The organism is Streptomyces sp. ALB3 (assembly GCF_044385685.1).
Classification (GTDB): Bacteria; Actinomycetota; Actinomycetes; order Streptomycetales; family Streptomycetaceae; genus Streptomyces.
Genome location: NZ_JBISCE010000009.1, coordinates 1 through 114,147 on the forward strand (window position 1 = coordinate 1; position 114,147 = coordinate 114,147).

At 71.2% G+C, this 114,147-nt stretch carries 103 protein-coding genes and 1 pseudogene (1 of these 104 only partly in view); 64 read left to right on the top strand and 40 right to left on the bottom strand.

The window, feature by feature from the left end; genetic code table 11:
• Positions 1–62: 62 nt before the first annotated feature.
• The 5 genes from ACHFIV_RS10500 to ACHFIV_RS10520 all read right to left on the bottom strand — a co-directional run bounded on the left by ACHFIV_RS10500 (position 63) and on the right by ACHFIV_RS10520 (position 4,746).
• Entirely contained in the window at positions 63–1,319 is a 1,257-nt protein-coding gene (locus tag ACHFIV_RS10500; protein ID WP_398966016.1) for an ROK family protein, read from the bottom strand.
• Between the two features lie 98 nt (positions 1,320–1,417).
• Positions 1,418–2,722, bottom strand: coding sequence for a phytase (locus ACHFIV_RS10505; RefSeq protein ID WP_398966018.1), 1,305 nt, complete (start codon positions 2,720–2,722; stop codon positions 1,418–1,420).
• A gap of 189 nt (positions 2,723–2,911) precedes the next feature.
• Positions 2,912–3,499 (bottom strand): DUF305 domain-containing protein, encoded by a 588-nt coding sequence (locus ACHFIV_RS10510; protein ID WP_398966330.1) that lies wholly within the window; start codon positions 3,497–3,499, stop codon positions 2,912–2,914.
• Between the two features lie 56 nt (positions 3,500–3,555).
• The gene (locus ACHFIV_RS10515) at positions 3,556–4,206 is read right to left on the bottom strand and encodes a DUF3105 domain-containing protein (RefSeq protein ID WP_398966021.1); all 651 of its coding nucleotides are present in this window, start codon (positions 4,204–4,206) and stop codon (positions 3,556–3,558) included.
• A gap of 117 nt (positions 4,207–4,323) precedes the next feature.
• Entirely contained in the window at positions 4,324–4,746 is a 423-nt protein-coding gene (locus ACHFIV_RS10520; RefSeq protein WP_398966024.1) for a hypothetical protein, read from the bottom strand.
• Between the two features lie 71 nt (positions 4,747–4,817).
• Here ACHFIV_RS10520 and ACHFIV_RS10525 point away from each other — a divergent pair, with 71 nt between their 5' ends.
• Positions 4,818–5,696: a phospholipid scramblase-related protein gene (locus ACHFIV_RS10525; RefSeq protein WP_398966026.1), complete on the top strand. Its 879-nt coding sequence runs from the start codon at positions 4,818–4,820 to the stop codon at positions 5,694–5,696.
• Positions 5,697–5,761: 65 nt separating this feature from the next.
• Here ACHFIV_RS10525 and pcaDC read toward each other — a convergent pair whose 3' ends face one another.
• From pcaDC to pcaH, 4 genes are read right to left on the bottom strand one after another with little or no spacing between them, the layout of a single operon-like run.
• Entirely contained in the window at positions 5,762–6,919 is a 1,158-nt protein-coding gene (pcaDC, locus tag ACHFIV_RS10530) for a bifunctional 3-oxoadipate enol-lactonase/4-carboxymuconolactone decarboxylase PcaDC (RefSeq protein WP_398966029.1), read from the bottom strand.
• A complete protein-coding gene (gene pcaB, locus ACHFIV_RS10535; protein WP_398966031.1) occupies positions 6,916–8,238 on the bottom strand; it encodes a 3-carboxy-cis,cis-muconate cycloisomerase in 1,323 nt (440 codons plus the stop codon). Before pcaB ends, pcaDC begins: the two co-directional genes overlap by 4 nt.
• Complete coding sequence (gene pcaG / locus ACHFIV_RS10540) at positions 8,238–8,810, bottom strand: protocatechuate 3,4-dioxygenase subunit alpha (protein WP_398966034.1); 573 nt, start codon at positions 8,808–8,810, stop codon at positions 8,238–8,240. Before pcaG ends, pcaB begins: the two co-directional genes overlap by 1 nt.
• Entirely contained in the window at positions 8,810–9,595 is a 786-nt protein-coding gene (pcaH, locus tag ACHFIV_RS10545; RefSeq protein WP_398966037.1) for a protocatechuate 3,4-dioxygenase subunit beta, read from the bottom strand. The genes pcaG and pcaH overlap by 1 nt, the downstream gene beginning before the upstream one ends.
• A gap of 168 nt (positions 9,596–9,763) precedes the next feature.
• Here pcaH and ACHFIV_RS10550 point away from each other — a divergent pair, with 168 nt between their 5' ends.
• The 9 genes from ACHFIV_RS10550 to ACHFIV_RS10590 all read left to right on the top strand — a co-directional run bounded on the left by ACHFIV_RS10550 (position 9,764) and on the right by ACHFIV_RS10590 (position 19,170).
• Positions 9,764–10,231: a MarR family winged helix-turn-helix transcriptional regulator gene (locus ACHFIV_RS10550; RefSeq protein ID WP_398966040.1), complete on the top strand. Its 468-nt coding sequence runs from the start codon at positions 9,764–9,766 to the stop codon at positions 10,229–10,231.
• A 133-nt stretch (positions 10,232–10,364) separates the two neighbouring features.
• Positions 10,365–12,053, top strand: coding sequence for an FUSC family protein (locus tag ACHFIV_RS10555; protein ID WP_398966332.1), 1,689 nt, complete (start codon positions 10,365–10,367; stop codon positions 12,051–12,053).
• Entirely contained in the window at positions 12,050–12,556 is a 507-nt protein-coding gene (locus ACHFIV_RS10560; RefSeq protein WP_398966041.1) for a MarR family winged helix-turn-helix transcriptional regulator, read from the top strand. The genes ACHFIV_RS10555 and ACHFIV_RS10560 overlap by 4 nt, the downstream gene beginning before the upstream one ends.
• 612 nt (positions 12,557–13,168) lie before the next feature.
• On the top strand, positions 13,169–14,788 hold the full coding sequence (locus tag ACHFIV_RS10565) for a sensor histidine kinase (protein ID WP_398966044.1): 1,620 nt from the start codon (positions 13,169–13,171) through the stop codon (positions 14,786–14,788).
• Entirely contained in the window at positions 14,785–15,192 is a 408-nt protein-coding gene (locus ACHFIV_RS10570) for a roadblock/LC7 domain-containing protein (RefSeq protein WP_398966047.1), read from the top strand. Before ACHFIV_RS10565 ends, ACHFIV_RS10570 begins: the two co-directional genes overlap by 4 nt.
• Positions 15,189–15,557 (top strand): DUF742 domain-containing protein, encoded by a 369-nt coding sequence (locus ACHFIV_RS10575; protein ID WP_398966050.1) that lies wholly within the window; start codon positions 15,189–15,191, stop codon positions 15,555–15,557. The genes ACHFIV_RS10570 and ACHFIV_RS10575 overlap by 4 nt, the downstream gene beginning before the upstream one ends.
• Positions 15,538–16,152 (top strand): GTP-binding protein, encoded by a 615-nt coding sequence (locus ACHFIV_RS10580; protein ID WP_398966052.1) that lies wholly within the window; start codon positions 15,538–15,540, stop codon positions 16,150–16,152. Before ACHFIV_RS10575 ends, ACHFIV_RS10580 begins: the two co-directional genes overlap by 20 nt.
• Before the next feature lie 80 nt (positions 16,153–16,232).
• Positions 16,233–17,744, top strand: coding sequence for a cytochrome P450 (locus tag ACHFIV_RS10585; protein ID WP_398966055.1), 1,512 nt, complete (start codon positions 16,233–16,235; stop codon positions 17,742–17,744).
• Between the two features lie 79 nt (positions 17,745–17,823).
• Entirely contained in the window at positions 17,824–19,170 is a 1,347-nt protein-coding gene (locus ACHFIV_RS10590; RefSeq protein WP_398966058.1) for a 6-phospho-beta-glucosidase, read from the top strand.
• Positions 19,171–19,185: 15 nt separating this feature from the next.
• On the opposite strand, the gene ACHFIV_RS10595 is transcribed toward ACHFIV_RS10590, so the two are convergent.
• Positions 19,186–19,626 (bottom strand): hypothetical protein, encoded by a 441-nt coding sequence (locus ACHFIV_RS10595; protein WP_398966061.1) that lies wholly within the window; start codon positions 19,624–19,626, stop codon positions 19,186–19,188.
• On the bottom strand, positions 19,620–20,078 hold the full coding sequence (locus ACHFIV_RS10600) for an ATP-binding protein (RefSeq protein ID WP_398966063.1): 459 nt from the start codon (positions 20,076–20,078) through the stop codon (positions 19,620–19,622). The genes ACHFIV_RS10595 and ACHFIV_RS10600 overlap by 7 nt, the downstream gene beginning before the upstream one ends.
• 205 nt (positions 20,079–20,283) lie before the next feature.
• On the opposite strand from ACHFIV_RS10600, the gene ACHFIV_RS10605 reads away from it, so the two are divergent.
• The 4 genes from ACHFIV_RS10605 (at position 20,284) to ACHFIV_RS10620 (ending at position 22,828) form a co-directional block, all read left to right on the top strand.
• Positions 20,284–21,144: a helix-turn-helix domain-containing protein gene (locus tag ACHFIV_RS10605; protein WP_398966066.1), complete on the top strand. Its 861-nt coding sequence runs from the start codon at positions 20,284–20,286 to the stop codon at positions 21,142–21,144.
• A complete protein-coding gene (locus ACHFIV_RS10610) occupies positions 21,144–21,380 on the top strand; it encodes a DUF397 domain-containing protein (protein WP_398966069.1) in 237 nt (78 codons plus the stop codon). Before ACHFIV_RS10605 ends, ACHFIV_RS10610 begins: the two co-directional genes overlap by 1 nt.
• Before the next feature lie 72 nt (positions 21,381–21,452).
• A complete protein-coding gene (locus tag ACHFIV_RS10615; RefSeq protein ID WP_398966071.1) occupies positions 21,453–22,262 on the top strand; it encodes an SAM-dependent methyltransferase in 810 nt (269 codons plus the stop codon).
• Positions 22,263–22,381: 119 nt separating this feature from the next.
• Positions 22,382–22,828, top strand: coding sequence for a YchJ family protein (locus ACHFIV_RS10620; RefSeq protein ID WP_398966074.1), 447 nt, complete (start codon positions 22,382–22,384; stop codon positions 22,826–22,828).
• Positions 22,829–22,872: 44 nt separating this feature from the next.
• Here the strand turns inward: ACHFIV_RS10620 and ACHFIV_RS10625 are convergent, their stop codons facing one another.
• Together ACHFIV_RS10625 and ACHFIV_RS10630 are read right to left on the bottom strand one after the other, a co-directional pair.
• On the bottom strand, positions 22,873–24,945 hold the full coding sequence (locus tag ACHFIV_RS10625; RefSeq protein WP_398966076.1) for an MDR family MFS transporter: 2,073 nt from the start codon (positions 24,943–24,945) through the stop codon (positions 22,873–22,875).
• 55 nt (positions 24,946–25,000) lie between these two features.
• Positions 25,001–25,837 (bottom strand): hypothetical protein, encoded by an 837-nt coding sequence (locus ACHFIV_RS10630; protein ID WP_398966079.1) that lies wholly within the window; start codon positions 25,835–25,837, stop codon positions 25,001–25,003.
• A 106-nt stretch (positions 25,838–25,943) separates the two neighbouring features.
• Between ACHFIV_RS10630 and ACHFIV_RS10635 the strand changes: the two genes are divergently transcribed.
• Positions 25,944–27,164, top strand: coding sequence for a cytochrome P450 (locus ACHFIV_RS10635; RefSeq protein WP_398966082.1), 1,221 nt, complete (start codon positions 25,944–25,946; stop codon positions 27,162–27,164).
• Positions 27,165–27,375: 211 nt separating this feature from the next.
• On the opposite strand, the gene ACHFIV_RS10640 is transcribed toward ACHFIV_RS10635, so the two are convergent.
• The 5 genes from ACHFIV_RS10640 to ACHFIV_RS10660 form a co-directional block, all read right to left on the bottom strand.
• A complete protein-coding gene (locus tag ACHFIV_RS10640; RefSeq protein ID WP_398966085.1) occupies positions 27,376–29,733 on the bottom strand; it encodes a chitinase C-terminal domain-containing protein in 2,358 nt (785 codons plus the stop codon).
• A 681-nt stretch (positions 29,734–30,414) separates the two neighbouring features.
• Positions 30,415–31,629: an acyl-CoA dehydrogenase family protein gene (locus ACHFIV_RS10645; protein WP_398966088.1), complete on the bottom strand. Its 1,215-nt coding sequence runs from the start codon at positions 31,627–31,629 to the stop codon at positions 30,415–30,417.
• A gap of 4 nt (positions 31,630–31,633) precedes the next feature.
• Positions 31,634–32,107 carry an SCP2 sterol-binding domain-containing protein gene (locus ACHFIV_RS10650; RefSeq protein ID WP_398966091.1) on the bottom strand — a complete coding sequence of 158 codons (474 nt, stop codon included), beginning with the start codon at positions 32,105–32,107 and terminating at the stop codon, positions 31,634–31,636.
• A 73-nt stretch (positions 32,108–32,180) separates the two neighbouring features.
• Complete coding sequence (locus ACHFIV_RS10655) at positions 32,181–32,444, bottom strand: hypothetical protein (RefSeq protein ID WP_398966093.1); 264 nt, start codon at positions 32,442–32,444, stop codon at positions 32,181–32,183.
• 199 nt (positions 32,445–32,643) lie between these two features.
• A complete protein-coding gene (locus ACHFIV_RS10660) occupies positions 32,644–33,858 on the bottom strand; it encodes a helix-turn-helix domain-containing protein (protein ID WP_398966096.1) in 1,215 nt (404 codons plus the stop codon).
• A 663-nt stretch (positions 33,859–34,521) separates the two neighbouring features.
• On the opposite strand from ACHFIV_RS10660, the gene ACHFIV_RS10665 reads away from it, so the two are divergent.
• The 17 genes from ACHFIV_RS10665 to ACHFIV_RS10745 all read left to right on the top strand — a co-directional run bounded on the left by ACHFIV_RS10665 (position 34,522) and on the right by ACHFIV_RS10745 (position 51,880).
• Positions 34,522–35,160 carry a hypothetical protein gene (locus tag ACHFIV_RS10665; RefSeq protein WP_398966099.1) on the top strand — a complete coding sequence of 213 codons (639 nt, stop codon included), beginning with the start codon at positions 34,522–34,524 and terminating at the stop codon, positions 35,158–35,160.
• 291 nt (positions 35,161–35,451) lie between these two features.
• A complete protein-coding gene (locus ACHFIV_RS10670) occupies positions 35,452–36,927 on the top strand; it encodes a DUF6801 domain-containing protein (protein ID WP_398966101.1) in 1,476 nt (491 codons plus the stop codon).
• A gap of 72 nt (positions 36,928–36,999) precedes the next feature.
• Positions 37,000–37,956 (top strand): hypothetical protein, encoded by a 957-nt coding sequence (locus tag ACHFIV_RS10675; protein ID WP_398966103.1) that lies wholly within the window; start codon positions 37,000–37,002, stop codon positions 37,954–37,956.
• A 696-nt stretch (positions 37,957–38,652) separates the two neighbouring features.
• Entirely contained in the window at positions 38,653–39,639 is a 987-nt protein-coding gene (locus ACHFIV_RS10680) for an ABC transporter ATP-binding protein (RefSeq protein ID WP_398966106.1), read from the top strand.
• Positions 39,636–40,484, top strand: coding sequence for an MlaE family ABC transporter permease (locus ACHFIV_RS10685; protein ID WP_398966109.1), 849 nt, complete (start codon positions 39,636–39,638; stop codon positions 40,482–40,484). Before ACHFIV_RS10680 ends, ACHFIV_RS10685 begins: the two co-directional genes overlap by 4 nt.
• A gap of 3 nt (positions 40,485–40,487) precedes the next feature.
• On the top strand, positions 40,488–41,291 hold the full coding sequence (locus ACHFIV_RS10690) for an MlaE family ABC transporter permease (RefSeq protein WP_351280556.1): 804 nt from the start codon (positions 40,488–40,490) through the stop codon (positions 41,289–41,291).
• The gene (locus ACHFIV_RS10695) at positions 41,291–42,598 is read left to right on the top strand and encodes an MCE family protein (RefSeq protein WP_398966112.1); all 1,308 of its coding nucleotides are present in this window, start codon (positions 41,291–41,293) and stop codon (positions 42,596–42,598) included. Before ACHFIV_RS10690 ends, ACHFIV_RS10695 begins: the two co-directional genes overlap by 1 nt.
• Complete coding sequence (locus ACHFIV_RS10700; protein ID WP_398966114.1) at positions 42,595–43,626, top strand: MCE family protein; 1,032 nt, start codon at positions 42,595–42,597, stop codon at positions 43,624–43,626. Before ACHFIV_RS10695 ends, ACHFIV_RS10700 begins: the two co-directional genes overlap by 4 nt.
• Entirely contained in the window at positions 43,623–44,639 is a 1,017-nt protein-coding gene (locus ACHFIV_RS10705) for an MCE family protein (RefSeq protein WP_398966117.1), read from the top strand. Before ACHFIV_RS10700 ends, ACHFIV_RS10705 begins: the two co-directional genes overlap by 4 nt.
• A gap of 1 nt (position 44,640) precedes the next feature.
• The gene (locus ACHFIV_RS10710) at positions 44,641–45,789 is read left to right on the top strand and encodes an MCE family protein (protein WP_398966118.1); all 1,149 of its coding nucleotides are present in this window, start codon (positions 44,641–44,643) and stop codon (positions 45,787–45,789) included.
• On the top strand, positions 45,786–46,934 hold the full coding sequence (locus tag ACHFIV_RS10715) for an MCE family protein (protein ID WP_398966121.1): 1,149 nt from the start codon (positions 45,786–45,788) through the stop codon (positions 46,932–46,934). The genes ACHFIV_RS10710 and ACHFIV_RS10715 overlap by 4 nt, the downstream gene beginning before the upstream one ends.
• The gene (locus ACHFIV_RS10720) at positions 46,934–48,190 is read left to right on the top strand and encodes an MCE family protein (protein ID WP_398966123.1); all 1,257 of its coding nucleotides are present in this window, start codon (positions 46,934–46,936) and stop codon (positions 48,188–48,190) included. The genes ACHFIV_RS10715 and ACHFIV_RS10720 overlap by 1 nt, the downstream gene beginning before the upstream one ends.
• Entirely contained in the window at positions 48,187–48,708 is a 522-nt protein-coding gene (locus ACHFIV_RS10725) for a hypothetical protein (protein WP_398966125.1), read from the top strand. The genes ACHFIV_RS10720 and ACHFIV_RS10725 overlap by 4 nt, the downstream gene beginning before the upstream one ends.
• Complete coding sequence (locus tag ACHFIV_RS10730) at positions 48,705–49,313, top strand: hypothetical protein (protein WP_398966128.1); 609 nt, start codon at positions 48,705–48,707, stop codon at positions 49,311–49,313. Before ACHFIV_RS10725 ends, ACHFIV_RS10730 begins: the two co-directional genes overlap by 4 nt.
• 13 nt (positions 49,314–49,326) lie before the next feature.
• Positions 49,327–49,857 (top strand): nuclear transport factor 2 family protein, encoded by a 531-nt coding sequence (locus ACHFIV_RS10735; RefSeq protein ID WP_398966130.1) that lies wholly within the window; start codon positions 49,327–49,329, stop codon positions 49,855–49,857.
• A gap of 45 nt (positions 49,858–49,902) precedes the next feature.
• Positions 49,903–50,625 carry a hypothetical protein gene (locus ACHFIV_RS10740; RefSeq protein ID WP_398966133.1) on the top strand — a complete coding sequence of 241 codons (723 nt, stop codon included), beginning with the start codon at positions 49,903–49,905 and terminating at the stop codon, positions 50,623–50,625.
• Positions 50,626–50,644: 19 nt separating this feature from the next.
• Complete coding sequence (locus tag ACHFIV_RS10745; protein ID WP_398966136.1) at positions 50,645–51,880, top strand: lytic transglycosylase domain-containing protein; 1,236 nt, start codon at positions 50,645–50,647, stop codon at positions 51,878–51,880.
• Positions 51,881–51,884: 4 nt separating this feature from the next.
• Here ACHFIV_RS10745 and ACHFIV_RS10750 read toward each other — a convergent pair whose 3' ends face one another.
• Entirely contained in the window at positions 51,885–52,946 is a 1,062-nt protein-coding gene (locus ACHFIV_RS10750) for an ATP-dependent DNA ligase (RefSeq protein WP_398966139.1), read from the bottom strand.
• A gap of 94 nt (positions 52,947–53,040) precedes the next feature.
• On the opposite strand from ACHFIV_RS10750, the gene ligD reads away from it, so the two are divergent.
• Together ligD and ACHFIV_RS10760 are read left to right on the top strand one after the other, a co-directional pair.
• Positions 53,041–54,048, top strand: coding sequence for a non-homologous end-joining DNA ligase (gene ligD, locus ACHFIV_RS10755; protein WP_398966335.1), 1,008 nt, complete (start codon positions 53,041–53,043; stop codon positions 54,046–54,048).
• Complete coding sequence (locus ACHFIV_RS10760) at positions 54,045–55,124, top strand: ABC transporter permease (protein WP_398966141.1); 1,080 nt, start codon at positions 54,045–54,047, stop codon at positions 55,122–55,124. Before ligD ends, ACHFIV_RS10760 begins: the two co-directional genes overlap by 4 nt.
• Before the next feature lie 15 nt (positions 55,125–55,139).
• On the opposite strand, the gene ACHFIV_RS10765 is transcribed toward ACHFIV_RS10760, so the two are convergent.
• Positions 55,140–57,380, bottom strand: a complete 2,241-nt coding sequence (locus tag ACHFIV_RS10765) for an OmpL47-type beta-barrel domain-containing protein (RefSeq protein ID WP_398966143.1) — start codon at positions 57,378–57,380, stop codon at positions 55,140–55,142.
• Positions 57,377–59,875: a ThuA domain-containing protein gene (locus ACHFIV_RS10770; protein WP_398966146.1), complete on the bottom strand. Its 2,499-nt coding sequence runs from the start codon at positions 59,873–59,875 to the stop codon at positions 57,377–57,379. The genes ACHFIV_RS10765 and ACHFIV_RS10770 overlap by 4 nt, the downstream gene beginning before the upstream one ends.
• Positions 59,876–60,106: 231 nt before the next feature.
• Here ACHFIV_RS10770 and ACHFIV_RS10775 point away from each other — a divergent pair, with 231 nt between their 5' ends.
• On the top strand, positions 60,107–61,096 hold the full coding sequence (locus ACHFIV_RS10775) for a multicopper oxidase domain-containing protein (RefSeq protein WP_398966149.1): 990 nt from the start codon (positions 60,107–60,109) through the stop codon (positions 61,094–61,096).
• A gap of 12 nt (positions 61,097–61,108) precedes the next feature.
• On the opposite strand, the gene ACHFIV_RS10780 is transcribed toward ACHFIV_RS10775, so the two are convergent.
• Positions 61,109–63,289: a DEAD/DEAH box helicase gene (locus tag ACHFIV_RS10780; protein ID WP_398966152.1), complete on the bottom strand. Its 2,181-nt coding sequence runs from the start codon at positions 63,287–63,289 to the stop codon at positions 61,109–61,111.
• Positions 63,290–63,497: 208 nt separating this feature from the next.
• Between ACHFIV_RS10780 and ACHFIV_RS10785 the strand changes: the two genes are divergently transcribed.
• Together ACHFIV_RS10785 and ACHFIV_RS10790 are read left to right on the top strand one after the other, a co-directional pair.
• Positions 63,498–64,292, top strand: coding sequence for a VOC family protein (locus ACHFIV_RS10785; RefSeq protein WP_398966155.1), 795 nt, complete (start codon positions 63,498–63,500; stop codon positions 64,290–64,292).
• Positions 64,293–64,393: 101 nt separating this feature from the next.
• On the top strand, positions 64,394–64,645 hold the full coding sequence (locus ACHFIV_RS10790; RefSeq protein ID WP_398966158.1) for a WhiB family transcriptional regulator: 252 nt from the start codon (positions 64,394–64,396) through the stop codon (positions 64,643–64,645).
• A 267-nt stretch (positions 64,646–64,912) separates the two neighbouring features.
• On the opposite strand, the gene ACHFIV_RS10795 is transcribed toward ACHFIV_RS10790, so the two are convergent.
• The 3 genes from ACHFIV_RS10795 to ssgD all read right to left on the bottom strand — a co-directional run bounded on the left by ACHFIV_RS10795 (position 64,913) and on the right by ssgD (position 68,390).
• On the bottom strand, positions 64,913–65,890 hold the full coding sequence (locus ACHFIV_RS10795) for an acyl-ACP desaturase (RefSeq protein ID WP_398966160.1): 978 nt from the start codon (positions 65,888–65,890) through the stop codon (positions 64,913–64,915).
• Between the two features lie 155 nt (positions 65,891–66,045).
• Entirely contained in the window at positions 66,046–67,692 is a 1,647-nt protein-coding gene (locus ACHFIV_RS10800; RefSeq protein WP_398966163.1) for an ABC-F family ATP-binding cassette domain-containing protein, read from the bottom strand.
• A gap of 281 nt (positions 67,693–67,973) precedes the next feature.
• Positions 67,974–68,390 carry a spore wall synthesis regulator SsgD gene (gene ssgD, locus ACHFIV_RS10805; protein WP_398966165.1) on the bottom strand — a complete coding sequence of 139 codons (417 nt, stop codon included), beginning with the start codon at positions 68,388–68,390 and terminating at the stop codon, positions 67,974–67,976.
• Positions 68,391–68,572: 182 nt separating this feature from the next.
• On the opposite strand from ssgD, the gene ACHFIV_RS10810 reads away from it, so the two are divergent.
• Together ACHFIV_RS10810 and ACHFIV_RS10815 are read left to right on the top strand one after the other, a co-directional pair.
• Complete coding sequence (locus ACHFIV_RS10810; protein ID WP_398966167.1) at positions 68,573–69,658, top strand: oxidoreductase; 1,086 nt, start codon at positions 68,573–68,575, stop codon at positions 69,656–69,658.
• A 139-nt stretch (positions 69,659–69,797) separates the two neighbouring features.
• Entirely contained in the window at positions 69,798–70,403 is a 606-nt protein-coding gene (locus ACHFIV_RS10815) for a sugar O-acetyltransferase (RefSeq protein WP_398966169.1), read from the top strand.
• A gap of 47 nt (positions 70,404–70,450) precedes the next feature.
• On the opposite strand, the gene ACHFIV_RS10820 is transcribed toward ACHFIV_RS10815, so the two are convergent.
• Positions 70,451–70,750 carry a YciI family protein gene (locus ACHFIV_RS10820; RefSeq protein WP_398966171.1) on the bottom strand — a complete coding sequence of 100 codons (300 nt, stop codon included), beginning with the start codon at positions 70,748–70,750 and terminating at the stop codon, positions 70,451–70,453.
• A gap of 37 nt (positions 70,751–70,787) precedes the next feature.
• Between ACHFIV_RS10820 and ACHFIV_RS10825 the strand changes: the two genes are divergently transcribed.
• Positions 70,788–71,498, top strand: coding sequence for an endonuclease V (locus tag ACHFIV_RS10825; protein WP_398966174.1), 711 nt, complete (start codon positions 70,788–70,790; stop codon positions 71,496–71,498).
• A 49-nt stretch (positions 71,499–71,547) separates the two neighbouring features.
• Complete coding sequence (gene mmpA / locus ACHFIV_RS10830) at positions 71,548–71,694, top strand: morphogenic membrane protein MmpA (protein WP_386170772.1); 147 nt, start codon at positions 71,548–71,550, stop codon at positions 71,692–71,694.
• 22 nt (positions 71,695–71,716) lie between these two features.
• Here mmpA and ACHFIV_RS10835 read toward each other — a convergent pair whose 3' ends face one another.
• Positions 71,717–72,907, bottom strand: a complete 1,191-nt coding sequence (locus tag ACHFIV_RS10835) for a saccharopine dehydrogenase family protein (RefSeq protein ID WP_398966176.1) — start codon at positions 72,905–72,907, stop codon at positions 71,717–71,719.
• A gap of 203 nt (positions 72,908–73,110) precedes the next feature.
• Between ACHFIV_RS10835 and ACHFIV_RS10840 the strand changes: the two genes are divergently transcribed.
• The 5 genes from ACHFIV_RS10840 to ACHFIV_RS10860 are packed head-to-tail and all read left to right on the top strand — an operon-like array spanning position 73,111 to position 79,902.
• Positions 73,111–74,262, top strand: coding sequence for a CaiB/BaiF CoA transferase family protein (locus ACHFIV_RS10840; protein WP_398966179.1), 1,152 nt, complete (start codon positions 73,111–73,113; stop codon positions 74,260–74,262).
• On the top strand, positions 74,262–75,296 hold the full coding sequence (locus ACHFIV_RS10845) for an LLM class F420-dependent oxidoreductase (RefSeq protein WP_398966182.1): 1,035 nt from the start codon (positions 74,262–74,264) through the stop codon (positions 75,294–75,296). The genes ACHFIV_RS10840 and ACHFIV_RS10845 overlap by 1 nt, the downstream gene beginning before the upstream one ends.
• A 1-nt stretch (position 75,297) precedes the next feature.
• Positions 75,298–76,440, top strand: a complete 1,143-nt coding sequence (locus ACHFIV_RS10850; RefSeq protein WP_398966185.1) for an acyl-CoA dehydrogenase family protein — start codon at positions 75,298–75,300, stop codon at positions 76,438–76,440.
• Between the two features lie 36 nt (positions 76,441–76,476).
• On the top strand, positions 76,477–77,691 hold the full coding sequence (locus ACHFIV_RS10855; protein WP_398966188.1) for an acetyl-CoA C-acetyltransferase: 1,215 nt from the start codon (positions 76,477–76,479) through the stop codon (positions 77,689–77,691).
• A gap of 39 nt (positions 77,692–77,730) precedes the next feature.
• Complete coding sequence (locus ACHFIV_RS10860) at positions 77,731–79,902, top strand: 3-hydroxyacyl-CoA dehydrogenase NAD-binding domain-containing protein (RefSeq protein ID WP_398966191.1); 2,172 nt, start codon at positions 77,731–77,733, stop codon at positions 79,900–79,902.
• A 21-nt stretch (positions 79,903–79,923) separates the two neighbouring features.
• Here ACHFIV_RS10860 and ACHFIV_RS10865 read toward each other — a convergent pair whose 3' ends face one another.
• Positions 79,924–80,664: a MerR family transcriptional regulator gene (locus ACHFIV_RS10865; RefSeq protein ID WP_398966194.1), complete on the bottom strand. Its 741-nt coding sequence runs from the start codon at positions 80,662–80,664 to the stop codon at positions 79,924–79,926.
• Positions 80,665–80,941: 277 nt separating this feature from the next.
• Between ACHFIV_RS10865 and ACHFIV_RS10870 the strand changes: the two genes are divergently transcribed.
• Positions 80,942–81,574 (top strand): TetR/AcrR family transcriptional regulator, encoded by a 633-nt coding sequence (locus ACHFIV_RS10870; protein ID WP_398966197.1) that lies wholly within the window; start codon positions 80,942–80,944, stop codon positions 81,572–81,574.
• A gap of 43 nt (positions 81,575–81,617) precedes the next feature.
• Here the strand turns inward: ACHFIV_RS10870 and ACHFIV_RS10875 are convergent, their stop codons facing one another.
• Positions 81,618–82,496, bottom strand: a complete 879-nt coding sequence (locus tag ACHFIV_RS10875; protein ID WP_398966200.1) for an oxygenase MpaB family protein — start codon at positions 82,494–82,496, stop codon at positions 81,618–81,620.
• Positions 82,497–82,916: 420 nt separating this feature from the next.
• On the opposite strand from ACHFIV_RS10875, the gene ACHFIV_RS10880 reads away from it, so the two are divergent.
• Together ACHFIV_RS10880 and ACHFIV_RS10885 are read left to right on the top strand one after the other, a co-directional pair.
• Entirely contained in the window at positions 82,917–83,834 is a 918-nt protein-coding gene (locus ACHFIV_RS10880) for an oxygenase MpaB family protein (RefSeq protein WP_398966201.1), read from the top strand.
• A 143-nt stretch (positions 83,835–83,977) separates the two neighbouring features.
• Positions 83,978–85,714: a BCCT family transporter gene (locus ACHFIV_RS10885; RefSeq protein ID WP_398966204.1), complete on the top strand. Its 1,737-nt coding sequence runs from the start codon at positions 83,978–83,980 to the stop codon at positions 85,712–85,714.
• 13 nt (positions 85,715–85,727) lie between these two features.
• Here ACHFIV_RS10885 and ACHFIV_RS10890 read toward each other — a convergent pair whose 3' ends face one another.
• Positions 85,728–86,657 carry an FAD-dependent oxidoreductase gene (locus tag ACHFIV_RS10890; RefSeq protein ID WP_398966207.1) on the bottom strand — a complete coding sequence of 310 codons (930 nt, stop codon included), beginning with the start codon at positions 86,655–86,657 and terminating at the stop codon, positions 85,728–85,730.
• A gap of 108 nt (positions 86,658–86,765) precedes the next feature.
• On the opposite strand from ACHFIV_RS10890, the gene ACHFIV_RS10895 reads away from it, so the two are divergent.
• A complete protein-coding gene (locus tag ACHFIV_RS10895; RefSeq protein WP_398966210.1) occupies positions 86,766–88,406 on the top strand; it encodes an ABC-F family ATP-binding cassette domain-containing protein in 1,641 nt (546 codons plus the stop codon).
• A 57-nt stretch (positions 88,407–88,463) separates the two neighbouring features.
• Here the strand turns inward: ACHFIV_RS10895 and ACHFIV_RS10900 are convergent, their stop codons facing one another.
• The 5 genes and pseudogenes from ACHFIV_RS10900 to ACHFIV_RS10920 form a co-directional block, all read right to left on the bottom strand.
• Positions 88,464–89,108: a pectate lyase gene (locus ACHFIV_RS10900; protein WP_398966338.1), complete on the bottom strand. Its 645-nt coding sequence runs from the start codon at positions 89,106–89,108 to the stop codon at positions 88,464–88,466.
• A 120-nt stretch (positions 89,109–89,228) separates the two neighbouring features.
• A pseudogene (locus tag ACHFIV_RS10905) lies at positions 89,229–89,771 on the bottom strand (RICIN domain-containing protein); the annotation flags it as partial.
• A gap of 179 nt (positions 89,772–89,950) precedes the next feature.
• Positions 89,951–90,943, bottom strand: coding sequence for a LacI family DNA-binding transcriptional regulator (locus ACHFIV_RS10910; RefSeq protein WP_398966212.1), 993 nt, complete (start codon positions 90,941–90,943; stop codon positions 89,951–89,953).
• A 521-nt stretch (positions 90,944–91,464) separates the two neighbouring features.
• Positions 91,465–93,894, bottom strand: a complete 2,430-nt coding sequence (locus ACHFIV_RS10915) for a Tex family protein (protein WP_398966215.1) — start codon at positions 93,892–93,894, stop codon at positions 91,465–91,467.
• Positions 93,895–94,074: 180 nt separating this feature from the next.
• Positions 94,075–94,938 carry an SCO6745 family protein gene (locus ACHFIV_RS10920; protein WP_398966217.1) on the bottom strand — a complete coding sequence of 288 codons (864 nt, stop codon included), beginning with the start codon at positions 94,936–94,938 and terminating at the stop codon, positions 94,075–94,077.
• Between the two features lie 136 nt (positions 94,939–95,074).
• On the opposite strand from ACHFIV_RS10920, the gene ACHFIV_RS10925 reads away from it, so the two are divergent.
• Together ACHFIV_RS10925 and ACHFIV_RS10930 are read left to right on the top strand one after the other, a co-directional pair.
• Entirely contained in the window at positions 95,075–96,031 is a 957-nt protein-coding gene (locus ACHFIV_RS10925; RefSeq protein ID WP_398966220.1) for a GlxA family transcriptional regulator, read from the top strand.
• A gap of 47 nt (positions 96,032–96,078) precedes the next feature.
• A complete protein-coding gene (locus ACHFIV_RS10930; RefSeq protein ID WP_398966222.1) occupies positions 96,079–96,714 on the top strand; it encodes a DJ-1/PfpI family protein in 636 nt (211 codons plus the stop codon).
• On the opposite strand, the gene ACHFIV_RS10935 is transcribed toward ACHFIV_RS10930, so the two are convergent.
• Positions 96,701–97,501 (bottom strand): enoyl-CoA hydratase/isomerase family protein, encoded by an 801-nt coding sequence (locus ACHFIV_RS10935; protein WP_398966225.1) that lies wholly within the window; start codon positions 97,499–97,501, stop codon positions 96,701–96,703. The genes ACHFIV_RS10930 and ACHFIV_RS10935 overlap by 14 nt on opposite strands.
• Positions 97,502–97,582: 81 nt before the next feature.
• Here ACHFIV_RS10935 and ACHFIV_RS10940 point away from each other — a divergent pair, with 81 nt between their 5' ends.
• Together ACHFIV_RS10940 and ACHFIV_RS10945 are read left to right on the top strand one after the other, a co-directional pair.
• Positions 97,583–98,170 carry an HdeD family acid-resistance protein gene (locus ACHFIV_RS10940; protein WP_398966228.1) on the top strand — a complete coding sequence of 196 codons (588 nt, stop codon included), beginning with the start codon at positions 97,583–97,585 and terminating at the stop codon, positions 98,168–98,170.
• 148 nt (positions 98,171–98,318) lie between these two features.
• On the top strand, positions 98,319–98,774 hold the full coding sequence (locus tag ACHFIV_RS10945) for an ATP-binding protein (RefSeq protein WP_398966229.1): 456 nt from the start codon (positions 98,319–98,321) through the stop codon (positions 98,772–98,774).
• A 23-nt stretch (positions 98,775–98,797) separates the two neighbouring features.
• Here ACHFIV_RS10945 and idi read toward each other — a convergent pair whose 3' ends face one another.
• From idi to galE, 4 genes are all read right to left on the bottom strand, one after another.
• Positions 98,798–99,391 carry an isopentenyl-diphosphate Delta-isomerase gene (idi, locus tag ACHFIV_RS10950; protein WP_398966232.1) on the bottom strand — a complete coding sequence of 198 codons (594 nt, stop codon included), beginning with the start codon at positions 99,389–99,391 and terminating at the stop codon, positions 98,798–98,800.
• Positions 99,392–99,539: 148 nt separating this feature from the next.
• On the bottom strand, positions 99,540–100,793 hold the full coding sequence (locus ACHFIV_RS10955; protein ID WP_398966234.1) for a GNAT family N-acetyltransferase: 1,254 nt from the start codon (positions 100,791–100,793) through the stop codon (positions 99,540–99,542).
• A gap of 215 nt (positions 100,794–101,008) precedes the next feature.
• On the bottom strand, positions 101,009–101,950 hold the full coding sequence (locus ACHFIV_RS10960; RefSeq protein WP_398966236.1) for a cation diffusion facilitator family transporter: 942 nt from the start codon (positions 101,948–101,950) through the stop codon (positions 101,009–101,011).
• Positions 101,951–102,123: 173 nt separating this feature from the next.
• Entirely contained in the window at positions 102,124–103,110 is a 987-nt protein-coding gene (gene galE / locus ACHFIV_RS10965) for a UDP-glucose 4-epimerase GalE (protein ID WP_398966238.1), read from the bottom strand.
• Positions 103,111–103,482: 372 nt separating this feature from the next.
• Between galE and ACHFIV_RS10970 the strand changes: the two genes are divergently transcribed.
• The 10 genes from ACHFIV_RS10970 to hpnE all read left to right on the top strand — a co-directional run.
• The gene (locus tag ACHFIV_RS10970) at positions 103,483–105,237 is read left to right on the top strand and encodes a DUF5941 domain-containing protein (RefSeq protein WP_398966241.1); all 1,755 of its coding nucleotides are present in this window, start codon (positions 103,483–103,485) and stop codon (positions 105,235–105,237) included.
• Positions 105,234–105,971: a phosphocholine cytidylyltransferase family protein gene (locus tag ACHFIV_RS10975; RefSeq protein ID WP_398966244.1), complete on the top strand. Its 738-nt coding sequence runs from the start codon at positions 105,234–105,236 to the stop codon at positions 105,969–105,971. The genes ACHFIV_RS10970 and ACHFIV_RS10975 overlap by 4 nt, the downstream gene beginning before the upstream one ends.
• Entirely contained in the window at positions 105,959–107,020 is a 1,062-nt protein-coding gene (locus tag ACHFIV_RS10980; protein ID WP_398966247.1) for an iron-containing alcohol dehydrogenase family protein, read from the top strand. Before ACHFIV_RS10975 ends, ACHFIV_RS10980 begins: the two co-directional genes overlap by 13 nt.
• Positions 106,998–107,777 (top strand): CDP-alcohol phosphatidyltransferase family protein, encoded by a 780-nt coding sequence (locus tag ACHFIV_RS10985; RefSeq protein ID WP_398966250.1) that lies wholly within the window; start codon positions 106,998–107,000, stop codon positions 107,775–107,777. The genes ACHFIV_RS10980 and ACHFIV_RS10985 overlap by 23 nt, the downstream gene beginning before the upstream one ends.
• Positions 107,778–107,785: 8 nt before the next feature.
• Positions 107,786–108,658, top strand: coding sequence for a glycosyltransferase family 2 protein (locus ACHFIV_RS10990; protein WP_398966253.1), 873 nt, complete (start codon positions 107,786–107,788; stop codon positions 108,656–108,658).
• 107 nt (positions 108,659–108,765) lie between these two features.
• The gene (locus ACHFIV_RS10995; RefSeq protein ID WP_398966255.1) at positions 108,766–109,695 is read left to right on the top strand and encodes an ABC transporter permease; all 930 of its coding nucleotides are present in this window, start codon (positions 108,766–108,768) and stop codon (positions 109,693–109,695) included.
• Complete coding sequence (locus ACHFIV_RS11000; RefSeq protein ID WP_398966258.1) at positions 109,688–110,473, top strand: ABC transporter ATP-binding protein; 786 nt, start codon at positions 109,688–109,690, stop codon at positions 110,471–110,473. Before ACHFIV_RS10995 ends, ACHFIV_RS11000 begins: the two co-directional genes overlap by 8 nt.
• Positions 110,474–110,888: 415 nt before the next feature.
• Positions 110,889–111,809 (top strand): squalene synthase HpnC, encoded by a 921-nt coding sequence (hpnC, locus tag ACHFIV_RS11005; RefSeq protein ID WP_398966261.1) that lies wholly within the window; start codon positions 110,889–110,891, stop codon positions 111,807–111,809.
• Between the two features lie 29 nt (positions 111,810–111,838).
• On the top strand, positions 111,839–112,759 hold the full coding sequence (gene hpnD / locus ACHFIV_RS11010) for a presqualene diphosphate synthase HpnD (protein WP_398966263.1): 921 nt from the start codon (positions 111,839–111,841) through the stop codon (positions 112,757–112,759).
• Between the two features lie 115 nt (positions 112,760–112,874).
• Positions 112,875–114,147, top strand: partial view of a hydroxysqualene dehydroxylase HpnE gene (hpnE, locus tag ACHFIV_RS11015; protein ID WP_398966266.1) — the 5' portion only. Its footprint extends 116 nt past the window's final position; 1,273 of the gene's 1,389 nt are visible here — the first part of the coding sequence; it begins with the start codon at positions 112,875–112,877; the stop codon falls past the right edge of the window.

The window sequence follows — 114,147 nt, forward strand, 5'->3', positions numbered from 1 at the left end:
CCCCCACCGCAGGGAGCCCGGCGGACCACCGCCGGGCCCCCCGGTTCCGGCAGACCTGCGTGTCAGGCGTCGGTGGGCACGGGCGAGGCGTAGCCCACCGGATCGGCCAGCACGTCCTGCACCACCAGCGCCGCCGCGCCCCGCGCCGCGTCACCCGCGACGGACGACGCGCGCAGCCTGCCCCCGCCCCGCGACCACAGGCCGGACACCACGCGACCCGTCAGCTCCTCGTCGGCGGGCGGCGAGAGCCACGGCATCAGGCCGCGGTAGATACCGCCGAGCACCACCGCGTCGGGATCGAACAGGTTGACCGCGCCCGACAGGACCTGCCCCAGCATCCGGCCGGCGCCGGCCAGGGCGGCCAGCGTCACCGGGTCACCCGCCTGCGCGCGACGCTCCAGCTCCATCACCCCCGCGGCCCCGCCCCCGGCCTCACCGATGCCGGCCGCGCGCAGCAGGGCCGACTGGCCGGCGTACTGCTCCAGGCAGCCGCGCGAGCCGCACCTGCACTCCGGGCCCGCCGGGTCCACCACCACGTGCCCGATCTCCCCGGCGAAACCGTGCGCGCCGCGCAGCAGCTCACCGTCGAGCACCAGGGCGCCGCCGACACCGATCTCGCCCGTCAGGTAGAGGAAGCTGCGGACGGTGTCGAGCCCGCCGAACCACAGCTCGGCCAGCGCCGCCAGGTTGGCCTCGTTCTCAGAACGGACGGGCAGCGGTGCCGTGCCGGGACGCAGACCGGCGAGCGCGTCCGCGAACAGCTCCTCGGCCGCGACCTGGTTCCAGCCCAGGTTCGGCGCCTGGCGTACCGAGCCTCCCGAGACGAGCCCCGGCAGCGCCAGTGCCGTACCGACCGGGCGAAGCTCCTGCTCCAGGGCCGAGTCCAGGGTGCGGGCGGCGATGCCCGCCGCCCTCGCCAGGACCTCCTCGGGCGGGGAGCCGCGGTTGTCCAGATGCTCGGTCCGGCGCACCCGGCCCGTGCCCGCCAGATCCACGACACACACCGACACGTAGTCGATGTTGATCTCCACACCGAGACCGGCGGGCCCGGTGCGCGCCACCTTCAGAGCCGTCCCGGGGCGGCCGGCCTGACCGCTGAACGTCTTGCCCGACTCGGTCAGGAAGCCGCTGCCCAGCAGCTGTTCGACCAGGGAGGACACGGCGGCCCGGGTGAGCCCGACCCGGGCCGAGACCCCGGCCCGGGTCGCCTCACCGGTCTCGCCCTCGTCCCGTACGGCGCGCAGCACGAGGCTCAGGTTGTGGCGTCGCACGGTGTCCTTGTCGGCCTTGGACCCCAGGGGCGTGAGGTAGCTCTTCATATCGTCGACGAGCCTATGTGATACCCCGGGGGACACGGCTCCCGGCCGGGGCCGGGCAGAGTGCCGGAGGACCGCCCCGCACCCGGCCGGGCCGTGTCCTACAGGTCGGCCGCGTCCGCGACCGCGCCCAGGTCGACGAACTTGAACCCGGTCGCCTCCCGGCCCTCCTCGCTGCCCGAGGCGGAGGTCTCGTGCCCGTCCTGCACCACGAGCAGCCCGTTCGGATAGCGGGAGCCCAGCGGCTCGTTGAGCACGGCGGCGCCGTCGCACTCCTCGCTGCCGTCGAGGTCGGCCGACACGGCACCGACGCGGAAGCCGCCTTCGTACTCGTTGCCCTCGGAGACCTCACGGTCGTACAGGGCGAAGCTGTCGTCCCCCTGGCCGGACGCCATGAGGTAGCCGTCACCACCGGACTCGCGCAGGAGGGTCAGCCCCTCCACGTCGGCCGCCAGCCGCTTGCCGCCGAATCCCGGGTCGGTACCGGGCGCGCACTCCTCCGTCTCCGGGTCGTACGTCCCGGGTACGCCGTACTCGCGGACCTTGTCCACCAGGACCGGGCGTCCGGTCAGCCCGGCGGGAAGCCGCCAGATGCCGACGTCCTCCTGGCCCGCGTAGAGCGTGCCGTTCTCCGGGTCCACGACCATGCCCTCGACCTGGGGGAGCTCACCGGGCTCGCCGCACGGTGTCCACGAGGTGCCGTCCGGAAGCCGGAAGGACGAGGGGAGCGAGAGGGTGCGCACCGGACGGTAGCCCACCGTGCCCGCTGCCGTCGGCCGCAGCTCCAGCAGGGCGAGGTCCGTGGTGTTGCGCCTGCTGACGACCGCGTACGAACGGCCGGTGGAGCGGTCCTGCCAGGTGGCGAGACCGTACGCGGTCCGCTGCTCGTTGATCTCGGCCTGGCCGGACGAGAACACGGGGGCGGCACCGGGATCCGTGACGTCCTTCAGCGGCCCGCCGGGCTGCGAGGGGTCGACGCGGTAGATGCGGAGACGGTCGTTGCCCCGGTCGCTCACCACGGCCACGTCGGCGCGGCCGGACGGAGTGCGGAGCCCGGTCAGGATGTCGACGTTGTTGAACCTGCCCGGGGCGTCGTCCTCCGCCGCGGGTGACGGCGCCGGGACGGACTGGACCAGGGACGCGTCCAGACCGTAGACCCGCAGCCCGCCCTCCTTGGCCGTTGCGACGACGAGACTGCGGCCGGGGGCGGCGTCGTCACGCCAGATGGCCGGGTCGTCGGCGTTGGCGTTTCCGCCCGCCTCGTCGTCGTACAGCGCGGCCGTCTCGGCCGACGCGCCGACGGACGGCAGCGACCGCGCGTGGGCGGGCGACAACGGAACAAGGGTGATCAGTGCCGTGCCGAGGAGGGCGGTGGCCGCAAGGCGAGGGGAGCGGTGCGTGCGCACAGATGCTTCCTGTCGTGAGAGGGGCATGTCCATGACTCGTCAGGAAGTGTCGGGCGACGCGGGGCCGCTGGGGTGTCGCGCCCATGAGAGCGACACGGGCACCAGGTGAATTCGCGGTGCCGGCGGCGCGGGAGGGACCGGTGACAGGATGTCACCGGGCCCGCCCCCGACGCCGCCGGCCGGCCGCGATCAGGGCAGCGCACCCCGGGCCTTCAGCATGTCGGCCATCAGCGCGGTCTCCGAGTCCTGGGCCCTGGCCATCCCCGCGGCCAGGTCCCTGATCTCGTCCGTGCCCGCAGCCCCGGCCGCCGCCCGCGCCATGTCGGCCCCCGCGCGGTGGTGGACGGTCATCAGCCGCAGGAACAGGACCTCGGCGTCCCTGCCGTCCGCCGCGCGCAGCCCGTCCAGCTCCGTGTCCGTCGCCATACCCGGCATGAGGGAGCCGTCGGACGGAGTGACCGGGTGGCCCATCCACTCCATCGGCGGCCGCTCCGAACTCTTCGGCCTGCCCCAGGACTCCAGCCAGCCCAGCATCATGCCCCGCTGGTTGGCCTGGGTGTTGACGATGTCGTACGCGAGCCGGCGCACGTCCTCGTCCTCGGTGCGGTCCCGGACGAGGAACGCCATCTCCACCGCCTGCTGATGGTGGACCGACATGTCCCGGGCGAAGCCCACGTCGGCCGAGCCCTCCGCGGGGGCGGCGCCGGGCGTTCCGGTGCCGGCGGGGGAGGCTTCCGAGGGCGGCACGACCATCAGCAGGACGAGCCCCACGGCCATGGCGAAGACCACGGCCCCCGCCCACAGCAACGGACGGGGTGCGCGCGCGGGCGGGGTCACCCGGCCACCCCGCCGGAGCAGGCGGCTCCCGGCTCCGGGGTCTGCGCGCCCTGGACGTACTTGGTGAAGAACTGCGCGACCCGGGGGTCGGTGGCGCTCTTCACGGTGAGCTGCTTGCCCCAGGCGCTGAGCATCAGAGGATCCTTCTGATCGGCCACAGGGCTCATCAAGGAGTACGGCGTCTTCGCGACCCGCTCGGCGAGCGCCTCGGTGTCGGCGGCCTTCGCCTTGTCGTTGTACGTGACCCAGACGGCGCCGTGCTCCAGGGAGTGGACGGCGTTCTCGTTCCGTATCGCCTCGGTGTAGACGTCGGCGTCGCAGTTCATCCAGACCGGATCGTGGTCGCCGCCGACCGGCGGGTTCATCGGGTAGTCGACGGGCGTGCTGACGTGGTCCTGAGTCAGGTCGCCCCAGGACTTCTCGCCGGTGACGGGCGAGGTCCTCGCCTGTTCCTCGGCCTTGTCCTGCTCGTCGGCGGCCGACATCAGGTAGCCGCCCCCGGCGACGAGGCCGGCGACCACGACGACGGCCGCGGTGATCGTGACGACGCGGCTCCGGCGCTCCCGGGCCCGCTCCTTGCGGCGGGCCTCCTCGAGCTTGGCGCGGCGCGCGGCGGCAGGGCTGTTCAGTTTCTTGGCGGAAGCCATGTCGAGTCCTTGTGTTCAGCGGATCGCGGGCGCGGGAAGCGCGCCACGCGGGGGCGAAGGGCGCACGGACGGCCCGCCCCCGGCGCGTCGGAGACGCGGGGGCGGATCCGGGCGGGCCTAGATCCGCTGGACCTGGAGACGGAGCCGGTCGACGGCACCCACCGCGTCGTTGGCGGGCCCCCGGATCGCCGCCGCCCCGGTGAGCGGAGCGGCCGGGGGTGCCGCCGAAGGGCAGGGCGGGGTGGCGGGAGCGGCGTGGCCGGGCAGCACGACGGCCGTGGTGTGGCCGGCCGTTCCGTGACAGGAGCTGCCGGCCCCGTGCTCGTCCGGGGCGTCGGCCACGACGACGGACGCGGCCGCGGCGGGTGCCGGGGTGAAGGTTCTGGCAGCGGTCGCGGAAGGAGTCCCGGCGTGAGGCGAGGGTGTGCCGGCCGGGGAGCAGCCGAGGAGCACGGCCACGAGCATCAGTGCCCAGACCGGTACGAAGGACAGGCCGAAGGCCCACCGTCGCCGGTCCGTCGGTGCGCTCGCTCTGGTCATCGCCGCCATCGTAGATGGTGTGTGAATCTTCAAAGAGTTCAGCCCACAGCTTGGCGGGATAGTGTGCCCCGGTGACGACGCAATCGAACGTACCTGCGGGTTGGCATCCTGATCCTCACGGGGCTCCCCAGCTGCTCCGCTACTGGGACGGCTCCCGCTGGACCGAGCACACGCACCCGGCCCAGGGGCAGACGCCCGGCCAGGCCCAGGCGCCCTACCAGGCCCAGGCCTCCGCGCCCGCGCAGCCGCACACCGTGACGCCGCAGCCGCAGGCCACTCCCGGGCCGGCAGCCGCCGTTCAGGGGCTCGCCCCCCAGCAGGCGGCTCCGCACCAGGCCGCGCCCGGTGCCGGCTCACTTTTCGGCCAGCCGGTCCTGATCGTGAACCAGAAGGCCAAGCTGATCGAGCTGACGAACGAGTACAGCGTCTTCGACCAGCAGGGCAACACCGTCGGTTCGGTCGCCCAGGTCGGCCAGAGCGGCCTGCGCAAGGCGCTCAGGTTCGTCTCCAGCATCGACCAGTACCTGACGCACCGCCTGGAGATCCGCGACGCCTACGGGCAGCCGCAACTGCTCCTGACCCGCCCGGCGAAGTTCATCAAGTCCCGGGTGATCGTGCAGCGCCCCGACGGGCAGCCCGTCGGTGAGATCGTGCAGCAGAACGCCATCGGAAAGATCAACTTCTCGATGACGGCCGACGGCCGGCAGATCGGAGCGATCAAGGCCGAGAACTGGCGCGCCTGGAACTTCGCCATCGTCGACCACACCGGCGCCGAGATCGCCAGGATCACCAAGACCTGGGAGGGCCTGGCGAAGACCATGTTCACCACGGCGGACAACTACGTGCTGCAGATCCACCACCAGCTCCCCGAACCGCTGCTGAGCCTCGTCGTGGCGACGGCGCTGACCGTGGACACCGCCCTCAAACAGGACGCCCGCGGCTTCGGCTGATCCCGCCCCCGTGCGGCCGGCACGGCCGCACGGGCAGACGGGCAGCTCCGCGCCACGGGCGGCGGTCAGTCCGGCTGAACGCCGCCCCGCTCCGCCTCCGCCATCTCGGCAAGCACCCGCTCGGCCACCGCGAACGCCGAATTCGCCGCCGGGACCCCGCAGTAGACGCCCGTCTGCAGCAGTGCCGCGCCGATCTCCCGCGGGCTGAGACCGTTGCGCACCGCCGCGCGGACATGCATCGCCAGTTCGTCGTGATGCCCGTGTGCCACCAGGGCGGTCAGCGTGATCAGGCTGCGCTCGCGCCGCGACAGAGTCGGATCGGTCCAGATCTCGCCCCAGGCGTAGCGCGAGATGAAGTCCTGGAAGGGAGCGGTGAACGCCGTGGTCCTCGCCTGCGCACGGTCCACGTGCGCGTCGCCGAGGACCTCGCGGCGCACCGCCGTCCCGCCGGCGCGCTCCCGGGGCGCGAAGTGAGCGCGCAGGGCTTCCCGTACGGCCTCCGGACGCTCGGCCGGCGCCAGGTGGGAGGCGCGTGGCAGCTCGGTCAACGCGGCACCCGGAATGGCGTCGGCGAGCTCCCGGGCGTGTGCGGGAGGCGTCGCGGGGTCCTCGCGTCCCGCCATGACCAGCGTCGGAGCCCGTACGCCGGACAGTCCCGGCCGCAGATCGCAGTCGGCGAGTGCGTCGCAGCAGGCGGCGTACGCCGACGGATCCGTGCCCAGGAGGTCGTCGAGCAGCCGGGGCTCGGTGAACCCGGGTGTGAACCAGCGGCTCGCAGCGCTCTCCGCGATCTTTCCCAGGCCCTCGGCGCGCACGAGGGCGGCCCTCTCCCGCCACGGCCCCGGGTCGCCGAAGTGGGCGGACGAGCACACGACGGCCAGCCGGTCGAGGCGTTCCGGGTGGTGCACCGCCAGCCAGAGGCCCACCGCGCCGCCGAGTGACACCCCCGCGTACGAGAACCGGTGCAGGGACAGCGAGTCGGCGAGGGCCAGGACCAGGGCGCCCAGATCGGCGATCTCCGCACCCGGTCCGATCAGGCAGGCGGGCGACCCGCCGTGCCCCGGGAGGTCCCACCGTACGACCCGGTGGGAGACGGAGAGTTCGGGGGCGACCCCGTCCCAGAGCGCGGTGGAGGTGCCGAGCGAAGGGCCGAGGAGGAGTGCGGGCGCGCTCGCGGGCCCTTCGGCGCGATGGTGCAGGAGTCGGGCGGGCGTCGTGGTCATCGGCGCTCCAGAGCGCGGTCGGTGAGGGGTCCGGCACTGCCGGTGTACCGGGCGGGGTCGGTCAGTTCCGTGAGATCCAGGCCGTCGAAGGCGGGTTCGTCCGCGAGGATCTCCGCGAGGGGTCTGCCCTCGTCGCGGGCCCGGCCGGCCGCCTCGGTGAGGATCTCGCCGGCGCGGGCCCGGCCCACTCGTCGGGCGGCGACGGCGGCCAGCCGTTCCGAGACGATCAGCCCGCCGGTCAGCGCCAGGTGGCTCCGCATGGCGGACGGGAACACCTTCAGGCCCTCGGCGAGTTCCACCGCGTCCCGGGCCGCCCCGCCGACCAGGCGCAACAGCTCGCGCAGCGGCTCCCACTCGGCGTGCCAGGCTCCGGCGGGCCGTTCGTCCTCGGCGGCGAGCGAGCCGTAGAGAGTGGCCGCCACGCCGGGTGCGCGGCGGGCCGCCGCGGCGATCAGGGTGGCCCGCACCGGGTTCGCCTTGTGCGGCATGGCGGAGGAACCCCCGCCGGATCCCTCCGCGAGCTCGGCGATCTCGGTACGGGACAGGGTGAGCACGTCGGCGGCGGTCTTGCCGAGCGCGCCCGCCGTGAAGGCGAGCGCGCCGGCCAGGTCGGCGACCGGGGTCCGCAGGGTGTGCCAGGGCAGCGCCGGTTCGGCCAGACCCAGCTCCCGGGCGTACGCCGGGACGAGGTCCATCCCGTCCCCGTCGGCGGTCGAGAAGGCGGCCAGCGTGCCCGCCGCGCCGCCGAGCTGGACGGGGAGCGCCTCGCGCACGGCCCGCACCCGGTCCCGCGCGTCGAGCACCAGCGACCGCCACCCGGCGGCCTTGAGGCCGAAGGTCGTCGGTACGGCGTGCTGCGTCAGGGTCCGGCCGGGCATCGGTGTGCCGCGGTGCCCGGCCGCCAGCCGCTCCAGCGCGTCGGCGGTCCGGCCCAGGTCGTCGAGGAGGATCCCCAGCGTCCGGGACGCCACCAGCATCGCCGCGGTGTCGAGGATGTCCTGGCTCGTCGCGCCCCGGTGCACGAAGGGCCGCGCCTCGTCGTCGACCGCCGCCGAAAGGGCGGCGACCAGCGGGATCACCGGGTTCCCGCCGGAACGGGCCCGCAGCGCCAGGTCCCGCACGTCGAACCGGCCGGCGTCCGCCGCCGCGGTGACCGCCCGCCCCGCCTCCGCGGGGGCGCGCCCGGAGGCCGCCTGGGCCCGGGTCAGCGCGGCCTCGGCGTCCAGCAGGGCCTGAAGGAAGGCGTGGTCGCCGGTGGCGGCCTCGGCGGCGGCACCCGCCCGCCCGGGGGCGAGGAGCCCGGCGTCGCTCTCGTGCATCAGCTGAACTCCAGGAAGACCGTCTCGTCGTCGCCCTGGAGACGGATGTCGAAGCGGTAGGTACGCGGATCGGTGCGTGTCGCGATCAGTGTGGCGCGCCGCTCGGCGTCCAGCGACCCCAGCAGAGCGTCCCCCGCCTCCGCGCCCTCGTCGAGCAGGTCCGGGAGGTACACCCGGGTGTACAGGTGGTGCACCAGGCCGCGGGCGAACACGGCGGCGCAGAGGTACGGGACCCCGCCGGGCGGGAGCGTACGCACGAACCAGCGCCCGGCAGCGTCCGTCGGCGCCCGGCCGAAGCCGGTGAAGTCCACCCCGTCGCGTCCGGTCACCTTGCCCGAAGCAGGGTCGCGGCGCAGCGATCCCGGGAGGCCGGTGCGCGATCCACCGGGTGCGGGCTGCCACGTCTCGACGATCGCGTCGGGCACGGGGGCGCCCTGGCCGTCGAGCACACGGCCGTACACCGTGACGGTCCCGGGATGCCCGGCCGGGGCGACCTCGCTGCCGCCGGGAAAGGGCAGCGCGTAGCCGTAGAACGGGCCGACGGTCTGGGAGGGCGTCGGGGCGTGGGACATCAGGCGTCGCCTTCTTCCTCGGTCCAGGTGGCGCACGGTCCGTCGAGGACGATGTCCCAGCGGTAGCCGAGGGATAGTTCGGGGATGGACAGGTCGTGGTCGTACGCCGCTATGAGCCGCTCGCGCGCGGACCGGTCCGTGACGGAACGGATCACCGGGTCGTAGGGGAGGAGCGGATCACCTGGGAAGTACATCTGGGTGATCAGCCGCTGGCTGAACGACGTGCCGAACAGCGAGAAGTGGATGTGGGCCGGGCGCCAGGCGTTGGTGTGGTTGCGCCACGGGTAGGCACCGGGCCTGACGGTCGTGAACGAGTAGCTGCCCTCGTCGTCCGTCAGACAGCGCCCGAAACCGGTGAAGTTCGGGTCGAGCGGCGCCGGGTGCCGGTCGAGCTGGTGGGCGTACCGCCCGGAGGCGTTGGCCTGCCACACCTCGACGAGTTGCCCGCGCACCGGCCTCCCGGCCCGGTCGAGCACGCGGCCGGTGACGGTGATCCGTTCCCCGAGCGGCTCGCCGTGGTGCTGCGCGGTGAGGTCGTGGTCCAGCGCGGTCACGTCCGTGACGCCGAAGGCCGGCCCGGACAGTTCGACCGCCTCCGGGTCGCGCACGGGGATGGGGGAGCGGTGCGGATGACGGAAGTGGCTGCTGCGGTACGGAGGGTAGTCGCGCGGCGGATGGTGGGCACCCGGCTCCGCGGCGGCCTCGGCCCTGGCCACCTCGGAGTCGATCTCCCGCTGGCTCAGGCCGTCCGGCAGCGGACGTCGGGATGGGTCACGTGCGGTCATGTCACGGCTCCGTGAGTGCTGGAAATGCTCAGTGCACTGATGAAATGGCGATGGCGATGAAGCTACCCAGCCCTGCTGCGCGGGTCAATACCCTCAGTACACTGTGCGTCTTCGGCGTACCGGCCGAGGAGGCCGGCAGCCGCCGGCCGACCAGGAGGGGACGGTTCCGTGCAAGCGGTCGATCTGAGCACCCACCCAGGGCATCTGGCCCGTCGTCTTCAGCAGGCGCACCACCTGCTCTGGAACACGATGGTCTCCACGGAGATCACCTCGCCCCAGTTCGCGGTCCTCAACGCGCTGACCGCCGAACCGGGCCTGGACCAGCGGACCGTGGGGGAGCGGGTCGGGCTCGACCGGTCGACCGTCGCGGAGGTGATCACCCGGCTGCTGCGCCGGGAGCTGCTGGACAAGGTGCGGGACGCGCACGACGGCCGGCGCTTCCTGCTCCGCCTCACGGACGAGGGCGCGCGCACCCACCGGCGGCTCGCGCTGCGCACGGTCGGGATGAACCAGGTTTTCCTCGGCCCGCTCTCCGCCGGCGAGCAGCGGACGCTCTTCGACCTGATGCGCAGGGCGGCGGACGCCGCCGAGGCGTTCCGCGCGCCCGAGGGTGCCGGGCCGCCCGGGGAGCGGTGAGCCGGGGATGCCCGGGGTGTGACGGCGCGGGGCCGTGCGGGGTGAGAGGGCGGCCACCGAGGCGAGGTGGTGCACGGCTCATATCTTTTACAGGTGTAACACCTGTTAAAGTAAATGAGTGAGTGCTACAGCTATGCGACCCCGGAAGCCATCCGTCCGCAAACTGCCCGTCACCGGTGTCCTGCGGCTGAACAGCCCTGCCGAGATCTGGTACAAACCCGCGCTGAGCGTGGTGGTCGCCTCCGCCGTCCCGAACCTGCTGCTGTACTCGCTCGACCGCCTCGACCTGGTGATGTACACCATGGCGGGCTCGCTCTGCGCCCTCTACGGGCACAACCTGCCTTACGCCCGCCGGGCCCACACCGCCCTCCGCGTGATCCTGGGAATGGCCGCGGGTCTCGCCGTCGCGCTGGTCACCGCCTCGGTCACCGACTCGACCGCCCTGCTGATCGCGGTCGGCGCGCTGCTCGCGGCCGTGCAGAAGACCTTCTGCGACGCGACCCGCATCGGCCCGCCCGGCAACGTGATCTTCGCCTTCGTCACCTCGGCCGCGCTCTTCGCGCCCCAGGAACTGGGGCGGGTGCCGGAGCACATGGCCCTGATGCTGGCAGCGGGCGCCCTCTCCTGGCTGGTCACCGTCGGCCCGGCCCTCTGGCGCAAGGAGGGACCGGAGCGCCTAACCACCGCCCGCGCGCTCGACGCCGCCGCCGTGTACGCGGCGGGCCCCGACGCCCGGACCCGGCACGCGGGGGCCGCGGCGGTCCAGGCCGCATGGCAGGCGCTGCTCGCCGCAGGGCGCCCCACGCCCGTACGCCGCGAGCTGGAGCGGCTCGTCGTCCACGCCGAGCGCGCCCTTGCCACCCCCGCGGCCGACGGTCATGTCCCCGGCGCCGATCCGGGCGAGCTGCGCCGTTGGGCCACGGCGACCCGCGCCCGCGGGCCGGTGCCCAGCCCGCCGCCCGCCCCCGGCACCGTCGAGCAGCTCTTCGGCGTCGACGCCGAGCGGGCCGGACAGCGGATGCGGCGCGGCCGGCGCGAGGCCCGGCGCGGACTGCTGCGCGCGCTTCGCCCCGGCTCCCCGGTGCTGCCGGTCGCCTTCCGCACCCTCCTCGGGTGCGCCCTGGCCGGTTATGCGTCCTCGGCGCTCGGTGTCGGCCACCCGTACTGGGCGCTCGTCACCGCCGCCTCCGTCTACCAGCCCAACCTCACCCTGTCCTGGAGCAGGGCGCTGCAGCGGACCGTGGGCAACCTCCTCGGCGTACTGGTCTTCGCCGCCGTCATCCCGCTCGCCCGGGTCAGCCCGCTCGTCCTCGTCCTGTGCGTGCTGTTCTTCAACTTCGCCGCCGAGGCCCTGATCACCCGCAACTACTGGCTCGGCTCCGTGGCCGTCACCCCGATGGCCCTGCTCATCCTGGAGTTCGGCGGCCACCAGCCGGCGGGCGAGCTCATCGCGGACCGCGCCCTGGACACCCTCGTGGGCGTCGGGGTCGGCTTCCTCGCAGCCCTCGCCGTCACCAACCGCCGGGCGTCCGGCCGGGTCGAGAGAGCGCTCGCAGCCGTGGGGGAGGCCCGCGACCACGCCGAGCGGGCGGTCGCCGACCCCGCTGCGGACGCCCTCGCTCTCGGGGCGGCACGCAGGAGGCTGACCGCCTCCCTCGTCGAACTGCGCGACGCCGGTGACGTGGCATCGGGCGAATGGTGGCAGCGCGCCCTGCCCGAGGAAGAGCTGCTCGCGGCCGAACAGGCAGGACACCGTACGCTCGCGGCGACAGCACAACGGCAGGGACTGCTCACCCTGCCCCCGGCGAACGGAGCGGTGTGACCGACGACATCGTGGCCTCGGTGGTGCGGCAGTGGCAGGCCGTCAGCCCGGGTCTGGACACCGGGCCGATGGAACTCATCGGCCGCATCAACCGCTGCGCGGCCCTGCTCCAGCAGGCCGAGGACGCCCCTCTGCGCGCCGCGGGACTGACCCGCGGCGAGTTCGACCTGCTCGGCGCGATGCGGCGTACCGACCGTGAGCTCACCCCCGGCGAGCTGGCCAGGGAGACCTTCTCCTCGGGGGCCGCCGTCACCAAACGGCTGCGCGCTCTGCAGGAAGCCGGTCTGATCGGCCGCCGCAGCGACGCCAGGGACCGCAGGGTCGCCCACGTCGGGCTGACGGAGGCGGGCCGGGACCTGGTGGACCGTCTGCTGCCCGAACAGCTCGCCTACGAACGGTCCGTGCTCTCCGGACTCGACGAGGAGACCCGCGACGGACTCAGCGACCGGCTCGGCGAGCTGCTGGTGCAGCTGGAGGGCCGGCTCGGCGGCGGTCGCCGCTGATCACGCGCCTGCGGACGCAGGGCAGGACGGGCCGCCCCTGTGCGGCTGCGCGAATCTCACCGTCGGTGAGCGCACGCGGGCAGGGGACGGTCGCGGTGCTGCGAGGCCGGTGACGCGGCGGGCTCGGCGGGGGGACCCGCAGTCGTCGTGCCGACGTACTCGCACACACGTCCGTCGCTCATGGATCTGCACCTTTCGATGCGATTCGATCACCCGTGCCACCGTCCCGCTCTGAGGTGCACGTGTAATCGTGCGTTCTGGCAAAGCTCGCACGCGTGTGCGCAGTTTTTCGTCTCTGCGCAGGAAACCCGGGCTCCGTAATGGACATCCCCTGAAGGTTGATGTCCCGCAGGGCGGGACGATGTGGCCTGCGGCGCAGTCTGTCCATGACTCGACACTCACCGCACACGCTCGGCGACGGTGAGTGCGAAACCTGGCGAGTGTATTACCGGAGGCGTGCTCGCGCAGGGGGTTGGGTGAATATGCCGAAGCACTGTTCTGATCTGGCTAGGCTCACGCGCAGTGAAGTCGAGTTGATATGAATTCGAGCACTTGTTCATAACTGTCCGTGCAAGTGCGTATACCTCCCGAATCAACCGCCAGAGGGTTTAGATGGTCCGTGTTGAATCACCGCCGACCAACAGAGACATCCCCGTAGTCCGTGCCGCGCTCCTGCCCGTCGTGCTGATGGCCGGCGCCACCGCCGCCGGCGCCGTCCCGGTCACCGGGGCCACGCGCGCGGCAGTCGTCTGGTGCGGCGCGATCGCCACAGCCGTGGTCGCCACGCTCACCGTCGTGCTGAACCGCAGGCGCCGGGCGATGCGGGTCCAGCGCGCCGAGTACGAACAGCGCATCGCGGTCCTGGAGCACCGCATCGCCTCGTACGACCAGGAGACCGAACGGCTCGGCAAGGAGCTCCTGCCCGCCGCGATCCGCCGGCTGCGTGCCAGCAACTCCCCGCAGGAAGTGATGCGCGACGTCGTCGACGCGGACGCGTCGTACCGCAACCTCCCCAAGGCGCAACGCGCCCTGGTCCTCCAGGTCCTCGACATCATCGACAACGAGGAGGCGATGCGTGACTCCGCGCAGCGCGCCTTCGTCAGTGTCGCCCGCCGGGTCCAGGCCATCGTCCACCGGCAGGCCAGTGAACTGCGGGAGATGGAGGACCATCACGGCCGCAACCCCGACGTGTTCGACGACCTGCTCCGCATCGACCACGGCACCGCGCTGATCGGGCGGCTGGCCGACTCCATCGCCGTACTCGGCGGCGCGCGCCCCAGCCGGCAGTGGCCCAAGGCGGTGCCGCTGTTCAGCGTGCTGCGCGGCGCCATGTCCCGGATCCTGGAGTACCAGCGCGTCGATCTGCACTCGATCGCCAAGGTCGCCATCGTCGGCACCGCGGTGGAGCCGCTCATCCACGCCTGCGCCGAACTCCTCGACAACGCGACGCGCTACTCGCCGCCCCAGACCCGGGTGCACGTCACCGCGGTCGAGGTGCAGACCGGCATCGCCATCGAGATCGAGGACGGCGGCGTCAGCCTCAGCGAGGAGGCCCGGGCGAGGGCCGAGAACATGCTCGCCCAGGCCCAGGCCGGCATCAACATGAACGACCTCGGGGAGTCCCCCCGCCTCGGCATGGCCGTGGTCGGCCGGCTCGCCCGGATGTACCAACTCCAGGTCTCACTGCGGCAGTCCGCGTACGGAGGGGTCCGTGCCGTCCTCATCGTGCCGCGCGACATGATCACCACCGGCCCCGCCCCGGGCATCGCCCACGGGATCGGCGCCACCTCGCGGCCCCAGAGTTCGCTCGACATGTCGCAGATGCAGCACGTCGTCCCCCCGCGGGGCAAGCACAAGGCACGTCCCGCCGCGACCGGGCCCGTCCCGTCGCTCGCGTCCCCCGCTCCCGCCCCGGCCCCGGTGGCGTCCGCCGCCCGGCCGGCACCCGCGGCGGCAGCCATGGGTGACGACGAGATCGTGGTGACCGAGTGGACCGAAGGCGGGCTCCCGCAGCGCCGCAGCCGGGGGCGCGCACCCCTCGGTTCTCACAATCTCCCGCAGCAGTCCGCGTCGGCCGCAGAGCCCGTCGCGCGCAACGGGCACGGCGGTGGCGGCACGGCTCCGCCCGGACTGTGGCTGGAGGCCTTCACACAGGCCGTCAACGGTGTGCCCAAGGAGCCGAAGAACGACACGGACTCCGACGACGCGTGGGACAAGGGAGACGAGAAGTGATCCAGCAGCGGGCGAACATGGACTGGATGCTCAAGGAACTGGCCGACGACGTGCCGAGCATCCACCAGATCGTGGTGCTCTCCGCCGACGGTCTCCGCATCGCCCGGCACGGCGGCGACCCCGACGTCGCCGACCGCCTCGCCGCGGCGTGCGCCGGACTGCAGAGCCTGGCCGCGGCCGTCGCCACCGAGATCCCCTACAGCGACGGCCTGATGAAGCTCGTCGTCATCGAGGTCACCGGAGGCTTCTTCTACCTGATGGCCGCCGGCACCGGCGCCTACCTCGCGGTCCTGGCCGGCGAGACCGTCGACGCCGGTCTGGTGGGTGCCCGGATGCGCGACATGGTCGTCCGTATCGGCGCGCACCTGACGAGCCCTCCGCGCCACGACGGGCAGTCCGGATGAGTCCTCCCCGACGAGAACGCCGAAAGGCCGACCCGGCGGTGAGCGACCCGGAACGGCTGTACGTGATCACGGGGGCGCCGGACGGCGAAAGGGCGGAGCTCGACCTCGTCACCATGGTGGTGGCACAGGCAGAGCCCTCGCCCACGGTTCAGCCCGAGCAGGCCGCGATCCTGCGGCTCTGCAAGGCCCCGCTGTCCGTCGCCGAGATCTCGGCCTATCTGAGCCTCCCCTTCAGCGTGGTCACCTCGCTCCTGACAGAACTCCTGGCGACCGAACTGATCGAATCGCGCGCGCCCGTCGTCCGCGCCGCGCTCCCGGACCGGTCCCTCCTCGAAGCGGTGATGCATGGACTCCAGAAGCTCTGACACGATCACGGGCCCCCGCAGCGAGGACGTCCTCCCCGACACGGCCACGGCCGCGGTGAAGGTCGTCGTCGTCGGCGGGTTCGGCGTCGGCAAGACGACCATGGTCGGCTCGGTGAGCGAGATCCGGCCCCTGACCACCGAAGAGACCATGACCCAGGCCGGTGTCGGCGTGGACGACAACGTGGGGGTGGAGACCAAGACCGCCACCACGGTGGCCATGGACTTCGGGCGGATCAGCCTCAGCGACGAACTGATCCTCTACCTGTTCGGCACCCCCGGCCAGGAACGCTTCTGGTTCCTGTGGAACGGACTCTTCGAGGGAGCGCTCGGAGCGGTCGTCCTCATCGACACCCGGCGGCTCCAGGTCAGTTTCGACGTCATCGGCAGGCTGGAGGAGCGCGGCGTGCCGTTCGTCGTGGCAGTCAACACCTTCCCCGGGGCGCCGCGCCACCCCGTGGAGGCGCTGCGCAGAGCCCTGGACCTGCCGGAGGAGGTCCCGATGATCGACTGCGACGCCCGGCTGCGCGCCTCCAGCCGCGACGTGCTGATGACCCTGATGCGCTACCTGCACAGCCTCGCCGTGCCGCTCGCCTGACGGCGGCACGCCCCTCTGCCTCTGAACGGGCCCTGTCCCCAGCCGGCCCGGTCCCGGAACGTCTTATTCCTGGAGCCACAGTGACAACCCCCTTCCACCATGAACCCGGATCGGCCACGGGCCCGGTGCCGCCCCCGCAGTGCCCCGCGCACGGCATGGGCATCGGACCCGGCGGGCTGCGCCGGCTGTACGGTCCCGAAGCCGAGGCGGACCCCGCGGGTCTGTACGAGAAACTGCGTGCCGAGTACGGCACGGTGGCGCCCGTCCTGATGCACGGGGACGTCCCCGCCTGGCTCGTGCTCGGGCACAGCGAGAACCTCCACATGACCCGCACGCCCTCCCAGTTCTCCCGCGACTCGCGCCGGTGGCGTGCTCTGCAGGAGGGCAGTGTGGCCCCCGACCACCCCCTCGCCCCGGTCTTCACCTGGCAGCCGGTGTGCTCGTTCGCCGAAGGCGCCACCCACGAACGGCTGCGCGGCGCCGTCACCGACAGCATGGCGCGCATCGACACCCGTGGCGTGCGCCGCCACATCAACCGCTACAGCAACCGGCTCGTCAACGACTTCTGCCAGGAGGGCCGGGCCGAGCTGGTCAGCCAGTTCGCCGAGCGGCTGCCCATGATGGTGATGTGCGCGATCATCGGCATGCCGGAGGAGTACAACGACCGCTTGGTGCAGGCGGCCCGTGACATGACACGGGGCTCGGAGACGGCGGTCGCGAGCAACGCCTACGTGATCGGCGCGCTGGACCGGCTGGTGCAACGCCGCAGGGAAGCTCCGGCCGAGGACTTCGCCACCTGGCTGGTCGAACACCCCGCGGGCCTCACCGACAAGGAGGTCAGCGAGCACCTGCGGGTGGTTCTCATCGTGGCCTACGAGACCACCGCCAACCTGATCGCCAACGTGCTGCGCATGGTGCTCACCGACCCGAGGTTCCGGGCCAGGCTCAGCGGCGGGCACATGACCGTGCCCGAGGCCGTGGAGCAGACACTGTGGGACGAGCCGCCGTTCACCTCGGTCCTGGGCCGCTGGGCGGTCGGCGACACGGAGCTCGGCGGGCAGCAGATCAAGGCCGGTGACGCCCTGATCGTCGGGATCGCGCCGGCCAACACCGACCCCGTCGTGCGGCCCGACCTCACCGCCAGCATGGAGGGCAACCGTGCGCACATGGCCTTCAGCAGCGGCCCCCACGAGTGCCCGGGGCAGGACATCGGACGTGCCATCGCCGACGTCGGTGTCGACGCCCTGCTGATGCGCCTGCCGGACCTGGAACTCAGTGTCGAGGAGAGCGAGTTGCGCTGGACGGGCAATTTCGTGTCACGGCACCTGGTGGAGCTGCCTGCCGGCTTCGCCCCCAGTCCGCAGCAGGAGATCGACGCGGAACCCCTGCCGGCGGTGTCCCGTTCCCGGTCGCAGGCCGACTGGGAGGTCTCGTCGCCCGCCGCCCCGCGGCGGCCCCCGGCGGCGCGTACCCCCGCGACCCCCACCGCCGAGCCGTACGCGGCGTCCGGAGAGGGAGCCGTCATCCCGGCGCAGCGGAGTGGGCCGACGAAGGTCTGGCGTGCCGTGGTGCGGTGGTGGAACGGCCACTGACACCGGGAGGCCGGCGCACCGGGCTCCCGGGCCTCCGGGTCCGGGGGCCCCGCGTCCCCGCCCCGTACCATCGAGCAGCGTGAAGCTGACAATTCTTGGCGGTGGCGGATTCAGGGTCCCTCTCGTGTACGGGGCGCTGCTCGGCGATCACGCCGAAGGCCGCGTCTCCCGGGTGACCCTGTACGACACCGACGCGGACCGGCTGCAAGCCGTCGCGCGGGTCCTGGCGGAGCAGGCGGCCGGCGTCGGTGACGCGCCCGAGATCCTCGCCACCCGCGACCTCGACGAGGCCCTGCGGGGCGCGGACTTCGTCTTCTCGGCCATCAGGGTCGGCGGACTGGAAGGCCGCGCGGCCGATGAACGTGTCGCGCTCGACGAAGGCGTCCTGGGCCAGGAGACGGTCGGTGCCGGCGGCATCGCCTACGGGCTGCGGACCGTTCCCGTGGCGATGGAGCTGGCCCGGCGTATCGCCCGGCTCGCGCCCGACGCGTGGGTCATCAACTTCACCAATCCGGCCGGCCTGGTCACCGAGGCCATGGCCCGGCACCTCGGCGACCGGGTCATCGGCATCTGCGACTCGCCGGTGGGACTCGGCCGACGGATCGCGAGGGCCCTGGGCGCGGACCCGGACCGTGCGTGGATCGACTACGCCGGGCTCAACCACCTCGGCTGGGTCCGCGGCCTGTGGATCAACGGCCGCGACGAGCTCCCGCGCCTGCTGGCGGACCCCGCACTGCTCGGCTCCTTCGAGGAGGGCAGGCTCTTCGGGCCCGACTGGCTGCGCTCGCTGGGCGCGATCCCCAACGAGTACCTGCACTACTACTACTTCAACCGGGAAGCCGTCAGCGCCTACCGGGAAGCCGGGCAGACCCGGGGTGCCTTCCTCCGTGAACAGCAGGAGGGCTTCTACACCCGGATGAAGGACCCGTCCGCCCCGCCGCTGGCGACCTGGGACCGTACGCGCGCCGAACGCGAGGCGACGTACATGGCGGAGAACCGACAGGCGGCCGGTGCCGGTGAACGCGAGGCCAGTGATCTGGAGTCCGGAGGCTACGAGCAGGTGGCCCTCGCCCTGATGCGCGCCGTGGCCCGCGACGAACGCACGTCGCTGATCCTCGACGTGGGCAACCGGGGGACGCTCCCGGTGCTCGACGCGGACGCCGTCATCGAGGTGCCGTGCCTGGTCGACGCCAACGGCGCGCATCCCGTCGCCGTCGACCCGCTCCCGTACCACGCGGTCGGGCTGGTCACCGCGGTGAAGGCCGTGGAGCGGGCGGTGCTCGAAGCCGCGGAGAGCGGGTCGCGGGCGGCTGCCGTGCGGGCCTTCGCCCTGCACCCCTTGGTCGACTCCGTGTCGGTGGCCCGCAGGCTGGTCGAGGGCTATACGAAGGTCCACCCGGGACTCGCCTACCTCGACCGGCCGTGACCGGGCCGGCCGGCCTCAGGGAGCGGGCACGGCCCTCGGCCGGCCGGACGGGCCCCAGGACGGTGCGACACCGGTGACCTGGCACACCATGAGGAAAAGCGGAATGGGGGGCGTGTAGGGCGTGCGGCTCTCCGGCGCGTGGATCAGCCGGGGGCGTACGGCGGGGACGTAGGCCCCGGTGGCGTAGAAGACCTGCTCCGGCCAGTCCAGATCGAGGTCCGAGCCCGACGGGACGATCCACCACCACTGGTCGGCGTCGGCGAACACACAGCCGGCGCGCGGCAGATGTGACATCAACCGGAACCCGTACCGGGCGGGCACGCCCACCGCGTCGCAGCCGAGGCTCGCGGAGAGGGCGGGCGGCAGGGGCAGCTGGATCCTGCCCGGTACACCGTCCTGCTCCGCAGGACGGCCGCGACGGCCGCCGAGCAGCTGGGACAGGGCGTGTCTCAGCATGCCCGCTCCGAGCCGTACGGCAACTCGGCCCAGACGACGCGCCCCGAGTGGTTCCCCGCGGCGTGCGACCCCCAGGCGGCGCTCATGCTGTCGACGAGCAGCAGTCCACGCCCGTGTTCACCCTCGGCGGTCAGGGAGAGCCGGGGGCCGCCGGGCTGGCGTCCCTGGTCCTGCACGGAGACGCGCAGACGGCTCTCGTCACACCGGAGCTCGCAGACGACGCGGGCGCTCGCGGTGTGCACCACCGCGTTGGTGACCAGTTCGGAGACGATCAGCACCGCCGCGTCGTAGGTGTCCCCGGTCAGCCGCCAGTCCGCCAGCCGGGCGCGGGTGAGGCGCCGGGCACCGGCCACCGACTCGGGGTGCGCCGGCAGCGCGAAGCAGTAACGGAGCGCTTCCGTCCCGGGGCAGAGGTCCATGAGCCGGGGGATGAGCGCACTGCCAGGTGCCACGACCGATTCCTCACAGTGGGGGCTGTGTCACGCCTCGCGTCGGCCCGAAAAGGGCGGACGCGATCACGCGGACTTGGTTCGGTCACCAACTCTCCCCCTGACAAGAACACTTGGCAAGGGGCACTCTGAAATTTCCAGAGTGGCTGTGTCCCTGGAGCCGTGCGCATGGCACACTGCTGGCACACAGCGCATCGGGAGGTCTGAAGTGAGCGAACCGCGGTCCGCCCCGACCGTGGGCCAGGTCGTTCTCGGCAAGCGCCTGCAGGATCTTCGGGAGCGCGTCGGCCTGAGCCGGGACCAGGCGGCGAAGGTGCTCCGTGTGGCCCCGGGGACCATACGCAGGATGGAGACGGCCGAGGTCGGCCTGAAGATCCCCTACGTCCAGCTCCTTCTGAAGGCCTACGGAATCTCCGACGACGAGACCGACGCCTTCGTCGAACTCGCCGAGGAGGCGAACAAACCCGGCTGGTGGCAGCGCTTCCACGACGTGCTGCCCGACTGGTTCAGCATGTACGTCAGCCTGGAGGGCGCCGCGAGCCTCCTGCGCACCTACGAGCCGCACTTCGTGCCCGGCCTGCTGCAGACCGAGGACTACGCGCGCTCCGTACTGCGCACCGGCGCGGTCGGCCAGACCAGGCCCGCCGACATCGAGCGCCACGTGGCGCTGCGGATGGAACGGCAGTCCCTGCTCACCAAGGCGGAGGCGCCGAAGCTGTGGGTCGTGATGGACGAGACCGTCCTGCGACGCCCCGTCGGCAGTCCCGACGCCATGCGGGCCCAGGTCGACCGCCTGCTCGAGTCGACCGACCTCCCCAACGTGACCCTCCAGATCGCCGAGTTCGCGACCGGCCACCACCCGGGCACGTACGGCCCGTTCGTCCTCTTCCGCTTCGCCGTTCCCGAACTCCCCGACATGGTCTACAGCGAGTACCTGACCGGTGCCGTCTACTTCGACGCGCGCCCCGAGGTGGCTTCCTACCTCGAGGTCATGGACCGCATGGCGGCTCAGGCCGCAACTGCACAACGCACGAAGGAAATCCTCAGGGACTTCCGCAAGGAGCTGTGATGAACCACATATACAACGGCATGCCGGCCGCCGATCTCGGCACCGAAGGCTGGTACAAGCCGTGGAGCGGTGGTAACGGGGGCAACTGCGTCGAGGCCATGAAGCTGGCGGACGGCAGGGTGGCGGTCCGCCAGTCCGCGGACCCGGACGGCCCCGCGCTCATCTACTCCAACGGGGAGATCGCAGCCTTCATCCAGGGCGCCAAGGCCGGGAAGGCCGACTTCCTCCTCACCTGACACACGGACGACCTGACACACAGTTCCGCACCACGCGCTGTTCGCCGAATTCCCCGACCAACGGAGTGCGTCATGACCGGGCAGGAACCCCAAGCCGTCGAGATCGACACCAGCAAGCCGCATCCCGCACGGATGTACGACTGGTTCCTCGGCGGTAAGGACAACTACCCGGTCGACGAACAGATGGCCAGGCAGCTGCTGGCCCTGGACGCCCGGGGCCGGGACATGGCCCGGGTCAACCGCGCCTTCATGCACAGGGCCACCCGATGGCTCGCCGAGAGCGGAGTGCGCCAGTTCCTGGACATCGGCTCAGGCATACCCACCGAACCCAACCTCCACCAGATCGCCCAGCGAACCGCACCCGACGCACGTGTCGTCTACTGCGACAACGACCCGATCGTGCTCGCGCACGCGGCGGCGCTGCTGCGGTCCACGCCCGAGGGTGCCACCGAGTACATCCAGGCCGACGCCCGCCGGCCCGACGCCATCCTGGAAGCAGCGGGCGGGATCCTCGACTTCGACCGGCCGATCGCACTCTCCCTCCTCGCCCTCCTGCACTTCGTGGACGACGAGGACGGGGCCGCGGAGCTGGTGGACCGCCTCGTGGAGCGACTGCCCTCCGGCAGCTACCTCGTGCTCTCGCACACCACCGGGGACTTCGACCCCGAGGGCGCGGCCGAGGCGCGTGCCCTGTACAAGGCCCGGGGGATGACCCTGCGGCCCCGGTCGCGTGCCGAACTCACGGCCTTCTTCCACGGCCTCGAGCTCGTCGAGCCGGGTGTCTCGCTCTCCGCGGACTGGCGCCCGGAGCTCGGCGAGGTCATCGAGGTCCCCGGCCACGAGCCGATCCCCGGGTACGCGGGCGTGGCCCGCAAGCGCTGATCAGCGGGAGGACCAGCCGGCCGCCCGTGGGGCCACCCGCCCGTGTCCGGCGGTGGCGCCCTGGAGGTGGTCCCAGGGCGGCCCGGCGGACGATCCGCGCCGCACGTCACAATGGACGCATGTCACCACGTACCCCACGCCCGCGCCGGCAGCCCGCCGCCCCGGCGCACATCCCGCGGACGACGCCGGCATCGCCGTGCCCGTGCGGTCTGCCGGCCGCCTACGGGGAGTGCTGCGGCCGGTTCCACGCAGGCGCCCCCGCCCCGACGTGCGAGGCGCTCATGCGCTCGCGGTACACCGCCTTCGTCGTGCGGGACGCCGGCTACCTGCTGCGCACCTGGCACCCCGGGACCCGGCCGCCGTCGGTCGACTTCGACCCCGCGATGCGCTGGACCGGCCTGGAGATCCTGGACACGACGGAGGGCAGCGCCTTCCACACCACCGGAACGGTCACCTTCCGCGCGCACTACACCGACGACGGCCGCCCCGACGCGCTCCACGAGAAGAGCCGGTTCGCCCGCCACGACGGGGCGTGGGTCTACGCGTCGGCGGTCTTCGTCGACTGACCACGGGCCGTGACCGGTCCCCTCCCATCCGGGCGCCCGCCTCGTCAGACCGCGGCCGGCGCCCGCTCGGACGGAGCCAGCTGCCGCTCCAGGTCCTCCGCCAGCAGCCGTTTGGCGATCACGTCGACCGCCGCCCGCAGCTGCCGGTCGTCGGGCCGGGCGCCGTCCTCGGCCAGTCGTTCGTTGAGCCAGCGGCCCCAGGCCGCCGAGATCGTCGCCGCCTCCCGGCTGCCCGCCGCCGTGTGGGTGAAGAGGCGGCCGTCCCCCGTGAGGTAGCCCTCCTCGATCATCCGGTCGAAGACCGGCACCAGCACCTCCGGCGGGATCCGGTGCCGGGCCGCGATCAGTCCGAGCCCCGCGTGGCCGACCATCCGGGTGAAGAGGCCGACCTGCATCACGGCCCAGGCCCCTGCCATGTCGAGCCGGGTGTCGGACTCCGCGACGATCCGCCGGGCCGCGCCGGGCCCGGCACGTCGCAGGATCCTGGCCACCGCCGACTCCAGCACCTTCGTCGCGTCCCCGCTGCTCGGCTGGGCGAAGCCGTCACCCATGTCGGTCGAGCTCGCACGGGCGCTGTCGCGGAGCTCGACCTGCTTCAGGAAGAGCGAGACCACGAACCCCAGAAGGGCCACCGGCACCGTCCAGAGGAAGACCGTGTGCAGGGTGTCGGCGTACGCCTGCGCCAGGGGCGCGGTCTGTTCGGCGGGCAGTGCGTGCACGGCCTGCGGGCTCTCCGCGGCCCGTGCCAGCGACGCCGGATCGCCTCCCGCCCGCGCGGCCTGTTCGACGCCCTGCGTCAGGTTCGGCCGGAGCGCGTTGGCGTAGATCGTGCCGAACACCGCCGTGCCGAACGAGCTGCCGAGCGTACGGAAGAACGTCACGCCGGACGTGGCGGTGCCCAGGTCGGAGTAGTCGACCGTATTCTGCACGGCGATCGTCAGCACCTGCATCGAGAGACCGATGCCGATGCCCAGGACCAGCATGTACAGCGACTCCAGCCACACTCCGCTGTCCGGTCCCATCCGGGACAGGAGGTACAGGCCCGCCGCCATCACGAGCGAACCGATGACGGGGAAGAGGCGGTAGTGACCTGTCCTGCTGACGACGTTGCCGCTGAAGACCGAGGCGGCCAGCAGACCCAGCACCAGGGGCAGGGTCCGCACCCCTGACAGGGTGGCCGAGTCCCCGTCGACGTACTGCAGATAGGTCGGCAGGTAGATCATCGCGCCGAGCATGGCGAAGCCCACGATGAAGCTGAGGACCGAGCAGACGGCGAAGACCGGGTTACTGAAGAGCCGCATCGGCAGCATGGGCTGCTCCGCCCGCGTCTCCACCAGACAGAAGAGGGCCAGAGCGACGAGGCCCCCGACGAACAGACCGATGATGACCGGTGAGCCCCAGGCGTACTCGTTGCCGCCCCAGCTCGTCCCCAGGATCAGCGCACCGGCTCCGGCCGCGACCAGCGTGATGCCCAGGTAGTCGATGACCGGGCGTCCGGCGACCCGCACGGAGGGGATGGTGCGGGCTGCGGCGATGACGACCACGACGGCGATCGGCACGTTGACGTAGAAGGCCCAGCGCCAGGTCAGATGGTCGGTGAACAGCCCGCCCAGCAACGGCCCGACGACCGTGGCCACGCCGAACACGGCACCGATCGCTCCCTGGTACTTGCCCCGGTCGCGCAACGGGATGACATCGGCGATCAGCGCCATGGAGGTGACCATGAGCCCGCCCGCGCCGATCCCCTGGAGCCCCCGCCAGACGATCAGCAGCAGCATGTTCGACGCGAGGCCGCAGAGGAACGAGCCGGTGATGAAGATGACCGCCGAGATCTGGAAGATCAGCTTCCTGCCGAAGAGGTCGCCGAACTTGCCGACCAGCACCGTCGCCACCGTCTCCGCCAGCAGATAGGCCGTCACGACCCACGACATGTGCTCCGCGCCGCCGAGGTCCGAGACGATCGTGGGGAGCGCCGTCCCCACGATCGTCTGGTCGAGGGCGGCGAGCAGGATGCCCAGCACGATCGTGGCGAACACGATGTTGCGGCGCCGGGGGTCGAGCACGGGTGGCGCTGCGGCACTCTGCGCGGCGGGGGCGCTCTCGCTGGCAGTGGTCACCCTCGCACCCTCACACCCGGCCCTGCCCCACGCATGCGGGGGCGGGCCGGACGGGTCAGGCCAGCAGTTCCCGTACGGAAGCACTCAGCCGTTCCACGAACGCCTCACGGACCGCCTCCGGGACCCGGTCGAGCGACAGGTACGGATTGAGGTCCTCCAGCTCGACGAGCAGCAGGTCCCCTTCCGGTGTACGACAGGCGTCGACCCGCTGGACGCCGTGCGCGAGGGTGTTCCACTCGACGAAACGGCGCGCGAACTCCAGGTCCGCAGGAGCCGGGGCGTACGGTTCGAGCACCCAGCGGCGCGCCGGATGCGGTGCGTGGAGGGCGTACTGGAAGTCGTGGTCGACGAAGTAGAAGGACACCTCGTAGCGGAAGTCGATCCTGGGCTGGACGAGCAGGCTTCCGCCGGCGTCCGGGGGGAGCTCCGGCTCCTCGGTGAACCGCAGCCCCACGGAGTCCGCGCCGAGCTTGGGCTTGACCACGTACCCGGCCGACCGGGGGAGCAGCCCGAGGTCCTCCGCGCGGTCCACGGTCGGGATCACCGGGAAGCCGGCCCGGCTCAGGTCGACCAGGTACTGTTTGCCCGCCATGTCCCCGCGCCCGTCGAGCGTGTTGTAGACCGGGGTGCCTGATTCCAGGGCCCGGCTCCGGAAGGCGTCGTACGCCTCCTGGTAGTGCAGGACGGGTCCGCTGTTGCGGACGACGACCACGTCGAACCCGTCCAGCAGCGCCGCCGCGTCCCGGGGGTGACAGAGCGCGACGTCGAAGGTCCCACGCAGCCTGGACGTCAGGAAGATGTCCTCGTCGCAGTAGCGCCGTCCGCGCGCCTCGTAGGCGAGATCGGTGACGAACAGGACGGACGGACGTGATGCGCCGTACGAGGTGCTCAAGGACACTCCCGGGGGGTTCGATATCGGGCCGACTGTCAATAGCCTTGCTGGCGCAGCCCGTTCGCTGTCATGCATCACCCTGGTCTCTGTCCCACAGGAGTCACACGTGTCCCAGGCCTCGTCACCGCCCGACATTCTCTCGCCCGCCTTCGCGGCCGACCCCTACGGGGCCTACCGGATGATGCGCGAGAGTGCCCCGCTGGTCCACCACGAGGCCACGGGGAGTTACCTCGTCTCCCGGTACGAGGACGTCGAGCGCGTCTTCAGGGACAGGGCCCGGGAGTTCACCACCGAGAACTACGACTGGCAGCTGGAACCCGTCCACGGCCGGACGATCCTCCAGCTCAGCGGCAGGGAGCACGCCGTGCGCCGGGCCCTGGTCGCCCCGGCCTTCCGCGGCACGGATCTCCAGGAGAAGTTCCTGCCGGTCATCGAGCGCAACGCCCGCGAGCTCATCGACGCCTTCCGGCACACCGGCGAAGCCGACCTCGTCGAGGCGTTCGCGACCCGCTTCCCCGTCCGGGTCATCGCCGACATGCTCGGCCTGGACAGGGAGGACCACCAGCGCTTCCACGGCTGGTACACCGATGTCATCGCCTTCCTCGGCAACCTCGCCGGCGACCCCGAGGTCACGGCGGCCGGGGAGCGCACCCGCCAGGAGTTCGCCGAGTACATGATCCCGGTCATCCAGCGGCGCAGGGAGAACCCCGGGGACGACCTGCTCTCCGCTCTCTGCGCCGCCGAGGTCGACGGCGTGCGGATGTCCGACGAGGACATCAAGGCGTTCTGCAGCCTGCTCCTCGCGGCCGGCGGGGAGACGACCGACAAGGCCATCGCCTCCTTCTTCGCCAATCTGCTGGCCCACCCCGAGCAGCTCGACGCCGTGCGGCGGGACCGTTCACTGATCGACCGGGCCTTCGCCGAGACACTGCGCCACACCCCGCCCGTCCACATGATCATGCGCCAGACGGCGTGCGAGGTGAGGCTGTCCGGCGGCACCGTGCCGGCCGGCGCCACCGTCACGTGCCTGATCGGCTCGGCCAACCGGGACGAGGCCCGCTACACCGACCCTGACCGCTTCGACCTGTTCCGTGACGACCTGACCAGCACCACGGCCTTCTCCGCGGCCGCCGACCACCTGGCCTTCGCGCTCGGACGGCACTTCTGCGTGGGTGCGCTGCTGGCCAGGGCGGAGGTCGAGACAGGCGTGAACCAGTTGCTCGACGCGATGCCCGGGCTGCGGCTCGCCGACGGCTTCAGCCCGGTGGAGGAGGGCCTCTTCACCCGGGGCCCGGTGTCGCTCCCCGTACGGTTCACGCCGGCGTGAGGCCGAGCGGGGGTGACCGGCTCGGCCAACCGGGCCCCGGGCACGTGACAGGCTCCCGGTCGGCGGCGTCCCACGGCGGCCGGACGTCCTGCACGGCGTCCTCGGATGCGTGGACACGGCGCCGGCCTACGAGCAGCGGACGCGGGAGGACCCGGTGGCTGCCGGGCCACCGGGTCCTCACACTCGTCGGGTCAAGCGGACAGGCCGGGGGTCAGCACGCGCCCTGGTCCTTCCAGACGCCCCAGTCGCCGGTGGTGCCGGGCTCCTCGTTCTGCGTCCACCAACCGGCTTTCCAGGTGCGGCCCTTGTGCGCGACCACGTTGCCGCTGTTGTAGACCTGGCCCGCGACGTACGCCGGGACGGTGCAGGTGCCGCCCGGAGGGGTCGTCGGCGGCGTGGTCGGAGGGGAGGTGGGGGGAGTGGTGGGCGGCGTGGTGGGCGGGGTGGTGGTGCCCGGCTCCACCACCGTGGTGCCGCGCGCCAGGTCGCCGGCGAGGGCGTAGGTCGTGCCGGAGATGTTCACCGTCCAGTTGGAGGGCGTGGACACCGGCAGGTAGTAGTTGAACGCCAGGTCGACCGAGGCGCCGGGAGCCAGTGCCTGCCATGCCGGGAGCTTCAGGGAGACCCGGTGGAAGTCGCCCTTCAGACCACCGACGTTGCTGCCGGTGTGGTCGCTGCTGATGACCTTCGTGCCGAATCCGGACTGGTCCGAGGCGTTGGCCGGAGCCGAGGTCGCGTAGTCGAACTGGAACTCGGTGCCGCCCGGCAGCGCGGTCCGGGTGTTGTTGGTGATCTTGATTTTCGGCGTGATCGGGTAGTTGGAGTCGCCGAGCTTGAACTCGGTGAACTCCGTGGCCACGTCCACCGCCTTCTTCGGCAGCGCCGTGCCGGACTTGCTCGCGCCGTACGGAGGGGCCGCCTTGAACTTGTCGTACATCAGCGAGGTGAGCGTGTCGCCCATCTCGTACTGGCCCTTCGCGGCGTTCCAGGCGTAGTCGCCCGCCATCTCCCAGACCATGGTGCCGCCGATGCCGCGGTCCACGACGTAGTCGGCCTTGGCCGCCACCGACTGCTCGTCCTCGGTGGAGAGGAAGACCTTCTTCTGGGCGTTCCACAGCCACGGCGCGACCAGCGTGGCGTCGTACTTGCGGGCGTAGGTGCCGGTCAGCTTGGTGTTCGCGGGGAAGCCGTACGTGGTGACGTAGTCGCCGACGATCCCCTTCTCCAGATTCTTGGCGTGCCACATCGGATTGGAACCGGCGGGGGACTCGACCCCGTTGGTGTCCTTGTCGTGCCACAGGTTGTCGATGCCCACGGCGCCGTCACCGCACTTGGTCAGTCCGGCACCGGCCGGGCAGGTCGTCGCGGACGCCTTGCCCCACAACCCGTCGGTGCCGCCCTGCACGTTCTTGTGGCCGCGGGTGTAGTACGGCAGTCCGATGTTGATGCGCCCCGCCGGCATCGAGCCGCGGAAGTAGTGGTAGGCCCAGTCGGTGTTGAGGTACCCGACGCCTCCGTACTGGGAGCTGCCGTAGACGTTCGCGGACGCCAGCTCGGCGTCCTTGCCGTCGTCGAACAGCGAGGCGTTGGGGCCGACGTACTCGTTCCACGCGCCGTGCAGGTCGTAGGACATGATGTTGACGTAGTCCAGGTACTTCTGCATCTGGAACGTCTCCATGCCCCGCAGCAGGTAGCCGGAGGAAGGGGCGGCGACGGTGAGCAGGTAGTGCTTGCCGTCGGCGGCGCCCGCGCGGTCGAGCTTTTCGCGCAGCGACTTCATCAGGGCCGCGTAGCCCTTGACCAGCCCGGCCCGGCGGGCGTTGGAGAGCTGCCAGTCCAGCGGGTTGCCCGCGTCCTTCATGGTGGTCGGGTACTCGTAGTCGATGTCGACGCCGTTGAACCCGTACGTGCGGATGAATTCGACCGAGGAGTTCGCGAAGGTGTCGATGCCGGCCTGGTTGACCGAGCCGTCGGCGTTGGTGGCCATCGAGTAGAAGCCGCCGGAGGCGACCCGGTTGCCGTCGTCGCCGAAGTACCCGCCTGTCTCGGCCCAGCCGCCCACCGAGATCAGCGTCTTCACGTTCGGGTACTGCTTCTTGAACTTCGTCAGCTGGTTGAAGTGGCCCTTGTAGGGGAGGGCCGGATCCATCTCGGCGCCCGCGACACCCGGCCAGGTCATCCCGGTGGCCGCGTTGTTCGCGTTGTCCGCGCCCACGGAGATCTTGTTGTCCCCGCCGACGTGGGCGAAGGCGTAGTTCAGGTGGGTGACCTTGGACCACGGGATGTTGTTGGCGAGGTAGGCGGGGGTGCCGTCCTTGCCGGTGCGCCACCCGGTGAAGTAGCCGATGACGCGGCGCTGGTGGTCCGCGCCCATCTTCTCGCGGCCCTCGGAGTCGTAGACCGAGCAGTAGGGGACGTCGACGCCGGCCGTCCTGTACAGCCCGTCGGGGCGGCACGACTCGTTGTCGGCGGCGTGCGAGACGCCGGACGAGAGCCCGCCGACCAGCAGTCCGGCGATTGTGGCGCCGGATGCCAGAAGGATCGCTCTCGTACGTGTGGGAGACGGCATGGTGCCTCCTGGGGAGGGGAGGATGTCGGGACACAACGTGGATCAACATGCGCAAGGGTGAGACTGGTTGGCCCGCGACGTGCGCGCATCCGACGGGCCGGCTCCCTGAAAAGATGAAGGGAACGTTAAGAGGACTAGACCAACTCGTCAATAGGTCTGGACCAAAGACCGGTCGTAGGCGCGCGTTCCGCGCCGGCCGAACCCGGCCCGCGCGAGAGCGGCGCTGAAGGAATGCCGGCGTGCCGTCCGGGCCGCACGCGCTTTGCGACTGGTGCGCGCCGAGGTCTCGCGGGCCGTGCGCTCAGGTGGGAGCGCACGGCCGAGGACGGCGGCGCGGACAGCCCCGGGAACGTCTGGGCCAAGCTCAGCCTGACGTGGCTGCACGCCGGACAGGGAGACGCACCAGAAGGTGCGCCGGTGACACCCGCCGGCGCCCCGCCGGCGGGTGATCCGCCGACCGCGTGTGACGTCGACGACGAGCGGCATCCGCCCTTCCAGTCCGCTGGGCAGGTCCTCAAAAGGGCTGCCCGGTAGTCTCCTGGCGGGCGCGCGAGACAGCTACCTCGCCGCGTTGTCGGCACACCCGGATACAACCCGTATGCGGTCGCCCCTCCGCCTTGCGCCGCACCGCAACCGGCGCAGCGCGCCGATCACCGGGCAGGGACGACCCTCGGGCGGGCCTCAGCGGATGTGGCGGCCCGAGATGGCCCGGGAGATGACCAGGCGCTGGATCTCGCTCGTGCCCTCGAAAATGGTGTAGATCTTGGCGTCCCGGTACATCCGTTCCACCGGGTGCTCCCTGCTGTACCCGGCGCCGCCGAGTATCTGGACCGCCTTCTCCGTCGCCGCGACCGCGAGCTCACCGGCGCGGAGCTTGGACATCGACCCCTGACCGGCGTCGAAGGTCCGGTCGTTGCGGGCCATCCACGCGGCCTGCCAGATCAGCAGGCGTACGGCCTCGATCTCGGTGCGTAGGTCCGCGAGGGCGAACGCGATCGACTGGTTCTCGATGATGGGCCGGCCGAACGCCTCGCGCTCTCCCGCGTACTCCAGCGCGTACTCGTACGCGGCCCGTGCGATGCCCAGCGCCTGCGCCCCCACCGTCGGGCGGCTGACCTCGAACGTGGCCATGGCGGCCTGTCCCTTGGCGGTGGAGCCCTCCCGGGCGCGGGCGAGACGGGCGTCCAGCTTCTCCTTCCCGCCCAGCAGGCAGTGGCCCGGGACGCGTACGTCGTCGAGGAAGACGTCCGCCGTGTGCGAGGCGCGCAGGCCGAGCTTCTTGATGGTGCGGCCCGCCGCCAAGCCTCGCGTGCCCGGCGGGACGATGAACGCCGCCTGCCCGCGGGCGCCGAGCGTGGGTTCGACGGAGGCGACCACCACGTGGATCCCGGCGATCCCGCCGTTGGTGATCCAGGCCTTCTGGCCGGAGAGCACCCATTCGTCCCTGGCCTCGTCGTAACGCGCCCTGGTGGCCATGGCGGAGACGTCGGAACCCGCCTGCGGCTCGGAGACGCAGAACGCCGCCACCTTCGGGTCCTCCTCGTCGCCGTAGCACTGCGGTACCCACTCGGCGAGCTGGTCGGGTGTGCCGGAGGCGAAGATCCCGGCGACCGCGAGCGAGGTGCCGAAGAGTGCCATGCCGATCCCCGCGTCGCCCCAGAACAGCTCCTCGTTGGCGATCTGGAGGGAGAGTCCGCTCGGGTCCCCGTACATGTCGGCGAGTGACTCGAACCCGTACAGACCGATCCTGGCGGCCTCCTGGATGACGGGCCAGGGCGTCTCCTCCCGGGCGTCCCACTCGGCCGCCGCGGGGCGCACCACCTGAGCGGCGAAGCCGTGCACCCAGTCGCGCAGGTCCTGCTGTTCCTCGGTCAGAGCGAGGGAGAAGTAGCTCACGGGCTCAGGCCTTCGGGATGTCGAAGTAGCGGGTCAGGCCGGAGGCCAGTCCTACGTCACCGGCCACCTTCAGCTTGCGCATCATGAACATCGTCACGGGATTGCCGTTACCGGAGACCAGCTTGAGGAACTCGGCGTCGCCCATCACCAGTGTCGTACGGGGCTCGGCGTCGGAGCGGCCCGCGCTCACCGTGCACGCCCCGTCGGCTATGGAGGTCTCGTAGACCTCCTCGCTCTCACCGGTGATCTTCCAGCGGATCAGGGCCTTCAGCCGGCCGGCCGCTTCGGGGCGGAACTGCTGCCGCATCCGGGCGAAGACCTCACTCAGCACCCGGGCGCGCAGGTCACCGTGCATGACCTCGCCGAGCTGCGCGGCGGACAGGCCCTTGACGATCCGCGCGAACTCCTGCGGGGAGACGGCGGCGAAGTCGAGCCCGGACAGTTCGTCGGTGAGGTTGCCGCTGCTGTGGTCGGCCACGCCAAATCCTTACTCAAGAGTCAACTTACTTTTGAGTAAGGTAAGGCGGCCGGCGCCGCTTCGCAAGCAGGCGTCACCAGGCGCCGTCCGGTCGCACCGCGAGGTGCGGATGCCGGGCGGACAGGACCTTGTTGGCCCACGCCAGCTCGGACAGGGCCTGCTCGCGGTCGGCCTGGTCCTCGATGCCGAGCCTCGGTCCCCGGAACCTGCGCACCTCGCGGGCGGCGCAGTCGGCGTCGAACTCCGCCTGCAGGATGTGCTGCGGGGTGCAGGAGCCGATCAGCGCGGCGACCCGGTCGGGGATCGGCACGGGGACGAGGAGGTGCGAGGCGGTCATCGGGGGGTTCCCTCTCGGATGGTTGGCCAGGAGGCTGTGCTCGGCGACGGCCGGTGGGCCGCCGCTCCTCCCTATGTAACGGGACGCAGTTCCGGGTTTCTCGTTGAGAACGTCTCCGTGTCGCAACCGTTTGGGACTGACCGTCTATTTCGCGTTACCTGGCGGTAAGTTGACTCCGTGAACGGCGTGTGATGCCCCCTCAGTTGAGCGACTGGCCGCTGCGGGCCCGTAACCGCATGGCGCGCAGCACGGCTTCGGTGGAGAAGCGCCTCTCGGGATCGGTGAGCTGGTCGCCGAAGATGGCCTCCAGGCTGCGCATCCGGTAGCGGACCGTCTGTGGGTGGATGTCCAGCAGTTCGCCCATCTGGGCAGCGGTGCCCCGGGTGTCGAGCCAGATCCGCAGTGTCTCGATCAGCCGCTCGCGCCGTGTGGCGCTGATGCCGGAGACGGGGGCCAGCTCGCGCTCGGCGAGCTGGTCCAGGAGAGCGGGGTCGGAGAGGAGCCACAGGGTGAGGAGGTGGTCCTCGCACAGGATGACGGGCGCGTCGTCGATGACCCCCGCGTCGACGAGTTCGAGGGCGCGCCGGGCCCAGCGGACCGAGTCGGCGGCGCGTGCGGTCGGGACGGTCAGCCCGACGGCCGCGCCACCTCCCGGCACGGTCCGGTCGAGCATCTGCCTGCGCGCCTCGTTCATCGGCCCGGGGACCAGCAGGTGCGGCTGCGGGTCCCCGGGGTCGATCAGCACGTCGTGGTCGGCGCTGATCCGGTCGAGGCCGGACGAGGCGCGCACCGCGACGAGGGTGACCTGCTCGGGGAGCGTCCACCCGGTCTGCTCGCACAGCTCGGCGATGGCGCTGCGGGGCACCGGTCTGCCGGTGAGGATCAGGTGGAGCAGCCGCCGGCGCACCGCTTCGCCCTGCTGGTCGGACTGGGCCTGCACCTCCAGATAGCCCTCGCGCGACAGCGACTCCAGTTCGTCCACGTACGCGAACAAGGCGTCGGCGAAGCTGAGCATCAGCGCGGGTGAGAAGTTGTAACTGCGCCCCACCTTCTTGGCACGCCGCAGCGCTACCCGCGCGCCCAGCCGGTACGCGCCCTGGAGCGCGTCCATGGTCCGGCCCTCGTACGCCTCGAACCTGCCGAACCTGCGGCACATGTCGTCGCGCAGAACGGTGGGGGCCGAGGGCTCGGCGACCAGGTCCACGAAGGAGGAAAGGCTCTGCTCGACACCCATCCTGATGGACGTGCCGTTGGGGCCGTTGAGCAGACGCGCGTATTCCGGATAGGCCCGGGTCACTTCCATGCCTATCTCTTTGATCAGGCTCGGCAGTTCGGGCCGCATGATCGCGGCGAACTCCTGGGGGAGGGGCCCCAGCGGGTCTCCGGTGTCCAGCGGCTGAATAAGTCTCGGCATGACCGTCCCCTTGCTTTCCCGGGCCCGGCGTGGGTGGAGCAGGTGGGGGAAAGCGCTCCCACGGACCGACAGGTGTATACCAACATCGGCGCCGAAGATAGACCAAGTCGGGCGGGGTGGACACCGCCTGGGCAGGATCGAAGTGCAGGGGACACGCAACGTGGCCCTGTTGTGGCCCTTCTGTGCAGGTGGGACGGTAAATACTCACTTCCGGACAATGTTTTCGGCCGCCGACCGCGTCCAGGCCGCCGATGGAGCGGTGGCGCGGCCCCGCGCACGGCCGGACCGGGAGGCGTTCCCCGACTCCCCGCCCGGTACATCCCGATCTTCTGCGACGCCTCTGGCGGCTGCGGAGCCGGACCGGGCATCCCGGCGGGCATCCGGCATTTCGCAGGGATATTGCGCACCAAGTGACAAGTGCGCCGGGTGAATTACTTACCTGCTGACGAGGAAAAAAAATCGCCGAACCAATCTTGACCGAACGGATTGTGCTCGAAGTTTCCCGCAAGTAACGTCACGGCCTGTCACAGAACGTGTGTGGCTGAAAGAGCAGCACGGCCCCCACGCAACACGATTCATCGCGGCACTCCCTGCACCTTTGCAGGAATTCGGGTGCTGTCCCCGCAACAGTGCGCCCGCACTGTCGAATCGGAGGAAATCACTGTGCGCAACTCTCTGAGAAAGATCGCGCTCGCGGCCGGTGCCGCCGCGGCCACTGTCACCCTCGCCGCCACCACCGCCACCGCCGGCGTCGCGGCTCCGACCTGGACCGTCACCCCGGCCCCCTCTCCGGTGGCGGTCTCGGCAACCTCCGCCGGCACCGTCTCGCTCAGCCTCAACGGCATCCCGATGACGTGTACGTCGTCCGCGGCCAGTGCCGTGCTGGCGACCGCCTCCGGTACCTCGAACGTGACGGTCGGCACCATCGCTCCACTGACCTGGAGCGGGTGCACCAGCCCGTTCGGCCCGGTGACGCCGGCCGCCACCACCTCCCCGGCGTGGCAGCTGAAGGCGAACAGCTACAGCGCCGGGACCACCACCGGGTACATCTCCGGGGTGCAGGCCTCGGTGACGGTCCTCACCTGCACCTTCACGGTGACGGGTAACGTCACGGCGTCCTACAACAACACCAGCGGCCAGCTGACGATCGGCAACAACGCCACCTACCAGCTGACGGTCGCCACCGTGACCCCGGGCTGCACCGGCATCGCGGCCGTGGGCCAGCACCCGATCTACACCGCCAAGTACAACGCGGTCAAGAAGGGCACGGCCATCAAGCCGGGCATCGTGTACACCCCCTGATCCGGTCGCGGACCCGGTACCGGTCGTGAGTGATCGCGCAGCGGGGACGCCCGCTGCGCGATCACTGCGCCGGGCACGCCGTGCCCGTCCTGCCCGTCGCGGCGCCGGAGAAGCCGACTGCGAGCAGGTCCTCACCGAGGTCCGGGGCGGACACCTCCGGCGGCGGCGTCACCGGTGGGCCGTCACCGATGGGGAGTCCACCCGGGGGTGGCGAGTGTGCCGGGATCCGTCCGGCGCACGAGGCACGTCCGGTCGTCCGGGAAGGGGACATCGTCAGTGAAGGGAAGTCGTATGGCGGGAACGCGCAGGCGCACCGCGCGCAGTGCCGCAGTGGCCGCTGCCGTGCTGCTCGGAGGGATGATCCCCGGCGCACAGGCCGCTTCCGGTACGCAGGAGGTCGACGCGGAGCTGGCCTACACGTGTGACTTCCCGGAGGGCGAACAGCCGGTGAAGGTCCGGCTGGCCGTGAACGTCCCCGAATCGGCTCATGCAGGACAGATGATCCAGCCCGAGGAGATGGCGCTGGACCTGACTCTGCCGGAGGCGGTGCCGGCCGCCCTCGCCGAGGCCGGAGCGGCGGCCGTGAGCGCGGAGGCACACCTTTCCGTCGATGTCGTCCAGGAGGGCCGGCAGGCCCGGGCGGAGTGGGTCGCGACGGCCGCCGACGCGGCGCCGGTTCCGGAGGCGGGCGAGCTGACGCTGAACACGGCCGGGAGTGTGCCCTACGTCCAGCCCGGGGCGCCGGGCGACTTGTCGTTCAAGGCCTCCGCGCTCTCGGTGGACCTGGCCGTGAAGAAGGCCGACGGTGCTCCGGCGGAGCCGCCGGCTCTCTCCGTGGAGTGCGTGGTGGACGCCGGTCAGGAGACGACGCTGGCGACGGTCGGCGTGGGTGGTGGTGCCGGGACGCCAACGCCGCAACCGTCCGCGTCCGACGAGTGGCCCGACGGTGAGGAGCAGGGCCGGTCCCTCGTGCCCGAGGTCGGGAAACGGGCGGAGGAGCCCGTGTCCGCGGCCGCGCCCCCGTGCGTCGGGGACCCGATGAACGAGGAGGGCCGTGACATGGTCGCCTACGTGGCCGGCTATGCGAACGTGACCAAACTCGACGGCGCCACCAAGTTCCCCCCGGCCTGCGCGCGGATCCACACGTACGACGGCGAGAACTACCTCGAGTTCCCCTACGTGCACGCGATCCTGAACGCGGCGATCGTGCTGGACTACAAGGGGAAGCCGCAGCTCCCGCCCACCAAGGGGACGTTCCTGACGTTCGGGTTCATGCCGACGACGGCCACCCTGGAGATGACACAGATCCCTCCCGAGCCCGACTCGCCCCAGGACCGGAACGTGGTCTCCCACGGCATCACCGATCTCCTCAACAGTGGGTTCACCAAGACCACCACCAGCGTCGACATGGACTTCGTCCTGCGGCTCTACGACGTGAAGGTCAACGGTGTCGCGCTGGACGTGGGGGAGAGCTGTCGGACGGAGCGGCCGTTCCGGCTGTCACTCGCCGGCCTCGGGACCTGGGACGCGGAGAAGGGCAACGAGGGCTACACGGTGGTGACCGGAGGGGAACTGACCGGGACGGTGACGATCCCCCCCTTCAAGGGGTGCGGGGTGGACGAGGATCTGGACAGTCTCTTCACCGCCTCCCTGTCCGGAGCTCCCGGATTCGTCAAGCAGGTCCAGGGGGCGCCCTGCGTTCCTTCGACCGGCAACGCCTGTACCCCCGAGTACCAGCCCCAGGACATTCCGAAGGCGACGCGCTGACCCGCGGTCGCCCACACGACCACCTTGCCGAGCACTGCTGTCCCCCGAGCCTTCAACCGAATTGAGGGAACAATGAGATCTGCCTCGAAGACCTGGATCAAGGCCGGCGGAGCCGTCGCCGCGTCCGCCGCGCTGGTCATGCCCCTGACCGCGTCGCCGGCCGGTGCCGCCACCGCCGCCGCGACCCAGCTCAACGGCGCCTGGGCTCCGTTCGACCGCTGCCCGGTGGACGCGCCCGCGATGCTCGCGACGGACGGCGACACCGACGTCCCCCTGTGCGTGACGTCGACCTCGCCCAACGGGACGATCAAGCTGGGCAACACCACGGCGACGACCGGGTCCACGAACCTGCAGTTCGGCGTCATCCAGCACCCGGCCGAGGGAACCTACACGGTCGTTCCGCCGGCGGCCGGATCCATCATCAGCGGGAAGACCACCATCCCCGGCGGGCTCCTCGGCATCATGTGCCCCAGCAACATCCCGGTCGTCTCGGCCGTCTGCGGGCAGATCACCAACGCCACCCTGAACAAGGTGACCGCCACGGTCGAGTCGGCCGGCACGCCGACCGAGTTCAGCCTGGTCGCAGGGATCTCCTCCGGGCCGATCGTCAAGCTGCCCGTCAAGATCCGTCTGGAGAACCCGCTGCTGGGATCCAGCTGCTACATAGGCAGCAGCAGCAACCCGGTGCTTCTGCGTCCGGGGAACATCAGTGCCCCGACTCTGGCCGCCTCCCGTTTCAACGCTGACGGAAGCGCGAACCAGGACGAGGGTTCGCTGATCCAGCTCGCGCTGTCGGGCGCCGCCCAGGGGGACAGCCAGTTCTCCGTGCCGAAGGCCAACGGCTGCGGTCTCGCGGGTCTTCTCAGCTGGGCGATCGACCTCAAGGTCGGCCTGCCCGCCGCCGCCGGCTCGAACAACCTCGTCCTGAACGACGCCAAGACCTACACGGCCGGTCTCACCGCACCGGGTGTGTCCGTTCCCAACGCGGGCAAGGAGCTCGCCGAGAGCTGGCACTCCGCGGTGAAGTAGCCGGAGGAACCGCACCCGGCTTCTTGTCACTTGGTGCGTCCGGCACCCGCCCTCCCACGAGCCCGCTCCGACCGTTCGAGCCCTGGTCGGAGCGGGCTTCGGCCTGTCCGGGAGCAGCTTCCGGAGTTTTCCGTTCCGGCCTCGGGGTCCTCACTTGTCGATAGGTTTCGCGCCCGGAATGCTCACCGGAGAACAAGAAATGGGTGCTGTGCAATCGCCCCGGAGAAAATTGGTGAAACGCTATTGCGGACTCAGGTTACCGGCCCGTAACGTCCCGCTTGAGCAGATCGGAAACGCGTCCGCACCTGCTTGTTCGACGCACGCGGAGTCCTGGCCTAGCCCCCTTGAGCCGGGATTCCTCCGGGAGTTGCTCCGGCCCTCCACCCACTCGCCGGGGCAGGGGTTCTCCCCACCGCCGGTGTCGCACGGCTCCGCCCCTCTGGGCCGCGGGACTCCGGTGGAACCGGAGAGCTTGCGCAGAATCGGACAAAGCCGCCCGTCGGGTTTGTCATTCGGTGACAAGTGATCCACCCGGAGATCGACTACCGGCGATTCCCGCTGTTCAACGGCTTGTCCTGGCGGATTCGACGGACATAACGTGCGCCTCCTGGTGCATGTGCGACGAGCCGTCCCTGCGTTTACCGGAGCCGGAGTGCTGAAAATGACGTCGTTCACCACCACTTCGAGGGAGGGCCGATGGGAATCGAAGTAGTCGTCGAAGGCCTGACGAAATCCTTCGGCCGACAGAACATCTGGCAGGACGTCAGCCTCACGCTGCCGGCCGGTGAGGTGAGCGTCATGCTCGGCCCTTCCGGGACCGGCAAGACCGTGTTCCTGAAATCCATCATCGGGCTGCTGAAGCCGGAACAGGGCCGTGTCCTCATCAACGGCGTCGACATGGTCAACAGCCCCGAGCGGGAGATCATGGAGACCCGGAAGCTGTTCGGGCTCATGTTCCAGGACGGTGCCCTCTTCGGATCGATGTCGCTCTTCGACAACATCGCCTTCCCGCTGCGTGAGCACACCCGCAAGAAGGAATCCGAGATCCGGCGCATCGTCATGGAACGGATCGACATCGTGGGGCTGCTGGGCGCGGAAGGGAAGCTGCCGGGCGAGATATCCGGCGGTATGCGCAAGCGCGCCGGACTGGCCCGTGCCCTCGTCCTGGACCCGCAGATCATCCTCTGCGACGAGCCGGACTCCGGACTCGATCCCGTACGCACCGCCTACCTCTCGCAGCTCCTCATCGATCTCAACGCCCAGATCGACGCGACGATGCTCATCGTCACCCACAACCTCGACATCGCGGCCACCGTGCCCGACAACATGGGGATGCTGTTCTGCCGCAACCTCGTCACCTTCGGGCCCCGCGAGGTGCTGCTCACCAGCGACATGCCGGTGGTCTCCCAGTTCCTCGCCGGCCGACGCGAGGGACCCATCGGCATGTCCGAGGAGAAGGACGCGGCCACCCTGGCCGCCGAGCGGACGAACGGCGACGGTCACGGCCACGCCACCCCGCGCACCGTCGTCCCGCAGCTGGAGCCCTCGGCCGGAATGCCCGTACGCCAGGCGGCCCTGCGCCGCCGGGAGCGGGTCGTGGCCATGATGGGCCAGCTGCCGGAGGCCGCACGCACCGCGATCCTGAACAGCTACACACCGACTGCGGACGGTGGGCGACGATGACGGCGCCGCTGCCCGTACGGCCGCCCGGGCCGGACTCCGGAGAGATCCGCGAGGAGGCGCCGCGGCAGAAGCCGCCCTCCAGGCTCCTCGCCCCGCTGCGCCACACCGGCCAGCTGTTCGCGCTCGCCCTGGCGGTCTCCCGCGCCGTCTTCCGCCGGCCCTTCCAGTTACGGGAGTTCATCGAGCAGTTCTGGTTCGTCGCCAGCGTCACCATCCTGCCGGCGGCGCTCGTCTCCATCCCGTTCGGCGCCGTCATCGCCCTCCAGGTCGGCTCCCTCACCGAGCAGCTCGGCGCCCAGTCCTTCACCGGCGGCGCCAGCGTCCTCGCCGTCATCCAGCAGGCGAGCCCGCTCATCGTGGCGCTGCTGATCGCGGGGGCGGCCGGCTCCGCCATCTGCGCCGACCTCGGCTCACGGAAGATCCGCGAGGAGCTCGACGCGATGGAGGTCATGGGCGTCTCGCCCATCCAGCGCCTCGTCGTCCCGCGTGTGCTGGCCACCATGTTCGTCGCCGTCCTGCTCAACGGGCTGGTCTCCGTGGTCGGCACGCTCGGCGGCTACTTCTTCAACGTGATCATGCAGGGCGGGACACCCGGTGCCTACCTCGCCAGCTTCTCCGCCCTCGCCCAGCTGCCCGACCTGTACATCGGCGAACTCAAGGCACTCATCTTCGGCTTCATCGCGGGCATCGTCGCCTCCTACCGGGGGCTGAACCCGCGCGGCGGCCCCAAGGGCGTCGGGGACGCGGTCAACCAGTCCGTCGTCATCACCTTCATGCTGCTGTTCGCCGTCAACATGGTCCTCACGGCGATCTACCTGCAGATCGTCCCCCCGAAGGGGGGCTGAGGGATGTCGATGCTCGGCTGGCTGGACCGCTCCGGCGAACAGCTCACCTTCTACGTACGGGCCCTGGTCTGGATCCCGAGGACGCTGCGCCGCTACCTCAAGGAGGTGCAGCGGCTCCTGGCCGAGGTCGCCTTCGGCAGCGGCGGCCTGGGTGTCATCGGCGGAACCATCGGCGTGATGATCGCGATGACCCTCGCCACCGGCTCCGTCGTCGGCCTCCAGGGTTACGCGGCCCTCGACCAGATCGGCACCTCCGCCTTCACCGGTTTCATCTCCGCCTACTTCAACACCCGCGAGATCGCCCCGCTCGTCGCGGGCCTCGCCCTCTCCGCGACCGTCGGCGCCGGCTTCACCGCCCAGCTCGGCGCCATGCGGATCAACGAGGAGGTCGACGCCCTCGAAGCGATGGGGGTGCGCTCCATGCCCTACCTGGTCACGACGAGGATCATCGCCGGCGTCGTCGCCATCATCCCGCTGTACGCGATCGGACTGCTCTCCTCCTACCTCGCCTCCCGCTACATCACCGTCCTCTTCAACGGACAGTCCGCGGGCACCTACGACCACTACTTCAATCTCTTCCTCTCCCCGGACGACGTCCTGCTGTCGGTGCTCAAGGTGCTGATCTTCAGCGTGCTGGTGATCCTCGCCCACTGCTACTACGGCTTCCACGCGACCGGTGGCCCCGCCGGTGTGGGCGTGGCCGTCGGCCGGTCGGTGCGCAACGCCATCGTGCTCATCAGCGTCACCGACTTCTTCCTCTCGCTCGCCATCTGGGGCGCGACGACAACGGTGAAGGTGGCCGGCTGATGACTTCCCCGACGGCGCAGACGGTGCGCCGCAGACTCGCCGGTGTGGCCTTCGTGCTGGTGCCCGCCGTCCTCGTATGGCTGTCGGTCTCCGTGTACGAGAAGGACTTCACCGATGACGCCACGGTGACCGTGCGCACCGGCAGTGTCGGCAACGAGATGCACGACAACGCCGAGGTGAAGCTGCGCGGCGTCGTGATCGGCGAGGTGCGCCACATCGCGGCCGAAGGCGACGGGGCCCGACTCACCCTCGCGATCCAGCCGGACCGGCTCGAGCGGATCCCGGCCGACGTCACCGCGCAGATGCTGCCGACCACCCTCTTCGGGGAGCGGTTCGTCGCCCTCGTGCCCCCCGCCGTCCCGTCCGCGGAGACCCTGCGCGCGGGGGCGGTGATCCCGCAGGACCGTTCAAGCAACGCGATCGAGCTGGAGGAGGTCCTCGACAACGTCCTGCCGATGCTGACCGCCGTCAAACCGGAGAAGCTCGCCGCGACCCTGGGCGCCGTCTCCCAGGCGCTCGCCGGGCGGGGCGAGAAGCTCGGCGACACCCTGGTCACCCTCGACGCGCACCTCAAGGAGTTCAACCCACAACTCCCGACCCTGAACGCGGACATCAAGGAACTCGTCAAGGTGAGCCACCTCTACGCGGACGCGGCGCCCGACGTCCTGGACGCCCTCACCGACTTCACCACCACCAGCGGCACGATCGCCGAGCAACAGGCGGAGCTCGCCGGCCTGTACGGCTCCACCACCGCCTCCGCGAACGACGTCACCGCCTTCCTGCGGAAGAACAAGGACAACCTCATCCGCCTCTCCGCCTCGGGCCGCCCGACACTCGAACTCCTCGCGGAGTACTCCGACGCGTTCCCCTGCACCCTGCGCACCATGGCGGGCTTCGTCCCCGCCATGGACAAGGCGCTCGGCAAGGGAACCGACGAGCCAGGGCTCCACGTCACAGTCAAGTCCGTGAAGTCCAAGGGCAAGTACGTGGCCGGCAAGGACACCCCGGTCTACGACGCGACCGGCGGTCCGCACTGCTACTCGGTGCCGTACACCGGCAAGGCGTCCCCGACCGCCGACGCGCGCAAGGCCCCCGCCCCGGCACATGATCCGGGCGAGATCGCGGAGACGGCTGCCGCCCCGGCCGCGGCCGGCGGCGCGCTCGGCATGCCGAACTCTCCCCAGGAGAGCCGGCTCGTCAACGAACTCGTCGCCCCCTCACTCGATGTCCAGCCGCAGTCCCTGCCCGACTGGAGCAGTGTGCTCATCGGTCCGGCCTTCCGCGGCGCGGAGGTGAAGCTCAAGTGAAGCGCCGCTCCCTCGCGGGACCGCTCGCGAAATCCCTCGTCTTCGTCGTGGTGACCGTGCTGGCCACCACGGTCCTGGCCCTCTCCATCGCCAACACCGGCGTCGGCGACACCACCTCGTACAAGGCGAGGTTCACCGACGCCACCGGGCTCGTCGTCGGCGACAGCGTCCGGATCGCCGGCGTCAAGGTCGGGCAGGTCGAGTCCATCCGCGTCGCCGACAGACGGCAGGCCGAGGTGGGCTTCGCCGTACGCAAGGGCCGCAAGCTGCCGGCCTCGGTGACCGCGTCGATCAAGTACCTCAACATGGTCGGCCAGCGCTACGTCGACCTCGACCAGGGGGCGGGGCCCGTGGGGGCGACCTTCCGGTCCGGCGCGACGATCCCGCTCTCACGGACCACGCCCGCCCTCGACCTCACCCAGCTCTTCAACGGCTTCCAGCCCCTCTTCGAAGGTCTCTCCCCGCCGGACGTCAACCAACTCGCGGGCTCCATCGTGCAGGTGCTCCAGGGCGAGGGCGGCACCGTCGACAGCATCCTCTCCCACGTCGGCTCGCTGACCGGCACCGTCGCGGCCAAGGACAAGGTGATCGGAGAGGTGATCAAGAACCTCAACACGGTTCTCACGACCGTCAACGACCGTGAGGCAGGATTCGACGACCTCGTCGTCACCCTCGAGAAACTCGTCAAGGGATTCTCGGGCGACCGCAAGCCGCTCGGTGAGGCCGTGACGGCGATGGGGGCGCTGACCACCGTCACCGCGGACCTCCTCCAGGACGGCCGCGCGCCCCTGAAGAAGGACATCGCGGAGCTCGGCAGGCTCACCGGACAGCTCGACGAGAACGCACCGAAGATCGAGAGCTTCCTGGAGAGGACGCCCGCCAAGATGGAGGCGATCACCCGCCTCACCTCCTACGGCTCCTGGCTCAACCTCTATCTCTGCGAGGCGAGGGTCGAGGGAGTGACGACCGAGGACGGCAGCGCCCCGCCCACGGGCATCACCATCGGCGGATCGAGGTGCACCGGATGAGGATCAAGCCCGTACGGGAGCGCAACCCCGTCGCCATCGGCGTCATCGGACTCGTCGTCCTGGCCCTCGTCGGCCTCGCCGCCTACCGGGCCGACGCCCTGCCCTTCGTCGGTGGTGGCACCGCCTACAGCGCCGACTTCACCGAATCCGCCGGGCTGGACGCGGGTGACGAGGTGCGGATCGCCGGTGTGAAGGTCGGAGAGGTCACCGGTGTCTCCCTCGACGGCGCCAAGGTGAAGGTCGACTTCACGGTGCGGGACGCCTGGATCGGCAACTCCTCCACCGTCGGCATCGCCATCAAGACCCTCCTGGGCGACAAGTACCTCGCCGTCGATCCACTCGGCAACGCCCCGCAGGACCCGGACTCCCGCATCACGTCGAGCCGTACGACCTCCCCGTACGACGTCACCCAGGCGTTCAACGGGCTGGGCGAGACCATCGAGGAGATCGACACCGCGCAGCTCGCCCAGAGCTTCGAGACGATCTCGGACACCTTCAAGGACTCGCCACCCGACGTACGCAGCGCGGCGGAAGGGCTCTCCGCACTGTCGAAGACGGTCTCCGCGCGCGACGCGCAACTCGCCACCCTCCTGAAGGGCAGCAAACAGCTCACCAGGACGCTCGCCAAGAAGAAGAGCAGCTTCGAGACCCTGCTGGAGGACGGCAACCTGCTCCTCGGGGAGATCCAGGCCCGGCGCGACTCCATCCACCTGCTGCTCACCGGCACCCGTGACCTCGGCACCCAGCTGACCGGTCTCGTCACCGACAACAACAAGCAACTGCAGCCCACCCTGGACTCGCTGGGGCGGGTCACCACCGTCCTGGTCAAGAACCGCAAGAGCCTCGACAAGGTGCTCTCCATGGCCGGTACCTACAACCGGCTCGTCGGCAACACCCTCGGCAACGGGCGCTGGTTCGACAACTACGTCTGCGGGGTCGTGCCGAAGAGCTACCTGCCGAAGGACACGCCCCCGAGGAACGACTGCATGCCGCCGAAACAGGGGGGCCGCTGAGATGAGACGCACCCGCATCATCGGCATCGGAGCCGGACTCGCCGTCGTGGCGGTGGCCGTCGGCTCGGGCGTGACAGCCCTGGACCAGGAGGGAACGACCACCATCACCGCCTACTTCGACCAGGCCACCGGCGTGTACCCCGGGTCGGACCTGCGGATCCTCGGGGTGAAGGTGGGCACCGTCGAGTCGGTGCGACCGCGCGGCGACGAGGTCCGGGTCACCCTGCGGATCGACGAGGGAGTGCAGGTCCCCGCCGACGCGCACGCCCTGGTCGTCGCCCCCAGCCTCGTCGCCGACCGCTACGTCCAGCTCGCTCCGGCCTACACCGGAGGAGCGCGGCTGGAAGGCGGCGCCGTCCTGCCCGCCGCGAACAACGCCACGCCCATCGAGGTCGACCAGCTCTACGAGTCGATCACGGAGCTCTCCACGGCGCTCGGCCCCGACGGAGCCAACACCGACGGGGCGCTCTCCGAACTCCTGAAGACGGGCTCCGAGAATCTCAAGGGCAACGGAGAGGCCATCGGGGACTCCATCGAACAGTTCGGCAAGGCGACGAAGACGCTCGACAGGAGCAGCGGCAACCTCTTCGACACGCTGTCCTACCTCCAGACCTTCACCACCATGCTGAAGGAGAAGGACGGCGACGTGCGGACCGCCGAGCAGCAGCTCAACTCCGTCACCGGCTTCCTCGCCGACGACAAGGAGAACCTCAGCGCGGCACTGAAGGAGCTCGGCACCGCACTCGGCCAGGTCAAGAGCTTCATCCAGAAGAACCGGGGCGCCCTCAAGAAGAACGTGGACCTCCTGGTGCCGCTCACCCGGACCCTGGTCGACCAGCGCGCCTCGCTCGCCGAGTCGCTGGACACGCTGCCGCTCGCGGCCGGCAACGTACTCAACGCCTACGACCCGGCCAACCGCACCCTCAACGGGCGGACGAACCTCAACGAGCTGTCCATGGGCGGCCCTCTCATGGAGCCCGGCACCGGTACCGCCGGCCTCGCAGGGCTGTCCCCTGCGGACGCCACCCGGCGCAAGGCACTGCCCGTCCTCCCGCTGCCCGTGGTCGGCACCGTCTACGGCACCCCCGCGGGTACGGCAGCCACGGAGAAGGAGTCCGGTACGGGACAGAAGAAGGAGGCGGGCCGATGACCCCCGCCCCGCGCAGACCCGGCACCCGCACGGTCGCGGGCCTCGGCGCCCTGGCCGCCGCGGGTGTCTGCTTCGCACTCGTCGCCACGACCACCGGCCTGCCGTCGTTCTCGGGCATCGACCAGATGCCGCTGCCGGGCGGAGCAGACCTCGGCGACCACCCCTACGAGATCACCGCCGAGTTCGGGGACGTCCTCAGCCTCGCACCGCAGTCGTCCGTCAAGGTCAACGACGTGGCCGTCGGGCGGGTCACCAGGATCTCCCTCACCCCGGGCAGCTGGACCGCGAAGGTGACCATGCGGGTCAACGGAAAGATCAGGATGCCGGCCAACGCCTACGCCCACCTCGAACAGTCCAGCCTCCTCGGCGAGAAGTACGTCCAGCTCTCGCCGCCCGCCGACGGGACGGCCAGAGGCGCGCTCTCCGACGGCGACCTGATCCCGCTCGTCCGCACCAACCGCAACCCCGAGGTCGAGGAGGTCTTCGGCGCCCTGTCCATGCTCCTCAACGGCGGCGGGGTCGCCCAGCTGAAGACCATCACCACCGAACTCAACAAGGCACTGGCCGGACGGGAACCCCAGGTCCGTTCGATGCTGAGCCGCGTCGACACGCTGGTCACCAACCTGGACGCCCACAAGAAGGACATCACCGAGGCGCTCGACGGCGTCAACCGGCTCGCCGCCACCCTCGCCACCAGGAAGCAGGACGTCGGAACCGTACTCACGGGCCTCAGCCCGGGCCTGAAGGTCCTGGAGAAGCAGCGCGGATCGCTCCTCACGATGCTCCGCTCGCTCGACACGCTCTCCACCGTCGCCGTCGACACGGTCAACAAGAGCAAGGCGGACATGATCGCCGATCTCAAGGCCCTGGCCCCCACCCTCACCGCGCTCGCGGACTCGGGGGACGACCTGCCCGACTCCCTGCAGGTGCTGCTCACCTACCCGTTCACCGACGAGGTGCTGCGCGGGGTCAAGGGCGACTACCTCAACGTCTACCTGGACGTCACCGCCATGCCCGGCACGCAGATCATCCCCGCGCTCACCCCCGAAGCCCCTCCGGCGGCCGGCAGCCGGCAGAAGTCCGCACCGGCGCTGCCGCTGCCCCTCCCGTCGGTCACCGGACCGGGCACGGAGGTGACCCGCTGATGATCACGCTCGCCACCCGGCTCAAGAACATCGCCTTCCTGATCATCGCGGTGCTCGTCCTCGGCTACCTGGGCGTCCGCTACGCCGACCTCGGCCACTACGTGGGACTGCGCGGCTACTACACCGTGACGGTCCAGCTTCCCCAGACCGGTGGGCTGTTCACGCACTCGAACATCACCTACCGGGGCGTGTCCGTCGGCCGGGTCGGGCCGATCGAACTCACCGACGACGGCGTCGAGGCCGAGTTGCGCATCGAGAACGACGCGCCGCGCATCCCCGACAGCCTGCAAGCCGTCGTCGCCAGCCTCTCCGCGGTGGGCGAGCAGTACATCGACCTGCGGCCCACCCGCAAGGACGGCCCCTTCCTGGAGAACGGGTCGGTCATCGACCAGGCCGACACCACCGTCCCCGCGCCCGTCACCGACGTCCTCACCAGCGTCAACGACCTCACCGCCTCCGTGGACGCAGAAGCCCTGCGCACCGTCGTCGAGGAGTTCGGCGCGGCGTTCGAGGGGCGCGGCGACGACCTCCAGGTCCTGCTCGACACGGGCAGCGAGTTCGTCGACGCCGCCGACGAGGCCCTGCCGACCACCACCAGACTGATGGCGGACGGCGAGACGGTCCTGCGCACCCAGGCCGAACAGGGTGAGGCGCTCAAGGGCTTCGCGTCCGGGGCGGAGGAACTCGCCGCCGAGCTGAAGGGATCCGACGCCGACCTGCGCCGGCTGATCGCGACGGCACCGGCTGCCACCGCACAGATCAGCGGCCTCCTGCGCGACCTCGAACCCGGTTTCGGAGTCGTCGTCGCCAACCTCCTCACGACGTCCGAGGTCGCCGTCACCCGGCAGCGGGGCCTGGAGGAGTTGCTGGTGAAGGTGCCGGCGGTGGCGGCCGCCGGAGCGAGCATCATCGACGAGGACGGGGAGGCCCGGTTCGGGATGTCCGTCACCTTCTTCGAACCGCTTCCCTGCACCGCCGGATACGGCTCCACCACCTACCGCCCCGGCAAGGACCTCTCGGCAGCCCCGGCGGTCAACACCGCCGCGCGCTGCGCCTCCCCGCCGGGCAGCGGCATCAACGTCCGCGGCAGTGCCAACGCGCCCGAGGGCGGCGGCGTGCCGGAACCGGCCGTACCCGGGTCGGTGCTCAGCGGCACGGACGGCGGCGGGCTGCCCGGTGCCCTCGGTGCCACCGGAGGCACCGGGCACGCGCCCGAGGGCATGGCAGGGCTGCTCGGCCTGGGAGGTGGCGCGTGAACGCCCGTACCAGGAGCGTGAGCGGATGGGCCGTCCTGCTCGTGGCCGTGCTGGTCTGCGGTCTCGGCGGCTGGTCCTACGCGCGGGCGCGCGGCGACGACTCGCTGGCGTTCGCCAAGGCACGGGACGCGGCGATCGCCGACGGCAGGAGGGACCTGACGCGGCTGAACAGCATGGACGGCAGGAGCCCCGCGAGCGTGAGGTCCGGGCTCGCGGCATGGCTCGACGCCTCCACCGGGCCGCTGCGTGACCGGCTGGAGAGCACGCGGAAGAAGGACACCGCGGAGCTCACCGCGTCCGGGGCCACGGCACGCGGCAAGGTCACCGACGCGGCGCTCACCGCCCTGGACGCACGGGCCGGCACGGCGGCCCTGATCGCCACCGTGGACATCGAGGTGACGCCGCGCACCGGCGCGGGAGGCACGGAGCGCAAACGCTTCGAGGCGGCTCTGGTCCGCACCGGGGACGGCTGGAAGATCAAGGCACTGGACGCGATACCGGTGGGGAGCGGCGGATGAGACGGACCGGAGGCACCACGGTGGAGGACGCCCCCTCGGCACCAGGACCTGACGCGGACGTCCGGGACGGTGGAACCGACCCTGAGGAGCCGGGCGAGCCCCGCCGCACCGTATGGCGCCGCGTCCTCGCGGCGGCGCTGGTCGTCGCCCTGCTGGCCACCGGCGCCGTCCTGTCCGTCAAGGCACGGCAGTTGCGTGACACCCCGGCCACGTCGAACCGCGCGCTGACGGACACGGCGGAGACGGCCCGGGTCGTCGGCGACGTCAGCAGCGCGCTGGGCAAGGTCTTCTCGTACAGCCCGCAGGGCACCGCGGCCACCAAGGAGTCGGCGAAACGCCTCCTCGCGGGCGACGCGCTCCGGCAGTACGCGGCCCTGTTCGGCCAGGTCGAGAAGCAGGCGGCCGACCAGGAACTCACGCTCACCTCGCAGGCCGTACGCACGGGAGTCACCCGGCTCGGCACCGGCAGCGCCCATCTGCTCGTCTTCCTCGACCAGGTGTACGAGCGCGAGGGGAAGGCCGCCACCACGGCGGCGGCCCAGCTCTCGGTGACGGCGGAACTGCGCGGCGGCCGCTGGGTCATCGTCGACATCACCTCCAGGTAGGGGAGAGGCACCAATGGCACGGGTACGGACGACGGGCAATCCGCTGGTGGTGGCGGCGGTCGTGCTGACGGTCGCGGCGGCCGGCGCGGCGGGCTGGGGCGGCTGGTCGCGCTACGACGCGGCACACGACGACTCGGCGGCCTACGCCGAGGCGCGCGACGACGCGCTGGCCGCGGGGAAGCAGGCCGTGCAGAACATGAACACACTCGACCACGCACGGGTGGAGGAGGGGCTCGACAGCTGGGAGGAATCGACCACCGGCGAACTGCACGAGCAACTCGTCGACGGCCGCGACGCGTTCGTCGAGCAGATCGAGTCCGCCAGGACCGTCAGCACGGCCAGGATCCTGTCGGGCGCGGTGACCGAGCTCGACGACCGCGCCGGCAGGGCGGGGGTGATGGTGGCACTCCGTGTCACGGTGACCGCTCCGGAGGGGAAGCCGGCGGTGAAGGAGAGCCGGATGCTCGGGCAGCTGACCCGCACCTCGCAGGGGTGGAAGCTCAGCGCACTCGGACAGGCGCCCGTCGGCAACACCGCCGGCTGACCCCCGCACACCGCCCCGCCACCCCGGCCCCTGGGAGGACCCCGCATGTCGACGACCCGACACCTCGTCAACCGCCGCCGCCGACTGGCCGTCGTCGCGGCGACGACCGCACCGCCGCGCGACGCGGCACGCCCGGATCACACCCCCGCCGAGCACGAGTCGCGCCCACCCGACACGACGGCCCCAGCCGGGCCCGGGAACAGCGCCGGCGATCACGACGAGGACGACACGCCGTCCCGCGCCATGCCGCCGCGCGTCCGAGTCCGGCTGCCCGCCGTGCTGTGCGCGGCGACCGTCCTCCTCGGCGCCTTCGCCGCATGGTCGTCGACCTCCGCCGCGGAGCTGCGCGACGACCCCACCCGGCAGAACACGGCCCTCACCGACATCAGCCGGACGAGCGAGGTCAAAGGACAGATCGCCGACGCGGTCGGCGCGGTCTTCTCCTACAACTACGCCGCGCCCGCGAAGGCCGACCTGGCCGCCCGCAAGCATCTGACGGGTAAGGCCGTCCAGCAGCACAAGGACATGCTCGCCGACGTACGCGCACAGGCGCCGAAGCAGAAACTCGTGCTCACCACGACCGTCACCGAGAGCGGCGTGGAACACCTCGACGGCGCCCGGGCCCGGCTGCTGGTCTTCGCCGACCAGAGCAACACCCGTACGGGCGAGGAGGAGGAGACGACCTACGCGGCCGCCATGTTCGCCGTGGACGCGGTCCGCCGCGGTGACACCTGGCGGATCGCGGCCATCGACACGTTCACGCGATGATCCAGGAGAGGCAGGACCCATGAGGCTCGACGGAACCATGCGCCGCCGGCTCACCGGCACGGCGACCGCTGTCGCCGCCATGGCGGCGCTCACCGCGTCCCAGGCCCCCGGACTCGTCGGCGACGGCGCGGCCGGCGACATGAAGAACGTCGCCTCGGACGACGTCACCTGGACCGAGGTCCCCAACGACGACAGCTACCACACCGAACTGCCGCCCCTGGAGTCACCGGAGCCGCCGAGGAGCAAGGGGGAGCAGCCCGGCCCGGCAGTCGTCCGGTCGCGGGCCGAGGCGGGCATCCCCGCCACCGTCCTCGCCGCCTACCGCAAGGCCGAGAGCACCGTCGGCAGGACCGACCCCGGCTGCCGCCTGCCCTGGCAGTTGCTCGCGGCCATCGGCAAGGTGGAGTCCGGCCACGCGAGCGGGGGACGGGTGGACGCCGCGGGGACCACCCTCACACCGATCCTCGGCCCCGTCCTCGACGGAGCGGGCTTCGCCGACATCCCGGACACGGACGGCGGGGTGTACGACGGCGACATCCGCCACGACCGAGCCGTCGGCCCGATGCAGTTCATCCCGTCGACCTGGGCGCGCTGGGGGAGGGACGGCAACGCGGACGGGCGCGAGGACCCGGACAACATCGCCGACGCGGCACTCGCCGCCGGCCATTACCTCTGTGCGGGGCCACGGGACCTGTCGGTGAGGGGGGACCTCGACCGCGCCGTCCTCAGCTACAACCACTCGTCCACGTACCTGCACACGGTCCTGTCCTGGCTGGAGTTCTACCGCAAGGGCGCCCACCCCGTGGCGGACGGCGAGGGGGTGGTACCGAGGAGCCCCGGTGCGGGAAGCCCTCACGCGCCCCAAGCCCCGGTCGGAGGCCCGGGCAGCCCCGGCCGCGGCGGGGGCGGCATCATCGTCGGCCCGCAGCCCAGCGGCTCACCGGTTCCCTCCCCCTCCACCTCTCCGAGCCCCACCCCCACCCCCACACCCCGTCCGACGGACTCCGGCAGTCCCGGCCCCGGCGGATCTCCGACCCCCACGGACCCGGGCCCCGGCCCCGAACCCACCGACAGCGGCCCCACGGACCCGACGGCCTCTCCGGACCCGACCACGACACCCGGCCCGACCCCGACGCCGGACCCGACGGCGTCACCCGACCCGGACCCCGGCCCCACCGGTCCCGGCTGCCCCGCCGCCCCCGTGGAGGAGACCGCCGCCCCCACCGACGAGCCGTGTCCCACCTCCACCGCCTGACGGGTCAGCCCGCCCCGAGCACCTCGGACAGGTCGTACCGCACCACTTCCTCCAACTGCGCATAGGTGCAGCCGTCCGGGGTGCGGTCCGGCCTCCACCGCCGGAACTGGGTCGTGTGGCGGAAGCGGTCACCCTCCATGTGGTCGTACGCCACCTCGCAGACCCGCTCCGGAGCGAGCGCCACCCAGGACAGGTCCTTCTTGCCCGACCAGCGGCTCGGCGCGCCCGGAAGCCGTGATCCCTCGTGTGCCGCCGCGTCCGCCCAGGCGGCCCACGGGTGATCGGCCGGTTCGATGCGCAACGGGTCCAGCTCCTCCACGAGTTCGGCCCGCCGCTTCATCGAGAAGGCCGCGCACACCCCCACGTGCTGGAGGGCGCCCCCGGCGTCGTGGAGACCGAGCAGCAACGAGCCGACGACCGGGCCGCTCTTGTGGAAGCGGTAGCCCGCCACCACACAGTCGGCCGTCCGCTCGTGCTTGATCTTGTACATGACGCGGGCGTCCGGCCGGTACGGCAGATCGAGCGGCTTCGCGACCACCCCGTCGAGTCCCGCACCCTCGTAGCGCTCGAACCACTCCCGGGCGAGGGCGGGGTCCGTGGTGGACGGGGCGAGATGGACGGGCGCCGAGGCGCCGGCCAGGGACTCCTCGAGGACGGAGCGCCGTCCGGTCTGCGGGGTGGCCAGCAGGGAGGTGTCGTCCAGGGCAAGGATGTCGAAGGCCACGAGACCCGCCGGTGTCTGTTCGGCCAGCATCCGCACCCGGGAATCGGCCGGATGGATGCGCTCGCTCAGCCGGTCGAAGTCCAGCCGTCCCTCGAACGGCAGGACGATCTCACCGTCGATCACACAGCGTGCCGGCAGGTTCTCCCGCACCGCGGTGACCACCTCGGGGAAGTAACGGGTGAGGGGCTTCCCCGTACGGCTGCCGATCACCACCTCGTCACCGTCCCGGTGCACGATCGCCCGGAACCCGTCCCACTTCGCCTCGTACTGCATCCCCGGAGGAATCGCGGACACGGACTTGGCGAGCATCGGTTTCACAGGAGGCATCACCGGCAGGTCCATGACCCGATTCTCGCTCACCCCGCGCAGCGCGTCTTCCGATATGCGGCATATGTGGGCCAGGCCTACGGTGTCCGACATGGGAGCAGGAGCAGCGGTGGAGCTGGACGCGGACGGGCGGGCCGTACGGCTGTCCAATCCGGACAAGGTGTACTTCCCGGAGAAGGGCTACACGAAGAAGGACGTGGCCGACTACTTCCAGGCCGTGGGGCCGGGGATCCTGCGCGCCCTGCGCGAGCGGCCCACCACCCTGCAGCGCTTCGTCGACGGGGTCGACGGCGACTTCTTCTACCAGAAGCGGGCGCCGAAGAACCTCCCCGACTGGACACCGACCGCCCGGATCGAGTTCCCCAGCGGCCGGCACGCCGACGAGATGTGCCCCACCGAGCTGGGGGCCGTCCTGTGGGCGGCCAATCTCGGCACCCTGACCTTCCACCCCTGGCCGGTGCGCAGGGCGGACACCGACCACCCCGACGAGCTGCGGATCGACCTCGACCCGCAGCCCGGTACGGACTACGCGGACGCGGTGAGAGCCGCTCACGAACTGCGCTCGGTCCTCGACGAGCACGGCCTGCGCGGCTGGCCCAAGACCTCCGGCGGACGCGGCATCCACGTCTTCGTCCCCCTCGTCCCGGAGTGGACGTTCACCCAGGTCAGGCGCTCCGCGATCGCGGTGGGGCGGGAACTGGAGCGCAGGATGCCGGACCGGGTGACCACCGCCTGGTGGAAGGAGGAACGCGGCGAGCGGATCTTCGTCGACTACAACCAGACGGCCCGCGACCGGACGATCGCCTCCGCCTACTCCGTGCGCCCCTTTCCGCACGCGCCGGTCTCCGCCCCGCTGCGCTGGGAGGAGATCGACGATGCCGAGCCGCGCGACTTCGACCTCCGGACCATGCCCCTGCGGTACGCCGAGGTGGGGGACCTGCACGCCGACATGGACGACCACGCCTTCCGGCTGGACGAGGTGCTGGAGCTGGCGAGGCGGGACGAGCACGAGCACAAGCTCGGAGACCTGCCCTATCCGCCGGAGTACCCCAAGATGCCCGGCGAGCCCAAGCGCGTGCAGCCCAGTCGCGCCCGGCACGACGACGGCGACGCATGAGTGCCGGCGAGGGGACGGAGCACCCCGCGCACGGCGCGCACGGCAGGCCCCCGACCCGGGCGGAGAAGTGGAGGTCGTACAAGGAGTCGCCGTACGTCCCCGCGTTCGTCCTGCTCTTCATTCTCGCCGCCGCGGCCGGACTCTTCGCCGGGTCCTACACCTACACCATGGCCGACCCGACACCGCGTCATATCCCCGCCGCCGTGGTGGGCGACGTGCAGAAGAAGGCCGGCAAGGAGTTCGTCGCGGGGATGGAGGAGGCACTCGACGCCTCCCTGGAGCTGCGGCCGTACGCCACCCGGGGGCAGGCTCGCCAGGCGATGGAGGAGCAGGAGGTCTTCGTGACCCTGCGGCCGGCGGAGCGCGGTGTGGCCATGGACATCGCCGGGGCCGCCGGTGCCACGGTCGCCCAGCTGCTCGCCGAGACCGGGGCGAAGGTCGCCGAGGCCACGGGGTCCCGGGTGACGATCACCGACGTCAAGCCGCTCCAGAAGGGCGACCCCCGCGGACTGGCGCTCTTCTACATCTCACTGGCCGCCGTCATCATCGGATTCGTCGGAGCGATCCAGCTCAGCGTGCACGCCCGTGCGCTGAACCCGCTCGAACGGATCTGCTTCACCCTCGCCTACGCCCTCCTCGGCGGCTTCGCGATCGCCGCGGTGGTGGACTGGCTGCTCGGCGCGCTCGACCTGCCGTTCGCCGAGTCCTGGCTGATCCTGGCGTTCACGATGTTCACGTCAGGCATGGTGTTCACCATGTTCAACACCATCATGGGGCGCTGGGCGATGCTGCCCACCTGGGGGCTCATGGTGCTGCTGGGCAATCCGTCGTCCGGTGGCGCGGTGTCCTGGCCCCTGCTGCCCTCGGCGCTCGGCCACATCGGGCGGTGGCTGCCACCGGGTGCCTCGGTCAACGCCCAGCACACGGCGGTCTACTACCAGGGGCACCAGTACGCCTTCCCGTTCCTGGTGCTGGCGGCCTGGTCGCTGGTCTCGTGCACGGTCTTCTGGGTGTGGCGCCACCGGCACCCGGGAGGCCGTGGCCGCATACCGGAGCATGCGGCCACGGCCTCCTGAGTGTGTGCCTCGTCCCTACAACTCCTGGATGCGGATGTCGCGGTACGAGATCACGTCGGTGGTGCCGTGGACCTGGAGCCCGATGTAGCCGGAGGCGTACCGCCGCCCGTCGGTGCCCGGGTCGTCACCCCGCGGCGGCTCGAAGAGCTGGCCGCCGTCGTTGTCGAACTCGTTGATCAGGACACCGTTGCGGTAGACCGAGTAGTGCTGGTCCACCACCCTGATCTCGTAGTCGTTCCAGGTGCCCTTGGGCGTGACCCCGGCCCCGCCGAGGCCGACCCGGTCGAATCCGTAGACGGACCCGGTCTTGTACATGTCGCCGTCGGGACGGTCGTTGACCTGGATCTCATGACCGTACTTGATGGCGACCCACTCCGGACGTGACTCCTCCGGGTGGTCGTGGACGTCGGGGAACCGGACGAAGACACCGCCGTTGGCGTTGCCCGCCGCGGGCGCGTCGTCGCGCCACTGGAGCTTCAGTGAGAAGTCCCCGTACTGCCGGGCGGGGAACCACAGCATCCCCATGCCGTCCACGGTGGTGGAGCTGGTGATCGAGCCCTCCTCCGCGTTCAGCCCGAACCGCCCGCCGCCGACGTGCTGCCACTTGGCGAGGGACTCGGCGGTGCCGTCGAACAGCTTGCGGTAGCCCTCGTCCTGACCCGGCTTCCCGATGCCGGACTGCTTGGCCGCGCGGTAGATCTTCCTGTGCTCACGGGCGTCGACGACCCCGTCGGCGAGCAGCTTGTCCAGGACCTCGTCGACGTGCTTGAGGAACAGCGCGTGCGACGACCAGTCCTTCTCGTCCTCGATCAGCTCGTTGACCGTGCAGCGGTTGCGCGTGAGCCGGTTGGGAACGCCCGTGTCGACCGTGCCGACGATGACGGTGAGGCGCTCGTCGAACTCGGGACAGTTGGGTGCCGGCACTCCGCCGCTCCGCGCGACGGTGAACGAGGACTGCTTGGCCTCGGACGTGTTGCCGGCCTTGTCCGTCGCCCGGTGGGCGAAGGTGTGGTGGCCGACCCGGTCCACGATCACGGGGGAGGAGTAGGCGAGGTACGGCCCGCCGTCGAGGGAGTACTCGACCTTGGCCACGCCCGAGTCCGCGTCGGTCGCGCTGACCGTCGCCTCGGCGCTCGTGATGAACGCGCCGTCCGAGTTCTTGTCACCCGTCACCACCACGGAGGTCACCGGCGGCGTCTTGTCCTGCGAGGGCGGTTCGACGACGGTGAAGTCGGTCTTCTTCTCGGCCGCCGTGTTGCCGGACTTGTCGGTGGCGCGGTAGCGGACGGTGTGTGTACCCACCTCGTGCACCATCACGGGAGCGGTGTACGGCTGCCAGGCGCCGTCAGCGCCGAGCGCGTACTCGATGCTGTTGACACCGGACCCGGTGTCGGACGCGGTCACCGTGACCGTGGCCATGCCGAGGTACGCGCCCGCGCCGTCCTTCTCACCCGACACGGTCGCCGAGGTCTCCGGCGGCGTGCTGTCGTCCGTCGGCGGCGCGGCGACGGTGAAGTCGGTCTTCTTCTCGGCCGCCGTGTTGCCGGACTTGTCGGTGGCGCGGTAGCGGACGGTGTGTGTACCCACCTCGTCCACCACGACGGGAGCGGTGTACGGCTGCCAGGCGCCGTCAGCGCCGATCGCGTACTCGACGGTGTCGACGCCGGATCCCGCGTCGGTCGCCGCCACGGTCACGGTGGCCTGGCCGATGTAGGCGCCGTCGGCGTTCTTGTCACCGTCCACCGTCGCCGAGGTCTCGGGAGCGGTGGTGTCGTCACCGCCGCCACCGTCCTCGGTCACGGTCAGGACGCCCTGCATGGAGCCGTGACCGGGGATCGTGCAGTGGTAGAAGTACCTGCCGGGGGTCAGGGTGACCTCGACGCTGTGCTTGCCACCCTGACTGTCACCGGGGTTGGCCAGGATGTTCACCTGGACGTCGCTGTTGTACTCGGGGTCCGACACGCTGAACGTCAGCGTGTGCGGCATGCTCGTCGTGTTGCCCGTGGCCTCGCTGTTCTCGAAGACGATGGTCGCGGCGCCGGCCACCGCGGTCTCGGGTGCGGTCAGGTAGTGGTCGATGGGGTCGCCGGCGGTCCAGGTGAGCACCTGGTCGGCCGCCGCCGCCGTCCGGTCGTCGTCGCGGCCGTAGGCGGCGGTCGACGCCAGCCCGAGGACCATCAGGAACGAACCGAGCAGGGCGAGCCACCACCGGGAGGGCCCGTACCGCCGTCGCGCGAGGAGTGAAGGGTGTCTCACTGCGCTGCCGCCTTCCTGGCCAGGTCTGCGGCGGCCGGGGTCGGGCCGCCGCCCTTGTAGGTCACGCGCCACAGCGCGGACTTGGAGTCGGAGGTGAAGAAGCCGCGCCCGTAGTCCAGGACGTAGAGCGAGCCGTCCGGGGCGAACTTCCAGTCCATGAGGTTGCGGATACCGTCCGCCCCGACCGGAATGATCTTCTTCAGGGACTCGGCGTGCGTGGGCAGGCCACCCTTGCCGACCGTCCTGGGGTCGGTCAGGACGGCGTGACGCGGCTGGGTGTCGTCGTAGAAGTCGCCGACGAACCACTTCCCGTCCCAGTACGCCGGCCACTTGGCCTCGCTCGTGCTCGCCGCGTCGTAGCGGTAGACCGGGCCGTTCATCGTGGCCTGGCCGCCGCCCTTGAGCCAGGGCAGGAGCTCCTTCTGGTCCTCCACCTCGTAGCTGGGGACGCCGTTCTCGTCGCGCGGGTAGTCGACGCCGCCGCCCTGGGGCGAGTACCAGATGGTGTTGCCGGTCACCGGCGGCAGGTTGACCAGGCCGTCGTTGTTCGGCGACTCGTTCTTCGGCGCGTCGCAGTCGTACCAGCCGAGCGGCTTGGTGGGGTCGGGCAGGTTCCGGTCCCGGTAGGGCTGCCTGTTGCCCATGCAGTACGGCCAGCCGTGGTTTCCGGCCTGGGTGATCGCCGCGAACGTGTCGTACTTGGCGGGGCCCCAGGTCGTGCTCGGAGCACCGGCGTCCGGGCCGACCCAGCCCGCGTACAGCGTGTCGGTCGACGTGTCGACGGAGATGCGGGCCGGGTTGCGCACACCCATCACGTAGATCTCACCCCGGGTCTTGCCACCGCCCTCGTCCGGCTCCTTGCCGGTGAAGAGGTTGCCGGCGGGCAGGGTGTAGGTGCCGTCGTCCTCGGGGTGGATCCGCAGGATCTTGCCGTTGAGGTTGTTGGTGTTGCCCGCGGTGCGCCGGGCGTCCGCGAACGACACACCCTTGTAGTTCGGCTGCGGGTTGTTGCCCGAGTAGCCGTCGCTGAAGCCCGAGGAGTTGTTGTCGCCGGTGGCGATGTAGAGGTTGCCCTTCGAGTCCCAGGCCATGCCGCCGCCCGCGTGGCAGCAGCTGTGGATCTGGACAGGCCAGTGCAGCAGCACCTTCTCGGACGCGAGGTCCAGCTTGTCCGTGGCGTGGTCGAAGGTGAAGCGCGAGACCTGCCGCACCGCCATCCGCTTGTCACGGTCGATCTTCGCGTGCGGCGTGTAGTGCAGGTACACCCAGCCGTTGGTGGCGAAGTCAGGGTCCAGCTCGATGCCGAGCAGGCCCTCCTCGACCTTGACCAGCTCGTCGCCACCGCCCTTGTTGCCGAAGACGCTCAGCTTGCCGGCGAGGGTGACCTTCTCGGTGGCGGGGTCGTAGACGTGGATCTCGCCCTCGCCCTTGCCGACGTCCGGGTCCTTCCAGTCGGTGACCACCGGCACGCTGCTGTCCGCGCCGCCGCGCCCGATGTAGAAGACCCGCCCGTCCTTCGCGGTCACCAGACCGTGCGGTTCGCCGATCTGGTCGTTCTGCCCGGGCTGATTGGGCCGGGTGAGCCGTTCGGCCGTGTAGTTGGTGTCGATGGTGGCCTTGCAGTCGGCCTGCGACAGCCGGCTCGTCCAGGCCAGCGCGCCACGCAGGTGGTCGCGGAAGTCGGTCTCCGCGAAGCTGCCTGCCGTACCGCCCATGGCGGTGTAGAAGGAGCGTCCGCCGTCGTAGTCACGGCACCAGGAGACGGGGTGGTCCCAGCCGTTGGCGCTCTTCCCGGGGGTGTAGGTGAGCTCGCGGACGCGGGCCACGGTGTGCACGTCCCCGGACGGACTGTCCTTCCAGTTCAGCCACTTGTCCGGGCGCTTCCACTCCAGCGGGAGGTTCTTGGTCGCCGGGTGCTGACGGTCGCCGATCTCCACGGTGGCGCGCTGCACGCCCGTCGGACCGTCCGCCGCCGGACGGGCGCCGACCAGACCGGTGAACCAGTCGGAGTAGGGTTCGGTGCGCGCCGCGTCGTGGATGCCCAGGAAGCCGCCGCCGGCTTCCATGTACGCCTCGAGACCGGCCTCCTGCTCCGGGTCCAGCACATCGCCGCCGCCGGTCAGGAAGACGACCGCGTTGAACGTGCCGAGTCTCCTGCCGTTGGTGAAGACCCCGGCGTCGTCGGTGGCCACGGTCCTGAAGCGTCCGGCCTCCGGGCCGCTGAGTCCGATCTTCTCGATGGCCGCGATACCCGCGTCCACCGTCGGCGGCTCCTCGCCCGCCGAAGCGTGGAACACGAGCACCTTGACGTCGGAACCGCCCGGTGGCGAGGGAAGGGACAACGTTGTCGCCATCCGTTCCTTCAGCCCTGGGTCCGGATACGGGCTGGCGGTGGCCGCGTTGCCTCCCAGCAGGGACGCGGTCAGAGCACCCGCTGCCACGGCCGCCGCGACACCGCGGCGCGATCTGGACCTGTGATGTGGTGTGCGCTGCATGTGGTCACCCACCCCTCTTGGTCACCTCTGTGGTCACTTCTCTCGTCACCGCACCTGTGTGGTCACTGCGACAGCGCACGAAGCTAGACCTCTTTTCGTGACTCGCCAATAGGTATGGCAGCAATCGAACGAACTTTGTCCTGAGTGTGGATAAACCAACGGCCCCCGGCTACCGTGTGGGCCGTCCGGGGGGCAGCGCGTCAGTTTCCTTCTCGCAGTGGGGAGTTCGACATGGACCGAAGGACCTTCAACCGCCGGATGCTGGTGGGCGGGGGAGTGGCGGCCGCCACCGGCGTGACATCGATGTCACTCGGTGCGGTGCAGGCCACCTCCGCGGAGAACCCGGTGAGGACGGCCCCCGCAGGCGGAGCCGTCCGCCATCTCAGGCTGTACGCGGAGAAGCTGGCAAACGGTCAGCTGGGATACGGCTTCGAGAAGGGCAAGGCGTCCGTTCCCGGACCGCTGATCGAGATCACCGAGGGCGACACGCTGCACATCGAATTCGAGAACACCACCGACGTCGACGCCAGCCTCCATGTCCACGGGGTCGACTACGACATCGCGAGCGATGGCACGCGCATGAACCGCAGTCATGTCGAACCCGGCGGCACCCGTACGTACACCTGGCGTACCCACGCACCCGGCCGCCGCAAGGACGGCACCTGGCAGGCCGGGAGCGCCGGCTACTGGCACTACCACGACCACGTGGTCGGCACCGACCACGGAACGGGCGGCATCCGCAAGGGGCTGTACGGTCCACTCGTCGTGCGCCGCAAGGGAGACGTCCTGCCGGACAAGACGATCACGATCGTCTTCAACGACATGACGATCAACAACAAACCGGCGGACAAGAGCCCGGACTTCGAGGCCACCGTGGGCGACCGGCTCGAGGTCGTGATGATCACGCACGGCGAGTACTACCACACCTTCCACATCCACGGGCACCGCTGGGCGGACAACCGGACGGGGCTGCTCACCGGCCCCGACGACCCCAGCCGCGTGGTGGACACGAAGATCTGCGGGCCCGCCGACTCCTTCGGGTTCCAGATCATCGCGGGCGAACACGTGGGCGCCGGGGCGTGGATGTACCACTGTCACGTCCAGAGCCACTCCGACATGGGGATGGCCGGCCTCCTGCTCGTCGCCAAGGCGGACGGCACCGTACCGGGCTACGACCCGCCACACCACGCTGCGGGCGCGGCCAGGAAGCACGAGCACTGAGACCCGTGCCCGTCACACCTCGGCGGCGAGCCGCAGTTGCTCCTCCTCGACGATGCGCCGGGCCAGGTCCCCGTCCGACACGTCGACGGCGTCGGGCGTCGACTCGGCGACGTCGCTGCGCCGTGCGTACGCGTCGAACAGCCGGTCCTTGCGGGCGAGGATGTCCAGCATCCGCTGGTCCACGCTGTCCGCGGCGAGCAGCCGGTGGACCCGCACGGTCCGTATCTGCCCCATGCGGTGCGCCCTTGCCACGGCCTGGTGCTCCATCGTCGGCTTGATCTGCGGTTCGCAGAGGATGACGACCGACGCGGCCTGGATGTTGAGGCCGACACCGCCCGCCTGTATCTGGCTCAGCAGCACCGCGTGCCCGTCCACGGAGCCGAAGGAGTCGACCAGCTCCTGGCGTCGAGCGGCCGGAACCCTCCCGGAGACCGGGCCGAACACCCCCTCGCCCAGCGCCTCCTGGACGGTTGAGAGCACCTCGCGGAAGTAGGAGAACACCACGACCTTGAGACCGTTGTCCTCGGCCTCCGAGACGAGCTCGCGCAGCCGGTTGAGCTTCGCGGACGTCTCGGGGCGGGCGTACGCGGCGCGGCGCATCCGCATGAAGTGCCCCGAGCCGACCGCCTCACGGTAGGCCTCGAGGTCCGCGGGTGAGAACTCCTCCCACTCGTCGGCCTGCACGAGGGCGGGGAGCTCCCCCAGCACGTCGTCCTGGTTCCGGCGCAGGTACGCGGGGGCGACGGCCCTGCGGAACGCGTGCGAGCCGGCGACGCCGTGTGTGGAGGAGACGAGAGGCGCCGACCCGGGCCGGAGCTGGTGCATCAGGCTCCGGAACTCCTCGACCCGGTTCTCCATCGGTGTACCGGTCAGGAACAGGACCCTGTCGGTGTGCCGCGTCCACCCGCTCACGGCCCGGGAGCGGCGCGTCCCGGGGTTCTTCACGAAGTGGGCCTCGTCGACCACCACCATGCCCGGCCTGATCCCGCACTCGGGGCCCTCGGGCAGCGCGTGCAGCGCGTCGAAGGTGGTCAGGGCCACCCCGCCCCGCTCCCGCCATTCGCCGAATGCCTCCCGTCGCTCCGGGCCGTGCACCGGCACGGCCCGCAGGGTCGAACGGCAGGCGATCTCCCGCCGCCAGTTGATCAGGACACTCGCCGGGCACACCACCAGGAAGTGGGTCTCGCCCCCGGCCGCCAGATGAGCCAGCGCCGCGATGGCCTGCACGGTCTTGCCGAGCCCCATCTCGTCCCCGAGGATCACCCGCTTCTGGGCGAGCGCGAAGCGCGCGCCGAAGGACTGGTAGCCGCGCAACGAGACCCGCAGACACGTGTCGTCGAGCCGCAGCTCACGGACCCGGTCCGCGATCCCGGCAGGCAGGAACCCCTCGGCCGCGTCCCGGTCCGGTCCGCTGCCGGAGAGCTCGGCGAGCAGGCTGTAGTACTCGGCGGACCGCAGTCCGAAATCGACCCAGGCCTCCGCCTCCGACGCGGGGCCGCGGAGCAGGTCGACGGACACCTGCCCGAACAGGGTGCGCAGGTCGCGAGACGCAGCGTCCCGCACCACCGCTCGCAGGGAGTCCACGGCGGCCGACGCCCGGGCGCCGGCCGACCGGCCCGCGAACAGCATCCGCAGCCGGCTCCGCGCCGGCGAGGCCGCCGCGAGCAGCGGTTCCAGCTCGGTGGTCAGACGCAGGGCGGCGTCGACCGCCCTGCGTACGTCGGGGCCGCCCTCCACCAGCCGGTGCAGGGCGACGAGCAGAGCCGTCGTGGCCGTGTCCCGCGCGTCCACGTCTATCCGCACGGTGACCGTGTCCCGCACCGCGTGGGCGATCTGCCGGGCGGCGGCCAGCGCCTGGTCCGCCGTCTGCGCACCGACACCGGGGATCTGGCGGAGCTCGTAGCGCCCCGCCGCGTGGACCCGGCCGACCGTCACGTATCCGGCCCGTTCCAGCGCGCCGAGCCGCAGCCGGCCCTCCGTGACCTCGGACAGCCGGGAGACGGGGATGGAGGCGAGGCCGAGGTCCACCTGAAAGTCAAGAAGGGGGCTGAGCGCGGCGCGCGCGGCTCCGACGGCGCCGCGGTGATCGTCCAGTACCGCGCGCGCCGTCCCCGCCAGCGCCTGGGCGCTCTCCAGCAGCTGACGCGCGGCTCTTCCCGTGGGCACCCCGCCCGTCGGTCCGGCCTGACTCATGTACGTCCTTCTGTTCCCGCCGCCGCGGTCCGCCGTCGCCGCAGCGGGCCCGTCATGACCGGCTCCATCGTCCCACGGTGTCCGTGCCGGCCCGCACGGCACGGCGCGAACTGCGCTTGTCGGTGGCTGGTGCAAGACTCGGGAGGACGCGGCATCCCCATCTCCGACGACACGAGCGAGAGCACGGGCCTCGCTGAAGGAGCACACCATGCCCGACCCAGTCTTCGTCACCGGCGCCCCCAACTGGATCGACCTCGGCACCCCCGACATCGAAGCGGCCACCGCCTTCTACCACGGCCTCTTCGGCTGGGACCTGGTGCCCGGCGGCCCCGAGACCGGTGGTTACGGGACGTACCAGCTGCGAGGCAGGACGGTCGCGGGCGTGATGACCGTGCCGGAGGACCAGGGGAAGCCCGCGTGGTCGGTCTACTTCCAGACCCCCGACGCAGACGCCACCGCACGGACGGTCGAGAAGGCCGGCGGCACCGCCGCCTTCGCCCCGATGGACGTGCTGGACTACGGGCGCATGGGCGGCTTCACCGACAGCACGGGCGCGTACTTCGGCGTCTGGCAGCCCGGGACGAACCCCGGCCTCGGCATGATCATGGAATCCGGATCGCTGGTCTGGTCCGAGCTCTACACCCCGGACGTTCCCGTGGCGGCCGCCTTCTTCCACACGGTCTTCGGATGGCAGACCGACGACATGGACTTCCCCAGCGGCAGCTACACGGTCGTGCGCCCCGCGGGCGGTGACGACCTCTCCGCCTTCGGGGGACTGGTCCCCCTCGGCCAGGTGCCCAGCGAGGCCGCGGCGGGGCCGCACTGGCTGCCCTACTTCGCCACGGACGACGCCGACGCCGTGGTGTCCGCCGTGGAGCGGCTGGGCGGCCGGGTGACCGTGGGCGCCACGGATGTTCCGGAGGTCGGCAGGGTGGCCACCTGCGCGGACCCGGCGGGAGCGGCCTTCGCAGTGATCAAGCCCGCGCCGATGCCGCGGGGCTGAGCTGCGGGGCAGGGCCGGGCCGGAGGGCGGAACCCCCGGCCCGCCCGTCTGTTGAAACATCGTTGATCAGTTGTTTATCGCGACCGGGCACCGTGTGCAGCATGCCGATCAACACCATGACCGACGAGCTCGCCTGGCAGGAGACCGCACTGTGCGCGCAGGCCGGGCCCGAGTTCTTCTTCCCGGCGCCGGGCAGCTCCACCCGCGAGGCCAAGCAGCTGTGCAACGCCTGCGAGGGCCGGGTGGCCTGCCTGGAGTACGCACTCACCCACGACGAACGCTTCGGGGTCTGGGGCGGGCTCTCGGAGAAGGAGCGGGACCGGCTGCGCAGAGGCGGGTCCGAGCGGCGCTGAACGGGTGCACCCGTGAGGCCCGTCCCGGGGGACGGCTCCGGCGGGTGGCGCGGCGGCCGGCCCCCCACAGGTACGCGACGCGGTCCCGTCACGGCACCCGGACGGCCTCACCGAGGACGTCGCAGGTCCCACCGGCACGGAGTACGTCCCGTGAAACTCCGGGGCGCGGGGCCTGACGTACGGAGGCGACGCACGCACAACCCGTGCGCCGCCCCGGTCCGACGGGTCGGGGAGCGGATCCCGAGGCCGTCCAGCGGTCCGGCCGGATCAGCCCTGGGCGGCCCGGGCGGCCATGCGGGCCTTGCGGGCGGCCAGTTTCTCGTCGAACTTCGACGCCTCGCTGTCCAGGCCGCTCATGTACAGCCCGAGCTCCTCCTGGGCCTTGAGACCCTCCGGGCCGAGGCCGTCGATGTCGAGGACCTTCAGGTACCGCAGAACGGGCTGGATCACGTCGTCGTGGTGGATGCGCATGTTGTAGATCTCGCCGATGGCCATCTGCGCGGCGGCGCGCTCGAAACCGGGCATGCCGTGTCCGGGCATCCGGAAGTTCACGACGACGTCGCGCACCGACTGCATCGTGAGGTCGGGGGCGAGGTCGAAGGCGGCACCCAGCAGGTTGCGGTAGAAGACCATGTGCAGGTTCTCGTCGGTCGCGATCCGGGCCAGCATCCGGTCGCAGACGGGGTCGCCCGACTGGTGTCCGGTGTTGCGGTGCGAGACGCGGGTCGCGAGTTCCTGGAACGCGACGTACGCCACGGAGTGCAGCATCGAGTGGCGGTTGTCGGACTCGAAGCCCTCCGCCATGTGCGCCATGCGGAACTGCTCCAGCTGGTCCGGGTCCACGGCGCGCGAGGTGAGCAGGTAGTCGCGCATCACGATGCCGTGCCTGCCCTCCTCCGCGGTCCAGCGGTGCACCCAGGTGCCCCAGGCACCGTCGCGGCCGAAGAGCGAGGCGATCTCGTGGTGGTAGCTGGGGAGGTTGTCCTCGGTCAGCAGGTTCACGACGAGGGCGATGCGCCCGATGTCGGTGACCTTGGACTGGCTGGTCTCCCAGGCCTCCCCGTCCTCGAAGAGGCCGGGGAAGTTGCGGCCGTCGGAGAACGGCACGTACTCGTGGGGCATCCAGTCCTTGGCGACCTTGAGATGGCGGTTGAGTTCCTTCTCCACCACCTCTTCCAGCGCGTACAGCAGTTGGGCGTCGGTCCACGCCTTCGAACTGCCGAGATGGGGAGAGGTGATCGTCACGAGTGCTCCTGGGGACGGGAGAATTACCTACGGCTTCGTAGGTTACGTGACCGTAGGTTAAAGCGGCAGTAAGGGCGTAGCCAAGCCCGGCCCTCGCGGCGCGTGCTCACTCGGCGTTATCCGCGCAGGTCAACGGTGCAAACGGAGGCGGCAAGTCAGGTGTCGTCACTCTCGTTGCCCGGCAGTTGCCCCGGGGCGATGTCATGCAGCCCTTCCCCGTCCAGCAGCAGCCACCGGGTGATCCCCAGCGACTTCAGGAACGGCACGTCGTGGCTCGCCACGATCATGGCTCCCCGGTACGCCTCCAGGGCCGACGTCAGGCGGCGCACGCCGGACAGGTCGAGGCTGTTCGTCGGCTCGTCCAGCATCAGGAGCCGGGGGGCCGGCTCGGTCAGAAGCAGCGCAGCCAGAGCGGCGCGGAGGCGCTCGCCGCCCGAGAGCTCGCCGGCCGGCCGGTCCGCACGCGCGCCCTTGAAGAGGAAGTGCGCCAGTCTCGCCCGGATGCCGTTCTCCGTGACGCCGGGCGCCACGCGGGCCACGTTGCGAACCAGGGACAACGTGTCGTCGAGGACGTCGAGACGCTGCGGGAGGTAGCCCACCGGAACCTGGGCCGTCGCCTCACCCGACAGCGGATCCAGCTCGCCGGCGATCGTGCGCAGCAGTGTCGTCTTCCCCGCGCCGTTGCGGCCGGTCAGCGCGATCCGCTCAGGGCCGCGCAGATCCCACTCACCCCGCACCCGCGCCCCGTGGACGAGTTCGAGATCGCGGAGTACCAGAACGCCGCGCCCCGGATGCACCTGGGTGTCCGGCAGCACGATCCGGATCGCCTCGTCGTCCCGTACCGCCTCGACCGCCTCGTCGAGACGTTCCCGCGCGTCCGCCAGCCGTTCGGTGTGCATGATGCGGTGCTTGCCGGCCGACTCCTGGGCGGTCTGCTTACGCTGGCCCATCACGGCCTTCGGCTCGCGCTTGGTGTCCCACATCTTCTGCCCGTACCGTTTGCGCCGGGACAGCTTGACGTGGGCGTCGGCCAGTTCGCGCCTCTGCCGCCTCACGTCGGCCTCCGCGACCCGCACCATCCGTCCGGCCGCCTCCTGCTCCACCGCCAGCGCCGCCTGGTACGCCGACAGACCGCCGCCGTACCAGGAGACCGCGCCGTCGCGCAGGTCCGCGATCCGGTCGACGCGCTCCAGCAGCTCCCGGTCGTGACTGACCACCACCAGCACACCCGTCCAGGCGTCGACGGCGTCGTACAGGCGACCGCGGGCGTACAGATCGAGGTTGTTGGTCGGCTCGTCCAGCAGGAGCACGGAGGGCCGGGCGAGCAGCAGCGCGGCCAGTCGCAGCAGCACGCACTCGCCCCCGGACAGCTCGCCGACGGTCCGGTCCAGGCCGACACCGGTCAGACCCATCTCGTCGAGCACGGCGCGGGCGCGTTCCTCGACGTCCCAGTCGTCCCCGACCGCGGCGAAGTGCTCCTCGCCGGTGTCGCCCGCCTCGATGGCGTGGAGTGCCGCCCGCGTCGTGGCCACACCCAGTGCCTCGTCCACCCGGAGAGCGGTGTCCAGCACGAGGTCCTGGGGGAGGTAGCCGATGTCGCCCGTCGTTCGGATGTGTCCGGCGGACGGGGTGAGTTCCCCGGCGGCCAGCCGCAACAGCGTCGACTTGCCGCAGCCGTTGAGACCGATGAGTCCGGTCCGGCCCGGGCCCACGGCCAGTTGGAAGCCGTCGAAGACCTCACGCCCGTCGGGCCAGGCGAAGGAGAGGGAGGAACAGAGGATGTGTGTGGTGGTCGCGGGCACAAGGGCCTCCCGGATGCGTCGAGGGATCACGGAGAACGGCTCGGACAACTGGGGTCACGCAGCGGCACGCGTGTCAGGGCACGCGGCGCGGTGTGCGGACACCTCAGATGTGGAGCAACGTCCTTCTCCGATCCGACGACGACAGGGACACCGGTGACGGTACGAGCGGGCCCCGCCGCCACGCAACCGAATTCCGGCCGTCCTGCTGAGCTCGGGAGACCTTCGAGGCCGTCCCCTCCCAGGGGGACGGCTGCCGGGGGAGTCCCCTCAGCGGGTCCCTCTCAGGACGCCCCGCCCAGCAGGTCGCCCAGATCACCGTCCACGTCCAGGAAGCGGTACTCGTCGCCCACCGGGACGAGTTCCTGCGCCCGCTTCAGGAACCGGCGCAGCTCGGACGTCCGGACATGGACCATCGCGATGCCCTCGGCCGCGTGGAACTCCAGCACCGTGCGGTCGTACCCGAAAGGCCGCACCCGGACGTCACCGACGCCGGCCGGCGCGTCCATGCCCGTGGCGAGGAGCTCGCGGGAGAACTCCCAGGAGACCTCGGTGCCTTCGAGGGTGGCGGGTGCGGGGAAGGCCATGCGGACGGCGAAGGGGTCCCTGCGGTCGTAGTGCAGAGTGGCCGGCAGGGTCTCCATACGCGGTGCGGACGCGACCATACGGGCCTGCACGTACTGCTCGATAACGCTGGACAAGACCTGCTCCCTCTCGCCTCGGACGAACGGTTCCCGGCATTGGAGTAGACGACGGAACGCCTCCATCCGTGCACTGGCGGACGGCGTGAGCTGCGTCACCGCCGCGCCCCCTTCCGTCAACTGCCCCGATTCGCGCGGGGCACCCTGGACGCCCGTCCGCCGGTGGGTTAGCTTCCAGCGCCATGAGGGCCATGCGGAAGACGAGAAGGCTGTGGGCGTCGGCACTGTGCGGCGCGGCGGTGACCACCGCGCTGGCAGCGCCGTCGGCGCAGGCCAGGCCGGAAGGACGTGGGTCCGGTGAGCCGGTGTGGGCGCTCACCGCGACGGGCACGGAGGCGCGCTTCCGTGGGCTCGCGGCCGTCGGCCGCGACGACGCCTGGGTCGCGGGCTCCGGAGGTACGGTGCTGCGCACCACGGACGGCGGGCGCCACTGGCGGGACGTCTCGCCGGCCGGAGCCGCCGGGCTAGAACTGCGCGACATCGAGGCCTTCGACCGGCGGCGCGCGGTCGCTCTGGCCATCGGCGAGGGTGAGGCGTCCCGCGTCTTCCGCACCGAGGACGGTGGTACGACCTGGACCGAGTCCTTCCGCAACACCGACGACCGGGCCTTCTACGACTGCCTGACCTTCTTCGACAGCCGTCACGGCCTGGCGGTGAGCGATCCGGTGGACGGAAAGTTCCGCATCCTGTCGACCTCGGACGGCGGGCGCGAGTGGCGGGTGCTGCCCGACGCGGGGATGCCCGCGGCGCAGCCCGGCGAGGCCGGGTTCGCCGCGAGCGGCCAGTGCCTCGTCAGCACGGGCGCGAGAGACGTCTGGCTCGCCACCGGCGGCGCGGCGGCGGCCCGGGTGCTGCACTCCGGGGACCGCGGCCTGACCTGGACGGAGGCGGGCTCGCGGATCCCGGCCGGAGACCCGGCGCGAGGTGTGTTCGGTGTCGCCTTCCGGGACCGGACGCACGGGATCGCGGTCGGCGGCGACTACCGGGCGGACCAGGCGTCGCCCGACGCCGCGTCCGTCACCGGGAACGGCGGCCGGAGCTGGCGGACCGCGGCCGCACCACCGCCCTCCTACCGGTCCGGCGTCGCCTGGCTGCCGCACAGCCGGTGGTCGGCGCTCGCCGTGGGCCCGGCCGGCACCGATGTCACCCGCGACGGAGGGCGGACCTGGCGGACCGTCGACACCGGCTCGTACGACACGGTCGACTGCGCACCGGGCGGCGGCTGCTGGGCCGCCGGCGAGAAGGGCCGGGTCGCCCGGCTGCGCTAGCTGCCCATGGCCGGCCGGCAGGTGATATCCGTTCGCCCCGTGACGGGCCCACGGGGCACGCTCTCCTCGTGGCGCACCCGGACTCCGGGTGCGCGCGCCGGGCCGAGCCCGGTGAACCGGACGAAGGGACCGTACCGCTGTGACGGACGCGCACGACGAGGAAGCAGTTCTGGCCCGGATCGCCGAAGGGCTCGTCTACAACGAGACGGAAGCGGCCTTCCTGGCCCCCCGGCGTCGTACGGAGCAGGTCTTCGAGTACAACCGGACGTCCCCGGCCCTGACGGAGAGGCGCCGGTCGCTGCTGGCCGGGATCTTCGGCTCGGTCGGCGAACGCGCGGTGCTGCTGTCGCCGTTCCACGCCGCGTTCGGCAGCAACGTCCACATAGGCGACGACTTCTTCGGGAACGTCAACCTCACGTTCGTCGACGACGTGGACATCCGCATAGGCGACGACGTCATGATCGCTCCCAGCGTGACGCTGACCACGACGGGCCATCCCGTGCATCCCTCGCGTCGCGCCGACTTCGGACGGTTCTCCGAACCGATCGTCATCGAGGACAAGGTGTGGATCGGCAGCAACGCGGTGATCCTGCCCGGCGTCCGGATCGGGTACGGGTCGGTCATCGGAGCCGGCAGCGTCGTCAGCCGCAGCATTCCTCCGATGACCGTCGCGCTGGGCACGCCCTGCCGGGTGATCCGGTCCATCACGGACGAGGACCTCACCGCACGCGCGGACACCCCCTGAGGAACCGGTGTCGCGGTGGGCGGGACGGGGCAGGGGCGCACCACGCCCTAGCCGGGCAGCTGCTGCCGGTACGGCGCGAGCGCGTCCGAGGTCTTCGTCGCCAGGAACTCCGTGATCCGGTAGGCGCACACCCCGTGCGAGGCGAAGGGGTCCGAGGCCGCGATCCGCTCGATCTCGGCGCGGTCGTCGCCCACGGCGAGGATCACACCGCCGTCGCGCGGGTTCTTGCGCCCGGAAGCGATGAACACCCCTGCCGCGTACCGCTCGTCCAGCCAGGCGACGTGCTCCGCCATGAGGGCGTCGACGCGCTCGACCGGTGCGGTGTAGGTCAACTCGAGTACGAACATGACCGGCAGACTACCGGGCTGCCTAGACTGGCCCGCCATGACGACCTTCCGGATGCCCGCCGACGAGACCGAAGCCCGCGCGCTCCAGGACGCCTTGCGCGCTCGGGTGGTCCTGGACGAGCCCGGACCGCCGCCGGGGACCGGCCGGGTCACCGGGGTGGACGTCGCCTACGACGACGAGCGGGACCTGGTCGTCGCGGCCGCCGTCGTCCTGGACGCGGCGACCCTGGAGGTGATCGCGGAGTCGACCGCCGAGGGCCGCGTGACGTTCCCGTACGTCCCCGGGCTGCTCGCCTTCCGGGAGATCCCGGCCGTCCTGGCCGCGTTGGAGGCCCTCCCCGTGGACCCCGGTCTCGTGGTCTGTGACGGCTACGGCCAGGCCCACCCCCGGAGGTTCGGGCTCGCCAGCCACCTCGGCGTCCTCACCGGTCTGCCGGTCATCGGCGTCGCGAAGAACCCCTTCACCTTCCGCTACGAGCGACCCGGGCCCCGGCGCGGGGACTTCACCCCGCTGCTGGACGGGGACGAGGAAGTGGGGCGGGCCCTGCGCACGCAGACCGCCACGAAGCCCGTCTTCGTCTCCGTCGGGCACCGCACAGGACTGGAGAACGCCTGCGCGCACACGCTCGCGCTGGCCCGCGACTTCCGCCAGCCGGAGACGACGCGCAGGGCGGACGCGTTGTGCCGGGCCGCGCTCCGGGAAGCGACCGGCCGGCAAGGACCCGCTCAGCGATCTGTTGCCCACTGAGTACAAGTACGGATGTTGTTTGTCGAACATCGAGGGCAGGCTGGTACACATGATCGACCACCACGCACCTCGGATGAGCACCGGAACCGTACGTCTCTCTCAGCGCGGCGTCGCCGTGGGCATGACCCTGGGCGTGCTGGCGGGCGCCGGCTGGACCGTGTCCATGGTCGTCACGCTGGCGTCCTGGATGCTCTGACCGGCGCAGCCCCCGGGGTGGATCAGCGCGTCGCCGCCACCCGGAAGCGCAGTCCGGCCGCCCGCAGCCGCTCCATCAGGGCATCGCCCATCGCCACGGCCGTCGTGACCTGACCCGACGTCGTCGGCAGGTCGTCGAAGGCGAGCGCCAGCGAGGCTTCGGCCAGCATCTTCGCCGTCTCGTCGTAGCCCGGGTCACCGCCCGACACCTCCGTCCGGACCTGTCGGCCGCCGCCCTCCCCGATGAAGCGGACCGTGAACCAGCTGCGCCGCCTGCGCTCCGGGCCGGGCCCCGTGCCCGGCGCGACCCGGGACGAGAGCCACGTCCGCGCGACCGGGATCTGGGCGGCCCCCACCAGCAGTCCCACGGCCGCCGTGCCTCCGAGCGCCACGGGCAGGTGCTTCACCGAGGCGAAGTGCCGGTAGCGGAAGTCGGGGCCGTAGCGCTCCAGCCCTCGCGCCGACCGTTCCACGACGCGCGGATCCAGCGTCGGCAGCGGCAGGGCCCAGGTGCCGGTTTCCGGGCTGAAGTGCGGTGACCCCTGCGGGGCGCGGGCGCGACGGCCGACCAGGCGCGGTTCGTGCAGACGCCGTTCCCGGGCGGCCCGCATCATCTGAGGGCCGCGGCCCATCGCGGTGAGCGCCGAGGCGAAGGTGCCGCCGGAGAAGACCGCGTTGCTGCGCACGTAGCCGTCGACGGTCAGCGGTACACCCTCGGGGAGCTGCTGGACGGTGAAGTAGGCGCCGAGGTCGTGCGGTACGGAGTCGAAGCCGCAGGCGTGCACGAGGCGGGCCCCCGTCTCACGGGCCCGGCCGTCGTGCTCCAGGTACATCCGGTCGACGAACTCCGCCTCCCCGGTGAGGTCGGTGTAGTCGGTGCCGGCCTCCGCGCAGGCCGCGACCAGTTTCTCGCCGTACCAGACGTACGGGCCGACCGTCGACGCCACCACGTGTGCGGACCCGGCGAGTTCGCGCAGGCCGTCCGCGTCGTCCGCGTCAGCCGTCAGCAGGGGCAGGTCCGCACAGCGCGGGTGGCTCACCGCGAGGCGTTCGCGCAGCTGTTCCAGCTTGGCGCGGCTGCGGCCGGCCAGCGCCCAGCGGCAGCCGTCCGGGGCGTGGGCGGCGAGATATTCGGCCGTGAGGGCGCCCACGAAGCCGGTCGCGCCGAAAAGGACGACGTCATAAGGGCGTTCTGCCCCGTTCTGCCTGTTCATGCGTGCCTCCGCAGGGGCCGGCGCCGATGTAGCAGGCAGAGGGTAGCGGAGGTGTTCGTGGTGCCGCGCGGCCGGGCGGGCTTCGATGCGAGAGGATCCGGGGAAGAACTAAGCGCTTGCTCGGCCAAAAGGGTTGTGCGGAGTGCGGTCCATTCTTAGCATCATCGATGTTACATCAGTTGTGTCACACCGCTGGGGGCTTGATGGCAACGACAGGACGCGGGCCGCAGGGCCCGCTGACCGGGGTGCGCGTCGTCGAACTGGCGGGCATCGGCCCCGGGCCGTTCGCAGCGATGCTCCTCGCCGACCTCGGTGCCGACGTGGTGCGCGTCGACCGGCCCGGAGGGGCGGTGATCGGTATCGAGCCCGCCTTCGACCTCACCAACCGCAACAAGCGATCGGTCCTCGTCGATCTGAAGGCCGAAGGGGGAGCGGAGCAGGTCCTCGGCCTCGTCGAGCGGGCCGACGTCCTGATCGAGGGATACCGGCCGGGCGTCGCCGAACGCCTCGGCGTGGGCCCCGACGCCTGCCTGGGACGCAATCCGCGGCTCGTCTACGGACGGATGACCGGCTGGGGCCAGGACGGACCACTGGCCGACCGGGCAGGACACGACATCGGCTACATCGCCCTCACCGGGACCCTTTCCATGATCGGAGGGCCCAACGGACCCCCCACGGTGCCCGCCAATCTGGTCGGCGACTACGCGGGCGGTTCCCTCTACCTCGTGGTCGGCGTCCTCGCGGCCCTCCAGCACGCCCGCACGCCCGGCGGGACCGGGCAGGTCGTCGACGCGGCGATCGTCGACGGCGCGGCCCATCTCGCCACGATGATCCACGGCATGCTGGCGGCCGGCAGCTGGCAGGACCGGCGCGGTTCCAACCTCCTCGACGGCGGCTGCCCCTTCTACGGCTCCTACGCGACCTCCGACGGCCAGTACATGGCGGTCGGGGCCCTGGAGCCGCGCTTCTACGAGGAGTTCACCGAGCTTCTCGGGATCGCGGACCAGGCCCCCGACCGTGACGACCCCGGGCGCTGGGAGGAACTGCGTGCCCTCGTCGCCGACCGTTTCAGCACCCGCACGCGCGCCGAGTGGACCGAGATCTTCGAGGGCACGGACGCCTGCGTCGCCCCCGTCCTCTCGCTCCGTGAAGCACCTGGACACCCCCACCTCGCCGCCCGGTCCACCTTCGTGGAGCACGGCGGCCTCATCCAGCCCGCACCCGCTCCCCGCTTCTCAGCGACGCCCGTCTCCGTCCGCGGCGCACCCGCACTGCCCGGAGCGGACACCGAGGCCGTCGCCGCGGACTGGGACCTGCCGGGCCTGCTGACCACCGGGAAGGAAACGACCGGCTGATGGAACTCTCCCTGCCGCTGGACTACGCGGGCGACCCGCGCGCCGCCTGCGACGAGGTCGCGCAACTCGAGTCCGCCGGGCTCGACGCCGTCTGGGTCGCCGAGGCGTACGGTTTCGACTCGCCCACCCTCATGGGCTACCTCGCCGCCCGCACCGAACGCCTCAGGATCGGCGCGGCGATCCTGAACGTCTACTCCCGCACCCCCGCCCTCATCGCCCAGACCGGTGCCGGGCTCGACGCCGTGTCGGGCGGTCGTGCCCTGCTCGGACTCGGAGCCTCGGGCCCGCAGGTCGTGGAGGGCTGGCACGGCAAGCCGTACGACAAGCCGCTCGGCCGGACACGCGAGACCGTCGAGCTCTGCCGCCGGATCTGGCGCCGTGAGGTCATCGACCACCACGGCATCACCGACATGCCGCTGCCGAAGGAGAAGGGCGGCAAGCTCGGCAAGCCGCTGAAGATCCTCACCAGGCCGGTGCGCGAGACGATCCCCCTCTACGTCGCCTCACTCGGCCCCGCCAACGTCCGGCTGACCGCCGAGATCGCCGACGGCTGGCTGCCCACCCTCTACATCCCGGAGAAGGCCCAGCAGGTCTGGGGCGCGGCACTGGCCGAGGGCACGGCGAAGCGCGACCCGTCTCTCGGCCCCCTGCAGACCGTCGCGGGCGGCCTGCTGGCCATCGGTGACGACGCGTCCGCCGTCAGGGATCTCGCCCGTCCGCAGATCGCGCTGTACGTCGGCGGGATGGGCGCGCCGGGCAAGAACTTCTACAACGACCTCGCCGTCGCCTACGGCTACGGGAAGGAGGCGGCCACCATCCAGGAGCTCTACCTCTCCGGGAAGAAGAGGGAGGCCGAGGCGGCCGTACCCGACGAGTTCTGCGAGCTGATGACGCTCTGCGGCCCCGAGGGCTACGTACGCGACCGCGTCGAGGCCTTCCGGGAGGCCGGGGTCACCATGCTCAACGTCACGCCCGTCGGCCCCGAGCCGGCGCGGCTGCTCTCCACCGTCAAGAACTGGCTCCAGGGGGCTTGAAGTGCAGCGGAAGATCTTCACCGAAGAGCACGACGCGTTCCGGGAGACGGTCCGCGCCTTCCTGGCGAAGGAGGTCCTCCCGCACTACGAGCAGTGGGAGAGGGACGGCATCGTCTCCCGCGAGGCCTGGCTCGCGGCCGGCCGCCAGGGGCTGCTCGGCCTGGCGGTCCCCGAGGAGTACGGAGGCGGCGGCAACGCCGACTTCCGCTACAGCGCCGTACTGGCCGAGGAGTTCACCCGGGCCGGCGTCTCCGGGCTGGCGCTCGGCCTGCACAACGACATCATCGGTCCCTATCTCACCGGCCTCGGCACCGAGGAACAGAAGCGGCGCTGGCTGCCCGGGTTCTGCAGTGGCGAGACGATCACCGCCATCGCCATGACGGAACCGGGCGCGGGCTCGGACCTCCAGGGCATCCGTACGAGTGCGCAGGACAAGGGCGACCACTGGCTCCTCAACGGCTCGAAGACCTTCATCTCCAACGGCATCCTCGCCGATCTGGTGATCGTCGTCGCCAAGACCTCGCCGGAGGGCGGCGCGAAGGGCCTGTCGCTGCTCGTCGTCGAGCGCGGCGCCGAGGGCTTCGAGCGGGGGCGCAACCTCGACAAGATCGGGCAGAAGTCCCAGGACACCGCCGAACTGTTCTTCGACGACGTACGCGTCCCCAAGGAGAATCTCCTCGGCGAGCCCGACGGCGCGTTCATCCACCTCATGACCAACCTGGCCCAGGAACGGATGGGCATAGCGGTCGCCGGGATCGCCGCCGCCGAACACCTCCTGGAGATCACCACCGATTACGTCAAGGAGCGCGAGGCGTTCGGGCGCCCGCTGTCCAAGCTCCAGCACATCCGCTTCGAGATCGCCGAGATGGCCACCGAGTGCGCCGTGACCCGGGCCTTCCTCGACCGGTGCGTCGTCGACCACTCCGAGGGGACGCTCGACGCCGTCCACGCTTCGATGGCCAAGTGGTGGGCCACCGAGCTGCAGAAGCGCGTCGCCGATCGCTGTCTCCAACTCCACGGTGGCTACGGCTACATGGCGGAGTACCGGGTCGCCAAGGCATTCACCGACGGCCGCATCCAGACCATCTACGGCGGGACGACCGAGATCATGAAGGAGATCATCGGCCGCTCGCTGCTCTCCTGACCTCCCCGCCCAGCAACGACCCGAAAGGCAGCTGCCTTGAGTACCGAAGCATTCGTCTACGACGCGATCCGCACCCCGCGCGGCCGTGGCAAGGCCGGCGGAGCCCTGCACGGCACCAAGCCGATCGACCTCGTCGTCGGCCTCATCCACGAGATCCGTGCCCGCTTCCCCGGCCTCGACCCGGCGGCCATCGACGACATCGTCCTCGGTGTCGTCAGCCCGCTCGGCGACCAGGGATCCGACATCGCCCGCATCGCCGCGATCGCGGCAGGCCTCCCGGACTCGGTCGCGGGCCTCCAGGAGAACCGCTTCTGTGCCTCCGGCCTGGAAGCGGTCAACCTGGCCGCCGCGAAGGTCCGCTCGGGCTGGGAGGACCTCGTCCTGGCCGGTGGCGTCGAATCCATGTCCAGGGTTCCCATGGGTTCCGACGGCGGCGCCTGGGCCATGGACCCGATGACCAGTTTCGAGACCGGCTTCGCCCCGCAGGGCATCGGGGCCGACCTCATCGCCACCGTCGAGGGCTTCTCGCGCCGGGACGTCGACGAGTACGCCGCCCTGTCCCAGGAGCGCGCCGCGACCGCCTGGAAGGAGGAGCGCTTCGCCCGCTCCGTCGTCCCCGTCCGGGACCGCAACGGCCTGCTCGTCCTCGGCCACGACGAGCACATGCGCCCCGGCACCACCGCCGACTCCCTCGCCTCCCTCAAGCCCTCGTTTGCCGCGATCGGCGAGATGGGCGGATTCGACGCGGTGGCCCTGCAGAAGTACCACTGGGTCGAGAAGATCGACCACGTCCACCACGCGGGCAACTCCTCCGGGATCGTCGACGGCGCCGCCCTGGTCGCGATCGGTTCCAGGGAGACCGGCGAGCGCTACGGACTCACCCCGCGCGCCCGGATCGTCTCCGCCGCCGTGTCCGGCTCCGAGCCGACCATCATGCTCACCGGTCCCGCCCCCGCCACCCGCAAGGCGCTGGCCAAGGCCGGCCTCACCATCGACGACATCGACCTCGTCGAGATCAACGAGGCCTTCGCCGGTGTCGTGCTGCGCTTCGTCCGGGACATGGGCCTCTCGCTCGACAAGGTCAACGTCAACGGCGGCGCCATCGCACTCGGTCACCCGCTCGGCGCGACCGGCGCGATGATCCTCGGCACGCTCATCGACGAACTGGAGCGGCAGGACAAGCGCTACGGTCTCGCCACCCTGTGCGTCGGCGGCGGGATGGGCATCGCCACCGTCGTCGAGCGTCTCTGACCGTCCCCCGGCCATCCCTGCCTACGGAGAAGACAAGCAATGACCGAGAGCACGACCATCCGCTGGGAACAGGACGAGACCGGCGTCGTCACCCTCGTACTCGACGACCCCGACCAGTCCGCCAACACGATGAACCAGGGCTTCAAGCAGTCCATCGCGGCCGTCGCCGAGCGCGCCGAGGCCGAGAAGGACTCGATCCGGGGCATCATCTACACCTCCGCCAAGAAGACGTTCTTCGCGGGCGGCGACCTCAAGGACATGATCAAGATCGGTCCTGAGAACGCCCAGGCGGCGTTCGACGCCGGGACCGCCATCAAGGCGTCACTGCGGCGCATCGAGACCCTGGGCAAGCCGGTCGTCGCCGCCATCAACGGCGCGGCACTCGGTGGTGGTTACGAGATCGCGCTCGCCGCCCACCACCGCATCGCCCTGGACGCCCCCGGCTCACGGATCGGCCTGCCCGAGGTGACCCTCGGCCTGCTGCCCGCCGGCGGCGGGGTCACCCGCACGGTACGGCTGATGGGCATCGCCGACGCCCTGCTGAAGGTCCTCCTCCAGGGCACCCAGTACACCCCGCGCCGGGCGCTGGAGAGCGGCCTCGTCCACGACGTGGCCGACAGCCGTGAGGAGATGCTCGACAAGGCCCGCGCCTTCATCGACGCCCACCCCGAGTCGCAGCAGCCCTGGGACGTCAAGGGCTACCGGATCCCCGGCGGTACCCCGTCCAACCCGAAGTTCGCGGCCAACCTGCCCGCCTTCCCGGCCAACCTGAAGAAGCAGCTCGCGGGCGCGCCCATGCCCGCGCCCCGCAACATCATGGCCGCGGCCGTCGAGGGGGCACAGGTCGACTTCGAGACCGCACAGACCATCGAGGCCCGCTACTTCACCGAGTTGGTGACCGGCCAGGTCGCGAAGAACATGATCCAGGCGTTCTTCTTCGACCTGCAGGCCGTCAACTCCGGCGCCAGCCGCCCGGAAGGCGTCGCGGAGCGTCAGGTCCGCAAGGTGGCGGTCCTCGGCGCCGGGATGATGGGGGCGGGCATCGCCTACGCGTGCGCCCGCGCCGGCATCGACGTCGTCCTCAAGGACGTCTCCGCCGAGGCGGCGGCCAAGGGCAAGGCGTACAGCGAGAAGCTCCTCGCCAAGGCGCTCTCCCGTGGCCGTACGACGGAGGCGAAGCGGGACGAGCTGCTGGCCCGGATCACCCCGACCGGGGACGCCGCCGACCTCGCGGGCTGCGACGCCGTGATCGAGGCGGTCTTCGAGAACACCGCGCTGAAGCACAAGGTCTTCCAGGAGATCCAGGACGTCGTCGACCCCGACGCACTGCTCTGTTCCAACACCTCGACGCTGCCCATCACCGCTCTCGCCGAAGGGGTCACGCGCCCGGCCGACTTCATCGGGCTGCACTTCTTCTCCCCGGTCGACAAGATGCCGCTCGTCGAGATCATCAAGGGCGAGAAGACCGGGGACGAGGCCCTGGCGCGCGCCTTCGACCTGGTGCGCAGGATCAACAAGACCCCGATCGTCGTCAACGACTCCCGCGGCTTCTTCACCTCGCGCGTCATCGGCCACTTCATCAACGAGGGCGTCGCGATGGTCGGTGAGGGTGTCGAGCCAGCGTCGGTCGAACAGGCGGCGGCGCAGGCCGGCTACCCGGCCAAGGTCCTCTCCCTCATGGACGAGCTGACGCTCACCCTGCCCCGCAAGATCCGCGAGGAGACCCGGCGCGCCGTCGTAGAGGCGGGCGGCACCTGGGCCACGCACCCGGCGGACGAGGTCATCGACCGGATGGTCGACGAGTTCGGCAGGCCCGGGCGCAGTGGGGGAGCGGGCTTCTACGAGTACGGCGAGGACGGTGCGCGCGGCCCGCTCTGGCCCGGCCTGCGCGAGCACTTCGCGAAGCCCGGCACCGACGTGCCCTTCGAGGACATGAAGGAGCGGATGCTCTTCTCCGAGGCACTGGACAGCGTGCGCTGCCTGGAGGAGAACGTCCTCATGACCGTGGCCGACGCCAACATCGGCTCCCTCATGGGCATCGGCTTCCCCGCCTGGACCGGCGGCGTGCTCCAGTACATCAACGGGTACGAGGGCGGCCTGCCCGGCTTCGTGGCTCGCGCCCGGCAGCTCGCCGAGCGTTACGGAGACCGCTTCCTGCCCTCCGCGCTCCTGCTGGAGAAGGCGGAGAAGGGCGAGACGTTCCACGACTGACGGCGCCTCGGTGGGCCGTGTTCACTCGTCCTCGCTCGCGGTGAACGCGGCCCGCAGTTCCTCCTTCAACGACCGTTGGAAGGCCGTCAGCAGAGCCTGGAGCACCATCGGCTGCATATGGGCCGAGAGCGACTTCATCGCCTTCACGTGTTCCGGGTCCGCCTCCCGCTCGCGGTAGGGGCTCCACACCTCGTCCCGGAACAGCCGGGTCAGCTCGTGGGCGGCCGAGCGGGTGTGCTCCAGCAGGACCGTGCGTGCCGCCAGGATCGTCTCGTGCGCGATGGGCACCTCCAGGAGCTCCACCCCGAGACGCAGCAGGCCGGGGTCGACGCTGAACGGACCGTCGGGTGTCCGGGGGCGCTCCAGCACCCCCATGGCCGCCAGCCGGTCCACGTCCTGTGCGCTGAGGGGCCTGCCCGCACGCCGCTCCAGCTCCGCGCGCTCCATGTCCTCGGCGGAGTCCGGTGCCCAGGAAGCCACCAGGGCGCGGTGGATCGCCAGGTCCTGCGCGCTCACGTCGGGCGGCAGCTGCTGGAGATAGCGCTCGATGGCGGCCAGCGTCATGCCCTGGTGCTGGAGTTCCTCGATGAGGGCCAGCCTGGACAGATGGTCGTGCCCGTAGTGCCCGACGCGCCGGGGACCGATCACCGGAGGCGGCAGCAGGCCTCTGGTGCTGTAGAAGCGCACGGTGCGCACGGTGACCCCCGCCCGCGCCGCCAGTTCATCGACGGTCAGCGTCGGCTCGCCCGTCCCGGTCGCCATGTCCACTCCTCGTCGGCGGGGCACCGCTGTCCCGGTGCCTCCGCTCGTGTCCGTGCCTGCGTAGCCGCAACAGTATTGCTGTCTCACCACTGTTGTGAAAGTGTCCGGCGCCGCCGAGGCTCCGTGGCCGGCGCCGCTCCCGCTCCGCCGGCCGCACACGGGAGGGGGCCCGTGGTGGGTGCACAGACCTCCAGGGCAGGGGTTACGAAGAAACGGCCGAGGTAGCACCGTCTCCCGGTGGCTATGGTTGAGTGGCGTTCAACGGACGGGAGGGCTCATGGCGGCTTCGGGTACCGACGGGTCGCTGCTGGCCAGGGCACTCGGTCGGACGCCACCGTCCGACGCGCTGAGCGAACAGATCCTGGACGCGGCGCGCGAGCAGTTCATGACCTTCGGGCTGCGCCGCTCGACCGTCGACGACGTGGCCAAACGCGCGAAGGTCTCACGGGTCACCGTGTACCGCCGGATCGGCAACAAGGACAGCCTGGTCTCCGCCTGTCTGCTGCGGGAGTACCGCAGGTTCGTCGTGGACGTCGACGCGGCGGTGGCCGCGCTGCCCACCATGGAGGACCGGCTCGTCGCCGGTTTCGTCGCCGTCCTCCAGCACATCCGCGAACACCCGCTGGTGGGCGGACTTCTGAGGCTGGAGCCGGAGATCATGCTCCCCTTCCTCACCCTGGAGAGCGGTCCCGCCTTCCTCGCGATGCGCGGGTACCTGGCCGACCGGCTCCGCCACGCCCAGCGCGCCGAAGGACGGCCGGAGACGGACCCGACACCGGTCGCCGAGCTGATGGTGCGGATCACCGTCTCCTTCCTCCTCAACCCGGTGAGCTGCTTCGAGCTCGACGACGACGAGCAGGTGCGCGCCTTCGCCCGCCGCTACCTCGTCCCTCTGCTCAGCGCCGGATGACCGTCGTCGTCTATGCGGGGCACCGCGTGGTCCGTGCCGGTCGTCAGGACGCCTCCGTGGGCAGAGGCTCCAGGGGGCGGCTCTGGGCCCAGTGCGGACCGAGGTCGTCGAGCCGGTATCCGAAGGGGTAGCTGCGCGGGCGTGGGCGTGAGGGCAGCCACCGGGGCCGGGCGGGCAGCAGCCGTACACCGCGCGACCGGGCGCGCACCAGGAGCGGAGCCGCGGTCCGCGCCCACCGGGGCTGCGCCGGGAAGCCCAGCGCCCGCAGCAGTGACTCGTCCAGCAGGGCGAGCGAGAACCTGGCCACCAGCGGGCGCAGCGGTGCCGGGTACCAGGCGGCCATGACCCGGAAGGTGGCGTTGGCGACGCGGCGGTTTGCGGGGTGGTACGCGAACATCCGGTCCTCGTAGGAGTCGAGCAGCTCCTCGAACCCCTCGTAGGTGTCCGGAGCGCCCTCGATGCCCATCATCGTGGCCATCCGCCGTCCCACCTCCGCCAGCGCGGCGGCCTCCTGCGCGCACAGGGGCCGCCACCCGAACCGGTCGATCCAGCGCTTGGGGCCGACGACCGTGGTGGCCAGTACGTAGAGGTAGTCCTCGTTCGGTATGCGGTACTTCCCGTGGATCCGGTTGAGATGGCGGGCCGCGGCCCGCGCGCGCTCCGAGTCGAACCCGTCGGCCGCCATCTCGTATCCGAACAGGACGGTGTCGTCATAGCGCTTCTGGCCATCGCGCTCGAACTCCTGGGTGCGGTCGAGCAGTACGGAGATCCTCGGCACCCCGTAGTCGCGCAGGAAGGCGACGCTGATGCCCTGCCGGTAGTCCCACGGGAACTCGTACTGGGACATCATCCGGAGTATCTCGGCGCAGTCACGGGCGGGATCCATGCGGCGGATCTCGCGCAGTCGGCTGTAGCGGCCCATGACGGGCGACCTCCTCATGTCGATGGGATCCGTGCTGGTGCTGACAGCCGGCGTCGCCGACGCCGGGCCGGCCACCGGGGCCGGCCTGTGCGAGCGGTCCCCCGTACCCAACTCGCTTTGTTCGAGGCGCATATGGCGGGCCCTCTCGTCCTGAGAGGCAGAGTTACAAATACTATTGACTTGTTTCACCGGGTGCGTCAACACTGCTGACACACATACGAAGAGGGAAACCGCGGGAACGGGGGCAACGGTGTGCCGAGCCGCCATTCTCCGCCTCCCTTGCGGAGTCCCGGCAGCGACCGCGGCGCCCGGCGTCGTCGCTCAGCCCCTGCGTGTCGTCGGCGCGACCGCCGTCGCATACTGGAACACACACGGACCCGGCACCGGTCCGGGCGCCCGGCGACCCTTGGGGGCACCCGCATGACCAGCGCAGGAGAGCCTGCCCCGCCCCCGCCCGGCGGCGTGCTGTGGAGCCTGGCCGGCGACATCCGCGCCCTGCTGATGCTGCCCGCCGCTCTCACCCTCCAGGTCGCCCATCCCGCCGTCGGCGCCGGCGTCGACGACCACTCGGTCTTCCGCACGGACCCCTGGGGGCGCGGCGAGCGGTCACTGAGCTCCCTCCAGCTCTGGGTGTACGGAGGAGAGGCCGCCGCGGAGGAAGGGCGCAGGCTCCGCAGACTGCACCGCACGATCCAGGGGACCGACACGCGGGGCCGCCGCTACCACGCGCTCACACCAGCGAACTACGCATGGGTGCACGCCACCGGCTTCCCCGTATACCGGCACGCGTCGCGCTACCTCGTCCGCCCGCTCACCGACGCCCAGGAACGCGCCCTGTACGGGGAATGGCTCCAGGTCGGCCGGATCCTGGGCATCCACGACCGGGACATGCCGCAGACGGTCGAGGAGTTCTGGCCGTACTTCCACAGGATGCTGGCCGAAGAGGTGGAGGCGACGGCCGTCGTCCGGGAACTGATCGCCACGGACCCTCCCGTACCGCCACCCGACCGGGGGCCCCTGATGCTGCGGCTGCTCCTGAAGGCTCTCTGGCCGGTGCTGCTTCCGCCCCTGGCGCGCTTCCGCAGGTTCATCACCGTCGGGCTGATGCCACCGGACGCCCGTGACGCCATCGGGCTCGACTGGACACCGGAACAGGAGCGCCTCCTCCGGCGCTTCGGCGCCGTGGTGCGACGGGTCGTTCCCCTGCTCCCGGAGCGGCTGCGCTATCTGCCGCTCGCCAGATCGGCGCGGGCCGCCCGGCGGTCCGGCGGCGGACGGCCGGGCCGGACGCCGGGCCCGCCGGATCCCGCGAGGAGGCGTCCGGCCCGCGCCGGCTGACCCGCGGGCTTCCGGGCCGAGGCCCGGCCGGCCCGGGATCCCGGCGGCCGGAAGCGAACAGCTTGTTGGTCCCGTGAGATCCGCGCAGTGTGTGGTACTGCCTACGGAGAGCGAAATCTCGCACTGCGTGAAAGGTGCCATCTGTGTCACACGACGAGCAGGGAACCGGCGGGCGGGGAGACTATCTCCCCGTCACGGCCGATCTACCCGCCGACCCGCACCACGGCCGGCGCGCCACGACCGACCGGGTGGTCTTCGGCGTCACGGCGGTGCTCACCGTCGCCTTCGTGGTCTGGGGGTCCACGGCCACCGACTCCCTGGAAAGCGTCTCGAACACGCTGCTGAACGGCCTCATCCACAACGGTGGCTGGGCCTTCATGCTGGCGGCCTCAGGTTTCGTGGTCTTCGCCCTCTGGCTCGCGATCAGCCGCTACGGGACGATCTCGCTCGGGCAGGAGGGCGAGGAACCCGAATTCCGCACGGTCTCCTGGGTCGCCATGATGTTCAGCGCCGGCATGGGTATCGGCCTGATGTTCTACGGAGTCAGTGAGCCACTGGCCCACTTCGTCGACCCGCCTCCCGGCACCCGCCCCGCGGACGCCGCCGAGGCGATGCAGACGGCCATGGCCACCACTCTGTTCCACTGGACCCTGCACCCCTGGGCGATCTACGCGGTCGTCGGGCTCGCCATCGCCTACAGCGCGTACCGCAGGCACAGAAGGCAGACGATCAGCTCCGTCTTCGTACCGCTCATCGGCGAGAAGCGGGCTCACGGAACGGTGGGCCGGATCATCGACATCCTCGCCATCTTCGCGACCCTGTTCGGCTCCGCGGCCTCGCTCGGGCTCGGTGCGCTTCAGATCGGCAGCGGCTTCCAGGAGCTCAACTGGATGGAGAAGACCGGCACCGGCCTGCTGGTCGCGATCATCGCCGCGTTGACGGTCGCCTTCGTCGTCTCGGCGGTGTCCGGGGTCGAGAAGGGCATCCAGTGGCTGTCCAACATCAACATGGTCCTCGCCTTCATCCTGGTGCTCTTCGTCTTCATCGCGGGGCCCACCATCATCGTGCTCGACCTGCTGCCCACCTCCATCGGCGCGTACTTCGGGGACCTGGCCCAGCTCGCCGGGCGTACCGAGGCCACCGGGCAGGGGGCCGTCGCCGACTGGCTGGCCAGCTGGACGGTCTTCTACTGGGCGTGGTGGATCTCCTGGACGCCCTTCGTCGGCATGTTCATCGCCAGGATCAGCCGGGGCCGGACGATCCGTCAGTTCGTCGGCGGCGTGATCCTCGTGCCCAGCACGGTCAGTCTGGTCTGGTTCGCCGTCTTCGGCGGCTCGGCGATCCGGCTGGAGGAGGCGGGCCGGCTCGCCGACGTCGGCGACACCCCGGAGGCACAGCTCTTCGGCGTCCTGCAGCAGTTCCCGGTCGCCACGCTCATGAGCATCCTGGTGATGGTCCTCGTCGGCATCTTCTTCGTCTCGGGCGCCGACGCCGCATCCATCGTCATGGGCACCCTCTCCCAGAAGGGTGTCCTCGAACCCAGCCGATGGGTCGTGATCTTCTGGGGAGTGGTGACCGGCGCCGTGGCCGCCGTCATGCTGCTCGTCGGCGACGGTCAGGGCGACGCGCTCGCAGGTCTGCAGAATCTGACCATCCTCGTGGCCGCGCCGTTCACCGTCGTCATGATCGGCATGTGTGTGTCCCTGATGAGGGACCTGCGGCAGGACCCGATGATCGTCCGCAGGGAGTTCGGTGTGGAGGCCGTCGAGACGGCGGTCATCCAGGGACACGCCAAGTACGACGGGGACTTCGAGATCAGGATCGGTCCCGGCCCCGCGGAGGTCACCACGGACGAACGCCACAAGGAGGACCCGGCCTGACCGGAGCTGCGGCTCAGCCCACCAGCTGGGCCGCAGCCCGCGCGCAGCCCCGTGCCACGGTCACGCCGGCGCCGCCGTGACCGTAGTTGTGGACCAGCAGGCCACCGTCCGGAAGCTCCTCCGCCTCGATCCGCACCCCGGCGTCCCGTGCCGGCCGCAGCCCCACCCGGTGGCCGATGACCCGCGCCCCGGCGACCTCGGGCCGTACCCGCGCGCAGCGCGCCACGATCTCCCGGGCCGTGCGAGGGTCGGGCTCCGTACGCGGATCGTCGACCTCCGCCGTGCCGCCCAGCACCAGCCCGCCCGGTTGCGGAAAGAGATACGTCGTCGCACTGGACGCCGGATCCGCCTGCGTGAACCACTCGTCGATGCCCGGGTTCTCCACCACCACCAGCTGGCCCCTCACCGGCCGCACCCCGGCATCCGGCACCAGCGCGCGGGCACCGAGCCCCGTGCAGTTGACCACCACCCGCGCCTCGGCCGCCGCCTCCGCGAAGCCGCGCACCGTCCGCCGCTCGACCAGGCCGCCGGCGGCGGCCAGCCGGCCCTCGAGCCAGCGCAGATGGGCGGGCATGTCGATCAGCGGGAGAGTCACCCGCAGCCCCTCCGCCACCTCGGCCGCCCGCAGGCCACGGGCCCACGGGCCCAGCGCGGCCAGCCGTTCGCCCGCGTGCACACCGGCGACCATGCGGACGCCCGTCTCGGACGGAGCGGAGGCCAGTTCCTCGTACACCCGGAAGGTCTCCAGCGCCCACGCGCCCACCAGTGCCGCGGGCTCGATCCGGTAGGGCCACCACAGCGCCCCGGCCACCGCAGAGGTCGTCGCCGGGGCCGGGTCACGGGACCACACCCGCACCCGCAGGCCGCGCTCCGCCAGCAGCAGCGCCGTCGTCAGCCCACTGACCCCGCCGCCCACCACGATCACGTCCGCCACCGTGCCCACCCCCGTCCCGCGTCGCCGCCGGCCCGCCGGGAGGCCGGAGGGGCCATGGTCGCACCCGTGGTCCGGCGGAAACACCGGCACCGCAGGTTCGTTAGGATCGGCAGCCTGATGACTGCCACTCTCGTCGCCAAGGAACTCGCCGCCGGACACGGCGACCGCACACTCTTCGCGGGACTCGACCTCGTGGTCGCGCCCGGTGACGTGATCGGTCTCGTCGGAGCCAACGGCGCCGGCAAATCCTCGCTGCTCCGTCTGCTCGCCGGGCTCGACCGGCCGGAGGAGGGCGAGCTGCGGCTCTCCCCGCCCACCGCCACCGTCGGACACCTCCCTCAGGAGCCCGAGCGCCGCACGGGCGAGTCGGTGCGTGACTTCCTCGCCCGTCGCACCGGGGTCGCCGACGCCCAGGCCGCCATGGACGCCGCGACCCAGGGCCTGGTCGACGGAGCCCCCGGCGCCGACGACGCGTACTCCGAGACGCTGGAGCGCTGGCTGTCGCTCGGCGGCGCGGACCTGGACGAGCGGGCGGAGGAGGTGGCCGCAGACCTCGGCCTGACCATCGGCCTCGACCTGCCGATGACGGCCCTCTCCGGCGGCCAGGCGGCCCGCGCGGGCCTGGCCTCGCTGCTGCTGTCGCGCTACGACGTCTTCCTGCTCGACGAGCCCACCAACGACCTCGACCTGGACGGTCTGGAACGCCTGGAGCGCTTCGTGTCCGGGCTGCGCGCCGGCACCGTCGTCGTCAGCCACGACCGCGAGTTCCTGATGCGGACGGTCACCAAGGTCCTGGAGCTCGACCTCGCCCAGCAGGAGATCAATCTCTACGGTGGCGGCTACGCCTCCTACCTGGAGGAGCGCGAGCGCGCGCGGACGCACGCCCGCGAGGAGTTCGAGGAGTACGCCGACAAGCGCTCCGCACTCGAGGGCCGTGCCCAGATGCAGCGCGGCTGGATGGACAAGGGTGTGAAGAACGCCCGCCGCAAGGCCACCGACAACGACAAGATCGGCCGGAAGTTCCGCAGCGAGGCCAGTGAGAAGCAGGCGGCGAAGGCCAAACAGACGCAGCGCATGATCGAGCGGCTCGACGTCGTCGAGGAACCCCGCAAGGAGTGGGAACTTCGCATGGAGATCGCCTCCGCGCCGCGCTCCGGTTCGGTCGTCGCCACGCTGCGCGACGCCGCGGTCGTCCGCGGTGGCTTCTCCTTCGGGCCGGCGACCCTGCAGATCGACTGGGCGGACCGGGTCGCCATCACCGGCGCCAACGGGGCCGGCAAGTCCACGCTGCTCGCCGCGCTGCTCGGCAGGCTTCCGCTCGACGCGGGCCACGCCACGCTCGGCTCGGGCGTCGTGGTGGGCGAGGTGGACCAGGCGCGCCGGCTGTTCCACGGTACGGAGAGCCTGCTGGACGCGTTCTGCGCCGCGGTCCCGGACACCGAGCCCGCCGAGGTGCGCACACTGCTCGCGAAGTTCGGCCTGCGCGCGGCCCACGTCCTGCGCCCCGCGACGACGCTCTCGCCCGGCGAACGCACCCGGGCGGGCCTCGCCCTCCTCCAGGGCAGGGGCGTCAATCTGCTGGTCCTCGACGAGCCGACCAACCACCTGGACCTGCCGGCGATCGAGCAGCTGGAGTCGGCGCTGGAGGCGTACACCGGGACGCTGCTGCTGGTCACGCACGACCGTCGGATGCTGGAGGCGGTCCGTACGACCCGCCGCGTCGAGGTGGCGGACGGGAAGGTCACCGAGTCCGCCTGACACGAGAACCTGCCCGCCCCTTGTGCCGGGACGGGCAGGTGCCGTGCTCGCGGTGCCTCAGTCGACGTAACTGATCTCGGACGCGGAGTAGATGCAGTTGGTGCCGTCCGCACCCGAGCCGATCTCGCTCGGTTCGCCGCTCGTCGTGCCCCTGTACTTGGTGCAGATCTTCATGTCACGGTCGCCGTCCTCGTAGATCGTGACATCCGAGATCCGGGCCGTGTCCCCGTAGTTGGTGTTGATGCCGACCAGGCTCGTGCCGGGGGCGGTCGCCCAGATGTTCTGCAGCTGGATGTGCCGGGCGTTCTGCGTGGAACAGTTGCCGCAGGAGCGGACCAGCTTGCCGAAGTCGTCGACCTGGAAGTTCTTCACGACCAGGGTGCCGACACCGTTGTGCTGGAACACCTTGTCCTCGGCCAGCTTCGCGCCGCCGCCGTCGATCGTGCGGACCGTCGAGGAGGAACCTCCGCGGAAGGTCGCGGCGTCCTCGCCCACGTCCTCCCACCAGACGTTCTTGATCGTGCAGGTGCCCGCGCAGTGCACGCCGTCGGCGGCCGGAGCGCCCAGGATGACGTTCTGCAGGGTGGCGCCGTCCGCCAGCTTGATCATCGGGGGCTGGTCCTCGTCCTGGCCGCCGCTGCCCAGGTCGCCGCTGCCGTACAGGCGCTTCATGCCCCCGTCGTAGGTGCCGGAGACCTCGATGGTGGAGGAGACGGCCTGGCTGCCGTTGGCGGTCGGCCACGAGGGCCGGTCGGTGGGCGGGTCGGTGGGCGGGTCGGTGGGCGGATCCGTCGGCGGGTCCGTGGGAACGGTGCCCGAGGCGGTGAAGGTCCAGTTCTTGCTGGTCACCGAGTCACAGGAGTTCTGCTGGATCAGGGCGCCGGAGGCCGACGAGCTGTCCTTCACGTTGAGGCACTTGCCGCCGTTGCTGTTGACGACGCGGTAGGTGTTGCCGCTGACCGCCGTCAGGGCCCACACCTGGGTGGCGGCACTGCCGCAGGTCTGCTGCTCCACGGCCTTGCCCGCACTGGTGGAGGCGCCCCGCACGCCGGCGCACAGTGCGCTGCTCGCGGCGGTCAGGGTGTAACCGCTGCCCGAGGCGGTGAGCTTCCAGGTCTGGCCGGCGGCGCCGTTGCAGGCGCTCTGGGCGAGCTGCGTCCCCGCGGAGGTGCTGGAGCCCGGCACGGTCAGACACAGACCGCTGGCGGCGTTCGCCAGGCGGTACGAGCCCGCAGCCGGGGCTGCTGAGGCGGAGCCGGCCGCGAAGAGCGCTGTGAGCCCCGCGGCGAGCAGCGAAACCACGGCGACGAAGGTGGCGGCCGCTCGGCCGCCACGTCGTCTGACGTGCTGATTCTCAGTGCTCACTGCTAATTCCTTTCACCGCCTGCGGCGTCCTCCGCAGGCACCTGTCAGTGGTTGGTGCGGTGGTGAAGGCCGTCCCCGGCTCCGGAAAGTTGATCTCCTATATGAACCGAGTTCGTGTATGCGAACAGCGGTGACGGTACGTCACCCGTTCTGGGCGGTCAATAAGTTCGTGCGGACGATCAGTCGGCCGACGGGCCGGGACTTCGGGTGGAGTCCCTGACGACCAGTGAGGTGGCCAGGGTGGTCTGCGCCGTGGCGGGACCGGTGCCGGCCGTCTCGACCGTCTGGATCAGCAGGTCGACCGCCGTCCTGCCGGCCGTCGCGGTGGGCATGGCGACCGTGGTGAGGCGTGGCCGGTTCAGCCGCCCGGCCACGGTGTCGTCCACGCCGATCACGCTGACGTCCCGCGGCACCCGCACCTCCCGGCCGTCCAGCCCTTCGATGAGCCCGATGGCGACCAGGTCGTTGTAGGCGATCACACCGGTTGCTCCTGTCCTCAGTACGGCGGCCGTCGCCTCCAGCCCGCCCTGCTCCGTCGGCGCGTTGGGGCCGAGCACGTCGAGCCGGATCCCCTCGTCGGCTGCCGCCCGGCCGGCGGCCCGCCGCATCTCGGCACTGGTCCACGACCCGCGTGGGCCGCCGACCAGGGCCAGGTGCCTGTGGCCCAGCCCCGCCAGGTGTGCCACCGCGAGGGCCGCGCCGTGAGCCACGTCCATCAGCACGGCGGACAGCCCGGCCACCTGGCGGTTCACCAGGACGAAGGGCACGTCCCCGCCCAGCCGGGCGATGACGTCGTTGGCCAGCCGGGGGCTGACCAGGACCACGCCGTCCACCTGGCCGGTCAGCGTCCGGATCAGTTCCTCCTCGGTCCGGACGTCCTCGTCGGTGTCCGCCACGAAGACCTGGTAACCCCGGACGCGTGCGTACGCCTGGGCGGCCTTGATGAGCGGCGGGTAGAAGGGATTGGCGATGTCGGAGACGATCAGTCCGAGATTCCGGGTACGGCCCGTGGTCAGCGCCCGAGCCGTCTCGTTGGGCTGGTAGCCCAGCTCCGCGGCGACGGCCAGCACCCGGTCCCGGGTCTCCCGCTTCACGAGATGCGAGGCCGAGAAGGCCCGCGAGACGGTGGAGACGTGAACTCCCGCGGCCTGCGCGACATCACGGATGGTCATCGCCACGGTTGTGTCCCCTTGCCCGTCCTGCGGCACCGGCCGCCCGGACCCGAACGTACCCCTGCCGCCCCCGGCGCAGACAGGGGTACGCAGGGTCGTGCGGACCCTTCGGCGCGGATCTGTTGCAACCGGTTGCAGATCAAGGGACGCGGGCTTTCCCGGAAGGGCCGGGGCGCCGTGTCAAGCGCTCACAGCCGCCGCCGGCTGAGGACGACGCGGGTGGGCGCTCGTGTCGTGCGGGACATGGGCAGTCCTTTCCGCCGGGACGTCGATGAGGGCGCGGGAGAGGGATAATTCCCGCTCCTCGGACGTGTGGGCCTCTTTCCGGGATGCAGCCGATGCCGTGCAACCGGTTGCATCCCGGGTTGGCACTCAGGGTGATGGCGAGTCCTGAGCATGTCAATGCTTCCGGCGGCACCGGTTCCGGGTGATGTCGTCGTGCCCGGTCAGCGACGTCTCATCCCCGGAACGCGGGAGCGGGCGGACAGGGGATCGACCTGTCCGCCCGCTCAGCCACCGCCTCAGCGCTTACGGCCGCCCCGGCCGGCGTCGCCGGTCAGCCCCGCGCGTCGCAGGGCGTCAGCCATCGCGCTGTTGGCCGGTGCGGCGGCAGGGCGGGGTGTGCCGCCGCTGCCACCGCCCGCGCGCCTGTCACGGCGCTGGCCGGCCCCTCCCTGGCGGCTGTCCTGCCCCTGCCGCTGACGGGGCGGTCGCTCGCCGCCACCCTGTGCGTCGCGCTCGCGCCTCGGCCCCTGCCCGCCGCCCTGGCCGGCCGTCGCCTCGTCGTCGAGGCGCAAGGTCAGCGACACGCGCTTGCGCGGGATGTCGACGTCCATGACCTTCACCTTCACGATGTCGCCCGGCTTCACGACGTCCCTGGGATCCTTGACGAAGGTCCGCGACATCGCCGACACGTGGACGAGACCGTCCTGGTGGACGCCGACGTCCACGAACGCGCCGAACGCCGCCACGTTCGTGACGACACCCTCCAGCACCATTCCGGGAACCAGGTCGCCGAGCTTCTCGACGCCCTCCTTGAAGGTGGCCGTCCGGAAGGCGGGCCGCGGGTCACGGCCCGGCTTCTCCAGCTCCTTGAGGATGTCCGTGACCGTCGGCAGACCGAACTTCTCGTCCACGAAGTCGTCCGGCCGCAGCGTCCGGAGGGTGTCCGTGTCGCCGACCAGCGAAGCGACGTCCCCACCTGTCCGCTTCGCCATCGTCCGGACCACGGGGTACGCCTCCGGGTGGACGCTCGACGCGTCCAGGGGGTCGTCGCCACCCCGGATCCGGAGGAAGCCCGCGCACTGCTCGTACGCCTTGGGGCCCAGCCGCGCCACATCCTTCAGCGCGCGGCGCGAGCGGAAGGGGCCGTTCGCGTCCCGGTGGGCCACGATGTTCTCCGCCAGCCCTGACCCGATGCCGGACACACGGGACAGCAGCGGAGCCGAAGCGGTGTTGACGTCGACCCCCACGCCGTTGACGCAGTCCTCGACCACCGCGTCCAGGGAGCGCGACAGCTTCAGCTCGGAGAGGTCGTGCTGGTACTGGCCCACGCCGATGGACTTGGGATCGATCTTCACCAGCTCGGCCAGCGGGTCCTGCAGCCGGCGTGCGATCGATACCGCACCGCGCAACGAGACGTCCATGTCCGGGAGTTCCTGCGAGGCGAAGGCCGAGGCCGAGTACACCGAGGCACCCGCCTCGGAGACCATCACCTTGGTGAGCTTCAGCTCGGGGTGCCGGTCGCACAGTTCACCGGCGAGCTTGTCGGTCTCGCGGGAAGCCGTGCCGTTCCCGATCGCGATCAGATCGACCTGGTGCTCCTTGGCGAGACGCTCCAGCGTGGCCAGCGACTGGTCCCACTTGTTCGCCGGCACATGCGGATGGATGACGTCCGTCGCGACGACCTTGCCGGTGGCGTCCACGACGGCGACCTTCACACCCGTACGGAAACCGGGGTCGAGTCCCAGCGTCGCCCGGGTCCCGGCCGGTGCGGCGAGCAGGAGGTCGCGCAGGTTCGACGCGAAGACGCGTACGGCCTCGTCCTCCGCCGCCGTGCGCAGACGCAGCCGCAGGTCGATCCCGAGGTGCACGAGGATCCGGGTGCGCCAGGCCCAGCGCACCGTGTCACCCAGCCACGCGTCCCCGGGCCGGCCACGGTCCGCGACCCCGAAACGGCGGGCGATCATGTTCTCGTACGACGAGGGGCCCGGCTGCTCCGACGGTTCCTCCGGCTCCAGGACCAGGTCGAGCACGCCCTCCTTCTCGCCCCGGAGCATCGCGAGGACGCGGTGCGAGGGCAGCGCGGTGAACGGCTCCGCGAAGTCGAAGTAGTCGGCGAACTTCGCGCCCGCCTCCTCCTTTCCGTCGCGCACCTTCGCGACGACCCTGCCACGCGACCACATGCGCTCACGCAGCTCGCCGGTCAGGTCGGCGTCCTCCGAGAAGCGCTCGGCCAGGATCGCCCGGGCGCCTTCCAGAGCCGCCGCCGGGTCCGCCACACCCTTGTCGGTGTCGGTGAACGCCGCGGCGGCGGTGAGCGGTTCGACGGACGGGTCCCGCAGAAGCGCGTCGGCCAGGGGTTCGAGCCCCGCCTCGCGCGCGATCTGCGCCTTCGTCCGGCGCTTCGGCTTGAACGGGAGATAGATGTCCTCCAGCCGCGCCTTGGTGTCGGCCGCCCGGATCCGCGCCTCCAGGGTGGCGTCGAGCTTGCCCTGTTCGCGTACGGAATCGAGGACCGCCGCACGGCGGTCCTCGAGTTCCCGCAGATACCGCAGCCTCTCCTCGAGCGTGCGCAGCTGCGCGTCGTCGAGCATCTCGGTCGCTTCCTTGCGGTAGCGCGCGATGAACGGCACGGTCGACCCGCCGTCGAGCAAGTCGACGGCCGCCTTCACCTGACGCTCGCGTACGCCGAGCTCCTCGGCGATCCTGCCTTCGATGGACGTCGTCACGGTTTTCCCGACTCGCCTTCTCGTACTGGCTGTGCTGGCTGTGCCACTGGGGTGGTCCACACCCGGGTGGGCCCCTTCGCCTGCATTGTGCCGGGTGGCCGGGTCCCGTGTCGCGTGACCTGCTCGATCACGGCCCCGACGTCCTGCCGGACGGGCGGGTCACACGCGCCGGGTCCCGGCTCAGCCCTTGCCGACGAGATCGTCGGGGAACGCGCCGGCGGAGGCCGCGGCGAAGAGGAATCCACGGCCCAGTTCGGTGAGCCGCTCCACGGCGTCCGCGCCCAGGTGCGCGTACGGCGCGGCGTCCATGCGGTCCGTCGCCTCCTCCAGCTCCGCCCTGAGCGCGGTGCCCGCGTCCGTCAGCTCGCCCTCCGCGTCCAGCACACCCCGCTCACGCAGCCGCTCCACCGCCGCGTCCCAGTCCGCGCGCCGCCAGCCGCGGGTGGCGAGGATCCAGCGCGGCGCCATGCCCTTGCCGGTGGCCGTGTGGCTGACCAGCGCCTCGAGGGGGTCGAGGCCGGCCGAGAGCAGGGCGGCCAGGTGGCCGTCACCGCGGTGTTCCCGCAGCAGTGTCGCCGCGTGCCAGAACGCCAGGTGCGGCTGCTCCGGCACCTCCAGGTCCGCGTGCGCGGCGTACAGCGGGCGGGCGTGGCGGGTGCAGGCCTCGGCAGCCCGCAGGGCCAGTCCGGCCGCCTCCGCCATCTCCGTGGAGGCGAGGGCGTCCTCGCCGAGCACCCGGCGCAGCGTCGAGTCGGCGGCCCGCAGGCGGGCGTCGAGCGCGGCCCGCGGGGTGATGTCCGACCAGACGGAGGGCAGGTGGCGGGCCACCAGCTCATGGTTGAAGTTGTAGAAGGTGGCGGTGACGGTGCCCGCCCCCGCAGCGCCCAGGGCCGCGCCGCGCGCGGCGAAGTAGACCCGGCTCGCGTCCTCTACGCCGAGGGCCCCGAACTCCTTGCCGAGATCGGGGGAGAAGTAGACACAGGAGTGCAGCGGGTTGAGGGCGTTGTGGCAGCGGCGGCCCGCACGCGGCGTGAGTGTAGTCATGCCACCACACGTTACCGACTGGTCGGTACGTCAGGGAACCCGGGTGGACGGCCGACGGGCACCGAGCACACGCGTGGCAGGAAAGGTGGGAAACTCGTCATTGCGGCCGTCGAGCCGCCCGGCCAGGATTGCGGACATGAAGCAGCGATCCGTGCTCGTCGTCCTCTACGAGGGCGTGCAGAGCCTCGATGTGAGCGGTCCGATGGAGGTCTTCGCCGGCGCCTCCCGCTTCCCCGGCGTCTCCTACGACCTGCGCACCGCCTCGCTCGACGGAGCACCGGTCCGCTGCTCCAGCGGTCTCACGCTCGTTCCCGACGGCAGGCTGGCCGACGCCGGGGCGTCCGACCTGCTCCTGGTGCCCGGAGGCGCCGGCACGAGGACGCCCGATCCGGCACTGGTCGACTGGCTCCGGGTCCACGGCCCAGGGGCCCGGCAGCTGGTGTCGGTGTGCACCGGTGCCCTCCTCCTCGCCGAGGCGGGCCTGCTCGACGGCCATCGGGTGACCACCCACTGGTCGGTCTGCGAGACGCTCGCCCGGACCTATCCGGCGGTGCGTGTGGACCCCGACCCCATCTTCGTACGCGACGGACGGCTGGCGACGTCGGCCGGCGTCACGGCCGGCATCGACCTCGCGCTCGCCCTGGTCGAGGAGGAGCACGGGAGGGAGGTGGCGCTCACCGTCGCCCGCCACCTCGTCGTGTTCCTGCGACGGCCGGGGAACCAGGCCCAGTTCAGCGTCCAGCTCACCGCGCAGACCGCCGCCCGTGAGCCGCTCCGCGAGGTCCAGCACTGGATCACCGCGCATCCGGACGCCGACCTCTCGGTGGAGGCGCTCGCGGCCCGCGCCAGTCTCTCGCCCCGCCACTTCGCCCGTGCCTTCCAGGCCGAGACCGGCCTGACCCCCGGACGGTACGTCGAACGCGTACGCCTCGAACAGGCCCGCCGACTGCTGGAGGACACGAGTGACGGCATCACCGCGATCTCCCGCGCCAGCGGCTACGGAACCCCGGAAGCCATGCGCCGGGCCTTCGTCAAGACCCTGGGGACGGCGCCCGCCGAATACCGGCGCCGCTTCCGCCCGCAGCCCGCCTGACACGGCCCAGGCCGCCGGCACCACGACGCAGCAACGGAAGGAACCTCATGCAGACCGCCATCGTGCTCTTCGACCGCTTCACCGCGCTCGACGCCGTGGGCCCGTACGAGATGCTCAGCCGCGCCCCCGGCGCCGAGACCGTTCTCGTCGCCGAGCGCCCGGGTCCCGTGCGCAACGACAGGGGAAGCCTCTCGCTCGTCGCCGAGCGTGCGCTCGCCGACGTACCCGCCCCCGACGTGGTGATCGTGCCGGGAGGCCCGGGTCAGAGCGATCAGATGACGAACGAGGCGCTGCTCGGCTGGCTGCGCACGGTGGACGCGACCAGCACCTGGACGACCTCCGTGTGCACCGGCTCCCTGCTGCTCGCCGCCGCCGGACTGCTCACCGGCCGGCGCGCCACCTCGCACTGGCTCGCCCTGGACGTCCTGAAGTCCCTCGGAGCCGAACCGACGGGGGAGCGGGTCGTCACCGACGGCAAGTACGTCACTGCCGCCGGCGTCTCCTCCGGTATCGACATGGGCCTCACCCTGCTCGGAAGGATCGCGGGCGACGAGCACGCCCGGACCGTCCAGCTGCTGACCGAGTACGACCCCCGCCCGCCGTACGACTGCGGGTCACCGGACAAGGCCCCGGCCGCGATGGTGGAGAAGTGGCGGGCCAGGAGCCGGTTCATCCTGAGGTAGGCGCGGGTCCGGAACCCTTGGTCGTCCACGTGAAACGGGGGGTGCGGCGTTCCAGGAAGGCGGCGACCCCCTCGGCGGTGTCGCCGCTGCCGTGCGCCTGCCGTGACCAGTAGGCGTCCCGGTCCTCCCGGCCGTCGGCGAACTCCTTCGCCGCCGCCTGCGTCAGCTGGGAACGCGACGCCAGGACCCGTGAGAACGCACGCACCCGGTCCTCCAGCCCGCCCTCCGGCAGCACCTCGTCCACCAGCCCGGTGCGCAGCGCCCGTTCGGCCCCGATCAGCTCCCCGGAGAACAGCAGGTACTTGGCCGCGGCCGGGCCGACGAGCCCGACCAGCCGGCGCGTCGACGAGGAGGGGTAGACGATCCCGAGCTTGGCAGGAGTGATGCCGAAGGAGGCGCCCTCCTCCGCGAACCGCAGATCGCAGGCCGCCGCGAGCTGGCTGCCGCCACCCACGCAGTACCCGCGCACGGCGGCCACCGTCGGCCGGGGAAAGGCCGCCAGGGCCTCCTCGGCCCGGACGGCGAGCGTCTGCGGCCGCCCGCCCGGGTCCCGGAGGGAGGCGATGTCCGCACCGGCGCAGAAGGTGTCACCCGCGCCGGTGAGGACGAGGACGCGTACACGGTCGTCACCGGCCAGCTTCTCCAGCAGCACGGGCAGCGCCTGCCACATGTCCGTGGTCATCGCGTTCCGCTTGGCGGGGTTGCTGATGACGACGGTGGCGACGCCGTCCACGACCGTGTGCTCCAGCCGCGGCTCCGTCCCTGCCGTCTGCTCCCTGAGGTCCATGCGCCGGATGCTATCCGTACGACCCGAACCTATGATCAGGACGGGGGCCGCGAACCGGGCACGCACCACGAGGAGCTGTCGATGGCCGGACCCACGACCGAGGGCAGAAAGCTGAACCGGAGCTTCGGCGGACTCGCCCTGCTCGGTGTCCTGCTGGTGGTCGCGGGGCTCGTCGGTCTCGTCTACACCGGCGTCGCCACTCTTACCTCAATGATCCTCTTCGGCTGGCTGCTGCTCGTCGGCGGACTCGTCGGCCTCCTCCACGCGGTCCAGGCCCGCGGTTCCGCCTACTTCTGGCTGGGCGTCGTGGTCGCCGCGCTCAACATCGCCGCCGGTGTCGTCGTCCTCAGGCACCCGGAGGGCACGGCCGAGGCACTGACGATGTTCGCCGCGCTGCTCTTCCTGACCGGAGGCGTGTTCCGCCTGGTGGGCAGTGTCGTGGTCCGTGGCCCGCAGTTCGGCTGGACGCTGCTTCAGGGCGCGTTCGGGCTGCTGCTGGGGCTGCTGGTGCTCTTCGACTGGCCGCACAGCAGTCTCTATGTGCTGGGCTGCTTCTTCTCGCTGGCCCTGCTGTTCGACGGGCTCGGGCTGATCGCGGTCGGCGTGGGCGGGCGACGGGTCGTGAGCATGGTGACGGACCAGATGACGCCCGAAGAAGGTGAGAAGTAGTCCAATCACCTGACGCTGTCATACCCACTCGTTCAGATTGCCTCTGAAAGGCGCCACTTTCGGTCGGGGCTGTGGTGCGGACGGCCCTCTTCCCGACACTCGATACCCGAGGGTCAGTGGCATGCGAACCGAGAGCGGGTGGCGGTCTATGGAGAGCCGTGGGAGTGTCCCGGCCCATCCCGTGCCGTACGAGGGGGTGTGGCGCTTCACCGCGCCGGCCGTCGACGTCTCGGTGCCGCAGGCCCGGCACGCGGTACGGGACCTGCTCGACCGGCAGAGCGTGCCCGTCGAGGACGACATCCTCCAGGGACTGCTGCTGATCGTGTCCGAACTGGTCACCAACGCCGTCCGGCACGCGGCGCTGCTCTCACCCGAGCTGGCGGTCGAGGTGGCCATCGGGGCGGAGTGGATCAGGGTGTCGGTCGAGGACAACCACCCCTACCGCCCGACGGCACTGGTCACCGACTACGCGCAGACCGGTGGCCGAGGGCTGCTCCTGGTGCGTGAGATCACCGCCGAGGCGGGCGGTAGCTGCGATGTGGAGCACACCGCGGGCGGTGGAAAGATCATCTGGGCGGCGCTGCCCCTGAAGACGCAGCTCTGACCGCCCCTGCGCGGTGTGCGGCTTCACCAGCCCGCGGACGGCCCCGTCAGCTCCCGGATCGCGGGCCGCGCGGCGTCCAGCACGGTCATGAACCACGCCGAGAAAGGTGCGGCGGCATGCCGCTCCGCGAGTTCGCCGGACGTCACGAAGGCCGTCTCGCCGACCTCCTCCTCGTCCGGCCGCAGGTGCTCCTGCACCATCCCGACGAACAGGTGGTTGAACTCCTGCTCCACCAGGCCGGACATCGGGTCGGGGTGGTTGTAGCGGACCGTGCCCGCCGCGGCCAGCAGCGTGGGCGAGACCCCCAGCTCCTCGTACGTGCGCCGGGCAGCCGCAGCGAACGGTGCCTCTCCCGGATACGGGTGGCCGCAGCAGGTGTTCGACCACACGCCGGGGGAGTGGTACTTGCCGAGCGCACGACGCTGCAGGAGCAGTCGCCCGTGCTCGTCGAAGAGGAAGACGGAGAACGCCCGGTGAAGCTGGCCGGGGGACTGGTGAGCGGCGAGCTTCTCCGCCGTGCCGATGGTGGTGCCGTTCTCGTCGACCAGTTCGAGCATGATCGCGTCTGCTGTGCCGTTCGACGAGCTGTGCGCCGCGGTGGCTGGTGTGGTCGGCATACCCATCCTTCGCTTTGGTTCCCGGCCTCGTGCGCCGGGCCCCTCGAGTGCGGTCAAGTCTGCCGTACAAAAGCCGCTTGTCCGCACTTCGGGTGCTGGCATGTCCGTCCGGCCCCGCCCGCGCGGGCGGGGCCGGACGGACACCGCGTCAGACCCCGAAGGCCGCCGGATAGCGGATCGTGCCCCGCGGCACCGGCACGGAACCGTCCAGGAACAGTGCCATCATCGCCTCGTCGGGGACGTCGAAGCCCGGCCTGATCCCGAACCGCGACGCGGGCACGAAACCGAAGGCCGGGTAGTACTCCGGATGTCCGAGCACCAGGACGAGTGACTCCTCGCGCAGCCGTGCGGCGTCCAGCGCCGCCCGGACGACCGCCCGGCCGGCGCCCCCGCGCTGGTGGCCCGGCGCGGTCGCCACCGGGGCCAGCGCGAGTGCCGGCGCGTCCCCGACCCAGCACCTGGTCAGCAGGGCATGCGCCGCCACGGAACCGTCCGGCGCCTCGGCCACGTACGAGAGACCGGGCAGCCATGCCCCGGAGTCGTTGCGCAGGGCGTCGACCAGGTCGGCCTCCGCCCGGGTCGGGAAGGCGTCCGCGACGACCCCGCGCACCGCGTCGCGGTCGGCGGACGTCTCCGGGCGGGTCCGCCAGCGCGCGTCGACGGGACGCAGCACGTATCCGGCGTAGCCGTACTCCGCGCCGTGGAGGCGGCGCACCTCGAGTTCCTCGCGGGTGGCCGCGAGCGCCTCCGGCATGCCGGGGGCCGAGGGGTCCGCCGCGGCGGCCCGGGCGGCCAGCGGGGTGTAGTACTCGTCCCAGTCGCTGTCGGGCTGCACGAGCACCCCGAGCACGTGGCAGCCGGACCGCACCGCCGCCGCGGTGTTCTCCGCGACGGGCCGCAGCGAGGCGTGCCGGTCCCAGAAGGAGCGTGCCCCGGCCGACGGGGAGCCGGTGGTCCATACGCACTCGGTGATCACCATCGAGCCGCCGGGGGCCAGCAGCCGCTGCCATTCACGCAGCGCGGTGCCGAATCCGACGAAGTACGCGGAACCCTCGGCCCAGACCAGGTCGTAGGACCCGTCGGCGAAGTCGGGCCCCGTCAGGTCGGCCATGTCCGTCCGGACGGCGCGGATCCGGTCGGCCAGCCCGCGGGCCTCCGCGGCCTCGGTGAGCTCGTCGAGGAACGGCTGGTGCAGATCGACCGCCGTCACCTCGGCCCCGGCTTCGGCGGCGAGCAACAGGGCGGCCCGGCCGGGTCCGCAGCCCAGGTCCAGGACGCGCGGACGGTCCGGCAGCGAGCCGGCCATCGCGAGCAGCCGCCGCGTGGTGGCGTCGGAACCGGGGCTCTGCCTGGGCAGCCGGTGGTGCAGTGCGAAGAAAGCGTCGTACGTGTGGTCGGTCAAGACGGGAACCCTTGGTGTGAGGGCCCCGGCCGACGCGGCTCTGGTAGGCCGGACGGTCAGCCGGTGACCCGGGGGATGAGGAAGGACCGGTTGCTGCGCAGCGCAGCCGTCGTCGCGACGGTCATCGACCTCAGCTCCTTCTCTCTTCACCGGGCTCCGGGCTCGGAGACACGACGGAGACCTTAGCACCGGATCCGTCGGCTCTCCGGCACGGCTCAGTGGCAGAGCCGCGCTTCGTGCTCGGCGTGCCCGCTGGGCTCCAGCTGGAAGGTGCAGTGCTCCACGTCGAAGTGGTCGCCCAGGCAGCCCTGGAGATCGTGCAGGAGCTTCTCGTGGCCGATCGAGTCCAGCATCTCCTGGTGCACGACGACGTGGGCGGAGAGGACGGGCATACCCGAGGTGATCGTCCAGGCATGCAGGTCGTGGACGTCCAGCACGCCGGGCAGGGCCGTGATGTGGGCGCGTACCTCTTCCATGTCGACCCCCTTGGGCGCCGACTCCAGCAGCACGTCGAGCGTCTCCCGGAGGAGTCTCACCGAACGGGGGACGATCATAAGGCCGATCAGCAGCGACGCGATGGGGTCGGCGGCCTGCCAGCCGGTGGCCATGATGACGCCGGCCGACACGAGCACCGTCACCGAGCCCAGGGTGTCCGCGACGACCTCGAGATAGGCCCCCCGCACATTGAGGCTGTCCCGCTGTCCGCGCATCAGCAGCGACAGGGACACCACGTTGGCCACCAGGCCGACGGCGGCGAACGCGATGGCCAGCCCTCCCTCGGTCTCCGCCGGTGTGATGAAGCGGTCGACGGCCTCGAAGACCAGGTAGCCGCCCACGCCGAGGAGCAGCAGGCAGTTGGCCAGCGCGGCGAGGATCTCGGCACGGGCGTAACCGAAGGTGCGGTTGGGGCCCGCCGGCCTGTTGGCGAAGTGGATGGCCAGCAGCGCCATTCCCAGCCCCACCGCGTCGGTCGCCATGTGGGCCGCGTCCGCGATCAGGGCGAGCGAGTCGGAGAGGAGCCCGCCGATGATCTCCATGACCATGACGCCGAGCGTGATCCCCAGGGCGACCCGGAGCCGGCCGCGGTACGCGGCGGCGGCCGTCCCCGTCGGGGGCGGACCTCCGTGCGTGTGCGCGTGATCGTGGCCAGCCCCCATGTGAACGCCTCCGTACCCCGTCGTGTCCCTCAGGCAGCCCTGACCCACCCGGCCCGATGCGGCCAGTGAACTACGGGGCCGGGGTATAGGGCAACCCGGCACTGAACACCGTTGTCATGTGCTCTGACCTGCGGAAACGGGTGCAGGTCAGAGCGTTGTCCTGGCGAGGACCCTCACGTCGCGGCGCGGGCCCCGGGGTGACGCAGGCACCAGCCCTCCCAGGCCGACTCCACCATCTCCCGCATCCCGCGGTGGGCCGTCCAGCCCAGCTCCTCGGTCATCCGGGCGGCCGACGCCACCGCCCGGGCCGCGTCCCCGGGCCTGCGCGGCTCGATCACGGGTTCGGTGCGCAGGCCGGTGACCTCACCCACCAGCTCGGCGAGCCGTCGCACCGATACGCCCTCGCCCCGGCCGATGTTCACGGTGAGGTCGCCGCCGCCCGGGTCCTGGTCCAGATGCCTGGCGACGGCGAGGTGCGCCTCCGCCAGATCGGCGACATGGATGTAGTCGCGCACGCAGGTGCCGTCCGGTGTCGGGTAGTCCTCACCGAAGATCCGCGGCGCCTCTCCTCGGGTCAGCCGGTCGAAGAACATGGGTACGACGTTGTACACGCCCGTGTCGGCGAGCTCGGGCGCGGCCGCTCCCGCCACGTTGAAGTACCGCAGGCATGCCGTCGACATCCCGTGGGCCCGCCCCGTGGCGCGCACCAGCCACTCCCCGGCGAGCTTCGTCTCCCCGTACGGGTTGATGGGCGCGCACGGTGTCGCCTCCGTGATGAGCTCCACGTCGGGGACGCCGTACACGGCCGCCGACGAGGAGAAGAGGAAGCGCCGCACGCCGGCCGCGACCACGGCCTCCAGCAGGACGCCGAGCCCGGTCACGTTCTCCCGGTAGTAGAGCAGCGGCTTCTCCACGGACTCGCCGACCTGCTTCTTCGCCGCGAGATGCACCACGCCCGTGACGGCGTGCTCCGACAGCACCCGGTCGAGCACCTCGCGGTCCGACGCCGATCCCCGCACCAGCGTGACGTCGGCGGGCAGCCTCGTCTCGATCCCGGTCGAGATGTCGTCGAGGACGACGACCCGTTCGCCGGCTCCCGTCATGGCCTTCGCCACATGTGCCCCGATGTAACCGGCCCCGCCTGTGATCAACCACGTCATGCACGCAGCTTAGACCGGCCGGGAGAGGCGGCGCGGAGGCAGGAGCCGGCCCGGCCCGGCCCTTCCCCGGCCGGTCCCGCGCGGTGTGCCGGACGCGGTTTGTGGGTCGAGGCGTCGATCGACGATGATGATCGCGAACGGCGCCGCATGATGGCCGATTCGCCCGAACGGAGCACAAACGGGCGATGAACTCGGTCTTCCGTTCATCCGATAGCCTCAGCCGATGTGCCGCCGGCCCACCTCCGGGCCGCTATGTCGCGCGCCGTTCCCGTCAGCACCAAGGAGTGAGTTCGTCTGTCGACCGCCATCCTCACCGGTGCGCCGGTACCCGGATCGTCGCTCGAGGACGATCTGAGGTCACTCGGCTTCGACGTGACCGCCGCAGCCGATGCCACCGAGGCAGCCGAGCTGCTCGCCGCGGTCCCCGCGAGCAGGCGCGTCGCGCTCGTGGACCCCCGTTTCGTCGGTCACGTCCACGCCCTCCGGCTCGGACTGACCGACCCCCGTTTCGCGGCCGCGTCGATCCCCGGAGCGCTCACCGCGCAGCCCGAGGCCCGCCCCGCGCTGCTCCGTGCCCTGCGGCGGGCCGTGGCCGCCGTCGGTGCCGGCAGCCCCGTGGCGTCCCCCGGCGCCGATCCCGTCACCGAGGACCGTACGGTGCCGGGCAGGCTCGCCGTCGCCCTGGACGCCGAGGGCACCGCCGTGCAGCGCCCAGAGCTCGGCTCGCTCACGGCCCTGGTACCCACCGCGCCCGAGGAGCGGGACGCCGCACGGACCGCCGTGGCGGCCGTGGACGACGAGGCCGTACGCCTGCGCAGCGCGGTGAAGGCCCACGACGGCTTCTTCACCACGTTCTTCATCAGTCCGTACTCGCGCTACCTCGCCCGCTGGTGCGCCCGCAGGGGTCTCACTCCCAACCAGGTCACCACCGCGTCGCTGGTCACCGCGCTCATCGCGGCCGGCAGCGCCGCGACCGGGACCCGAGGCGGCTACGTCGCGGCGGGAGTGCTCCTGCTCCTCTCCTTCGTCCTGGACTGCACCGACGGGCAGCTCGCCCGGTACTCGCTCCAGTACTCGACGATGGGCGCCTGGCTGGACGCCACCTTCGACCGGGCCAAGGAGTACGCGTACTACGCGGGCCTCGCACTCGGCGCGGCCCGCGGCGGCGACGACGTCTGGGTCCTCGCGCTCGGCGCCATGGTGCTCCAGGCCTGCCGCCATGTCGTCGACTTCTCGTTCAACGAGGCCAACCACGACGCGGTGTCCAACACCAGTCCCACCGCCGCGCTCTCCGACAAGCTCGACAGCGTCGGCTGGACGGTGTGGCTGCGCCGGATGATAGTCCTGCCCATCGGCGAACGCTGGGCCATGATCGCCGTGCTCACGGCCGTCACCACCCCCCGGATCGTGTTCTACGCCCTGCTCGTCGGCTGCGCCCTGGCGGCCTGCTATACCACGGCGGGCCGACTGCTGCGCTCGCTGACCCGCAAGGCTCAGCGCACCGACCGCGCCGCACGGGCACTGGCCGACCTCGCCGACTCGGGTCCGCTCGCCCAGGCCGTCGCCTCCGTGCTCCGGCGGCCGGGCGGCGGCTTCACGGCCCCGCTGCTGGCTCTCGCCGGCGCGCTGGTCATGGTCGCCGCGGCCCTGTTCGCCCCCTACGGCGGCTGGCTGACCGTGGGTGCCGCGGTGGTGTACGCGGCCGTCTCCGGGCTCGCCGTCTCCCGGCCGCTCAAGGGCGCGCTCGACTGGCTCGTGCCGCCGGTCTTCCGGGCCGCCGAATACTGCACGCTCCTGGTGCTGGCCGCCCGCAGTGACGTGCCGCACGCCGTTCCCGCGGCGTTCGGCCTCGTTTCGGCCGTCGCCTACCATCACTACGACACGGTGTACCGCATCCGGGGCGGCACCGGAGCACCTCCGCAGTGGCTGGTGCGCGCCATCGGCGGCCACGAGGGCCGGACCCTGGTCGTGGCCGTCCTCGCCGCCGTACTGACCCACGGTTCAGGTTTCACCACGGCTCTCACCGCGCTGGCGGCCGCCGTGGCTCTGGTGGTGCTCGTGGAGTCCATCCGCTTCTGGGTGTCCTCCTCGGCCCCCGCTGTACACGACGAAGGAGAACTCGCATGATCGGCCTCGTACTGGCTGCCGGTGCCGGACGCCGTCTGCGTCCGTACACGGACACCCTGCCTAAGGCACTGGTCCCGGTGGACGGCGAGAAGACGGTCCTGGACCTGACGCTGGCCAACTTCGCGGAGGTCGGGCTCACCGAGGTCGCGGTCGTCGTCGGCTACCGCAAGGAAGCGGTCTACGCCCGCAAGGCCGAGTTCGAGGCGAAGTACGGCGTGACGCTCACGCTCATCGACAACGACAAGGCCGAGGAGTGGAACAACGCCTACTCCCTCTGGTGCGCACGTGAGGTCCTGAAGCGGGGCGCCATCCTCGCCAACGGCGACACCGTCCACCCGGTATCCGTCGAGAAGACCCTCCTGGACGCGCGGGGCAGGGGCCAGAAGATCATCCTCGCCCTCGACACGGTGAAGACCCTCGCCGACGAGGAGATGAAGGTCATCACCGACGGCGACAAGGGCGTCAGCCGGATCACGAAGCTGATGGACCCGGCGACCGCGACGGGCGAGTACATCGGCGTCACGCTGATCGAGCCCGAAGCCGCCGAGGAGCTCGCCGACGCCCTGAGGACCACCTTCGAGCGCGACCCCGACCTCTACTACGAGGACGGCTACCAGGAGCTCGTGAACCGTGGCTTCACGGTCGACGTCGCGCCCATCGGTGAGGTCACGTGGGTCGAGATCGACAACCACGACGACCTCGCCAGGGGCAGGGAGATCGCGTGCCGGTACTGACCCGCCTCATCCCGTCCCCGGTCGTCGTCGACATCCGGTGCGGCGCGATGGACGATCTGGCCGGTCTCCTCGCCGACCAGCGGATCTCCGCCTCCGGCAAGCTCGCCATCGCGATCAGCGAGGGTTCCGGGCGCGCCCTGCGCGAGAGGCTCGCCCCGGTGCTGCCCGGAGCCGACTGGTACCCGGTCACGGACGGCACGATCGACGCCGCCGTGCGGCTCGCCGACGGGATCAAGGGCAACCGCTACGACGCCGTCGTCGGCCTCGGCGGCGGCAAGATCATCGACGTGGCGAAGTACGCCGCGGCGCGTGTGGGCATGCCCATGGTCGCCGTCGCGACGAACCTGTCCCACGACGGGCTGTGCTCGCCGGTCGCGACCCTGGACAACGACAACGGACGAGGCTCCTACGGGGTCCCCACCCCGATCGCCGTGGTCATCGACCTCGACGTGATCCGGGAGGCACCCGCACGCTTCGTACGCTCCGGTGTCGGCGACGCGGTCTCCAACATCTCGTGCGTGGCCGACTGGGAGCTCGCCCACGCGGTGCGCGGCGAGGACATCGACGGTCTCGCGGCGGCCATGGCCCGGCAGGCCGGCGAGGCGGTGCTGCGCCACCCCGGCGGGGTCGGCCACGACGCCTTCCTCAAGGTGCTCGCCGAAGGCCTGGTCCTGACCGGCATCTCGATGTCGATCGCCGGGGACTCCCGGCCCGCGTCGGGTGCCTGCCACGAGATCAACCACGCCTTCGACCTGCTCTACCCGAAGCGCGCGGCCAGCCACGGCGAGCAGGTCGGCCTCGGCGCCTGCTTCGCCATGCACCTGCGGGGCGCGCACGAGGAGTCCGTCCACATGGCGTCCGTACTGCGACGTCACGGACTGCCGGTGCTGCCCGACGAGATCGGCTTCACGACCGAAGAGTTCGTCCGGGCCGTCGACTACGCCCCGCAGACGCGCCCGGGACGCTTCACGATCCTGGAACACCTCAACCTGTCCACCGACCAGATCAGGGACGCGTACGCCGACTATGCAAAAGCCATCCATAGCTGAACTCCGCCCGGTCGTGCACCCCCCGGGTGTGAAGGACCGGCGCAGTGGCGAGCACTGGGCGGGTCGGCTCTACATGCGCGAGATCTCCCTGCGCATCGACCGGCACCTGGTCACCACCAGGATCACGCCCAACCAGCTGACCTACGTGATGACCGTCGCCGGCGTGCTGGCGGCCCCGGCCCTGCTCGTCCCGGGAATTCCGGGCGCCCTGCTCGGTGTCCTCGCGGTCCAGCTGTACCTGCTGTTCGACTGCGTCGACGGCGAGGTGGCCCGCTGGAAGAAGCAGTACTCGCTCGGTGGCGTCTACCTGGACCGGGTGGCCGCCTATCTGTGCGACGCGGCGGTGCTGGTCGGCTTCGGCCTGCGCGCCGCCGACCTGTGGGGCCCCGGACGCGTCGACTGGCTGTGGGCCTTCCTGGGAACGCTCGCCGCGCTGGGCGCCATCCTGATCAAGGCCGAGACCGACCTCGTCGGCGTCGCCCGCCACCAGGGCGGGCTGCCCCCGGTCAAGGAGGCCGCTTCCGAGCCGCGCTCCTCCGGCATGGCGCTCGCCCGGCGTGCCGCCGGCGCGCTCAAGTTCCACCGGCTGATCCTGGGCATCGAGGCGTCACTGGTCATCCTGGTCGTGGCCGTCCTGGACACGGTCCGGGACGACCTCTTCTTCAGCCGCCTCGCGGTCGCGGTCCTGGCGGGCATCGCCCTCCTCCAGACCGTTCTGCACCTGGTGTCGATCCTGGCGTCCAGCAGGCTGAAGTGAGCTCTCCCATGAAACTCGGCGCGGTCATCATCACCATGGGCAACCGCCCCGACGAACTGCGCGCCCTCCTCGACTCGGTCGCCGCGCAGGACGGCGACCGGATCGAGGTGGTCGTCGTCGGCAACGGCGCCCCGGTCCCCGACGTCCCCGCGGGCGTGCGGACCGTCGAGCTGCCCGAGAACCTGGGCATCCCGGGCGGCCGCAACGTCGGCATCGAGGCGTTCGGCCCGTCCGGAGCAGACGTCGACGCCCTGCTCTTCCTCGACGACGACGGGTACCTGCCGAACACCGACACGGCAGAGCTCTGCCGGCAGGCGTTCGAGGCGGACCCGAAGCTCGGCATCATCACCTTCCGCATCGCCGACCCGGACACGGGTGTCACGCAGCGACGGCACGTGCCGCGGCTGCGTGCCTCCGACCCGATGCGCTCGTCGCGCGTCACCACGTTCCTCGGCGGTGCGAACGCCGTGCGCAGCCAGGTGATCGCCGAGGCCGGCCCCCTCCCCGGCGAGTTCTTCTACGCCCACGAGGAGACCGACCTCGCCTGGCGGGCCCAGGACGCGGGCTGGATGATCGACTACCGCGCCGACATGGTGCTGAACCACCCCACCACCGCTCCCTCGCGGCACGCGGTCTACCACCGCATGGTGGCCCGCAACCGGGTCTGGCTCGCGCGCCGCAACCTGCCCGCACCGCTGGTCCCCCTCTACGTCGGGGTCTGGCTGCTCCTCACCCTGGTCCGCCGGCCCTCCCTGCCCGCTCTGAAAGCATGGTTCGGAGGGTTCAGGGAAGGCTGGACCAAGCCCTGCGGACCCCGGCGCCCCATGCGGTGGCGTACGGTATGGCGGCTGACAAGGCTGGGACGGCCACCGGTGATCTGAGAGGCTCTCCTCTGAGACCATGAGCCGTATTCGTTCCGTACGGGAAGCTGTCCGCCTTGGCCGCGCCCGCGACCGGCCGCGCATTGTGAAGACGAGAGTTCTTAACTGTGAGTGACACGACCCACGACGGCGGGATTGCCCTGAGCAGTCCGCCGTCCGCCGACGAGGGACTGAGCGCGTCCCAGCTGGCCGAGAAGTACGGCTTGACGGTCAGCGGCGCCCGGCCCGGGCTGTTCGCGTACATCCGGCAGCTCTGGGGCCGTCGGCACTTCATCCTGGCGTTCTCCAGGGCGAAGCTGACCGCCCAGTACAGCCAGGCCAAGCTCGGCCAGCTGTGGCAGGTGGCCACGCCGCTGCTGAACGCCCTGGTCTACTTCCTGATCTTCGGGCTGATCCTGGGGACCAGGAAGGGCATGAGCCAGGAGGTCTTCATCCCCTTCCTGGTGACCGGGGTCTTCGTGTTCACCTTCACCCAGAGCTCGGTCATGGCGGGGGTGCGCTCCATCTCCGGCAACATCGGTCTGGTCAGGGCGTTGCACTTCCCCCGGGCCTCCCTGCCCGTCTCCTTCTCCCTGCAGCAGCTTCAGCAGCTCCTGTACTCCATGATCGTGCTGCTGGCGGTGGCGGTCGGTTTCGGCAGTTATCCGTCGCTCTCCTGGCTGCTGGTCATCCCGGCGCTGGCCCTGCAGTTCCTCTTCAACACCGGTCTGGCGCTCGTCATGGCCCGACTGGGCAGCAAGACCCCCGACCTCGCCCAGCTGATGCCGTTCGTCATGCGCACCTGGATGTACGCCTCGGGCGTGATGTTCTCCATCCCGGTGATGCTGGCGGACAAGCCGCAGTGGATCGCCGACGTGCTGCAGTACAACCCGGCGGCGATCTACATGGACCTGGTCCGCTTCGCACTGATCGACGGCTACGGCTCGGAGAACCTGCCGCAGCACGTGTGGGCGGTGGGGCTCGCCTGGGCGCTCGTGGTGGGCGTAGCGGGCTTCGTGTACTTCTGGAAGGCAGAGGAACGGTACGGCCGTGGCTGAGGAATCGTCCCAGGGACACATCCCCACCGTGATCGCGGACGACGTGCACATCGTGTACCGCGTCAGCGGTGCGGGCGGCGGCAAGGGCAGCGCCACCGCGGCGCTGAGCCGCATCATGCGCCGCGGCAAGGGGGAACCGCGCGGCGTGCGCAAGGTGCACGCGGTGCGGGGCGTCTCCTTCACCGCCTACCGGGGCCAGGCCATCGGTCTCATCGGCACCAACGGTTCCGGCAAGTCCACCCTGCTGCGCGCCATCGCCGGCCTGCTGCCGACCGAGCACGGCAAGGTGTACACCGACGGCCAGCCGTCGTTGCTCGGTGTCAACGCGGCCCTGATGAGCGATCTGACCGGCGAGCGCAACGTCGTGCTCGGCGGCCTCGCGATGGGCATGAGCCGCGAGGAGATCCGGGCGCGGTACCAGGGCATCGTGGACTTCTCCGGGATCAACGAGAAGGGCGACTTCATCACCCTCCCGATGCGCACCTACTCCTCCGGCATGGCGGCCCGGCTCCGCTTCTCGATCGCGGCCGCCAAGAACCACGACGTACTCATGATCGACGAGGCGCTGGCCACCGGTGACCGCAAGTTCCGCGTCCGCTCCGAGGAACGCATCCGCGAGCTGCGCAAGGAGGCGGGCACCGTCTTCCTGGTCAGCCACAACAACAAGACCATCAGGGACACCTGCGACCGGGTGCTGTGGCTGGAGAAGGGCGAGCTCCTGATGGACGGCCCCACCGAAGAGGTGCTGAAGGCCTACGAGCGGGAGACGGGCAAGTAGCCCGTCGCGTGCGCGCGGTCCCCGCCGGAGCACCGAGGCGGGGACCGCTGCGGTGTGCGGACCCGCTGGGAGGAGGGCCCGCAGGCGCACCGGGATCCCCTCTCGGTGGAGGGCGTCAACTGCCTTCTGCGCGGGGAGGGTTGGCGGCAGCCGGCACGCCTCGCAGGGGCGGGCCGTACCCCGGCGCGGCCTCATGAGCTGTACGACGTAAGCTGTGACGGTGCTGATTCGAGGCGATGTGGGGTGATACGCCCCGCGCGCCGCCCGTTGTGTGCATGTCGCACTCGGCCGGACGAGCGGCGTGTCCGAAAAGGGATGTTTTGGGTCAGCAGTGTAGAACGGGAGATATGACGGCAATGATGGAAGATCTCCAGCTCCGACGTGGTTCCGCCGTCCCCGCGTCGGGTGGTACGCGGTGACCCGTGCCCGGCAGGCGCGCGCCGACGCCGTCGCCACCGCCACGCTCGACAAGGCCACGGGCGAGAACTTCCCCGTGGCCCCCTTCTTCCTGCCCCGCGCCTGGCGCGACGACCTGATGGCCGTCTACGGCTTCGCCCGCCTGGTCGACGACATCGGAGACGGCGATCTCGCCCCCGGCGGCGCCGACGCCCGCCACCTCGGCCTCGACCCCGGGCAGAGCGAGGACCGGCTCGCGGTGCTGGACGCCCTCGAAGCCGATCTGCACCGCCTCTTCCTGTCCACCGGTGACGGCCCGCGCCACCCCCTGATGCGCGCCCTGCGCCCCACCGTGCGGCGCTGCGCGCTCACCCCCGAGCCCTTCCTCGGGCTCATCGAGGCCAACCGGCAGGACCAGAAGGTCCGCCGCTACGGGACCTACGGGGACCTGCTGGCCTACTGCGAGCTCTCCGCCAACCCCGTCGGACGCCTCGTCCTGCAGATCACCGGCACCGCCAGCCCTGAGCGGATCCGCCTCTCCGACGCCGTGTGCACCGCTCTGCAGATCGCCGAGCACCTCCAGGACGTCGCCGAGGACCTGGGCCGCGACCGGATCTATCTGCCTGCCGACGACATGACCCGCTTCCACGTCGGCGAAACGGACCTCGCCGCGGCGTCCGCGGGCGCATCGGTGCGCGCCCTGGTCGCGTACGAGGCCGAGCGCGCCCGTGACCTGCTGGACGAGGGCCTTCCCCTGGTGGGGAGCGTCCACGGCCGGCTCAGGCTGCTGCTCGCCGGATTCGTCGGCGGCGGGCGGGCGGCACTCGGCGCGATCTCGGCCGCCGGCTTCGACGTACTGCCCGGACCGCCCAAGCCCACCGCGCCCAGACTGCTGCGCGAGGTGGGAGACGTCCTGCGAAGAGCGCACAGAGAGGGGTGAGCCGGACCGTGGAGGGACAGACGACGTACATGTCGGCACCGGTACAGGCCGCATACAGCTACTGCGAGGCCGTCACCGGACAGCAGGCCCGCAATTTCGCGTACGGCATCCGGCTGCTGCCCTACGAGAAGCGGCAGGCCATGTCGGCGCTGTACGCCTTCTCCCGTCGGGTCGACGACATCGGTGACGGCGAGCTCGATCCGCAGACCAAGCGCGCCCGGCTCGAAGACACCCGGAACCTGCTCGTCCGTGTCCAGGACAAGGCGGTCGACGAGGACGACACCGACCCGGTCGCGGTCGCGCTGGCCGACTCCGCGCGCCGGTTCCCCCTGCCGCTCGGGGGCCTCGACGAGCTCATCGACGGCGTGCTGATGGATGTGCGCGGCGCGACCTACGAGACGTGGGACGACCTGAAGACCTACTGCCGGTGTGTCGCGGGTGCGATCGGGCGCCTCAGCCTGGGCGTGTTCGGCACGGAGGCGGGCGCACCCGGTGCCGAACGGGCCGCGGAGTACGCCGACACCCTCGGCCTCGCGCTCCAGCTCACCAACATCCTGCGAGACGTCCGCGAGGACGCCGGCAACGGGCGGACCTACCTGCCGGCCGACGACCTCGCCAAGTTCGGCTGCTCCGCCGGGTTCCACCGGGCCACCCCGCCCCCAGGGTCCGACTTCGCGGGCCTGGTGCACTTCGAGGTGCGGCGCGCCCGGGCGCTCTTCGCCGAGGGCTACCGGCTCCTGCCCATGCTCGACCGCCGCAGTGGCGCCTGCGTGGCCGCCATGGCCGGCATCTACCGAAGGCTGCTCGACCGGATCGAACGTGATCCCGAGGCCGTCCTGCGGGGCAGGGTCTCGCTCCCCGGCCACGAGAAGGCGTACGTTGCGGTGCGAGGCCTGTCGGGCCTCGACGCGCGCCACATCTCACGCCGGACGGCCAGGGGGAGGGCCTGATGACGGCTCCGATCCGACGCGCGCGGCGGGCAACCTCCGCGCTTCCCGTCGCGTCCCTGTCTGCGACGACACGGCGTACACCGCTGTCCGCGGTGACACGGCGAAGGGAGCAGACATGACCGGCCGGAGCCCTCGGTCCTCCCGCGCGGTGGTCGTCGGCGGCGGCCTCGCCGGCGTCACCGCCGCGCTGCGTCTCGCCGACGCGGGGCTCGGCGTCACCCTGCTCGAGGGCCGTCCTCGGCTCGGCGGACTCGCCTTCTCCTTCCGGCGCGGAGACCTGTCGGTCGACAACGGCCAGCACGTCTACCTGCGTTGCTGCACGGCCTACCGCTGGTTCCTGGACCGGATCGAAGGGGCTCACCTCGCCCCGCTGCAGGACCGCCTCGACGTCCCCGTCCTCGACGTCGGCCGGCCCTCGGGACCGAGGCTCGGACGGCTGCGACGCACCGGCATGCCCGTCCCGCTGCACCTGGCCGCAGGACTCGCCGCCTACCCGCACCTCTCACCGGCCGAGAAGGCGGGCGTCGCCCGTGCCGCACTGGCGCTGGGCCGCCTCGACCCCGCCGACCCCGCGCTCGACGGCATCGACTTCGCCACCTGGCTCCGACGCCACGGCCAGTCCGACCGTGCCGTCGAAGCCCTCTGGGACCTCGTCGGCGTCGCCACGCTCAACGCCACGGCGGCGAACGCCTCCATGGCGCTCGCCGCGAAGGTCTTCAAGACCGGGCTCCTGTCCGAACCGGGGGCCGCCGACATCGGCTGGGCCGCCGTACCGCTCGGTGACCTGCACGACACGCTCGCCCGCAAGGCACTCGAATCGGCGGGGGTGCAGATCCACCTGCGCACCCGGGCGGGTTCCCTGGCCCGCGCCGAGAACGGCCGTTGGGCCGTCGAGACCGACGGTGAGCGCTTCGAGGCGGACACCGTCGTCCTGTCCGTACCGCAGGGGGAGGCCCACCGGCTGCTGCCGGAAGGGGCGCTCGACGATCCCGGGCGGCTGCTCGACCTCACCGACGCGCCGATCCTCAACGTCCATGTGGTCTACGACCGCAAGGTGCTGCGCCGGCCGTTCTTCGCCGCGCTCGGCTCGCCCGTGCAGTGGGTCTTCGACCGCACCGAGTCCTCCGGTCTCCAGGGTGGGGGACAGTACCTCGCGGTGTCCCAGTCCGCGGCCCAGGACGAGATCGACCTGCCCGTGGCGGAGCTGCGCAAGCGCTACGTGCCCGAGCTGGAACGGCTCCTCCCGGCGGCGCGGGGGGCCGGGATCCGCGACTTCTTCGTCACCCGGGAACGCACCGCGACCTTCGCGCCCACGCCGGGGGTGGGACGCCTGAGGCCGGGCACCCGCACGCGCGCCGCCGGGCTGCACCTGGCGGGGGCATGGACCG

Bases quoted from the DNA above. Each gene is read 5' to 3' on its own strand.
- ACHFIV_RS10575 (WP_398966050.1), top strand. From the start codon at position 15,189: ATGAGTCCTCCCCGACGAGAACGCCGAAAGGCCGACCCGGCGGTGAGC.
- ACHFIV_RS10720 (WP_398966123.1), top strand. From the start codon at position 46,934: ATGATCACGCTCGCCACCCGGCTCAAGAACATCGCCTTCCTGATCATC.
- ACHFIV_RS10920 (WP_398966217.1), bottom strand. From the start codon at position 94,938: ATGACTACACTCACGCCGCGTGCGGGCCGCCGCTGCCACAACGCCCTC.
- ACHFIV_RS10780 (WP_398966152.1), bottom strand. From the start codon at position 63,289: ATGAGTCAGGCCGGACCGACGGGCGGGGTGCCCACGGGAAGAGCCGCG.
- ACHFIV_RS10695 (WP_398966112.1), top strand. From the start codon at position 41,291: ATGACTTCCCCGACGGCGCAGACGGTGCGCCGCAGACTCGCCGGTGTG.
- ACHFIV_RS10760 (WP_398966141.1), top strand. From the start codon at position 54,045: ATGAGTGCCGGCGAGGGGACGGAGCACCCCGCGCACGGCGCGCACGGC.
- ACHFIV_RS10990 (WP_398966253.1), top strand. From the start codon at position 107,786: ATGAAACTCGGCGCGGTCATCATCACCATGGGCAACCGCCCCGACGAA.
- ACHFIV_RS10785 (WP_398966155.1), top strand. From the start codon at position 63,498: ATGCCCGACCCAGTCTTCGTCACCGGCGCCCCCAACTGGATCGACCTC.
- ACHFIV_RS10930 (WP_398966222.1), top strand. From the start codon at position 96,079: ATGCAGACCGCCATCGTGCTCTTCGACCGCTTCACCGCGCTCGACGCC.
- ACHFIV_RS10985 (WP_398966250.1), top strand. From the start codon at position 106,998: ATGCAAAAGCCATCCATAGCTGAACTCCGCCCGGTCGTGCACCCCCCG.
- ACHFIV_RS10875 (WP_398966200.1), bottom strand. From the start codon at position 82,496: ATGGGCCGCTACAGCCGACTGCGCGAGATCCGCCGCATGGATCCCGCC.
- ACHFIV_RS10835 (WP_398966176.1), bottom strand. From the start codon at position 72,907: ATGAACAGGCAGAACGGGGCAGAACGCCCTTATGACGTCGTCCTTTTC.
- ACHFIV_RS10740 (WP_398966133.1), top strand. From the start codon at position 49,903: ATGTCGACGACCCGACACCTCGTCAACCGCCGCCGCCGACTGGCCGTC.
- pcaG (WP_398966034.1), bottom strand. From the start codon at position 8,810: ATGTCCCACGCCCCGACGCCCTCCCAGACCGTCGGCCCGTTCTACGGC.
- ACHFIV_RS10730 (WP_398966128.1), top strand. From the start codon at position 48,705: ATGAGACGGACCGGAGGCACCACGGTGGAGGACGCCCCCTCGGCACCA.
- ACHFIV_RS10675 (WP_398966103.1), top strand. From the start codon at position 37,000: ATGAGATCTGCCTCGAAGACCTGGATCAAGGCCGGCGGAGCCGTCGCC.
- ACHFIV_RS10670 (WP_398966101.1), top strand. From the start codon at position 35,452: ATGGCGGGAACGCGCAGGCGCACCGCGCGCAGTGCCGCAGTGGCCGCT.
- ACHFIV_RS10810 (WP_398966167.1), top strand. From the start codon at position 68,573: ATGAGGGCCATGCGGAAGACGAGAAGGCTGTGGGCGTCGGCACTGTGC.
- ACHFIV_RS10660 (WP_398966096.1), bottom strand. From the start codon at position 33,858: ATGCCGAGACTTATTCAGCCGCTGGACACCGGAGACCCGCTGGGGCCC.
- ACHFIV_RS10750 (WP_398966139.1), bottom strand. From the start codon at position 52,946: ATGGACCTGCCGGTGATGCCTCCTGTGAAACCGATGCTCGCCAAGTCC.
- ACHFIV_RS10925 (WP_398966220.1), top strand. From the start codon at position 95,075: ATGAAGCAGCGATCCGTGCTCGTCGTCCTCTACGAGGGCGTGCAGAGC.
- ACHFIV_RS10610 (WP_398966069.1), top strand. From the start codon at position 21,144: ATGAACCACATATACAACGGCATGCCGGCCGCCGATCTCGGCACCGAA.
- ACHFIV_RS10500 (WP_398966016.1), bottom strand. From the start codon at position 1,319: ATGAAGAGCTACCTCACGCCCCTGGGGTCCAAGGCCGACAAGGACACC.
- ACHFIV_RS10820 (WP_398966171.1), bottom strand. From the start codon at position 70,750: ATGTTCGTACTCGAGTTGACCTACACCGCACCGGTCGAGCGCGTCGAC.
- ACHFIV_RS10940 (WP_398966228.1), top strand. From the start codon at position 97,583: ATGGCCGGACCCACGACCGAGGGCAGAAAGCTGAACCGGAGCTTCGGC.
- ACHFIV_RS10515 (WP_398966021.1), bottom strand. From the start codon at position 4,206: ATGGCTTCCGCCAAGAAACTGAACAGCCCTGCCGCCGCGCGCCGCGCC.
- ACHFIV_RS10580 (WP_398966052.1), top strand. From the start codon at position 15,538: ATGGACTCCAGAAGCTCTGACACGATCACGGGCCCCCGCAGCGAGGAC.
- ACHFIV_RS10825 (WP_398966174.1), top strand. From the start codon at position 70,788: ATGACGACCTTCCGGATGCCCGCCGACGAGACCGAAGCCCGCGCGCTC.
- ACHFIV_RS10520 (WP_398966024.1), bottom strand. From the start codon at position 4,746: ATGACCAGAGCGAGCGCACCGACGGACCGGCGACGGTGGGCCTTCGGC.
- ACHFIV_RS10775 (WP_398966149.1), top strand. From the start codon at position 60,107: ATGGACCGAAGGACCTTCAACCGCCGGATGCTGGTGGGCGGGGGAGTG.
- ACHFIV_RS10705 (WP_398966117.1), top strand. From the start codon at position 43,623: ATGAGGATCAAGCCCGTACGGGAGCGCAACCCCGTCGCCATCGGCGTC.
- pcaDC (WP_398966029.1), bottom strand. From the start codon at position 6,919: ATGACCACGACGCCCGCCCGACTCCTGCACCATCGCGCCGAAGGGCCC.
- ACHFIV_RS10960 (WP_398966236.1), bottom strand. From the start codon at position 101,950: ATGGGGGCTGGCCACGATCACGCGCACACGCACGGAGGTCCGCCCCCG.
- ACHFIV_RS10910 (WP_398966212.1), bottom strand. From the start codon at position 90,943: ATGACCATCCGTGATGTCGCGCAGGCCGCGGGAGTTCACGTCTCCACC.
- ACHFIV_RS10555 (WP_398966332.1), top strand. From the start codon at position 10,365: ATGCGACCCCGGAAGCCATCCGTCCGCAAACTGCCCGTCACCGGTGTC.
- ACHFIV_RS10690 (WP_351280556.1), top strand. From the start codon at position 40,488: ATGTCGATGCTCGGCTGGCTGGACCGCTCCGGCGAACAGCTCACCTTC.
- ACHFIV_RS10655 (WP_398966093.1), bottom strand. From the start codon at position 32,444: ATGACCGCCTCGCACCTCCTCGTCCCCGTGCCGATCCCCGACCGGGTC.
- ACHFIV_RS10880 (WP_398966201.1), top strand. From the start codon at position 82,917: ATGACCAGCGCAGGAGAGCCTGCCCCGCCCCCGCCCGGCGGCGTGCTG.
- ACHFIV_RS10845 (WP_398966182.1), top strand. From the start codon at position 74,262: ATGGAACTCTCCCTGCCGCTGGACTACGCGGGCGACCCGCGCGCCGCC.
- ACHFIV_RS10840 (WP_398966179.1), top strand. From the start codon at position 73,111: ATGGCAACGACAGGACGCGGGCCGCAGGGCCCGCTGACCGGGGTGCGC.
- mmpA (WP_386170772.1), top strand. From the start codon at position 71,548: ATGATCGACCACCACGCACCTCGGATGAGCACCGGAACCGTACGTCTC.
- ACHFIV_RS10620 (WP_398966074.1), top strand. From the start codon at position 22,382: ATGTCACCACGTACCCCACGCCCGCGCCGGCAGCCCGCCGCCCCGGCG.
- ACHFIV_RS10975 (WP_398966244.1), top strand. From the start codon at position 105,234: ATGATCGGCCTCGTACTGGCTGCCGGTGCCGGACGCCGTCTGCGTCCG.
- ACHFIV_RS10710 (WP_398966118.1), top strand. From the start codon at position 44,641: ATGAGACGCACCCGCATCATCGGCATCGGAGCCGGACTCGCCGTCGTG.
- ACHFIV_RS10945 (WP_398966229.1), top strand. From the start codon at position 98,319: ATGGAGAGCCGTGGGAGTGTCCCGGCCCATCCCGTGCCGTACGAGGGG.
- ACHFIV_RS10895 (WP_398966210.1), top strand. From the start codon at position 86,766: ATGACTGCCACTCTCGTCGCCAAGGAACTCGCCGCCGGACACGGCGAC.
- ACHFIV_RS10510 (WP_398966330.1), bottom strand. From the start codon at position 3,499: ATGGCCGTGGGGCTCGTCCTGCTGATGGTCGTGCCGCCCTCGGAAGCC.
- ACHFIV_RS10565 (WP_398966044.1), top strand. From the start codon at position 13,169: ATGGTCCGTGTTGAATCACCGCCGACCAACAGAGACATCCCCGTAGTC.
- ACHFIV_RS10865 (WP_398966194.1), bottom strand. From the start codon at position 80,664: ATGGCGACCGGGACGGGCGAGCCGACGCTGACCGTCGATGAACTGGCG.
- ACHFIV_RS10860 (WP_398966191.1), top strand. From the start codon at position 77,731: ATGACCGAGAGCACGACCATCCGCTGGGAACAGGACGAGACCGGCGTC.
- pcaB (WP_398966031.1), bottom strand. From the start codon at position 8,238: ATGCACGAGAGCGACGCCGGGCTCCTCGCCCCCGGGCGGGCGGGTGCC.
- ACHFIV_RS10870 (WP_398966197.1), top strand. From the start codon at position 80,942: ATGGCGGCTTCGGGTACCGACGGGTCGCTGCTGGCCAGGGCACTCGGT.
- ACHFIV_RS10640 (WP_398966085.1), bottom strand. From the start codon at position 29,733: ATGCCGTCTCCCACACGTACGAGAGCGATCCTTCTGGCATCCGGCGCC.
- ACHFIV_RS10770 (WP_398966146.1), bottom strand. From the start codon at position 59,875: ATGCAGCGCACACCACATCACAGGTCCAGATCGCGCCGCGGTGTCGCG.
- ACHFIV_RS10745 (WP_398966136.1), top strand. From the start codon at position 50,645: ATGAGGCTCGACGGAACCATGCGCCGCCGGCTCACCGGCACGGCGACC.
- ACHFIV_RS10685 (WP_398966109.1), top strand. From the start codon at position 39,636: ATGACGGCGCCGCTGCCCGTACGGCCGCCCGGGCCGGACTCCGGAGAG.
- hpnD (WP_398966263.1), top strand. From the start codon at position 111,839: ATGTCGGCACCGGTACAGGCCGCATACAGCTACTGCGAGGCCGTCACC.
- ACHFIV_RS10715 (WP_398966121.1), top strand. From the start codon at position 45,786: ATGACCCCCGCCCCGCGCAGACCCGGCACCCGCACGGTCGCGGGCCTC.
- ACHFIV_RS10680 (WP_398966106.1), top strand. From the start codon at position 38,653: ATGGGAATCGAAGTAGTCGTCGAAGGCCTGACGAAATCCTTCGGCCGA.
- ACHFIV_RS10735 (WP_398966130.1), top strand. From the start codon at position 49,327: ATGGCACGGGTACGGACGACGGGCAATCCGCTGGTGGTGGCGGCGGTC.
- pcaH (WP_398966037.1), bottom strand. From the start codon at position 9,595: ATGACCGCACGTGACCCATCCCGACGTCCGCTGCCGGACGGCCTGAGC.
- galE (WP_398966238.1), bottom strand. From the start codon at position 103,110: ATGACGTGGTTGATCACAGGCGGGGCCGGTTACATCGGGGCACATGTG.
- ACHFIV_RS10595 (WP_398966061.1), bottom strand. From the start codon at position 19,626: ATGCTGAGACACGCCCTGTCCCAGCTGCTCGGCGGCCGTCGCGGCCGT.
- ACHFIV_RS10790 (WP_398966158.1), top strand. From the start codon at position 64,394: ATGCCGATCAACACCATGACCGACGAGCTCGCCTGGCAGGAGACCGCA.
- idi (WP_398966232.1), bottom strand. From the start codon at position 99,391: ATGCCGACCACACCAGCCACCGCGGCGCACAGCTCGTCGAACGGCACA.
- ACHFIV_RS10935 (WP_398966225.1), bottom strand. From the start codon at position 97,501: ATGGACCTCAGGGAGCAGACGGCAGGGACGGAGCCGCGGCTGGAGCAC.
- ACHFIV_RS10615 (WP_398966071.1), top strand. From the start codon at position 21,453: ATGACCGGGCAGGAACCCCAAGCCGTCGAGATCGACACCAGCAAGCCG.